82 protein-coding genes, 4 tRNA genes and 2 pseudogenes are annotated in these 87,226 nt (G+C 73.5%); 45 read left to right on the forward strand and 43 right to left on the reverse strand.

All coding sequences use genetic code 11. From position 1 onward, the window contains the following. Positions 1 to 249 precede the first annotated feature (249 nt). Positions 250 to 846 (reverse strand): hypothetical protein, encoded by a 597-nt coding sequence (locus tag ABD993_RS14850; protein ID WP_345417641.1) that lies wholly within the window; start codon positions 844 to 846, stop codon positions 250 to 252. A 182-nt stretch (positions 847 to 1,028) separates the two neighbouring features. On the opposite strand from ABD993_RS14850, the gene ABD993_RS14855 reads away from it, so the two are divergent. The 3 genes from ABD993_RS14855 (at position 1,029) to ABD993_RS14865 (ending at position 3,586) form a co-directional block, all read left to right on the forward strand. Beyond that, positions 1,029 to 1,358, forward strand: a complete 330-nt coding sequence (locus tag ABD993_RS14855; RefSeq protein WP_425569004.1) for an AMP-binding enzyme — start codon at positions 1,029 to 1,031, stop codon at positions 1,356 to 1,358. Positions 1,359 to 1,515: 157 nt separating this feature from the next. Continuing rightward, complete coding sequence (locus ABD993_RS14860) at positions 1,516 to 2,775, forward strand: MFS transporter (protein ID WP_345417644.1); 1,260 nt, start codon at positions 1,516 to 1,518, stop codon at positions 2,773 to 2,775. Between the two features lie 280 nt (positions 2,776 to 3,055). Continuing rightward, a complete protein-coding gene (locus ABD993_RS14865; RefSeq protein WP_345417647.1) occupies positions 3,056 to 3,586 on the forward strand; it encodes a DUF302 domain-containing protein in 531 nt (176 codons plus the stop codon). A 210-nt stretch (positions 3,587 to 3,796) separates the two neighbouring features. Here the strand turns inward: ABD993_RS14865 and ABD993_RS14870 are convergent. Further along, a pseudogene (locus tag ABD993_RS14870) lies at positions 3,797 to 4,054 on the reverse strand (transposase); the annotation flags it as partial. A gap of 289 nt (positions 4,055 to 4,343) precedes the next feature. Here ABD993_RS14870 and ABD993_RS14875 point away from each other — a divergent pair. From ABD993_RS14875 to ABD993_RS14885, 3 genes are read left to right on the forward strand one after another with little or no spacing between them, the layout of a single operon-like run. Continuing rightward, on the forward strand, positions 4,344 to 5,174 hold the full coding sequence (locus ABD993_RS14875) for an iron-sulfur protein (protein ID WP_345417650.1): 831 nt from the start codon (positions 4,344 to 4,346) through the stop codon (positions 5,172 to 5,174). Then, complete coding sequence (locus ABD993_RS14880; protein ID WP_345417653.1) at positions 5,174 to 6,820, forward strand: ABC transporter transmembrane domain-containing protein; 1,647 nt, start codon at positions 5,174 to 5,176, stop codon at positions 6,818 to 6,820. The genes ABD993_RS14875 and ABD993_RS14880 overlap by 1 nt, the downstream gene beginning before the upstream one ends. Then, positions 6,817 to 8,481 (forward strand): ABC transporter transmembrane domain-containing protein, encoded by a 1,665-nt coding sequence (locus ABD993_RS14885; RefSeq protein ID WP_345417656.1) that lies wholly within the window; start codon positions 6,817 to 6,819, stop codon positions 8,479 to 8,481. The genes ABD993_RS14880 and ABD993_RS14885 overlap by 4 nt, the downstream gene beginning before the upstream one ends. Here ABD993_RS14885 and ABD993_RS14890 read toward each other — a convergent pair. Continuing rightward, positions 8,467 to 9,537, reverse strand: coding sequence for an ABC transporter substrate-binding protein (locus ABD993_RS14890; RefSeq protein ID WP_345417659.1), 1,071 nt, complete (start codon positions 9,535 to 9,537; stop codon positions 8,467 to 8,469). The genes ABD993_RS14885 and ABD993_RS14890 overlap by 15 nt on opposite strands. An 89-nt stretch (positions 9,538 to 9,626) precedes the next feature. Here ABD993_RS14890 and ABD993_RS14895 point away from each other — a divergent pair, with 89 nt between their 5' ends. Continuing rightward, positions 9,627 to 9,836, forward strand: a complete 210-nt coding sequence (locus ABD993_RS14895; protein ID WP_345417662.1) for a hypothetical protein — start codon at positions 9,627 to 9,629, stop codon at positions 9,834 to 9,836. 387 nt (positions 9,837 to 10,223) lie between these two features. Here the strand turns inward: ABD993_RS14895 and ABD993_RS14900 are convergent, their stop codons facing one another. Next, positions 10,224 to 10,997 carry a hypothetical protein gene (locus ABD993_RS14900; protein WP_345417665.1) on the reverse strand — a complete coding sequence of 258 codons (774 nt, stop codon included), beginning with the start codon at positions 10,995 to 10,997 and terminating at the stop codon, positions 10,224 to 10,226. 61 nt (positions 10,998 to 11,058) lie between these two features. Then, positions 11,059 to 12,174 carry a DUF5685 family protein gene (locus ABD993_RS14905; RefSeq protein WP_345417870.1) on the reverse strand — a complete coding sequence of 372 codons (1,116 nt, stop codon included), beginning with the start codon at positions 12,172 to 12,174 and terminating at the stop codon, positions 11,059 to 11,061. Between the two features lie 86 nt (positions 12,175 to 12,260). Between ABD993_RS14905 and ABD993_RS14910 the strand changes: the two genes are divergently transcribed. The 8 genes from ABD993_RS14910 (at position 12,261) to ABD993_RS14945 (ending at position 21,800) form a co-directional block, all read left to right on the forward strand. Further along, positions 12,261 to 12,896, forward strand: a complete 636-nt coding sequence (locus ABD993_RS14910) for a LysE family translocator (protein ID WP_345417668.1) — start codon at positions 12,261 to 12,263, stop codon at positions 12,894 to 12,896. 77 nt (positions 12,897 to 12,973) lie between these two features. Next, entirely contained in the window at positions 12,974 to 13,993 is a 1,020-nt protein-coding gene (gnd, locus tag ABD993_RS14915) for a phosphogluconate dehydrogenase (NAD(+)-dependent, decarboxylating) (RefSeq protein WP_345417671.1), read from the forward strand. Next, on the forward strand, positions 13,990 to 15,366 hold the full coding sequence (gene zwf, locus ABD993_RS14920; protein WP_345417674.1) for a glucose-6-phosphate dehydrogenase: 1,377 nt from the start codon (positions 13,990 to 13,992) through the stop codon (positions 15,364 to 15,366). The genes gnd and zwf overlap by 4 nt, the downstream gene beginning before the upstream one ends. Positions 15,367 to 15,472: 106 nt before the next feature. Then, positions 15,473 to 16,165, forward strand: a complete 693-nt coding sequence (locus tag ABD993_RS14925) for a M50 family metallopeptidase (RefSeq protein WP_345417677.1) — start codon at positions 15,473 to 15,475, stop codon at positions 16,163 to 16,165. Positions 16,166 to 16,194: 29 nt separating this feature from the next. Next, positions 16,195 to 16,623 carry a nitroreductase/quinone reductase family protein gene (locus ABD993_RS14930; protein ID WP_345417680.1) on the forward strand — a complete coding sequence of 143 codons (429 nt, stop codon included), beginning with the start codon at positions 16,195 to 16,197 and terminating at the stop codon, positions 16,621 to 16,623. Positions 16,624 to 16,706: 83 nt separating this feature from the next. Next, positions 16,707 to 20,360, forward strand: coding sequence for an efflux RND transporter permease subunit (locus ABD993_RS14935; protein WP_345417683.1), 3,654 nt, complete (start codon positions 16,707 to 16,709; stop codon positions 20,358 to 20,360). A 59-nt stretch (positions 20,361 to 20,419) separates the two neighbouring features. Beyond that, positions 20,420 to 20,851 carry a GlcG/HbpS family heme-binding protein gene (locus ABD993_RS14940; RefSeq protein WP_345417686.1) on the forward strand — a complete coding sequence of 144 codons (432 nt, stop codon included), beginning with the start codon at positions 20,420 to 20,422 and terminating at the stop codon, positions 20,849 to 20,851. Then, positions 20,844 to 21,800, forward strand: coding sequence for an EamA family transporter (locus tag ABD993_RS14945; protein ID WP_345417689.1), 957 nt, complete (start codon positions 20,844 to 20,846; stop codon positions 21,798 to 21,800). Before ABD993_RS14940 ends, ABD993_RS14945 begins: the two co-directional genes overlap by 8 nt. Before the next feature lie 247 nt (positions 21,801 to 22,047). On the opposite strand, the gene glnA is transcribed toward ABD993_RS14945, so the two are convergent. Next, a complete protein-coding gene (glnA, locus tag ABD993_RS14950; protein ID WP_345417692.1) occupies positions 22,048 to 23,469 on the reverse strand; it encodes a type I glutamate--ammonia ligase in 1,422 nt (473 codons plus the stop codon). Positions 23,470 to 23,613: 144 nt separating this feature from the next. Here glnA and ABD993_RS14955 point away from each other — a divergent pair, with 144 nt between their 5' ends. Continuing rightward, the gene (locus ABD993_RS14955) at positions 23,614 to 24,072 is read left to right on the forward strand and encodes an RDD family protein (protein ID WP_345417695.1); all 459 of its coding nucleotides are present in this window, start codon (positions 23,614 to 23,616) and stop codon (positions 24,070 to 24,072) included. A 161-nt stretch (positions 24,073 to 24,233) separates the two neighbouring features. On the opposite strand, the gene ABD993_RS14960 is transcribed toward ABD993_RS14955, so the two are convergent. The 4 genes from ABD993_RS14960 to ABD993_RS14975 all read right to left on the reverse strand — a co-directional run bounded on the left by ABD993_RS14960 (position 24,234) and on the right by ABD993_RS14975 (position 28,115). Beyond that, on the reverse strand, positions 24,234 to 25,202 hold the full coding sequence (locus ABD993_RS14960) for a hypothetical protein (protein WP_345417698.1): 969 nt from the start codon (positions 25,200 to 25,202) through the stop codon (positions 24,234 to 24,236). Positions 25,203 to 25,462: 260 nt separating this feature from the next. Further along, positions 25,463 to 26,191, reverse strand: a complete 729-nt coding sequence (locus ABD993_RS14965) for a DUF4191 domain-containing protein (protein ID WP_345417701.1) — start codon at positions 26,189 to 26,191, stop codon at positions 25,463 to 25,465. 17 nt (positions 26,192 to 26,208) lie between these two features. Continuing rightward, positions 26,209 to 27,213 (reverse strand): lipoyl synthase, encoded by a 1,005-nt coding sequence (lipA, locus tag ABD993_RS14970; RefSeq protein ID WP_345417704.1) that lies wholly within the window; start codon positions 27,211 to 27,213, stop codon positions 26,209 to 26,211. Positions 27,214 to 27,266: 53 nt separating this feature from the next. Continuing rightward, positions 27,267 to 28,115 carry an SDR family NAD(P)-dependent oxidoreductase gene (locus ABD993_RS14975; RefSeq protein ID WP_345417707.1) on the reverse strand — a complete coding sequence of 283 codons (849 nt, stop codon included), beginning with the start codon at positions 28,113 to 28,115 and terminating at the stop codon, positions 27,267 to 27,269. A 14-nt stretch (positions 28,116 to 28,129) separates the two neighbouring features. Here ABD993_RS14975 and ABD993_RS14980 point away from each other — a divergent pair, with 14 nt between their 5' ends. After that, a complete protein-coding gene (locus tag ABD993_RS14980; RefSeq protein ID WP_345417710.1) occupies positions 28,130 to 29,053 on the forward strand; it encodes an LLM class F420-dependent oxidoreductase in 924 nt (307 codons plus the stop codon). 4 nt (positions 29,054 to 29,057) lie between these two features. Here ABD993_RS14980 and lipB read toward each other — a convergent pair whose 3' ends face one another. The 6 genes from lipB to lpdA form a co-directional block, all read right to left on the reverse strand. Continuing rightward, complete coding sequence (lipB, locus tag ABD993_RS14985) at positions 29,058 to 29,807, reverse strand: lipoyl(octanoyl) transferase LipB (protein WP_345417713.1); 750 nt, start codon at positions 29,805 to 29,807, stop codon at positions 29,058 to 29,060. A gap of 53 nt (positions 29,808 to 29,860) precedes the next feature. Continuing rightward, entirely contained in the window at positions 29,861 to 30,424 is a 564-nt protein-coding gene (locus tag ABD993_RS14990) for a hypothetical protein (RefSeq protein ID WP_345417716.1), read from the reverse strand. Beyond that, positions 30,421 to 31,323 carry a hypothetical protein gene (locus ABD993_RS14995; RefSeq protein ID WP_345417719.1) on the reverse strand — a complete coding sequence of 301 codons (903 nt, stop codon included), beginning with the start codon at positions 31,321 to 31,323 and terminating at the stop codon, positions 30,421 to 30,423. The genes ABD993_RS14990 and ABD993_RS14995 overlap by 4 nt, the downstream gene beginning before the upstream one ends. A gap of 155 nt (positions 31,324 to 31,478) precedes the next feature. Continuing rightward, positions 31,479 to 32,366: a TIGR01777 family oxidoreductase gene (locus tag ABD993_RS15000; RefSeq protein WP_345417722.1), complete on the reverse strand. Its 888-nt coding sequence runs from the start codon at positions 32,364 to 32,366 to the stop codon at positions 31,479 to 31,481. 229 nt (positions 32,367 to 32,595) lie between these two features. Continuing rightward, on the reverse strand, positions 32,596 to 34,362 hold the full coding sequence (gene sucB, locus ABD993_RS15005; RefSeq protein ID WP_345417725.1) for a 2-oxoglutarate dehydrogenase, E2 component, dihydrolipoamide succinyltransferase: 1,767 nt from the start codon (positions 34,360 to 34,362) through the stop codon (positions 32,596 to 32,598). A 45-nt stretch (positions 34,363 to 34,407) separates the two neighbouring features. Beyond that, positions 34,408 to 35,778 carry a dihydrolipoyl dehydrogenase gene (gene lpdA / locus ABD993_RS15010; RefSeq protein ID WP_345417728.1) on the reverse strand — a complete coding sequence of 457 codons (1,371 nt, stop codon included), beginning with the start codon at positions 35,776 to 35,778 and terminating at the stop codon, positions 34,408 to 34,410. Positions 35,779 to 35,919: 141 nt separating this feature from the next. Here lpdA and ABD993_RS15015 point away from each other — a divergent pair, with 141 nt between their 5' ends. Then, on the forward strand, positions 35,920 to 36,258 hold the full coding sequence (locus tag ABD993_RS15015; protein WP_345417731.1) for an oxidoreductase: 339 nt from the start codon (positions 35,920 to 35,922) through the stop codon (positions 36,256 to 36,258). 30 nt (positions 36,259 to 36,288) lie between these two features. Further along, positions 36,289 to 36,540, forward strand: a complete 252-nt coding sequence (locus ABD993_RS36740) for a hypothetical protein (RefSeq protein WP_425569006.1) — start codon at positions 36,289 to 36,291, stop codon at positions 36,538 to 36,540. On the opposite strand, the gene ABD993_RS15025 is transcribed toward ABD993_RS36740, so the two are convergent. Both ABD993_RS15025 and ABD993_RS15030 read right to left on the reverse strand, forming a co-directional pair. Beyond that, positions 36,507 to 37,346: an SDR family NAD(P)-dependent oxidoreductase gene (locus ABD993_RS15025; protein WP_345417734.1), complete on the reverse strand. Its 840-nt coding sequence runs from the start codon at positions 37,344 to 37,346 to the stop codon at positions 36,507 to 36,509. The genes ABD993_RS36740 and ABD993_RS15025 overlap by 34 nt on opposite strands. A 420-nt stretch (positions 37,347 to 37,766) precedes the next feature. Beyond that, entirely contained in the window at positions 37,767 to 39,263 is a 1,497-nt protein-coding gene (locus ABD993_RS15030) for a leucyl aminopeptidase (RefSeq protein ID WP_425569007.1), read from the reverse strand. A gap of 127 nt (positions 39,264 to 39,390) precedes the next feature. Here ABD993_RS15030 and ABD993_RS15035 point away from each other — a divergent pair, with 127 nt between their 5' ends. The 3 genes from ABD993_RS15035 to ABD993_RS15045 are packed head-to-tail and all read left to right on the forward strand — an operon-like array spanning position 39,391 to position 42,994. After that, positions 39,391 to 40,737 (forward strand): APC family permease, encoded by a 1,347-nt coding sequence (locus tag ABD993_RS15035; RefSeq protein WP_345417737.1) that lies wholly within the window; start codon positions 39,391 to 39,393, stop codon positions 40,735 to 40,737. Positions 40,738 to 40,746: 9 nt separating this feature from the next. Next, positions 40,747 to 41,841, forward strand: a complete 1,095-nt coding sequence (gene gcvT / locus ABD993_RS15040) for a glycine cleavage system aminomethyltransferase GcvT (RefSeq protein WP_345417740.1) — start codon at positions 40,747 to 40,749, stop codon at positions 41,839 to 41,841. A gap of 55 nt (positions 41,842 to 41,896) precedes the next feature. Then, complete coding sequence (locus ABD993_RS15045; RefSeq protein WP_345417743.1) at positions 41,897 to 42,994, forward strand: branched-chain amino acid aminotransferase; 1,098 nt, start codon at positions 41,897 to 41,899, stop codon at positions 42,992 to 42,994. 114 nt (positions 42,995 to 43,108) lie between these two features. On the opposite strand, the gene ABD993_RS15050 is transcribed toward ABD993_RS15045, so the two are convergent. The 4 genes from ABD993_RS15050 to ABD993_RS15065 form a co-directional block, all read right to left on the reverse strand. After that, positions 43,109 to 43,864 carry an adenosylcobinamide-GDP ribazoletransferase gene (locus tag ABD993_RS15050; RefSeq protein ID WP_345417746.1) on the reverse strand — a complete coding sequence of 252 codons (756 nt, stop codon included), beginning with the start codon at positions 43,862 to 43,864 and terminating at the stop codon, positions 43,109 to 43,111. 106 nt (positions 43,865 to 43,970) lie between these two features. Further along, the gene (locus ABD993_RS15055; RefSeq protein WP_345417749.1) at positions 43,971 to 45,071 is read right to left on the reverse strand and encodes a nicotinate-nucleotide--dimethylbenzimidazole phosphoribosyltransferase; all 1,101 of its coding nucleotides are present in this window, start codon (positions 45,069 to 45,071) and stop codon (positions 43,971 to 43,973) included. A 71-nt stretch (positions 45,072 to 45,142) separates the two neighbouring features. Continuing rightward, positions 45,143 to 45,652 (reverse strand): bifunctional adenosylcobinamide kinase/adenosylcobinamide-phosphate guanylyltransferase, encoded by a 510-nt coding sequence (locus ABD993_RS15060; protein ID WP_345417752.1) that lies wholly within the window; start codon positions 45,650 to 45,652, stop codon positions 45,143 to 45,145. Continuing rightward, positions 45,649 to 46,287, reverse strand: coding sequence for a DUF3043 domain-containing protein (locus ABD993_RS15065; RefSeq protein ID WP_345417755.1), 639 nt, complete (start codon positions 46,285 to 46,287; stop codon positions 45,649 to 45,651). The genes ABD993_RS15060 and ABD993_RS15065 overlap by 4 nt, the downstream gene beginning before the upstream one ends. Before the next feature lie 34 nt (positions 46,288 to 46,321). Here ABD993_RS15065 and ABD993_RS15070 point away from each other — a divergent pair, with 34 nt between their 5' ends. From ABD993_RS15070 to ABD993_RS15080, 3 genes are all read left to right on the forward strand, one after another. After that, the gene (locus ABD993_RS15070) at positions 46,322 to 47,503 is read left to right on the forward strand and encodes a glycerate kinase family protein (protein WP_345417758.1); all 1,182 of its coding nucleotides are present in this window, start codon (positions 46,322 to 46,324) and stop codon (positions 47,501 to 47,503) included. A 106-nt stretch (positions 47,504 to 47,609) separates the two neighbouring features. Beyond that, positions 47,610 to 47,984 (forward strand): HesB/IscA family protein, encoded by a 375-nt coding sequence (locus tag ABD993_RS15075; RefSeq protein ID WP_345417761.1) that lies wholly within the window; start codon positions 47,610 to 47,612, stop codon positions 47,982 to 47,984. A 110-nt stretch (positions 47,985 to 48,094) separates the two neighbouring features. Then, positions 48,095 to 49,027: a carbohydrate kinase family protein gene (locus ABD993_RS15080; RefSeq protein WP_345417876.1), complete on the forward strand. Its 933-nt coding sequence runs from the start codon at positions 48,095 to 48,097 to the stop codon at positions 49,025 to 49,027. Positions 49,028 to 49,070: 43 nt separating this feature from the next. Here ABD993_RS15080 and asnB read toward each other — a convergent pair whose 3' ends face one another. Continuing rightward, positions 49,071 to 51,041 carry an asparagine synthase (glutamine-hydrolyzing) gene (gene asnB / locus ABD993_RS15085; RefSeq protein ID WP_345417764.1) on the reverse strand — a complete coding sequence of 657 codons (1,971 nt, stop codon included), beginning with the start codon at positions 51,039 to 51,041 and terminating at the stop codon, positions 49,071 to 49,073. Between the two features lie 360 nt (positions 51,042 to 51,401). On the opposite strand from asnB, the gene ctaC reads away from it, so the two are divergent. Then, on the forward strand, positions 51,402 to 52,277 hold the full coding sequence (ctaC, locus tag ABD993_RS15090) for an aa3-type cytochrome oxidase subunit II (protein WP_345417768.1): 876 nt from the start codon (positions 51,402 to 51,404) through the stop codon (positions 52,275 to 52,277). Between the two features lie 11 nt (positions 52,278 to 52,288). Next, on the forward strand, positions 52,289 to 52,687 hold the full coding sequence (locus ABD993_RS15095; protein ID WP_345417770.1) for a cytochrome c oxidase subunit 4: 399 nt from the start codon (positions 52,289 to 52,291) through the stop codon (positions 52,685 to 52,687). 59 nt (positions 52,688 to 52,746) lie between these two features. Here ABD993_RS15095 and ABD993_RS15100 read toward each other — a convergent pair whose 3' ends face one another. Together ABD993_RS15100 and ABD993_RS15105 are read right to left on the reverse strand one after the other, a co-directional pair. Then, the gene (locus tag ABD993_RS15100; RefSeq protein WP_345417772.1) at positions 52,747 to 53,241 is read right to left on the reverse strand and encodes a GNAT family N-acetyltransferase; all 495 of its coding nucleotides are present in this window, start codon (positions 53,239 to 53,241) and stop codon (positions 52,747 to 52,749) included. Further along, entirely contained in the window at positions 53,234 to 53,932 is a 699-nt protein-coding gene (locus tag ABD993_RS15105; RefSeq protein WP_345417775.1) for an O-methyltransferase, read from the reverse strand. Before ABD993_RS15105 ends, ABD993_RS15100 begins: the two co-directional genes overlap by 8 nt. Before the next feature lie 73 nt (positions 53,933 to 54,005). Between ABD993_RS15105 and ABD993_RS15110 the strand changes: the two genes are divergently transcribed. Beyond that, positions 54,006 to 54,878: an alpha/beta fold hydrolase gene (locus ABD993_RS15110; protein ID WP_345417778.1), complete on the forward strand. Its 873-nt coding sequence runs from the start codon at positions 54,006 to 54,008 to the stop codon at positions 54,876 to 54,878. 17 nt (positions 54,879 to 54,895) lie between these two features. Here ABD993_RS15110 and ABD993_RS15115 read toward each other — a convergent pair whose 3' ends face one another. Both ABD993_RS15115 and ABD993_RS15120 read right to left on the reverse strand, forming a co-directional pair. Beyond that, entirely contained in the window at positions 54,896 to 55,486 is a 591-nt protein-coding gene (locus tag ABD993_RS15115) for a DUF3558 domain-containing protein (RefSeq protein ID WP_345417781.1), read from the reverse strand. 74 nt (positions 55,487 to 55,560) lie between these two features. Then, positions 55,561 to 56,562, reverse strand: a complete 1,002-nt coding sequence (locus tag ABD993_RS15120) for a DNA-3-methyladenine glycosylase family protein (protein WP_345417784.1) — start codon at positions 56,560 to 56,562, stop codon at positions 55,561 to 55,563. Positions 56,563 to 56,718: 156 nt separating this feature from the next. Here ABD993_RS15120 and ABD993_RS15125 point away from each other — a divergent pair, with 156 nt between their 5' ends. Further along, entirely contained in the window at positions 56,719 to 58,422 is a 1,704-nt protein-coding gene (locus ABD993_RS15125; protein WP_345417787.1) for an N-acyl-D-amino-acid deacylase family protein, read from the forward strand. Here the strand turns inward: ABD993_RS15125 and ABD993_RS15130 are convergent. Then, on the reverse strand, positions 58,419 to 58,979 hold the full coding sequence (locus tag ABD993_RS15130; protein WP_345417790.1) for a TetR/AcrR family transcriptional regulator: 561 nt from the start codon (positions 58,977 to 58,979) through the stop codon (positions 58,419 to 58,421). The genes ABD993_RS15125 and ABD993_RS15130 overlap by 4 nt on opposite strands. A gap of 122 nt (positions 58,980 to 59,101) precedes the next feature. On the opposite strand from ABD993_RS15130, the gene ABD993_RS15135 reads away from it, so the two are divergent. Together ABD993_RS15135 and ABD993_RS15140 are read left to right on the forward strand one after the other, a co-directional pair. Continuing rightward, on the forward strand, positions 59,102 to 60,676 hold the full coding sequence (locus tag ABD993_RS15135; protein ID WP_345417793.1) for an MDR family MFS transporter: 1,575 nt from the start codon (positions 59,102 to 59,104) through the stop codon (positions 60,674 to 60,676). A 167-nt stretch (positions 60,677 to 60,843) separates the two neighbouring features. Beyond that, positions 60,844 to 62,787: a C40 family peptidase gene (locus tag ABD993_RS15140; protein WP_345417796.1), complete on the forward strand. Its 1,944-nt coding sequence runs from the start codon at positions 60,844 to 60,846 to the stop codon at positions 62,785 to 62,787. Positions 62,788 to 62,909: 122 nt separating this feature from the next. Here the strand turns inward: ABD993_RS15140 and ABD993_RS15150 are convergent. Continuing rightward, positions 62,910 to 64,639: pseudogene (locus tag ABD993_RS15150) on the reverse strand (NHL domain-containing thioredoxin family protein). Between the two features lie 50 nt (positions 64,640 to 64,689). Here ABD993_RS15150 and ABD993_RS15155 point away from each other — a divergent pair. Beyond that, complete coding sequence (locus ABD993_RS15155; protein ID WP_345417805.1) at positions 64,690 to 65,481, forward strand: Fpg/Nei family DNA glycosylase; 792 nt, start codon at positions 64,690 to 64,692, stop codon at positions 65,479 to 65,481. Positions 65,482 to 65,560: 79 nt separating this feature from the next. On the opposite strand, the gene ABD993_RS15160 is transcribed toward ABD993_RS15155, so the two are convergent. Both ABD993_RS15160 and pgi read right to left on the reverse strand, forming a co-directional pair. Further along, positions 65,561 to 66,214 (reverse strand): phosphatase PAP2 family protein, encoded by a 654-nt coding sequence (locus tag ABD993_RS15160; RefSeq protein ID WP_345417808.1) that lies wholly within the window; start codon positions 66,212 to 66,214, stop codon positions 65,561 to 65,563. A gap of 104 nt (positions 66,215 to 66,318) precedes the next feature. Next, positions 66,319 to 67,968, reverse strand: a complete 1,650-nt coding sequence (gene pgi, locus ABD993_RS15165) for a glucose-6-phosphate isomerase (protein WP_345417809.1) — start codon at positions 67,966 to 67,968, stop codon at positions 66,319 to 66,321. 113 nt (positions 67,969 to 68,081) lie between these two features. Between pgi and ABD993_RS15170 the strand changes: the two genes are divergently transcribed. The 4 genes from ABD993_RS15170 (at position 68,082) to ABD993_RS15185 (ending at position 70,928) form a co-directional block, all read left to right on the forward strand. After that, positions 68,082 to 68,486: a hypothetical protein gene (locus ABD993_RS15170; protein WP_345417811.1), complete on the forward strand. Its 405-nt coding sequence runs from the start codon at positions 68,082 to 68,084 to the stop codon at positions 68,484 to 68,486. A gap of 240 nt (positions 68,487 to 68,726) precedes the next feature. Beyond that, positions 68,727 to 69,569: a DoxX family protein gene (locus ABD993_RS15175; RefSeq protein WP_345417814.1), complete on the forward strand. Its 843-nt coding sequence runs from the start codon at positions 68,727 to 68,729 to the stop codon at positions 69,567 to 69,569. A 118-nt stretch (positions 69,570 to 69,687) separates the two neighbouring features. Beyond that, a complete protein-coding gene (locus ABD993_RS15180; protein WP_345417817.1) occupies positions 69,688 to 70,518 on the forward strand; it encodes a HipA family kinase in 831 nt (276 codons plus the stop codon). Continuing rightward, positions 70,518 to 70,928, forward strand: a complete 411-nt coding sequence (locus tag ABD993_RS15185; RefSeq protein ID WP_345417879.1) for a DUF3037 domain-containing protein — start codon at positions 70,518 to 70,520, stop codon at positions 70,926 to 70,928. Before ABD993_RS15180 ends, ABD993_RS15185 begins: the two co-directional genes overlap by 1 nt. Positions 70,929 to 70,935: 7 nt before the next feature. Here ABD993_RS15185 and gad read toward each other — a convergent pair whose 3' ends face one another. The 4 genes from gad to ABD993_RS15205 all read right to left on the reverse strand — a co-directional run bounded on the left by gad (position 70,936) and on the right by ABD993_RS15205 (position 74,943). Further along, positions 70,936 to 72,306 carry a glutamate decarboxylase gene (gad, locus tag ABD993_RS15190; RefSeq protein ID WP_345417820.1) on the reverse strand — a complete coding sequence of 457 codons (1,371 nt, stop codon included), beginning with the start codon at positions 72,304 to 72,306 and terminating at the stop codon, positions 70,936 to 70,938. An 84-nt stretch (positions 72,307 to 72,390) separates the two neighbouring features. Then, positions 72,391 to 73,185, reverse strand: a complete 795-nt coding sequence (locus ABD993_RS15195) for a polysaccharide deacetylase family protein (protein ID WP_345417823.1) — start codon at positions 73,183 to 73,185, stop codon at positions 72,391 to 72,393. Positions 73,186 to 73,270: 85 nt separating this feature from the next. Next, on the reverse strand, positions 73,271 to 73,630 hold the full coding sequence (locus tag ABD993_RS15200; protein ID WP_345417826.1) for a PPOX class F420-dependent oxidoreductase: 360 nt from the start codon (positions 73,628 to 73,630) through the stop codon (positions 73,271 to 73,273). Beyond that, a complete protein-coding gene (locus ABD993_RS15205) occupies positions 73,627 to 74,943 on the reverse strand; it encodes a cytochrome P450 (protein ID WP_345417829.1) in 1,317 nt (438 codons plus the stop codon). The genes ABD993_RS15200 and ABD993_RS15205 overlap by 4 nt, the downstream gene beginning before the upstream one ends. Before the next feature lie 116 nt (positions 74,944 to 75,059). On the opposite strand from ABD993_RS15205, the gene ABD993_RS15210 reads away from it, so the two are divergent. Further along, complete coding sequence (locus ABD993_RS15210; RefSeq protein ID WP_345417832.1) at positions 75,060 to 75,887, forward strand: metallophosphoesterase family protein; 828 nt, start codon at positions 75,060 to 75,062, stop codon at positions 75,885 to 75,887. Between the two features lie 43 nt (positions 75,888 to 75,930). On the opposite strand, the gene ABD993_RS15215 is transcribed toward ABD993_RS15210, so the two are convergent. After that, positions 75,931 to 76,176 (reverse strand): type B 50S ribosomal protein L31, encoded by a 246-nt coding sequence (locus ABD993_RS15215; RefSeq protein WP_345417835.1) that lies wholly within the window; start codon positions 76,174 to 76,176, stop codon positions 75,931 to 75,933. A 285-nt stretch (positions 76,177 to 76,461) separates the two neighbouring features. On the opposite strand from ABD993_RS15215, the gene ABD993_RS15220 reads away from it, so the two are divergent. The 3 genes from ABD993_RS15220 (at position 76,462) to ABD993_RS15230 (ending at position 80,786) form a co-directional block, all read left to right on the forward strand. Further along, complete coding sequence (locus ABD993_RS15220; protein ID WP_345417838.1) at positions 76,462 to 77,967, forward strand: GDSL-type esterase/lipase family protein; 1,506 nt, start codon at positions 76,462 to 76,464, stop codon at positions 77,965 to 77,967. Positions 77,968 to 77,979: 12 nt separating this feature from the next. Beyond that, positions 77,980 to 79,119: a cysteine--tRNA ligase gene (locus tag ABD993_RS15225; RefSeq protein ID WP_345417841.1), complete on the forward strand. Its 1,140-nt coding sequence runs from the start codon at positions 77,980 to 77,982 to the stop codon at positions 79,117 to 79,119. A gap of 101 nt (positions 79,120 to 79,220) precedes the next feature. Next, positions 79,221 to 80,786 (forward strand): acyl--CoA ligase family protein, encoded by a 1,566-nt coding sequence (locus tag ABD993_RS15230; protein WP_345417844.1) that lies wholly within the window; start codon positions 79,221 to 79,223, stop codon positions 80,784 to 80,786. Here ABD993_RS15230 and ABD993_RS15235 read toward each other — a convergent pair. The 5 genes from ABD993_RS15235 to ABD993_RS15255 all read right to left on the reverse strand — a co-directional run bounded on the left by ABD993_RS15235 (position 80,783) and on the right by ABD993_RS15255 (position 82,137). After that, entirely contained in the window at positions 80,783 to 81,172 is a 390-nt protein-coding gene (locus ABD993_RS15235; RefSeq protein WP_345417847.1) for an OsmC family protein, read from the reverse strand. The two genes, ABD993_RS15230 and ABD993_RS15235, sit on opposite strands and share 4 nt — an antisense overlap. 58 nt (positions 81,173 to 81,230) lie before the next feature. Beyond that, positions 81,231 to 81,305 (reverse strand) — tRNA-Val (locus ABD993_RS15240). A gap of 1 nt (position 81,306) precedes the next feature. Beyond that, positions 81,307 to 81,378: transfer RNA gene (locus tag ABD993_RS15245), tRNA-Cys, on the reverse strand. A gap of 71 nt (positions 81,379 to 81,449) precedes the next feature. Further along, positions 81,450 to 81,522 (reverse strand) — tRNA-Gly (locus ABD993_RS15250). A gap of 165 nt (positions 81,523 to 81,687) precedes the next feature. Next, the gene (locus ABD993_RS15255; protein ID WP_345417850.1) at positions 81,688 to 82,137 is read right to left on the reverse strand and encodes an SsgA family sporulation/cell division regulator; all 450 of its coding nucleotides are present in this window, start codon (positions 82,135 to 82,137) and stop codon (positions 81,688 to 81,690) included. A gap of 260 nt (positions 82,138 to 82,397) precedes the next feature. On the opposite strand from ABD993_RS15255, the gene ABD993_RS15260 reads away from it, so the two are divergent. From ABD993_RS15260 to ABD993_RS15275, 4 genes are all read left to right on the forward strand, one after another. Continuing rightward, positions 82,398 to 83,012, forward strand: a complete 615-nt coding sequence (locus ABD993_RS15260) for an RNA polymerase sigma factor (protein ID WP_345417853.1) — start codon at positions 82,398 to 82,400, stop codon at positions 83,010 to 83,012. Further along, positions 83,009 to 84,004, forward strand: coding sequence for an anti-sigma factor domain-containing protein (locus ABD993_RS15265; protein WP_345417856.1), 996 nt, complete (start codon positions 83,009 to 83,011; stop codon positions 84,002 to 84,004). The genes ABD993_RS15260 and ABD993_RS15265 overlap by 4 nt, the downstream gene beginning before the upstream one ends. A gap of 65 nt (positions 84,005 to 84,069) precedes the next feature. Next, a complete protein-coding gene (locus tag ABD993_RS15270) occupies positions 84,070 to 84,459 on the forward strand; it encodes a TIGR02611 family protein (RefSeq protein ID WP_345417882.1) in 390 nt (129 codons plus the stop codon). A 22-nt stretch (positions 84,460 to 84,481) separates the two neighbouring features. Next, a tRNA-Val gene (locus tag ABD993_RS15275) sits at positions 84,482 to 84,553 on the forward strand. A 107-nt stretch (positions 84,554 to 84,660) separates the two neighbouring features. Here the strand turns inward: ABD993_RS15275 and ABD993_RS15280 are convergent. Further along, on the reverse strand, positions 84,661 to 86,052 hold the full coding sequence (locus ABD993_RS15280; protein WP_345417859.1) for a tyrosine-type recombinase/integrase: 1,392 nt from the start codon (positions 86,050 to 86,052) through the stop codon (positions 84,661 to 84,663). Continuing rightward, positions 86,049 to 86,228 (reverse strand): helix-turn-helix domain-containing protein, encoded by a 180-nt coding sequence (locus tag ABD993_RS15285; protein WP_345417862.1) that lies wholly within the window; start codon positions 86,226 to 86,228, stop codon positions 86,049 to 86,051. Before ABD993_RS15285 ends, ABD993_RS15280 begins: the two co-directional genes overlap by 4 nt. A gap of 405 nt (positions 86,229 to 86,633) precedes the next feature. Here ABD993_RS15285 and ABD993_RS15290 point away from each other — a divergent pair, with 405 nt between their 5' ends. Next, positions 86,634 to 87,080: an excalibur calcium-binding domain-containing protein gene (locus ABD993_RS15290; protein ID WP_345417865.1), complete on the forward strand. Its 447-nt coding sequence runs from the start codon at positions 86,634 to 86,636 to the stop codon at positions 87,078 to 87,080. The last annotated feature ends 146 nt before the right edge of the window (positions 87,081 to 87,226 follow it).

Below are 87,226 nucleotides of genomic sequence, written 5' to 3' on the forward strand. Positions count from 1 at the left end.
CGCGACACCACTCAAGCATCGCTCACGCACCTCCCGTCATTTGGGAGACACGCCCTAGTCGACTCGGCCGACCAGAGTGACGTCTTCGCAACGGATCCCCAGGCTGAGTTCCGAGCGGCGGGTGGAGGCCTTGCGCCGAGTCGGGATCCGCCGGGAGGAGTTGCACCGGCCTCCGGCAGCGTGAGACCGAAGGCGTCTGTCGGACGAGGCAAGGGGCGCAGCGGGGATGTCGGCAGTGGCGGCCCCGCGTCAGCCGACGGCGCGGTACTGGGTGGCGACTGCGCTGTGGACCTCGTTGCGGCGCAGCGTGTATGCGCTGAGGACCGAGTCCAGCTCGTCTCCACCCACGCCACCGTCGTGGCGGCTTGGGTCGTCGTGAGGTGGGCTGGTCAGCGCGGCGACGAGCGTGGCCCCGGCCTCGGCTTCGCGGCCGAGCTGATCGGCCAGCTCCACCGCGCCGTGTCGGCGGAGTCGGGCGTCGATGGCCGCCAGCTGCATTCGCGCGCGGCTCAGGTCGTGTTGGCGTTCGGCCGCGATGGCCGCGCGCTGGTCGACCTGGGTCTCGCGGTGCGCGCGGACCAGGGCGGCGATGAGCAGCGACTGCTGCTCACCTTCGGGCTGCGGGGGCCACATGGACATCACCGACCACCTCTCCTGATCCGGGTGATCCGCGTGCTTGGCGACGACGCCTTCGATACCCGCAGCCGGGTGCTCGGTCAGCCACGCCCGCGTGCTCTCCCGGTTCACCAGCGGCGTGACGGTCGTGGCGACGCACGACGGCGGCAAGCAGGTCGGGATCACCGCGACGTCGGCAGCCGCGTCGCGCAGTCCCTCGCCGACTCGCACACCGACCGCGTGTCCCGGACGTCCTCACACCGCGACACGACCGGGACGTGCGCTCTTGTTCACAGTTGCTCCACGCTACGCAGCATCGGCGCTGCCAGGCTCGCACCCATCGGTGGACTCTACGGGCGGTGCGCTCCCTCAGACGGCACCAACACTGGCGAGCTAGGAGGTGCGAGGTCCCTGTGTCATACGGGGTCGAGCATCCCGACGTCGTCGACGCCGCGGTGATCGGGGTGCCGGATGCGCGGTGGGACGAGTGCCCGTTGGCCGTCGTGGTACTGCGACCGGGCGCAGTACCAGTCCCGACGAGCTGCGCGACCTCCTTGCCGCGCGGGTCCCGCGCTGGTGGGCGCCAGAACCCTTCTCCGTCGTCACCGAGCTGCCGCGGACCAGCGTCGGGAAGCTCCACAAGTGTGGGCTGCGCGCCGGGTTCGGTGTCCTCGCCGTCGTCCAGGTGGGTCACGGCCGCGCCCCGTCCCCCGCCCTGTCCGGCCGGCCCGACCCACCCCTGACGCGTCGCCCGCCGGTTCGTGGCGGCGTCCACGGCCCGCGCCCACCAGCGTCCGCCCGCCTGGGCGACGCACGCCCACTGGAGGACCCATGTCCAGCACGTCAGCGCCCCCCGGACCGAGCCGGACCGAACTCGCGAGGGTGCGGTTCACGACCCTGATGGCTCAGTCGACCGAGTGGTTCGACTTCTTCCTCTACACGACCGCCGCCGCGATCGTGTTCCCGACCGTGTTCTTCTCGGCGGCGTTCAGCCCGCTGGCCGCCACCCTGTCGTCGTTCGCGACCGTGTCCGTCGGTTTCGTCGTGCGGCCGATAGGCGGCGCATTGTTCGGGCACTTCGGGGACAGCCGCGGGCGCAAGCCGGCGCTGGTCGTCGCGCTGCTGCTGATGGCCGCGAGCACGCTGCTCATCGCCGTGCTACCCGGGTTCGCCACTCTGGGCCTTGCGGCGCCGGTCCTGCTGACCCTGTTGCGCGTGCTGCAGGGCCTGGCGCTCGGCGGCCAGTGGGGCGGGGCGGTCCTGGTCGCCACCGAGTACGCGCCGCCCGGCAAGCGCGGCGCGTACAGCGCGTGGGCACAGGTGGGGCTCCCGATCGGGCTCGCGCTGTCCAGCGGGGCGTTCCTCGTCGTGGTGGGTCTGTTCGACCCGACCGCGTTCCTGGTCTGGGGCTGGCGCATCCCGTTCGTCATCGGCGGGCTGCTCGTGCTCGCCGCGCTGGCCATGCAGCTGCGCCTGCAGGAGACCCCGGCGTTCCGCAACCTGGCCGCGCAGGCGACGACCGTCCCGCGCTCGCCCGTCATCGAGGTCGTCCGCCGCTATCCCGGCCGGATCCTTGTCACGGTCGGGGTGTTCCTCGTCGTCGGCGGCTCGTTCTACGTCATCACCACGGGGACGCTCGCCTACGCCACCGGCACGCTCGGCATCGGGCGCCAGACGATGCTCCTCGCTATCATCGCGGGCGCGGCCCTGATGGCCGTGGTGATCTTCCCGGCCGCCTCGGCGAGCGACCGCTACGGCCGGCGCCGGGTGTTCGCCGTCGGCGTCCTCGTCTCGCTGGCATCGCTGGTGCCATTCGCCGCGCTGGTCGGCACCGGCGACCCGCTGCTGGCCGGGATAGGGGTCGCGATGGCGATGGGGCTCGGCGGCATCATGTACGGACCGACGGCGGTGATGTTCAGCGAGTCCTTCCCGGTGCGGCTGCGCTACAGCGGCGCCTCGTTGGGCTACCAGGTCTCCAACGTGGTCGGCGGTGGGATCGCCCCGCTCATCATGACCTCACTGCTCGCCGCCACCGGGTCGCTGCTGTCGGTGGTCCTGTACGTGGCGGTCATGGGCGTGATCACGCTGATCTCGCTGCGGCTGCTCGGCGCACCCGACGCAGAGCCCGACCCGGGCGGCACGCTGGCAGCGGCCACATGAACCCAGGTACTCGCACCTGTTCGCCCGCCTCGACCTCGGCTGCCTCACGCTGCCAACCGGGTGCTCATGGCGGTCGATGCACACCGGCATTGAGGACGACCCGGCCGACGCGCCGCGAAGTCGCCGACGGGCCCGACCCGTTGCTGGACAACCTCAGCCGGATCCCACTCGGCCAGCCCACGAATCCGTGGCCGCCCGCACCCCGACATGCTCGGCGGCCCGGGCGTTGGCTTCCGCCCCCATCGTTCCCGTCGTCTGAAAAGGAGAACGCCCGATGAATATGGCTCCGCTCGAAACCGTCACGGCAGTGGCGCATGAGGTCGTCAGGCTCTCGATCGACACGGGCGTGTCTTTTGACGACTTCCGCATCAGCTATGAGCGTGCCGTGCCGTCGTTCGATATCGATCGCTTCAGCAAGTTGGGGTCCGAACAGGTCAGTTGGGAAACCATTCTCGCCGCTACCGCCGAGAACGCACCGCACGGGTTCATCCGGTACTGGAGCTCCGACGTCGCAAGCCTGATGCGCCTGGCCGGAGACACCGGCTCTTGTACCACGTACCTTATGGGTAACCACACGATCGCCCAGCGCATGTACACTCACAACCCGGCCGTGATGCTCTACGCCCCACTGCGCACCGTCATTCACGAAGACGGACAGGGCATCTGCTGGTTCTCCATCGACCAGCCCAGTACCCGGTTCGCCAGCTTCGGCAACCCCAACATCACCATGGTAGGCCGGGAACTTGACGTCAAACTCGCGGACCTGCTGAGGTTCCTGGACATTCCAGTGCCACCCACACTGGCACCGTAATCCCGCAGACAGGCCCCTTGCAGCGGTGGCTTGGCCGGGGTGAGGGCCTGGTTGATGTGGAGCTGGGCGTGGCACGACTCGCACCGCTCCCATGTCAAGTCCCGGGCTTGATGGAGGCTCTGGGCTGTCCCGGATTCGGTGGAGTCTCGTGGCTGGAATCCAGGCCACGACGATCTTGCTCTGAGGCTCGAAGATCTCGTTCGCGCGCCGCAGCTCGGCATTCTCGGCGCGCAACCGCCGCAACTCGGCCGCCGCATCATCACCGTTCCCGACCGAGCCGGACCCGGAATCGGGCTCGCGCTCGGCGGCCTCGACCCAATTCCGGATCGTCGCCGGGTTGACGTCCAACAGCTCACCGACGTGTCGGCGCGCGGCCAGCTTCGACTCGCCGTGATCACGCAGACGGTCCTGGTAGAGGCGGACCGCGCGGGCACGGGTCTCCTCATCGAACTTCCGAGGTGCTCCCACAGCTCCAGTCTCCTTGCTAGATCAGGAGCCTCTCCACCGGCCAGGACGGTTCAACATGACAGGCAGCGATCAGCGGGCAGGCCTGGCTAGCAGCGCCGCTTACCGGGCGCGGGGCGGGCGCGAGGTGCTCGGGTGTGCGCCGGCGGGCCCGTCGCCGAGGGCAGGTCGTTCACTCCGCCGAGGTGCAGGAGATCTTCGACGCCGAGCTTGAGAGGCACGGTCTCCGGACGAGCAGGGCGTGATCGACTGAGGCTAGCCTTATCTCGCGGGCTCTGGAAATGTCTGGATCGTGGAGTATCCGCTGGACGTGTCGATGCGGCGCGTCGGTGAGCGCCCCGGTGCCGCGGGTGGTCTGTACGGCGCGCCGCCGTCGGATCCGGACCGCTGGATCCGGTGCGCGGAGGTCGACGCCGAGTGGTACCGCGGGTGGGAGGGTCGGATCGCCGCGTCGCTGCACGGTGAGTACGGGCGCACCGACGTCACGGCGGCGGCGGCGTTGGCGCTGATCTGGTACGCGGGGGTGCCTGGGCGCCTTGGCGGTGCGGCGTTCCGTGAGGCTCGGCGGGTCCCCCGGCTCGGGCGTGCCGAGGTAGCCTTCCGGCTCGGTCGGGACGAGCCGTTCATCGAGGGGTACGCGCTGTTGGACACGCGGTTCTGGTGTCTGCCGGACGACCCGGACGCCGCCCACCCGGCCGCCACCGTGGTGTCTGACGAGCGGGCGCTGGCGGCGCGGCTGCGCGCGGAGGTGGACGGGCACGCCGAAGGGTTCCTCCGCGATATCCGGCCGGGCGCCCGGCTTCCCCGCCGCGCCCTGCGGGGGGCGTTCTGCGACGGGATCGCCGTGGGGATCTGGGTCGCCGGGGACCAGAGCGCCGCGGCCGCCGAGGCGATCCTGCGCGACGCAGGGCTTCTGCTGTCCGGCGGGGTCGCCGAGCGTGGGACGACGTCGATGGACGTGGTGACCGACGTGCTCGGGCGGGACCACGTGTGCATGACCCGGGCGTGCTGCTGCTACCTGTTCCGGGTCGTCGACCATGGGCGCGCCTGTGCCACCTGCCCGCGGGTGCCTGCTCGCGAACGGCCACTCGTCCTCGCCCGCGACCACGAGCACGGTCACTGATGGCGGTGACGGTCGAGCACCGGCCCCGCTCGGGGTTCGGCGTGCTCGTCGACGCCTACCGGCTCCGCGGCCGGGCGGTGCTGGCGGGTTGGGTGTTCGGTGTGGGCTGGCAGGGCGTGCAGGTCCTGGCGCCGTTGGTCATCGCGGCGGCGGTGGACCACGGGATCCTCGGCCGGGACCCGTGGCGGCTGGGGCTGTGGTCCGCGGTCCTAGTGGGGTTGTGCGTGGTCGAGATGACGTTGACGGCGCTGCGGCACCGGTTCGCCATCATCCCCGCCGTCGAAGTCTCCCTGCGGCTGCGCGAGGACCTGCTGCGGCGGGTGCACCGCGCGGACCCGGGGACACGGCGGCGAGCGCCCGGCGATGTGGTCAGCCGAGCCACGTCGGACGTCGAGGCGGTCACCGGCCTGATCGACTTCACCCCGTCCACGGTGGCGTGCCTGACCTCAACTGCTGCGGTGACGGTCGCGCTGTCGGTGATCGACCCGCTCCTCGCCGCGGCGGTGCTGCTGCCGTTGCTGCCGGTCGGCGTCGTGTTCTGGTGGTGGAGCCGGCGGCTGGAGGCGGTGACCGAGACCCAGCAACGCTCGACCGCCGCCCTGGCCACGTCGGCCGAGGCCGAGCTGAGCCAGATCCGGGCGGTACACGGCCTCAACGCAGCGGGTCCCCTACACCTGCGGTGGGACGCGGTGGTGGAGACGGCGCGGCGGAACGGTCTGCGCGTGGGCAGGCTGCGTGCGCTGCTGCTGCCGGTCGTCGAGCTCCTGCGCGTGGCCGCGGTGGTCCTCGTGCTGCTGGTCGGGGCCGGGTTGCTCACCGCGGGCGCGCTCAGCGTCGGCGAGCTGCTCGCCGCGGTGACCTACGTGATCTACCTCGGTCCGCTGTTGTCACAGATCGGGGTGTTCCTCGCCCAGGCGCGGGGGACGCTCGCGTCGGCCGCGCGGCTCGCGTCGGCCGTCCCGCCCCCGAGACCGCGAACGGCGGCACCGTCGTTGCCGTCCGCCGGGCCCGCGGGCAGGCACCTGCGCGTGTCGGGGGTGACCGGCAATGGTCTTCGGCCGGTGGACCTCGACGTCCGCCCCGGCGAGGTGGTCGCCGCGCTCGGCGGGGTCGACGACGACCTCGCCGGGCTCGCTGAGATCCTCGCCGGGCGCCGCGTGCCGGTTGGTGGGCGGGTCCTGCTCGACGGGACGGACGTGACCGGGAAGCCGTCCGACGAGGTGGTGGTGGTCGAGCGCTCGTCGTTCCTGTTCTCGGGGACGGTCCGTGAGTCCGTGGTGTTCGCCCGCCCGGACGCCCCGGCCGGTGACCTGGCCGTCGCCCTGGCCCGCAGCGGTGCGGCGGAGGTCGTGGACTCGTTGGCCGACGGCCTCCAGACGGGCCTTCCCGCCGGGGCCACCAGCCTGTCCGGTGGCCAGCGCCAGCGACTCGCGCTGGCCAGGGCCCTGCTCGCCGATCCCACCGTGCTGATCTGTGTCGACGCGACCGCTGCCGTGGACCCCGCGACCGCCACGGCCGTGCTGGCCGGGCTGCGTGACCGTGGCCGGACGACCCTGGTGCTGACCACGGACCCGTCGACGGCTGAGCTCGCGGACCGCGCGGTCGACCTGCGTGCGATCGGCCGCGCCGAGGAGATGACCTGGTGAGCGTGGCGGTGGGCCCGCGGCGGTCGGTGTGCCGGTGGGCGAGGGGATCGGTGGTCCGCGCCGTGTTCCTCGCGGTGGTCGTCCTGGTGGGCGCTGCGGCCAGTGCGGCGACACCGCTGGTGATCGGTCGGGTGGTCGACCGGCTCGCCGCGGGCGAGCCCGTCATGGCCGTGGTGCCCCTGGTCGTGGTAGCCGGGGCGGCTGGTGCGGTCGCAGCGGTGCTGGTCGGTGTGCGGACCGTGGTGTCGCAGCGGATCGCCGAGGACGTTGTCGCCGCAGCCCGGCGCGACACCCATGTCGCGGTGATCGGGCAGAACCCCCTGCGGCTCGAGCGCGGGGCCCCGGGTGCGGCGCTCGCGGCGCTCACCGTCGACATCGAGGCCCTGCGCTCGGCGTTCCGCGAGGCGGTCCCGGAGGTCGTGGCGGCGGTCGCGCTGTTCGCCTGGGCGATGGTCGTCATGCTGTCCCTGTCGCCCCTGCTCACCGCCGTCGCCCTGCTGGGCGTGCCGTTCGTGGTGCTCGCCGGGATCCGGTTCCGGCGGGTCTCCCGGCCCGCCTACACCGACCAGCGCCGCGAGCTCGCGGCGACGGTCGGGCGGCTCGTCGAGGATCTGAACGGCGCGGACGCCGCCGTCGTCTTCGGCCGCGACGCGGACCGACGTGCCGCGCTCGCCGCGGGTCATCGGGCCTATCTCGACGCCGAGTACCGGGCGATGCGCGCCCGCAACCGCTTCTTCCCGCTGCTCGTCGGCGTCGAGGGCCTAGTCGTGGTCGCGGTGGTCTGCATCGGTGGGGCCATGGCGATGAACGGCGGGATCGGGCTCGGTGTCGTGGCGACCTTCGCCCTTGCGCTGGGGCAGGTGTTCGGCCCGCTGCGTCAGCTCTCGACCTGGGTGGACCTGCTCCAGGCGGCCTCGGTGGCACTGCGCCGCATCGCCGACGCGCACACCCCCGACGTGCCTTCGGCTGGGGCCTCCCGACCGCTGCCGGAGCGCGGGGACCTGGAGATGGACGGCGTCGGCTTCGGCTACTCGGCGGGCAGACCGGTCCTCGACGACGTGACGCTGCGGGTCCGCCCGGGAGAACGTGTCGCCCTGACCGGGCCCACCGGCGTCGGGAAGTCCACAGTGGCGCGCCTGCTGGTCCGCTGGATCGACCCCGACGTGGGCGCCGTCCGCTTCGGCGGCGTGGACCTGCGCGAGGCGGACCCCGCCGACCTGCGCAGGCGCGTGCTGTTCGTCCCGCAGGAAGGACTGCGCCTGCCCGGCACGGTGCGCGACGTCCTGGCGCTCATCGCCCCCGCGGCCACCGATGCTGCGATCGAGGCGGCGTTGACCGAGATCACCGGAGACCGCGTCCGGCCGGACGACGACACCGCTGCGCTCCCCGACGGGCACGCCCAGCTCGTCGTCCTGGCCGCGGTGCTGCTCGCCGACCCCGCGGCGGTGATCCTGGACGAGGCCACCTCCGCCCTCGACCCCGCGGTCGCCGCACACGTGGACGCGGCGCTGGACCGTGTGCGGGAGAGCCGTGCCGTGCTGGTGATCGCGCATCGGGCGGACACCGTCGCCCGGTGCGACCGCGAGCTGCGGCTCGACGGTGGTCGACTGCGACCGGGCGGCGACCGGGGCGAGGAGCGGATGACCTCAGCCGAGCAATGAGTACGCCTGGTCCCAGAGCCGGACGCACTCGTTCGCCGCGAGCACGGAGCCGCGGTTCGTACGGATGTCGGTGTGCACGACCCGACCCGCCCGCACGACGGGCAGCCGCGACCACAGCGGGCTGCTCTCCAGACCGGCACGCTGCTCCTCGGTGAAGGAGGCGACCAGGAGCACGTCGGCCTCGGTGAGCAGACCCAACTGCTCGCCACTGAACTCCGACATACCGCCGGGTGTGGAGGGGGCGACCTCCTCGATCGCGGGCACCGGCCTCCCGCCGAGGTCACGCAGGGTCCGGCCCTGCAGCAGGAATCCGTCGGACGGCGAGCTGTACCAGGCCCCGTCCGTCCCGGGCTGCAGCACCGCGACCGCGGCCTGCGCGAGTGCCGCGGCGTGCCGGTCGCGGAAGGCCCGGACGGACTCCTCGTAGCGTGCGATCGCGGCGGCGACCCGATCGCTGCGTCCGGTCCACCGCCCCGCGGCCTCCAGGTCCGGACGCCAGGTCGTCTCGTCGACCTCGACCGGCACCAGGGGCGCGAACCGGGCGAGCTCGGCGGCCACGGGCTCGATGTTGCTCGCCCGCCCGATGATCAGGTCGGGTCGCAGCGCCGCCACCATCTCGAGGTTCACCTGGCCGCCCGGCATCAGCTCGATGCCCTCGGCATCGAAGCCCACGAACGCCGCCGTGCGCCCCTGCGCGTCGACCGCGTTGTCGCCGAGCCCGACCGGGCGCGGCATGCCCAACACGACCGCCGTCTCCAGGTCCTGGCGGCCCTCCAGGACGATCACCCGCTGGGGAGCGAGCGGCACGTCGAACGTACCGAACGGGGTCTCCGCCCGGACGGTGTCGGAGCCGCCGCCTGCCGCCTCGGTCGAGTCGGGTCGGCCACAGCCCGCCGCGAGGACCGCCGCACCCGCGAGCCCGGCGAGGAACCCGCGACGTCCGAGCTCGTCCACCACCACCGCCGCCCAGCGTCGCTCGACCTCGTCCGACGACAGACCCGGCCTCAGATCCGGGCCCAGACGGTGGGCCTGCGGTACGGCGGTGGTGGCTGTCATCGACGGCTCCCGGGCTCTCGATCTCGACGGATAAGCACAGCCTAACCGAAGCTCCCGCCCGAGCCGGACATGATGATCGAGATCTCCCGGTGCCCGGTCAGACCGCGACAGCCGAGCGGGCTGGGCGTCGTGGCGGGCTCGCCGAAGGCGGCCCGCGCGCGGCCGGAGCGCAGCGGAGGGGGCTCGACCTGGGTCTCGCGGTGAGCGCGGACCAGGGCGGCGACGAGCAGCGGCCGCTGCTCACCTTCGGGCTGCGGGGCTGCACGGACATCACCGACCACCTCTCCCAGGTCCGATGACCGTGGCTAGTCGTTGTCCGAGGCGGTGTCACCGGCAGGCGGGGTCTCGGTGGATGCTGCGGTGCCAGCACCGCGGGTCGCGCGAGGTCGCCTCCCGCGCCTCGCCGGAGTGGGGGAGTCGGGTGCATCCACCCCAGCGGTGGCGGCGTCGAGCTGCTCGCGCAGTGCGGCGAGGTCGCGCTCGTGGCGGGTTTGGAGGTCCTCGGCCTGTGCGGCGGCGCGGGCGTTGGCGTCGTCGACGCGCTGCTGGGGCGTGGGCCCGGTCGGCGGCGAGCTGCTCGCGCAGCCCGTAGGTGGTGGCCTTCGCGGTGGCGACCTCTGCTCGCAGCTCCGAGGCGGTCTCGCGCTGACGGGCGGCGTCGTCCCGAGCGGAATCGAGCTGCGTCGTCAGGTCTGGTTCGCCCGGTCCATCCGATCGGCGCGCTGCTCGGCGACATCGGTGCGTCGGCTGAGCTCGGCGCGTTCCTGCTGCTCCTCGCCGAGGCGGCGCTCCAGGTGCTCGATCTCGGCCTTGGCCCCGGTCAGCTCCATCTGGAGCCGCTCACCCTCCCCGCGGGCGGCATAGAACTCCTGACGGGCCTGCTCCAGCTCCGTGTCTCGTTCGGCGAGCAGGGACTGGGTGTCCTCCAGCTCCTCGGTGACCCGGACGAGGTCCGCGCGGGACCGATCACGCTCGGCCTCGGTCTCCGCGACCGCGGTGCGCGCGGCGGTCACGGCACGGTCCCGCGCGGCCTCGGCCGCATCGACCTGGGCGCGAGCCTCGCGGTGTGCCGCGGTCACCTCCGCGTGCGCGGCGTCCGGGTCGGTCGCCGACGCCAGGGCATCCCCGAACCGGGCGAGCAGCCCGGACATGCGCTGCTCGTGGTCGCCGATGGTCGTGGCCACCTCGTCGCGCAGGGCCTCCATCGTCATCCGCGCCAACGACACCGGCCGGGTGTTCGCCGTCTCGCCGTCGGTTCCGCCCCGGGAACCGGGCGCGGGCAGCGTCAACTGACCGTTCGCCACCTTGTGGGCGGTGAGCCGAGTGTGCGGGACACCGTCGACGGTCTGCCCGCAGTACTTCGGCTTCCGCCCGACCCCGGAGTACTCCATGACGTTCGTGCAGCCGGGCAGCTCGCAGGTCAGCAGCTCCGCCGTGACGCCACCGGAGGACTCGCTCATGCGGAGGACCGGCGTGTCGGGAGTGGGGGACCCGCGTGTCGGGAGTGGGGGACTCGCGGGGTCAGCAGTTGCAGTCGCAGGAGCAGCAGTCGCAGTCCCCGCAGCAGTCGCAGCAGTCGCAGCTCATGTCCGTGCAGTCGCAGACGCCCTCGCAGGTCTCGTTGCGGCACCAGCCCTCGACCGGCTCGCCGGTCCAGGGGTGGGGGAAGGTGTCCGCGCAGCACATCCGGCAGGTGCAGAACAGGCCCACGGCGGCGGCGCAGCCGGGGACCAGACCGCGTTGCGGGCCGTGGCGGGGGGCCCTGCCCCGCTTCCTCCTCGTGCTGCCGTCCTCGTCCGGGTCGGCGGCGGCGTGGGCGAAGGCGTGGCCGATGGAGCGGTTGAGCTCGTGGACCAGCAGCCGGTGCGCGAGGCGCCGCCGCGACCAGCGCACCTCGTCGAGGGCGAGTCGGACCCCGAGGGCGGCGTCGTCCGCCAGGGCGCGGGCGGCGGTCAGGTCGGTTCCGGTGGCTGCGAGGGGGTTCCACGCGCCGGTGGCGGCGTCCGCGCGGAGGTCCTCGACGGCGTCCAGCAGGTGGGCCAGCCGACCGAACAGGCGGCCGACCTCGGCGAGGGGTGCGGCGTTGTCCGGCCACCCGGCCAGCACGGCGGTGTGCGCGAACGCGGCGGCCGTGGCGGTCTCGGTGGGCTCGGTGACGGTCAGCAGGGAGCTCCCGGAGCGCTCGAGCCCGGGTTGGCGGGCGACCGCGTCCAGCAGGACGGCCGAGCTCAGCTCCAGGTCCGCTGCGGTGCCCGCCGCGCGGCGCGACCAGCCGCCCGCCACCCGTCGGGCCGCCGCGGCGACCGAGCGGCGGGCGTACGGGCCGTCCCCGTCCGCGGCGTGGTCGGCCAGGGTGGCGGAGGCCAGGATCAGCGAGACGGTGGCCGCCAGGCGGGCGCCCTCACCCGTCGCGACGGACTGCCGCCGCATCCCGCGCAACGGGCACGGACCGGCGGTGCGCCGCCCGGCGGGGGCCTGCGCGTCCAGCAGGACGGAGATCAGCAGCCCGTCGTAGTTGGTGGCGAGCCGGGCGGCCTGGCCGTGGTCGTCCCGCAGGGCGTAGCAGAGGCCGCAGAGGTGGCCCATCCACTCGGTGCGCAGGGCGGGGGACAGGGTGTGCCGGCAGGGCCGGATCATGCCGAACACGCGCCGGAGGATAGCGATCACCGGGACACAGTGGAAATACCTGGTGGCGCCGGAGGATCCGGGGCTACCGTCCGCGGATGCCCTCCACCGGCGCGATCCTGGCGTTCCTCGCGGCGTCGCTGGTCCTCGTGCTCATCCCGGGACCGAGCGTGCTGTTCATCGTGGGGCGGGCGCTCGCGCACGGCAGGCGCGCGGCGCTGACCAGCGTCGCGGGCAACACCGCGGGCGTGGCGATCCTGGTGGTCCTGGTCGCGACGGGCCTCGGGGCGATCGCCGCCGCGTCCGCCACGGTCTTCACCGTGATCAAGTTCGCGGGTGCGGGCTACCTCGTCTGGCTGGGCGTGCAGACCTTCCGGCGCCGCGGCGACCTGGTGACCGCGCTCGGGGCCCCGGCGGTGCCCGCGGACCGGCGGGTGTTCCTGCAGGGGGTGGTCGTCGGACTGACCAACCCCAAGGCGCTGGTGTTCTTCGCCGCCGTCCTCCCGCAGTTCCTCGGCCCGCACGCCCCGCACCCCGCCGCCCAGCTGCTGGTCTTCGGGCTCCTCTTCTGCGCGACGGCGGCGGTGCTGGACTCGGCGTGGGGCCTCGCCGCGGGCGCGGCGCGGGACTGGTTCGCGACCAGCCCCGGGCGGCTGCGCGCGCTGGGCGGGACCGGCGGGCTCGTGCTGGTCGGGATGGGTGTGGGGCTCGCGCTGACCGGGCGTCGGGATTAACACCGGCCCCCGCACCACCGAGTGGCTCCAGTGGAAGCCGGCCCAGCCGTGCGGCCGGCGCGCGGAGGGGGCTGTCGATGCAGATCGCGATGATCGGGCTGGGCCGGATGGGGGCCAACATGGTCCGCAGGCTGCTGCGGGCCGGCCACGAGTGCCACGTGTACGACGTCTCGGCCGAGGCCGTCGCCGGACTGGTCGCCGAGGGCGCCCGCGGGGCCGGGTCCGTCGAGGAGCTGGTCGGGGGCCTGGAGGCGCCCCGCACGGTGTGGCTCATGCTGCCTGCCGCGATCACCGGGGACTCCGTCACCGGGCTGCTCGGGCTGCTCGACCCCGGGGACGCGATCGTCGACGGCGGCAACTCCTCCTACCGGGACGACATCGACCGCGCCGAGACCGCCGCCGCGCAGGGGATCGACTACGTCGACTGCGGCACCAGCGGCGGCGTCTGGGGCCTCGAGCGCGGCTACTGCCTGATGATCGGCGGGCCGGACCGCGCGGTGTCGCGGATCGAGCCGGTGTTCGCCGCGCTGGCCCCGGGCGTCGACGCGGCGCCGCGCACCCCCGGCGCGACGGGCGACCCGTCGCCCGCCGAACAGGGCTGGCTCCACTGTGGACCGTCCGGCGCCGGGCACTTCGTGAAGATGGTCCACAACGGCATCGAGTACGCGCTGATGGGCGCCTACGCCGAGGGTCTGAACATCATCAGGAACGCAGGCGTCGGCGTCCGCGCGGCCGAGGTCGACGCGGAGACCGCACCCCTGCGGGAGCCGCGGTACTACCCGTTCGACGGCATCGACCTCCCGGCCGTCGCGGAGGTGTGGCGGCGCGGCAGCGTCGTCGGGTCGTGGCTGTTGGACCTGACTGCGGAGGCGCTGCGGTCCGATCCGGGGCTGGAGCAGTTCGCCGGGCGGGTGTCGGACTCCGGCGAGGGCCGCTGGACCTCCATCGCCGCGATCGAGGAGGGCGTGTCCGCGCCGCTGCTCACCGCCGCGCTCTACAGCCGCTTCGCCTCGCGGGGCAGCGAGCTGTTCGCGGACAAGGTCGAGTCCGCCCAGCGGCTGGGCTTCGGCGGGCACCTCGAGAAGTCGGGCTCGTGAGCACCCCGGCGGACGTCCTGGTCCTGTTCGGTGTGACCGGGGACCTGGCCAGGAAGAAGATCCTGCCCGCGCTCTACCGGCTGACCGAGCGCGGCGAGCTGACGGTGCCGGTGGTCGGGGTCGCGCTCACCGACTGGGACGACGAGAAGCTGCGCGGGCACGTCGCCGACAGCGTCCACGCTGCGATCCCGGACGTCGACGCCGCGGTCCTGGGCAGGCTCCAGGCCGCGACGCACCTGGTCGCGGGGGACTACGCGGACCCCGGCACATTCGCCGCGCTGGCGAAGGCCGTGCCCGACGGGGCCTTCGCGGTGCACTACCTCGCCGTGCCCCCGTCCCTGTTCGGAACCGTGGCGGACGGGCTCGCCGCCGTCGGGCTGGCGGAGCGCGCGCGGCTGGTCGTCGAGAAGCCGTTCGGGCACGACCTGGCCTCGGCCGAGGCGCTCGACGCGCTGCTCGCCACGCACTACTCCGAGGACCAGCTGTTCCGGGTGGACCACTTCCTCGGCAAGGAGCCCGTCGAGGACCTGCTGGTCCTGCGGTTCGCGAACACGCTGCTGGAACCCCTGTGGAGCAGGCAGTGGATCGACCGCATCGAGATCACCATGGCCGAGGACTTCGACGTCGCCGACCGCGGCTCGTTCTACGACGCCGTCGGCACGGTGCGCGACGTCGTGCAGAACCACCTCCTGCAGGTCATGGCCTACCTGCTGATGGACGCCCCGCTGAGCGACGCCGCGGACGACCAGCGGGACGCCAAGCACGCCCTGTTGCGCGCGGTCCGCACGCTGGACCCCGCCGAGGTGGTGCGCGGCCGGTACGCGGGCTACCTCGACACCCTGGGCGTCGCCGCGGACTCGACGACGGAGACCTACGTGGCCGCCACGTTCCACGTCGACAACTGGCGGTGGTCGGGGGTGCCGGTGCACCTGCGCGCGGGCAAGGAGCTGCCGGTCACGGTGCTGGACGTCGTCGCGGTGCTGAAGCCGCCACCGCGCCCGCTGTTCGGGGTCGAGCGGCCGGACCGGATCCGGTTGCGCCTGCAGGCAGGCGCCGGGGTCACGTTCACCCTGCTGGCGAAGCGGCCCGGCGCGGGCGACGTCCCGGTGGAGATCCCCGTGGCCGCGGACTTCCGGCAGGTCCTGGGCGCGATGCACGAGCCCTACGAACGGATCTTCGCCGACGCGCTGGCAGGCGACCCCGCCCACTTCGCGCGGATGGACACGATCGAGGAGGCCTGGCGGATCGTCGGGCCGATCCTGGACGCCGCCGACGAGCCCCTCGAGTACGCGCGGGGGTCGTGGGGGCCTGCGCCCGCCGCGGCCGTGCCGGGCCCGCAGGGGTGGGTGGAGTTGCCCCCGCCCGGGGCCTGACGGGGTCGTCCGGCAGGCGCGCCCGCCGATGGTCCGGACCGTCACGGGAACCACCTCGGAGTCTCCGGTCGCCGGCGGGTCACGCCCTCCTGGGAGACTCCTCCGCGTGGTGCCATCGGAGATCCAGACCGTGCTCGACGGGTTCACCGCTCGTCCCGCCGAGCTGGCGGCGGCGGGCGCGGCGCTCCTCGTCGTGTTGTGGACGCTGAGCTGGCGGATGACCCGCACCGTCGTGACCATCGCCCACGAGGGCGGGCACGCGCTGGTCGCGGTGCTGGTCGGGCGCGGGCTGACCGGCATCCGGCTGCACGCGGACACCTCCGGCGTCACGCACTCGACGGGCGCGGGCCGCGGACCCGGCGTGGTGCTGATGTTCTTCGCCGGGTACGTCTTCCCGCCGCTGCTCGGGCTCGGCGGCGCCGCGCTCGTCGCCGCCGGACACTCGGACGTGCTGCTCTGGCTCGGGGTCGGGCTGCTGGTCGCGACGCTGATCCACATCCGGAACGCGTTCGGCGCGTTCGTCGTGCTCGTGACGGGCGCGGTCCTGGGCGCCGTGGCCTGGTGGGCGCCGCCGCAGTGGCAGGCCGGGTTCGCGGCGGCGCTGTGCTGGTTCCTGCTGTTCGGGGGCCTGCGGGCGGTGCGGGAGCTGCAGCGGTCGCGCCGCCGCAGGCGGACCACCACCTCCGACGCCGACCAGCTCGCGGCCATCACCCACCTACCGGGCGGAATGTGGACCGTCGTGTTCGGATTGACGGGACTGGCGGCTACCGGCGCCGCCGCCTGGATCGTGTTCGGCTAGCTCGTGATCGACCCGAGAGGACCGTGTCAGTGCCCGAGGACTTCAACGCCCGCGTCATCCGTGAGTTCCGCGAGAACGACGGCAAGGTCGGCCCGCCCTTCGAGGGCGCGCCGATGATCCTCATCCACCACAGGGGGGCGAAGTCCGGCGAGGTCCGGACCACCCCGCTCGTGTACTTCACGGACTCCGACGACGTCGTGATCGTCGCGTCCGCGGCGGGCGCGCCGTCGCACCCCGCCTGGTACCACAACCTCAAGGCCAACCCCCAGATCGCGGCGGACATCGCCACCGCGGACGGGGTCGACAGCGCGACCGTCGAGGCGTCGGAGATCACCGGCGACGCGCGGGACTCGCTGTGGGAGAAGATCGTCGAGACCAACCCCGGCTTCGGTGACTACGCCGAGAAGACCAAGGGCATCCGGACCATCCCGCTGTTCCGGCTGAGCCGAGCGGCCTGACCTCAGGTTTCCCTCAGGCTTCGGTTTCGCCCGACGGCGTGCGGCCGGGTCTACTCGTGACCTCCCGTCGGAAGGTGCTGTGAGTGACCCGGCTCGCCCGTCTCAGCCTGCGCAACAGGGCCCTCGTCGGCCTGGTCACCGTGCTGCTCGTCGCGTTCGGCGTGCTGAGCACGACGTCGTTGCGCCAGGAGCTGTTCCCGTCACTGGACGTGCCGGTCGCGACGGTGGTCACGCCGTACGCCGGGGCGTCGCCGGGGGTCGTCGAGGAGCAGGTGACCACTCCGGTCGAGCAGGCGCTCGGCGCGCTCACCGGGGTCACCGGCACCCGATCGACCAGCACCACCGGCTCCAGCGTGGTCACCCTGGAGCTGGAGTACGGCACCGACGTCGCCGACCTGACCTCCCGCGCCCAGCGGGCGCTCCAGGGCGTGACGCTGCCCGCGGACGTCACGCCGCAGGTGGTCACCGGGGGCATCGACTCGCTGCCGGTGCTGCAGCTCGCGGTGTCGTCGGACCTCGGGGCCGACCGCATCGCCGAGGTGCTGCGCACGGACGTCCAGCCGTTCCTGCAGGGCCTCGACGGGGTCTCCGGGGTCACCCTCTCCGGGCTCGCCACCGAACAGGTCGTGATCGACGTCGACCCGGCCGCCGCCGCGGCGCGGGGTGTCTCGGTCGCGTCGATCTCGTCCGTGCTGCAGGCCAACGGCGTGCGGGTGCCCGCGGGACAGCTGACGCCGGACACGGCGCCGCTGTCGGTCGAGGTGGGGTCGCCGATCACGTCGGTGGAGCAGGTCGCGGACCTGTACGTGAGCGGCGGTGCCGCGGGAGCGTCCACGGGGGGAGCCGGGGCCGCCTCGGGTGGGGCTGCGTCGGGTGGGGCCGCTACGGGTGGGGCCGCTACGGGTGGGGCTGCGTCGGGTGGGGCCGCCTCGGGTGGGGCGGCGGCCGGTGGCGCGGCCGGGGGGAGCACGACCGGGGTGGGCGCGGCGCCCGTGCGGCTGGGTGACATCGCGACCGTGAGCTCCCAGCCCACGCCCGCGACCGCCTACACCCGGACCAACGGTGCGCCCAGCATCGGGATCGGGGTCACCAGGACACCCGACGCGAACACCGTCGCGGTGTCCGACGAGGTGCGCGCGGCGCTGCCCCGCATCGTCGACTCCCTCGGCGGCGCGGCCCGGAACGCCCAGGTCACGGTGGTGTTCGACCAGGCGCCGTTCATCCAGCAGTCCGTGGACGACCTCACCACCGAGGGCCTGCTGGGTCTGCTCTTCGCGGTCCTGGTGATCCTGGTGTTCCTGCTGAACGTGCGGGCCACGCTGATCACCGCGATCTCCATCCCGCTGTCCGTACTGATCACCATGATCGTGCTGGACGTCGGCGGCTACACGCTCAACATCCTCACCCTCGGCGCGCTCACGGTGGCGATCGGGCGGGTGGTGGACGACTCCATCGTCGTCATCGAGAACATCACCCGACACGTCGGCGAGGGCAGGCCGAGCGCGGCGACGGTGGTCGACGCGGTGCGCGAGGTGGCGGGGGCGATCACCGCCTCGACGATCACCACGGTCGCCGTGTTCGCGCCGATCGGGCTGGTCGGCGGCCAGGTGGGGGAGCTGTTCCGGCCCTTCGCCGTGACGGTCACCGCGGCACTGCTGGCGTCGCTGCTCGTCTCGCTGACCGTGGTGCCGGTGCTGGCCGCGGCGGTGTTGCGGGGGCGGCGGCGGAAGGCCTCGGCTGCGGGCGGGGCGGTGCGCGGTCCGGGGGACCACGAGGAGCCGACCCGGATGCAGCGCGGGTACCTGCCCGTCCTGCGGGCGGCGATCCGGCGGCCCGTGGTCTCGCTGCTGATCGCGGTCCTGATCCTCGGCGGCACCCTCGCGCTGGTCCCGCAGCTGACCACCAACTTCCTCGGCGACGCGGGCGGCGACACGGTCTCGCTCAGCCAGGAGATGCCACCCGGCACCGGGCTCCCGCAGGCGGACGCCGCGGCGCGCCGGGTCGAGGACGTCGTCCGCGCGACGCCGGGCGTGCAGAGCTACCAGGTCACCGTCGGGTCGAGCGGGCGCACGTTCGGGCCGCCCGGGGGCTCCTCCGGGGTGAGCCCGACCCGCTTCTCGATCACCCTCGCCGACGGCGCCGACTCGACCGCCGTCCAGGAGGACCTGCGCACCCGCGTCGCCGGGCTCAGTGGGGTCGGCGAGCTGACCGTGGCCGCGGGCCAGGGCGGGCTCGGCGGCAGCGACCTGCAGGTCGCGGTGCGCGCAGAGGACCCGCAGGTGCTGGCCGCGGCCGCGCAGCAGGTGCAGCAGGCCGTCGCCGGGATCCCGGGGGTCGGGGACGTCCGCAACGACCTGGCCGCCGCCCAGCCGACCGTGGACGTCCGGGTGGACAGGCGGGCGGCGGCCGCCGCCGGGCTGACCGAGGCGCAGGTGGGTCAGACCGTGTCCGCCGCGCTGCGGGGCTCGACGATCGGCAGGTTGACGGTCGACGGGGTGGAGCAGGCCGTCGTCGTGCGGGCGGGGGAGCCGCCGACGGACGTGCCGTCGCTGCGGGCGCTGCCCGTCGGCCGGACGACCCTCGCCGAGATCGCCGAGGTCACGGAGACCTCCACTGCGCCCGTCGTGACCCACACCGACGGGACCCGCTCGGCCACCGTCACCGCCCGCCCCGCGAGCGACGACGTCGGTGCCGCCACCCGGTCCCTGCGCGAGACCGTCGACGGGCTGAGCCTGCCCGCGGGGGCGACCGCCGAGATCGGCGGCGTGTCGACCCAGCAGGACGACGCGTTCGCCCAGCTCGGCCTGGCCCTGCTCGCCGCGATCGCCGTGGTCTACCTGGTCATGGTCGCGACCTTCCGCAGCCTGGTGCAGCCGCTGATCCTGCTCGTGTCGGTGCCCTTCGCCGCGACGGGCGCGATCGGGCTGCTGCTGCTCACCGGGACCCCGCTCGGTGTGCCCGCGCTGATCGGGATGCTCATGCTCGTCGGCATCGTCGTGACGAACGCGATCGTGCTGATCGACCTGGTCAACCAGTACCGCAGGGCCGGGCGGGGGATCGAGGGCGCCGTGCTGGACGGCGCGGCGCAGCGGCTGCGGCCCATCGTCATGACCGCCGTGGCCACGATCATGGCGCTGCTGCCGATGTCGCTGGGACTCACGGGCGGCGGGGTGTTCATCTCGCAACCGCTCGCCATCGTGGTGATCGGCGGCCTGGTGAGCTCCACCCTGCTCACCCTCGTCCTCGTCCCGGTGCTCTACGTCCTGCTCGAGCGCCTCCGCACCCGCCTCCGCCGCACCCCCGACCCCACGACCCGCGAGTCCGACACCCAGGCTCGCGAGTCCGACAGCCAGGCTCCCGAGTCGGGCGCCCTGGCGCGCGAGCCCGGCAGCGGCACGCACCGGGCGCACGCCGCGCCTGCGGCGGAGCCGCACCGCGACACCCCGCCCGAGATCCCGCAGGGTCCCGGCGTGCACGGTGTCGTCGGGACGGGCGGGGAGCCGGTGGGCGGTGCGTCGGTCGTCGTGTTCGACCAGGCCGGGGACCAGCTCGGCGCGACCCGGGCCGACGGTCTCGGCCGCTACGCGGTCGGGCTCCCGCGCGGGGACGAGTACCTGGTCGTCGCGCACGCGCCGGGGCGGGAGCCTGCGGCCGCCTGGGTGTCGGGCGGGCCGACGTCGACCCGGCACGATCCGGCGATCGACGCGTCCGCGCCCGCGGACCAGGGCGTGACCTGACCTCAATCCCCGGCCAGGGAGCGGAGCGTCCCGGGGAAGCGGTCTGAGAGGGTGGCGGGGTGAGCATCTCGTTGGAGCAGGCCCGCACGATCGTCGACGCCGCCCTCGCGCACGGCACCGCGCAGGGCTTCAACCCGCTGACCGTCGCCGTCCTCGACCCGGGCGGCGCGGTCGTCGCCCTCGCCCGGCAGGACGGCTCCGGCTTCCTGCGTCCCGACCTGGCGACGGCCAAGGCGAGCGGGGTGCTGGCGCTGGGCATGACCAACCGCGCCATCGCCGCCCGGGCCGCGGACTCGCCGGAGTTCTTCACCTCGGTCGCGACCCTGGCCGGCGGCAAGATCCTCTCCGTGCCCGGCGGCGTGTTCGTCGAGGACGCCGAGGGCACCCTGCTCGGCGCGGTCGGGGTCACCGGAGACCTCTCGCTGAACGACGAGGCGGCCGCCGTCGCCGGGATCGAGGCCGCGGGGCTGGTCGCCGTCACCGGTGAGTGAGGCGGTCCCCGCCGCCGAGGATCCCGCGCTCCGTGCCGCGTCCGTCGGGCTCGGGTTCGCGGTCCTCTCGGCCGTCTCGTTCGGGCTGTCCGGCCCCTTCGCGAAGGCGCTGATCGACGCAGGCTGGTCGTCCGCGGGCACCGCACTCGTCCGGATCGGCGGGTCGGCGGTCGTGGTGTCGGTGCTGCTGGCGGTGCTGCGCCCCGGGGTGGTCGCGGCCGTCCGCCGGGACGCGCCCGCGCTCGTGCTCTACGGCGTCCTGGCGATGGCCGGGGTGCAGGTCGCGTTCTTCAACGCCGTCCGGTACATGCCGGTCAGCATCGCGCTGCTGCTCGAGTACCTCGGGCCGGTGCTGGTCATCGCGTGGGTGTGGGTGGTGCGGCGGCAGCCGCCGTCACGCCGGACGCTGGTGGGGGCGGGGACCGCGATCGTCGGGCTGCTGCTCGTCGTGCAGATCTGGTCGGGCACGGCGGTGGACCCGGTCGGGCTCGCGTGGGGGCTGCTCGCCTCGGTCTGCCAGGCGAGCTACTTCCTGCTCGCCGACCGGACGGGATCGGACACCCCGCCGTGGGTGCTGGCGGGTGTCGGGATGGCCGTCGGCACGGTGGTGGTGGCCGTGCTCGGCGCGGTCGGGGTGCTGCCGATCGTGCTGACCCGGCCGGACGAGGTGGTCCTCGCCGGGACCGACCTGGGCTGGGCCCTCACCGCGATCCTGCTCATCCTGGTCTCGACGGTCCTCGCCTACCTGACCGGAGTGCTCGCGATCCGTCGCATCGGCGCCGCGCGGGGCTCCCTCGTCGCGCTGCTGGAGGTCGTGGTGTCGGCGCTCGCGGGCTGGCTGTTGCTGGGCGAGGTCCCCGCGGCGATCCAGCTGGCCGGTGGGGCGCTGATCCTGCTGGGTGTGGCCCTGACCCGCCCGCGGCCGGAGATGTTGCCCGAGACGCTGTGAGGACACTCCGTGCCCACGCGGAGCGCCGCCCGAGCACGGTCGCCGACTCCGACGGGCGCAGGGGCGGGGCCGTGCTGGTCATGGTCGTGCTCATCCCGGTGCCGGCGGGCCCCATCGCCGCGGCGGTCCGGACGCGGCGACGGCCCGCCCTCCCCGCGGAAGGGGAGAGACGGGCCGTCGCCAGGTGCGTCGCCGTCACCACCGCGGACCGACCGCGTACCCGCAGGTCGGACCGCTCTGCTGTGGATCAGACGTCGTAGTACAGGGCGAACTCGTACGGGTGCGGGCGCAGCCGCAGCGGGTCGATCTCGTTCTCCCGCTTGTAGGAGATCCAGGTCTCGATCAGGTCCGAGGTGAACACGCCGCCCTCGAGGAGGTAGTCGTGGTCCTCCTCGAGCTTGTCGATGACCGCACCGAGCGAGGCCGGGACCTGCGCGATGTCCTTGAGCTCCTCCGGCGGGAGCTCGTAGAGGTCCTTGTCGACCGGGGCCGGCGGCTCGATCTTGTTCTTGATGCCGTCCAGGCCCGCCATGAGCTGCGCGGCGAAGGCCAGGTACGGGTTGCCCGACGAGTCGGGGCAGCGGAACTCGATGCGCTTGGCCTTGGGGCTGTCGCCGGACAGCGGGATCCGGATGCAGGCCGAGCGGTTGCGCGCCGAGTAGACCAGGTTGACCGGAGCCTCGAAGCCCGGGACCAGGCGGTGGTAGGAGTTCACCGTGGGGTTGGTGAACGCCAGCAGCGACGGCGCGTGGTGCAGCAGGCCGCCGATGTAGTAGCGCGCGGTGTCGGAGAGCCCGCCGTAGCCGGACTCGTCGTGGAAGAGCGGCTGCCCGTCCTTCCACAGCGACTGGTGCACGTGCATGCCCGAGCCGTTGTCGCCGAAGAGCGGCTTCGGCATGAACGTCGCGGTCTTGCCCTGCTGCCACGCCACGTTCTTGACGATGTACTTGAACAGCATCAGGTCGTCCGCCGCGTGCAGCAGCGTGTCGAACTTGTAGTTGATCTCGGCCTGACCGGCCGTGCCGACCTCGTGGTGCTCGCGCTCCACCTCGAAGCCCATGCCGATCATCGCGCTGACGATGTCCGCGCGCAGGTCGGCGTAGTGGTCCACCGGCGGGACGGGGAAGTAGCCGCCCTTGTAGTTGACCTTGTAGCCGAGGTTGCCGCCCTCCTCCTCACGACCCGTGTTCCACCAGCCCTCCGCGGAGTCGATGTGGTGGTAGGTCTCGTGGGGGTTCGAGCCGAAGCGGATCGAGTCGAAGACGTAGAACTCCGCCTCCGGCGCCATGAAGGCGGTGTCCGCGATCCCCGAGGCCGCGAGGAACTGCTCGGCCTTGCGGGCCACGTTCCGCGGGTCACGGGAGTACGGCTCGCCCGTGATCGGGTCGTGGACGAAGAAGTTGATGTTGAGCGTCTTGTGCTTCCGGAACGGGTCCAGACGGGCCGTGGTGGAGTCCGGCAGCAGGGCCATGTCCGACTCGTTGATCGCCTGGAAGCCGCGGACGGACGAACCGTCGAACGCGGCGCCGTTCTCCAGCAGGTCACCTGCGGTGGAGGCGGGGACGGTGAGGTGCTGCATCACGCCGGGCAGGTCGCAGAACCTGATGTCGACGTACTCGACCTTCTCGTCCGAGATGTACTTGAGTACCTCTTCGGAGTTGCTGAACACGCTCGCGTCGCTCCTTCTCTCGGCCTGTGGCAGTGGTCGCGACGCTATGGCCGCCGTGTTGCCCGTTCATCACTCGCAGGTTTCACAGGCGTTAACGGGACCGGATCGCGTCGTCGCTCACATGGGACGACTACCGTAGGCCTCATGGCCGGCTTCCTCGACTCGTGGACGACGGGTTCACCCTCCGGATCGGAGTCGTCCTACCCGGGTGAGCGGTTCGGAGTGCCGGAGTCGGGCGTGGGATCGGTCGCCGGGTTCGGCAGGCGGCTGGCGGGCGTGACCGTCGACTGGCTGCTCTCCTACGCCCTCACGCTGGCGATCCTCGGGATGGACGCGTTGGGCGGCACCACCATCGGGTGGTGGGTGTGGCTGGTGTGGTTCGTCGTCACCGTCGTGCCCACCGCGCTCTTCGGCATGACGCCGGGGATGGTCGCGCTGGGGATCCGGGTGGCGCGGGTGGACATGGCCCCGACCGTGGGGTTCCGCGCGGTCCTGCGGACGGTGTTGCTGGGTGTGGTGATCCCGGCCGTGATCCGGGACGCGGACGGTCGAGGCTGGCACGACCGCGCCACCCAGACGATCGTGATCCGCTCCCGCGCCTGAGCCCGCCGCTCGGTGGGTGATGCTCGGGGACCCCAAGCGCCAGGGAGTGATGCTCGGGGTCCCCGAACATCGGAACGCGCCGCACTCGGGGTCCCCAAGCGCCAGGGGCTGACGCTTGGGGACCCCAACCGGCAGCCGGCCGCGCGGAGCCCGGGGCCGACTCAGCCGGGGACGGGCGGGCGCCAGAGCGTGGCTCGAACCGCGGGGCGGGGATGACGCGACGCATTGCGGTAGGCGGCGGCGAGCTCGGCGACGACGGCGTTCGGCTCGCGCTGAAGCCGGTAGGGACGGGTGCGGACAACGGGGATGCCCGCCGCAGCGAGGGCGGACTGGCGTCGAGTGTCGCGATCGTGTTCCTCCGGGCGGAGGTGCCACGCACGGGAGTCGATCTCCCAGGCCAGACCGACGTCGTCCCACCAGGCATCGACGATCGCGAGACGGCGGCCGTCGCTGCCGTGCAACGCGACGTTCCATCGCGGAGCCGGGAGCCCGGCTCGGATCAGAGCTCGCCGCCCCCAAGCCTCGGCCGGGGAGCGGACGCCTTCCTCGACCTCGGCGACGACCTCACGCGGGACCGCGGTGTACGGCCGCTGGAGGGACGCCACCTCGGCCGACAACTCCTCGGGGGTGCACAACCGCTGCTGGACAGCCGCCGCGAAGACGGATCGGACAGCGTCGGACTCGGGATGCGGGAAGGTCGCGTCGACCACCGCCCGTGCGGGTGGGGCGAGCCTGAGGCCGTCCCGCATCACCGCTACCGGCATCCTCCTCGTCCGCACGACGTGGATGAACCCGCGCCCCGCGACGCGACGCTCGTGCGGAATGAGAACGGCGGTTCGGCCGTCCGCGAGCGGGTGGTGCAGGCCGTAGCAACGCAGCGCGGTGGCGCCGGTCAGCACGGACGGTTGCCCGACGTGCGCCAACGCGACGCGGGCGCGCTGACGCGGAGTGGGTTCGGCGTCGGCGAGGAGGACTACTCCACGAAGCGGTGCACGCCATGGTCCACCTGCGCGGCAGCTCCGAGTGATCGCCGACGCGGATATCCCGAGCGCGAGCAGCTCGGCGCGGGTGGCGACGGCGTCCGGGAAGAGGCCGCGGATTCGGTCGCGATCCGAGCTGGTCAGGTTCACGTGCCCATCGTGACGCGACGCGGCGACGACAAGGCCCGGTCGCGGTCGTGACCTGTGGACAACCGCCATGATTCGCACGCCTGTGGACAACCGGCCCCGGTGCACGCCGGGTCTGCTAGGCCCTGACGGCCGACGTGGACTCGGGGACCCCAAGCGGCGATCTCCGAATCCCGGGGTCCCCAAGCTCGACCAGCTCACGATGCTCGGGGACCCCCAGCACCACTCAGCGACGCTTGGGGACCCCGAGCGTCACCGAAGGGTCAGCGGCGGCGGACGGTGCGTTGGACGCTGCGCATCTTGGCGCCCGCGGGCATCGGGCCCTTGGGGAGGGCGGCGGCGCGGCTGCCCAGGGCGGCGAGGCGGGCGTCCAGCGAGTCCATCTCGTTCGTGCTGATGTTGCGCGGCAGCTTCGTCAGGTGGCGCTGCAGGCCCTTGAGCGGAACCTGGCCCTCCTCGTTGCCCACGATCACGTTGTAGATCGGGGTCTGGCCGACCACCCGCGCCGTGCGCTTCTTCTCCTGCGCGAGCAGCGCCTTGACCCGGTGCGGGGCGCCCTCGGCCACGAAGATCACGCCGGGCCTGCCGATGACCCGGTGCACCGCGTCCAGGTGGGTGTTGCCCGCCACGCCCTGCGTGACGCGCCACTGCCCCTTCATCTGGTCCAGCGCCCAGCCCGCGGCACCCGGCTGTCCGTCCGCCTGGGCGTACACGCTGCGCTGCACGCGGCGGCCGAAGATCGACACGGCGATCAGCGCACCGATCACGATGCCGAACGGGAGGAAGATCCACTCCATCCCGAAGATCAGCCCGATGAGGAACGCCACGACGGCGGCACCCACGACGGACCCGATCATCAGCGGCAGCAGGAGCTTGTCCTGCTTGCGCTGCATCTGGAACGCCTGCCAGATCTGCGAACGGCGCTGCTTGCTCTCCGCTCGCTTCTCCGCCTTGAGGCGCTTCTGGGTCTCCTTGTCGGGCTTGCCGGCCATGTCCAGAAGGATACGGCCTAACCGCGCGCGAGGAGCGACCGCGCCTCCTGCGCGGCGGGCGCCTCGGCGGCGAGGTGGGCGAGACCGGGGGAGAGCTCCTCGCCGCGGTGCGCGACGGTCTGCGCGTACAGCCGCCCGGCGCGGTACGACGAGCGCACCAACGGTCCGGCCATGACGCCGGCGAAGCCGATCTCCTCGGCGGTCTCGGAGTGGCGCACGAACTCCTCGGGCCGGACCCACCGCTCGACGGGGTGGTGGCGCTTCGACGGCCGCAGGTACTGGGTGATGGTGATGATCTCGCAGCCGGCGTCGTGCAGGTCCGACAGTGCCTCGGTGACCTCGTCCGGCGTCTCACCCATGCCCAGGATCAGGTTCGACTTGGTGACCAGCCCGGCAGCGCGGGCCTTGGTGATCACCTCGAGCGACCGCTCGTAGCGGAACGCCGGGCGGATCCGCTTGAAGATCCGCGGCACCGTCTCCAGGTTGTGCGCCAGCACCTCCGGGCGGGCGGCGAACACCTCGTCCAGCTGGGCGTCGATCGAGTTGAAGTCCGGGATCAGCAGCTCGACGCCGGTCCCCGGGTTCATCTCGTGGATCAGCCGGACGGTCTCCGCATAGAGCCACGCCCCGCCGTCCGGCAGGTCGTCTCGCGCCACGCCGGTGACGGTCGAGTACCGCAGCCCCATCTGCTGCACGGACTCGGCGACCCGCCGCGGCTCGTCCCGGTCCAGGTCCGCGGGCTTGCCGGTGTCGATCTGGCAGAAGTCACAGCGCCGGGTGCACTGCTCGCCGCCGATGAGGAAGGTGGCCTCGCGGTCCTCCCAGCACTCGTAGATGTTGGGGCAGCCGGCCTCCTCGCACACCGTGTGCAGGCCACCGGACCGCACGAGGCCCTTGAGCTCGGTGTACTGCGGGCCGGTCCGCGCCTTCGTCCGGATCCACTCCGGCTTCCGCTCGATGGGGGTCTCCGCGTTGCGGACCTCCAGGCGGAGCAGCTTGCGGCCGTCGGGAGCGATCGTCACGGCGACCAGCCTACGCCCCGGAATCGGTGCCGATGGTCGACTCCGCAGGCCGGCTACGTCTCCGGCGTGATCCCCGTCTCCGCCTCGGTCACGTCCCACAGTCGGGCGGCCAGGGAGGCGTCCCGCGCCGCGGCCGAACGACGGGACGGGGCGGGGTACCCGCGGACCTCGAGACGCGGCCCGACGTAGTCCCCGGACCGCGCGGGTCCGACGGCGGCGAACAGCTGGGGGAGCACCCCCACCTCCACCCGCTGGCAGACGACCCGGTTGACCGGCCCGGCCGGCCACCCCATCCCGCGGGTGCGCAACGAGGCGCCGAGCAGGTCGGTGTCGGTCATGCCGGGGTGCGCGGCGACCGCGAACACGCCGCGGCGGTGCAGCTCGGCCGTGAACAGCAGGTTCGCCAGCTTCGACTGCGAGTACGCCGTCCCCGGCCGGTACGGGCGGCGGCGGAAGTGCAGGTCGTCGACGTCCAGCCCGCCGCCGAGGTGGGCCAGGCTGGACACGGTCACGACCCGCCCCTCCCGCAGCAGCGGCAACAGCAGCCAGGTCAGCGCCGCGGGCCCGAGGTGGTTCGTGGCGATCTGCAGCTCGAAACCGTCGACGGTCACGGTCGGCGGCGTGCCCATCACCCCGGCGTTGTTCAGCAGCACGTCGAGCCGGTCGGTGCGCTCGCGCACCGTCTTCGCCGCCGCGTGGACCGAGGCCTGGTCGGCGAGGTCCAGCTCCACCGGCTCGACGCCCGCGGGCACCCGCGACGGGTCCCGCCCGGTCCCGAGCACCCGGGCGCCCCCGGCGACCAGGATCTCGGCGGAGGCGCGGCCGAGGCCGGAGGTGGCGCCGGTGACCAGCACCGTCCGCCCGTCGAGTGGCCCGATGTCGGCGGCGGTCCAGCGGGGCATGGGAACCTACGCTAGTGGAACTCCGGATCTTCACCGAACCGCAGCAGGGCGCGGACTACACCGACCTGCTCCGCGTCGCCCAGACGACCGAGGCGGCGGGCTTCGACGCCTTCTTCCGTTCCGACCACTACCTGTCGATGGGGCCGGTGGACGGGCTGCCCGGCCCGACCGACGCCTGGCTGACCCTCGCCGGGCTGGCCCGCGAGACCTCCCGCATCCGCCTCGGCACGCTCGTGACCTCGGCGACCTTCCGCTACCCCGGCCCGCTCGCGGTGTCCGTGGCGCAGGTGGACCGGATGTCCGGCGGGCGCGTCGAGCTGGGGCTCGGCGCGGGCTGGTACGAGGCCGAGCACGCCGCCTACGCCGTGCCGTTCCCGCCGCTGCGGGAGCGCTTCGACCGGCTCGAGGAGCAGCTGGAGATCATCACCGGGTTGTGGGCCACACCGGAGGGGGAGCGCTACGAGTTCTCCGGCGACCACTACACGGTCACCGACTCACCCGCCCTGCCCACGCCCGTCCAGCGGCCGGGTCCGCCCGTGATCGTCGGCGGGCACGGTCCGAAGCGCACCCCCGAGTTGGCCGCCCGGTTCGCGAACGAGTTCAACGTGGCCTTCTCCGCGCCGGACGCGGTGGCGGCCCAGTTCGAGCGCGTCGACGCCGCCTGCGCCGCGATCGGCCGGGACCCGAAGGAGATCGTGCGGTCCGTCGCCCAGGTCGTCTGCCTCGGGGCGGACGACGCTGCTGTCGCGCGCCGTGCCGCGGCGATCGGCCGGGACGCGACCGAGCTGCGGAACAACGGCCTCGCCGGGACCCCTGAGCAGGTGCGGGACCGGCTCGGTGACTGGGTGGCGGAGACCGGCGCGACGCGGGTCTACCTCCAGGTCCTCGACCTCGCCGACCTGGACCACGTGGAGGAGATCGCCGCCGCGCTGCTGTGAACGGTCAGTGCAGCGAGGGGTGGAGCTGCAGGTCCAGGCCCGGTGCGGTGACCTCGCGGCGCTCGACCGGGTGCTCCGTGACCGGCAGGGTGCCCTCCAGGGCGCGCAGGACGGCGTCCGTGGTGGCGGCCAGGACGTCGTCCGTGCCGACGGCCCGGCCGAGCTCGGCGGACAGCGACGTGACGCCGGCGTCCGCGATGCCGCAGGGCACGATCCGACCGAACTCCTCGAGGTCCGGGTCGCAGTTGAGCGAGAACCCGTGCAGGGTCACCCCGCCCTGCACCCGGACGCCGATCGCGCCGATCTTGCGCTCCTGACGGGTGTCGTCCGCGGGCAGCCACACGCCCGACCGGCCGTCGATGCGGCCCGCGGCGGTGAGGCCGAGACCGTGGCAGACCGCGATCAGGGCCTCCTCGAGCCGCCGGACGTACGCCACGACGTCGATCGGGTCCGCGAGCTGGACGATCGGGTAGCCCACGAGCTGGCCGGGCCCGTGCCAGGTGATCCGGCCGCCGCGGTCCACGTCGATCACGGGGGAGCCGTCCGTCGGCCGGTCCTCGGGGCGGGTGCGCTTGCCCGCGGTGTAGACCGACGGGTGCTCCAGCAGCATGAGCACGTCCGGCCCGGTGCCCGCGCGGCGCGCCTCGGCGGCGGCCCGCTGGGTCTCCCAGGCGGCGAGATAGTCGACCGTGCCGAGCAGGTCCACCCGGACCGGGTTGAGCGAGCGGCGGCAGGAGGTTCCCCGACTTGGCATCCGGTCAGCCTACGCCGCGGCCGCGCCCGGACGGCACGGCCGCGGCGCAGGTCTCAGCCGATCCGGACGGCGGCCGTGGCGGTGTTGTCCGCGGGCGTCGCGTCGGGGCCCGCCGAGCCGGTCGTGGCGCGCACCGCGGCCGCCCCGACCTCGGCTCCGACCACGGTGACCCGGTGGGTCACCGACGCCCCGACCGCGAGCGGGCCGTCGACGAAGGCGACCGACCTGCCCGCCGCGGGCCCGGCGCTGCCCGGCGCGGCCACCACGAGGAGCCCCCCGTCGAGCGTGACGGCGGTCGAGGCCTTCGCGACCGCGGCCGTCCCCTTGTTGGTCACGGTCACCGTGGCCACGAAGGACGCTCCCGGTCGGGCGGTGGGCGGCGCGGACACGGTCGCCGTCAGGTCGGTCGTCGGGGCCTGCGGGGCAGCGGTGACGGTCGCGGTGAACGTCGTGCCGACCAGCGCCTCGGTGGACGCCCCCGATGCGCTCGTGGCGGTGATGGTCACCGGGCCCGGGGTGGTGCCCGCGGTGAGCGCGGGCGCGGTCGCGACGCCGTCGGCGCCGGTCTGCACGGTGGCCGTCGGGGACCCGGCGAACGAGGCGCTGCCCGAGGTCACCGAGAACACCACGGGGTGTTCGGGACCGGTCGGGTCCTCGTGATGCCACCGGTGACGGTCGCGGCGAGGCGAGTGGGGAACGCCGCGCCCGCGGCCGCGGACTGCGCGTTCCCGGCGGTCGCGGTGATCGCCTTCGCGGTGACGGGGTTCTCGAAGTCGTAGGTCCGGCCCCCGAAGGTGAGGAGGTCGACACCGGCGACGAGGCCTGCGGGGCCGCGTCCCTGGTTGACGCCGATGTTGGTCACGACCGCGTCCGCGCCGACACCGGCGACGACGTCCTGGAGCGACGCCGTGTAGGTCGCGAAGCCGAACCTGTTGACGGTGCCGGTGCTGGTGACGTCCCGCGTCGCCCACCAGCCCGAGGCCGCGCCGGACGGCGACCAGGACTGCCAGGTCCGGGGGGTGATCGTGGCTCCCGTGTAGACCGGTTCCCAGACCAGCCCGGTGAACTGCGGCGTCCCGTCCGGGTACGGGACCTTCCTGCTGAGGATCCCGATGGTGAACGAGGGCACGGCGGTGGTCGGGCTCGATGCCGGCGTCTCGACGAAGGTCCTGTACGCCAACGGGTCCGCGGCCAGCTCGCCGAGTGTGAGCTTCCCATCCCCCAGCATGGCCACGGCGGCCCGGTCGGCCGCGGTGGGTGTGCTGAGCCGCAGGTAGCCGTCACCCGACTGCGCGCCCGGGGTGTCGACGACCTCGACTCCGGGGGCGCCGGCGGGATCGAAGCGGCAGAACGTCAGCGGGGCGCAGGGCGCTCCGATGTCGCCGTTGCTCACCGAGACCGCGCCCGGTGCGGCGACGGCGGGGCCTGCGGCCAGGGCCAGGCTCGACCCGGACACGGTGGCGACGAGCAGGGCGAGCCCCGTCCGGCGCAGCAGAGGGATGGTGCGGGCGCACATGGGCACTCCACGTGAGACGAGGACCGCGGTCCACGAAGGGGACGCGGGACCGGCACCTCGGGGGCGTCGGGTCCGTTCCCGTCGCACAGCGTGCTCCATCCGGCACGTACCACCACTCGGCGTATCCGCTCGATCGGGTGATGCCGAGGTGGCGGTCAGTGCACGGCGGCGGAGAGGGCGTCCGCGAGGGTGCGGTGGCGGAAGGTGAAGCCCGCGTCGAGCAGCGTGCGGGGCACGGCGTTCTGCCCGAACAGCAGCATCTCCTTGCCCATGTCGCCCGCGAGGGTCGACACCACGGGCCCCGGGATCACCAGGGGCGCGGGCCTGCCGACGGCCTGGGCCAGCGTCTGGGTGAAGACCGCGTTGGTCACGGGGCTGGGGCCCGTCATGTTGATCGGACCGCGGAGCTCGGCGTTCTCGACGGCAAAACGGATGCCCGCGATCTCGTCGTCCAGCGAGACCCAGGGCATGTACTGCTCGCCGCTGCCGACCCGTGCCCCGAGGAACGCCTTCCACACGGGCCGCATGATCGCCAGCAGGCCCCCGGAGGGGGAGAGGACCAGACCGGTCCGGACCGTGACGACCCGGGCGCCGGCCTCGGCGGCGGGCGCGGTGGCCGCCTCCCAGTCCCGGCACGTCGCCGCGAGGAAGCCGCCGCCCGAGGGCGCGGACTCGTCGATCTCGACGGGCCCCGCGTCGCCGTAGTAGCCGACCGCCGAACCGCTGACCAGCGCGGGCACGCCGGCTTGGGCGACGGCGGTCGCGAGCACCTCGGTCGGCACGATCCGGCTGTCCCGGATGGCCTGCCTGCGCGCCCCGCTCCAGGGTCGGTCCGCGATGCCGACCCCGCCGAGGTTGACGACGACATCCGCACCCTCGAGCGCCCCCGGGTCGATCCGACCCGACGGTGGGTCCCAGGCCCGCTCGTCCGGGCCGGAGGGGGTGCGGCGGACGAGCCGCAGCACCTCGTGGCCCGCCCCCCGCAGACCTGCGACGAGAGCGGTTCCGATCAAGCCGGACGACCCGGCGACGACGACGCGCACGCCGCTGATCCTCCCGCCCCGCCCGAGGCCCCGCGACCCGGGGCCCCGGAACCGCCGCCGATCAGGCGGCCCGCACGCCGAGGCCCGATGGCACTCGGGGACCCCGAGCGCCATCCAGTGACGCTCGGGGTCCCCGAGTTCGGGGGTTCGCTGGTACTCGGGGACCCCGAGCACCGCGCGGTGGCGCTTGGGGACCCCAAGCGCCACCCGGCCGCACGTCGGGGTGCTGTCAGAGGCCGAGCTCGGCCTCGAACGCGCCCTCCTCGAGACGGGCCTTGATCGCGGAGACGAAGCGCCCCGCGTCCGCGCCGTCCACGATCCGGTGGTCGTAGGTCATCGGGAGGTAGCAGACCGACCGGACGGCGATGACGTCGTCTCCCTCCGGCCCGGCGACGACCTTCGGCTCCTTGACGATCGCCCCGGTGCCCAGGATCGCGACCTGCGGCTGGTTGATGATCGGGGTGTCGAACAGCGCGCCCGCGGACCCGATGTTCGTGATCGTGAAGGTACCGCCGGACAGCTCGTCGGGGCCGATCTTGTTGGCCCGGGTGCGGGCCGCGACGTCCGCGATCTTGCGGGCCAGCCCGGCCAGCGACAGGTCCTCCGCATTCTTGATCACCGGGACGAGCAGGCCGCGGGGGGTGTCCACGGCGATCGCCAGGTGCACGCTGCCGTGGTACTCGACCTGCTTGCCGTCCTCGGAGATCGAGGAGTTGACGGCCGGGAACGCCTTGAGCGCCTCGACCGTGGCCTTCGCGAAGAAGGGCAGGTAGGTGAGTTTGACGCCCTCGCGGGCCAGGAACTCGTCCTTCGCCCTCGCCCGCAGCTTGGCGATCCGGGTGACGTCGACCTCCTGCACGGTGGTCAGCTGCGCCGAGACCCGCAGGGACTCCGTCATGCGCTGGGCGATGACCTGGCGCAGCCGCGGCATCTTGACCGTGGTGCCCGGCTGGGGGCCGTCCGCGGCGGGCACGGGGACCTTCGTGGGCTCCTTCGGCGCGCCGCTCGCGGCGGCGGGCGCCGCGGCGGGCTTCTCGGCGGCGGGGGCCGGCGCCTTGGCGGCCTCGGCGGCGGCCAGGACGTCCTGCTTGCGGATGCGGCCGCCGACGCCGGAACCCTCGAGCGAGTCCAGGTCGACGCCGTGCTCGGCGGCCAGCTTGCGCACCAGCGGGGTCACGTACGGCGGGGTGGACCCGCCGCTCTCGGTCTGCTTCTCCTCACGGGAGGCGTCGACCGGGGCCTCGGAGGTCGCGGCCTTCGCGGTCTCGGGCTGCGGCTCCGGCTCGGGCTTGGGCTCGGCCTTCGGGGCCTCCTGTTTCGGGGCCTCCGTCGCAGGCTCGGGCTCCGGCTCGGCCTCGGCGGGCGCCGCGTCCGCGTCCCCGATGACGGCGAGCTGCCCGCCGACCTCGACGGTGTCGTCCTCGCCGACGCTCAGCTCCAGCACGGTGCCCGCGACGGGGGAGGGGATCTCGGTGTCCACCTTGTCCGTGGAGACCTCGAGCAGCGGCTCGTCGACCTCGACGGTGTCCCCGACGGCCTTGAGCCACCGGGTCACGACGCCCTCGGTCACCGACTCGCCGAGCTCCGGCATGGTGACCGGGGTACCGCCGCCGGAGGACTTCTTCGCCTCCGCCCTGGGCTTCTCGGCGGGCTCCGGCGCCTTCTCCTCGGCCTGCGCGGGCTCCGGCTCCGGCTCGGGCTCCGAGGCGGTCTCCGCCTCGGCCTCGGGCTCCGGGGTGGCGGAGCCCTCGTCGGCGCCGCCGTCGCCGATCACGGCGAGCTCGCCGCCGACCTCGACGGTCTCGTCCTCGCCCGCGACGATCTTCTGCAGGGTGCCTGCGACCGGGGACGGGATCTCGGTGTCGACCTTGTCGGTCGAGACCTCGAGCAGCGGCTCGTCGACCTCGACGGTGTCACCCTCGGCCTTGAGCCAGCGGGTGACGGTGCCTTCGGTGACGCTCTCACCGAGGGCGGGCATCTGGACGGAGAAGGCCATGTCTGCTCGGATCCTCTTTCGACGTGCGGTTCGCCCGCGGAGTTCTCAGCCGTGGGTGTGCAGGGGTTTGCCCGCCAGGGCGAGGTGCGCTTCACCGAGCGCCTCGTTCTGGGTGGGGTGGGCGTGGACGAGCGGGGCGACGTCGCCGGGCTCGGCTTCCCAGTTGTAGACGAGCTGGGCCTCGCCGATCAGTTCGCCGACGCGCGCGCCGACCATGTGGATCCCGACGACCGGGCCGTCCTTGGCGCGGATCAGCCTGATCGCGCCCGCGGTCTGCAGGATCTGGGACTTGCCGTTGCCGCCGAGATCGTAGGTCAGGGCCTCGATCTCGCCGTGCCGCTCGCGGGCCTGGGCCTCGGTCAGCCCGACGGAGGCGACCTCGGGCTCGCAGTAGGTGACCCGCGGGATCCCGGCCTCGTCGATCACCCGCGGCTCGAGCCCGGCGATGTCCTCGGCCACGAAGATGCCCTGGGCGAAGCCGCGGTGCGCGAGCTGCAGCCCGGCGACGATGTCGCCGACGGCGTAGACCCCGTCGAGGTTGGTGCGCAGCCGCTCGTCGGTGGTGACGAACCCGCGGTCCATCTCGACGCCTGCGGCCTCGTAGCCGTGGCCGGTGGTGTTCGGGCCGCGGCCGACCGCGACGAGCAGCAGGTCGGCCTCGAGCTCCTCACCGGACTCCAGGGACACGGTGACGCGGTCGTCGTGGGCCTTCGCGCCGGTGAACCCGACCCCGGTCTTGGCGGTGATCTTCCGGCGGCGGAACGCGCGCTCCAGCAGCTTCGAGGCGAACTCGTCCTCGTTGGGCACCAACCGGGGCAGGGCCTCGACGACGGTGACCTCGGCCCCGAAGGACCGGTACACCGACGCGAACTCCACACCGATCACCCCGCCACCGAGGATCACGACGTGCTGCGGCACGGTCTCCCAGGTCAGCGCCTGGTCCGAGGTGACGATCCGGCCGCCGATCTCCAGACCGGGCAGGGTCTTGGCGTACGAGCCGGTGGCCAGCACGACGTTGCGTCCGGTGTAGACGGTGCCGTCCACCTCGACGCTCTTCGGGCCGACGAAGGTGCCGGTGCCCTGGACGAGGTCGATCCCGCGGGAGCGCACCAGCCCCTGCAGTCCCTTGTAGAGGCGGGAGACGACACCGTCCTTGTAGGCGTGCACGCCGGGCATGTCGATGCCGATGAGCTGCGAGAGCACGCCGACCGCGGCGCCGTCGCGGGCGGTGTCGGCGACCTCGGCGGCGTGCAGCAGGGCCTTGGTCGGGATGCAGCCGCGGTGCAGGCAGGTGCCACCGAGCTTGTCCTTCTCGACCAGGACCACCGACATCCCGAGCTCCGCGGCGCGCAGGGCGCACGCGTAGCCACCGGACCCACCGCCCAGGATCACCAGATCGGCAGCTTGCTCCGGCACGGCCCGGTCCTCCCTCTCACCCGCTCGTCGTAGGTCGGGCCCATCTTGTCACCCGGGCCGGGGCCGTGCCGGTGGAGGTCGGGAGAAATTCGGACACCTCGCACGTTGGAGGCTGCGAGACCAGCGGAAGCGGAGGGCGTCATGGGTCTGTTCGGCCGGAAGCGGTCCGGTGTGCGACGGGGTTCGTACTCCGCGGACGTCGAGCACCTGCGGTCGTGGGCGTCGGTTCGGGAGGGCGTCGAGGGGTTCGTCGAGCCGCAGACCACGGTGACCGAGACCACCATGCTGCTGGTCGCGAAGGACGGCGAGTGGACCCGGCGCCGGATCGCCGGTCCGGACGCGGCGAAGAAGCTCGCGCGGTCGATGAGGATGCCGGTCTACGACGTCCAGCTCGTCGGCTACCCGCAGCGGATGCGGGACCACGACGCTCGGCAGAAGGTGCTCCGCCGCCGCGAGGAGCTGCGCAGGCTCGCCGACTGAGGCCCAGCCCGCGGCGACGTCGGCGTAGCGGTGGACGTCGCCGGGGCCGGCGTCCTGGGCGATCAGCAGCGTGGCGCCGACCTGCCAGAACGTGACGGGATCGAGGCCGGTCGACCAGCGGCCGACGGGATCGTCGGGGTTGCGCAGCTCGTGGCAGCCGTGCTGGCCGAGCAGACGGTGAAGAGCCACGTCAGCCGCACGTTCACCGAGCTCGGCCTGCGCGACCGGGCCCAGGCGAGGGTGCCGGCCTACGAGCCCGGCCCGGTGCGGCCCGGGTCGTGAGCGAGGTTGCGTGCCCCGAGCCGCTGCAGCACGGGGGTGGCGCGCAGCAGTGTGCTCGGCGCGAGGGTGGAGGTCCGCATCATGACCCCGCGCCAGGTGGGCACGGTCCGCACCACCCGCGAGGTCCCGAACATCCCGACGAGCTCGGTCGCGACCTGCTCCGGGGTCAGCAGCACACCGGAGCGGACCAGCTCCCGGGCGCGCGGCTCCATCTCGGAGAGCAGGGCGGTCGCGACGCCGTCGGGGTTGATCGCGTGCACGCGGATGCGGTCGGCGCGCAGCTCGTCGGACAGGGACTGGGCCAGTGAGAGCACCGCCGCCTTCGTCGCGGCGTAGAGCGAGAGGCCGGGGACCGGGCCGAGCCCGGACAGCGAGGCGGTGATGGCGAGCTCGCCGCCACCACCCTGAGCGCGGAAGGCGTCGATCGCCGCGCGGGCGCTCCAGACGACCCCGAGCACGTTGACCTCGACCAACGTCCGCGCCTGGGCGTCCGACAGGTCGGCGAGCGGGCCGCCGGTGCCGAGCCCGGCGTTGGCGACCCACGCACCCAGCGGGGCGAGCCTCCGCGCCCGGTCGGCGGTCGCCCGGGCGGCCTCGGGATCGGTGACGTCCTGGACCAGGCTCTCCCCGCCCACCTCGGCGGCGACCTTCGCGGCGGTGTCGCCGTCCACGTCGGTGACCAGCACGCGGTACCCGCGCCCGGCCAGCTCGCGCGCGACCGCGGCGCCGATCCCGCCACCCCCACCGGTGACGACGGCCGAGCGGGAGCCCTGCGGGACGGAGTGCGCGACACGACGACGGATCACGCCCGCCACCCTACCGGTCGGTAACCCACAGGGGCAGCCCCGAGCACGGACCGGGGACCAGCCCGAATGTGTCGGCGGGGGCGGTCACCGCCGCGCACCACGTCGACACCCGACTGCTCACCGCGCCGGCCAACGCGTCGGCGGCGACCGGGATCGTGCTCGCCCTCGCGACGCCGTGAGAGTTGACCCCGCACCGCTGGGTGCTGGTCGAGTTCGAGATCACCGTGGTGCAGCTGGTCGCCGGGGTCGTGCTGCTCAGCGCTGCCCTGAACACGGCGGCGGAGACCCTCGAGGTGTCGTTCCCGCTGGTCGCGGGCACGGCGGTGAGGGCGGCGGCCTCGGCCTGGTCCGGGCTTCCCGAGCCCGCTGTGCGTGCTCCCGGCGGTCGCGCTCGCCGCGACCGCCGGGGTGCAGGCGGACTCAGCCGTTCGCCGCGATGTCCTCCAGTAGCGCGAGCAGGGTGCGGACCGGGGTGCCGGTGCCGCCCTTGGGGGTGTAGCCCCACGGCCCGCCGGTGTTGAAGGACGGCCCCGCGATGTCGATGTGCGCCCACGGCACCCCGTCCGCGACGAACTCGCGGAGGAACAGGCCCGCGGCGAGCATCCCGCCGAACCGGTTGCCGGTGACGTTGGCGAGGTCGGCGATGCGCGAGTCGAGCTCGCCGCGCAGGTGCTCGGGCAGCGGCATGGCCCAGGCGTCCTCGCCGACGGACCGGCCGAGCGCGGCGACCCGGTCGCGGAGGTCCTCGGTGCCCATGACGCCCGCGGTGCGAGTGCCCAGCGCGACCATCTGCGCACCGGTCAGGGTCGAGGTCTCGACGAGGTAGTCGGGGGAGTCCTCGGCGGCGCGGACCATGGCGTCGGCCAGGATCAGCCTGCCCTCGGCGTCGGTGTTGAGCACTTCGACGGTCTTGCCGCCGTACATCGTCAGCACGTCCCCGGGCCGGTACGCGGTGTCCGAGGGCATGTTCTCGGCCATCGGCACCGTCGCCGTCACGGCGACCGGGAGGTTCAGCTTCGCGGCGAGCACGGTCGTCGCGATCACGGCGGCGGCGCCGGACATGTCCGACGTCATGTGGTCCATCCCCGCCGCGGGCTTGATCGAGATGCCGCCGGTGTCGAACGTGATGCCCTTGCCCACGAGCGCGACCTTCCTGGCCGGGGCCTCCCCACCGGCCCAGGTGACCCGGACCAGTCGGGGCTTGCGCGAGGAGCCCTGGCCCACGCCGAGGATCCCGCCGTACCCGCCCTCGGCGAGCGCGGCGTCGTCGAGCACCTCGACCTCGAGCCCGGCCGCCTCGGCCAGCGCGGCGGCGCGGGCGGCGAAGGTCTCCGGGTACAGCGCGTTCGGCGGGGTGTTGATCAGATCGCGGGTCGTGGTCACGGCCTCCGCGACGGCGGCGGCGTGCGCCAGCTCGTCGGCGTCCGCACCCGCGACGAGGACCTCGGCGACCGGCGCCTTGCCGTGGTCGCCCTTGAACGCGGTGAACCGGTAGGCCCCGAGCAGCACGCCCTCGGCGAACGCCGCGGGGATGACGCCCTTCGCCACGACGATCCGGTTGATGCCCGTCAGGACCCGGCCCAGGGTGCCGGCGGCGCGGCGGACGGTGTCCGCGGCGACCTCGCCGTCCTCGCCGGGCTTGCCCAGTCCCAGCCCGATCACCAGCGGCGCCGCGACCGCCCCGCGCGCGGGCAGCTTGACGACCTCCTCCGCCTTGCCGGTGGCCCCGGCCAGCGCCAGCAGTGCGGCGAGCTCGCCGGAGAAGGCCGCGTCGATCTCCTCGGCGCCGGGGGCGAGGACCGGGTCCCCGTCACCGGCCAGCAGCCCGACGACGACGGCGTCCGCCTCGGCGGCGGCGGGCGACCCCTCGAGGACGCCGATGCGGGTTCCGGACTGGGGCTCGGCGGTCGTGGTCACCGGGGGATGCTCCTTGCAGACGAGGATGGGATCCAGGTCACACCGGGACGCGGCGAGACCTCTTCGAAATGCTAATGACACCGTCGCGGGGCCGATTCGCCGCGGGTCGGATGCGATGGTGGTGGACGTGGCAACGACCCTGGGCCGTCGGCTCGGCATCGCCGACGTGGTGGTGCTGGGGCTCGTCGCCATGCTCGGGTCCGGCGTCTTCGTCGTCTTCGCCCCCGCGGGCGCGGCGGCGGGGCCGTGGCTGCCGCTGTCGGTCCTGCTGGCGGCGGTGGTCGCCGCGATCTGCGTGCTGTCCACCGCCGAGCTGGTGCTCGCCCGCCGCGACCCGGACGAGCGCTTCACCGCGGGGTACACCGCGGGCTACCTCGGCGCGCGGGAGCGGGTGCACCCCGCCGTCGGACGGCTCGCGGGGATCGCGCTGCTGTTCGGCGGCATCGGTTCCGCGGCGGCCGCGGCGGGGGTGTTCGGGGCGTACGTCCTGGGCACCGGGCGGCTGGTCACCGGGATCGTGGTGATCGTGATCGCGGCGGCGGTCAACATCGTCGGCGTCCGGACGACCGCGCGGGCCTGCTGGCTGCTCGCGGGCGGGACGCTCGCGGTGCTGGTCGTGGTGGTGGTCGTCGGGTTGTTGGGGCCGGGGGCGGGGGAGACGGCGTCGGCGTCGGCCACGGCGGGGGAGGCCGCGCGCGGGGTGGCGGTGCCCTCGGTGGCGACGTCGCAGGGCGTGCTCGGCGTGCTGGCCGCAGCGGGGCTGGTGTTCTTCGCCTTCGTCGGGTTCGCGAACGTGACGACCCACCGCGAGGAGGTCCGCACGCCCTCGCGCACGCTGCGCCGCGCCATCCCGATCGCGCTCGGGATCTGCACGCTGATCTACCTCGCCGTCGCGGGCGCCCTGCTGGTCGGTCTGGGCCCGGACCGGCTGGGCACCGAGCACGCGCCGCTGGTCGCGCTCGTCGACACCGGGCAGGCGCCCGCGCTGGGGGTGCTGGTCCGGATCGGGGCGGCCGTCGCCGCCGGGTCCACGCTGCTCGCGGTGCTGATCGGGATCAGCAGCACGGCCTCGGCCATGGCGGAGCGGGACGACCTGCCCCGCTCCTTCGCCAAGGTCTGCGGGACCGGCGCACCCTGGCGGTCGGACGTCCTCGGTGCCGCCCTGGCGATCGTCGTCGCCGTGCTCGCGGGGCCGGTCGCGTCGATCGCGCTGTCCGCCTGCGCGATGCTGATCCACTACGCCCTGGTGCACGTGGCGGTCCTGCGGCTGCCGTCCCGGCGGGTGCCGGCGTGGCTGCCCGCGATCGGGCTGGTGCTGTGCCTCGGCCTGGCCGCGCTGCTGCCGCTGACGTCCGTGCTGATCACGGTCGGGGTGCTGGTCGTCGGGTGGGGGCTGAGCGGGATCGCGGCTCTGCGCGCGCGGCGGCGGCCCGTCGTGGAGTCCGAGGAGCCCCCGGACGAGCAGGCGGCCTAGGCTTCGGGGGTGGACCTGATCTCCGGCCCCCTGCACGACCGGCACGTCGCCCTCGGCGCCACGCTCGGCCCCTTCGGCGGGTGGTCGATGCCGATCGCCTACCCGGCGGGCACCGTCGCCGAGCACACGGCCGTGCGTGGGTCCGTCGGCGTGTTCGACGTCAGCCACCTCGGGAAGCTGCAGGTCAGCGGCCCCGGTGCCGCGGCGTTCGTGAACTCCTGCCTCACCGCGGACCTGGACCGGATCGGGCCGGGGCAGGCGCAGTACACGCTGTGCTGCACCGCGTCGGGCGGCGTGGTGGACGACCTGATCGCCTACCTGGACGGGCCGGACTCGGTCCTGCTCGTGCCCAACGCCGCCAACTCCGCGGCCGTCGCCTCCTTGTTGCGGGAGGCCGCGCCCGACGGGATCACGATCACGGACCGGCACCGCGACCTCGCGGTGATCGCCGTGCAGGGTCCCCGGTCGGCCGAGCTGTTCGCCACGATGTTCGCCGGGTTCGGCGGGATCGCCGACCTGGACTACATGGCGTTCACCGACGCAGGGGCGGTCCGTGTGTGCCGCACCGGCTACACCGGCGAGCACGGCTACGAGCTGCTGGTCCCCGCCGCCCAGGCCCCGGCGGTCTGGGACGGGCTGCTGGCGGGCGCCGCGTCCGTCGGGGGGCTGCCGTGCGGGCTGGGGGCGCGGGACACGCTGCGTACCGAGATGGGCTACCCGCTGCACGGCCAGGACCTCTCGCGCGAGATCTCGCCGGTGCAGGCGGGCAGCTCGTGGGCGGTCGGCTGGACCAAGCCGCAGTTCTGGGGGCGTGAGGCGCTGGTCGCGGAGAAGGAGTCGGGCCCGGTGCGCAGGCTGCGGGGGCTGCGGGCGACCGGCCGCGGGGTCCCGCGTGCGGGGATGGCCGTGCTGCGCGACGGCGTCCGGGTCGGCGTGACCACGTCGGGCACCTTCTCGCCGTCGCTCAAGACCGGCATCGCGCTGGCGCTGATCGACACCGCGGCCCGGGTCCGCAACGACGACGTGCTGGCGGTCGACGTGCGCGGACGCGGGTTGGAGGTCACCGTCGTGAAGCCGCCGTTCGTGCCGTCGCACGTCCGATGATCGGACGTGCGACCGGCTGACGCCGTCGCTTGCCGCGGGGGTTACCGTTTGTTCCATGAGCGTGCAGTTCACCCGCGTTGCGAACCCGTCCCCGGCCACCGCGGAGCGGCGCGCCGAGATCCTCGCCGCCCCCGGCTTCGGGCGGTACTTCACCGACCACATGGTCACCATCCGGTGGACCCGCGGGCAGGGCTGGCACGACGCCAAGGTCGAGCCGTACGGCCCGATCGCGCTGGACCCGGCCACCATGGTCCTGCACTACGGCCAGGAGATCTTCGAGGGGCTCAAGGCCTACACGCAGCCGGACGGCAGCGTCGCCTCCTTCCGCCCGGAGGCCAACGCGGCCCGCTTCCGCCAGTCCGCCGTCCGCCTCGGCATGCCCGAGCTGCCGGACGAGGTGTTCCTGGCGTCGATCCACGAGCTGGTCGCCGTCGACGCCGCGTGGGTGCCCCCGGCCGGCGGTGAGGAGTCGCTCTACCTGCGGCCGTTCATGCTGGCCACCGAGGTGGGGCTGGGCGTCAAGCCTGCGGACGAGTACCTCTACCTCCTGATCGCCTCCCCGGCGGGTCCGTACTTCCCGGGCGGGGTCAAGTCGGTGGACGTCTGGCTGTGTACGGACTTCACCCGCGCGGCCGTCGGTGGCACCGGCACCGCGAAGTGCGGCGGGAACTACGCCGCGTCGCTGCTCCCGCAGGCCCAGGCGGCCCAGCACGGCTGCGCACAGGTCGCGTACGTCGACGCCGCGGAGAAGAAGTGGATCGAGGAGATGGGGGGCATGAACATGTTCTTCGTCTTCGCGAGCGGCGAGCTGGTCACCCCCGAGCTCTCCGGCTCGATCCTGGAGGGCGTCACCCGGCACTCGCTGCTGGTGCTGGGCAAGGAGATCGGCTGCGAGGTCGTCGAGCGCCGGATCTCGGCGGACGAATGGATCTCCGGCTGCGCGGACGGCACGATCGCCGAGGTCTTCGCCTGCGGCACCGCCGCGGTCATCACCCCGATCGGTAACGTGAAGTACCAGGCGGGGGACGAGGTGAAGACGGTCCAGGTCGCGGACGGCGAGCCGGGTGCGGTCACCACGCGCCTGCGCGCCCTGCTGACCGACATCCAGCGCGGCACCAGCACCGACAGCCACGGCTGGATGCACAAGCTCTGACCCGCGACCCGGACCTCAGAAGGTCCGCGAGTCCCCCGTTTCCGCAGGCTGAGCCGGACATCGGGAACTCCGCGAGTCCCCCGGGTCCGACACGCGAGAGCATCGGCCTTCGAGTCAGGCGGTCGCGGCGGCCAGGACCAGCAGCGTCGTCGCGGTCCCCAGCTCGGCCGCCGCCCCCAGGACGTCGCCCGACATCCCGCCGAACCGGCGCGCGGTGTGGGCGCTCAGCCCGAACGTGAGCAGGCCGGTGAGCACGACCGCGACCGGTCCCGGCCACCCGGCGAGCACGAACCCGGCTCCGGCCAGCAGGACCCACCACACGACCGCGACCCACGCGGGTTGAGACTGCGCCACCAACGCCCCCAGTCCACCCGGTCGCGCCGCGGGCACACCCCGTCGCGCCACCAGGGAGAACCCGGTTCGCCCCACGGCGCAGGCGAGCGCCCCCGCCGCCACGATCCACCAGCCGGGCACCCCGGACGCCCCGATCCCGGCCAGCGACGCGGCCTGCACACCCAGCACCACCAGCAGGGTGACGACGGCGAAGGGCCCCGCGCCGCCGTCCTTCATCACGGCCAGCGCTCGCTCGGGCGGGCCGTAGCAGCCGAGCCCATCGGCAGTGTCGGCCAGCCCGTCGACGTGCATACCGCGAGTGGCGAGGGCCAGGAACCCGACGGCGAGCAGGCCCGCCACGAGCGCGGGCACTCCGAGCGCGGTCGCGCTCCAGACCAGCACGCCGGCCACCGCGCCCAGCCCGGCCCCGACCACCGGCGCCCACCTCAGCGCCCCACCGGCGACCTCGCGTGAGGGCGCTCCCGTCCGCACCGGGAGCACGGTCAGCCAGCTCACCGCGAGCGCCAACGACCTCACAGCGCCGCCCCGCGTCGGCCGACGACGCCCGGATGTCCGACTGGGGCGTCGAAACCGGGGGACTCGCGTGTCGGGGGTGGGGGACTCGCGGGGAGGGGTGGTGCGGTCATCCGGTGACGGCGCGGACCGGGGTGATGCCGCTCGACTCGGCCGCGGCCGTCTCGCCGAGGAGCTTGGCGGCCGCCTGGACCAGCGGGAGGACCGCCACCGCGCCCGTGCCGTCGCCGAGCCGGACCTGCAGGTCCAGCACGGGCACCAGCTGCAGGTGTTGCAGGATCAGGGCCATCGCGGGCTCGGGGGACTGCTGGGCGGCGAGCCACCACTGGTGCGCGCCGGGGGCGAGGTCGTCGGCGAGCAGGGCAGCGGCGCCGACCACCAGGCCGTCGAGCAGGACGGGGGTGCGGCGCAGCGACGCCTGGACGAGGAAGCCGGTCAGCACGGCGAGATCGGCGCCGCCGATCGTCCGCAGCAGTGCGCGCGGATCGCGCAGGTGCGGCTTGCCGCGGCGCAATGCGTCCCGGATCGCCGCGGCCTTGCGCATCCAGGCGTCGTCCCCGATCCCGGACCCGCGCCCGACGACGGCGACCGGCTCCGCGCCCGTCACCGCCGCGACCAGCGTGGACGCCGCCGTCGTCGCGCCGACGCCGAGGGACGCGGGCACCAGCAGGTCGGCGCCGGAGTCGACCTCCTCGTCCGCCAGCGCGCGGCCGATCCGGATCGCGGTCTCCACCTCGGCCGCGGTCAGCGCGTCCTCGCGGTCGATCCGCCCGCTGCCGCGCCGCACGCGGTAGCGCTCCTGACCGGGGAGGACGGCGTCCCGGTCCAGGCCGGCGTCGATCACCCGGACCGAGGCGCCCGCCACTGTCGCGGTGACGGCGACCGGCGCAGCCTGCTCGAGGGTCGCCGCAACCTGCAGGGCCGTGACCTCGGAGGAGTACGCCGAGACGCCGGCCGCGGCGATCCCGTGGTCGGCCGCGACGACGACCACCCGGGCCCGCGCGGGCGGCCGCGGCGGGCAGACACCCTGCAGGGAGGTCAGCCAGAGTCCGAGGTCGGCCAGCACCCCGAGGCTGCCCGCGGGCACGGCCAGGGCGTCCAGCCGCTCGACGGCCTTCGCGCGTGCCGCGAGATCGGGCGCGGCCACCGCGGGGAGGTCCGGTGGGGCGGCGGGGCTCGGCTGCTCGGCGATGTCGCTGGTCTCGCTCACGCGCCCTTCCTACCCTCCGCCCCGCGGGCCGGGCGCGGCGGCCCTGTGCGGGCACACCCGTCGGCGCCCGGTCACTTCAGCCGCAGCGGCAGTCCCGCGACCAGCAGCACGACCTCGTCGCAGACCGCCGCGAGGGCCGCGTTCAGCGCACCCAGCTCGTCGCGGAAGCGCCTGCCCGCGCGGGTCTCCGGAATCACGCCCAGACCCACCTCGGCGGACACCAGCACGCAGGCCTCCGCCCGCGACACCGCCGCCACCAGCTCCGCGACCGGCGCCTCGACCGAGGCCGCGGGGTCGTCCCAGGCGTCGGCGTCGTCCAACACCCCGGTCAGCCAGGTCGCCATGTCGTCGACGAGCAGCGGTCCGGGCCGGGCGAGCTCCGCGACGAGGTCGGGGGCCTCGATCGTGGTCCAGGTCGGCGGTCTGCGGGCCACGTGCCGGGCGATGCGGGCCTCCCACTCCGCGTCGTCCGGGTACCGACGGGCGGTGGCCGCGTACCGGACGGGCGCGTCCGCGGGGAGCAGGGCCTCGGCGTACCCGGACTTGCCGGAGCGGGTCCCGCCGAGGACCAGCCGCCTCACGAGACCTGCGTGCCCCGCTCCACCCGGGGCTTCGGCACCCGCAGCCTGCGGATCTGCGAGGCCCGGGTGAACGCGTACCAGCCGGTGCCGAGACCGCTGATCCGCTCCTCCGGGAACTTCGCCCGCGCCTGCTTGGTGATCCGGAGCCCGAGCGTGACGCCCTCGGCCACCATGATCGCCAGCGCCACCAGCGAGAACAGGCTCAGGTACTGCTGCACCGACGGGATCGGGAGCAGCACCGAGATCAGCACGATCACGGCGAGCGGCATGAACAGGCCCATGATGTGCGGCCGCGAGTCCACGACGTCCCTGACGTACGCCTTCACCGGCCCGCGGTCACGCGGGAGCAGCACCCGCTCGTCGCCGGCGTCCATCCGCCTGCGCCGCTCGGCGGCCTGCTCGCGCCGGGCCTCCTTGGTGGGGCGGTTCTCCCGGGCCCGCTTCGACGCCTCGCGCTGGGTGCGGGGCGGCGGCGGCGCGGGGCCCCGGCGCACCCCCTGGGCCTCCCGCCGCTTGGGGGTCGGCCGTCCCTTGCCCTCGGTCCACCGGGGATCCTTGGGCTTCTGCGCGACGGCGGTCTCGGCCGTCTCGGTCTCGGACGGTGTCTTCTCGTCGCCACGGCGCAGGAACCTCACGAGTACACAGGGTACGGGCGATAGCGTGCGCGGTGTGCGTGTGGTCGTCGCTCCGGACTCCTTCGGCGGAACCCTCAGTGCCACGGCCGCGGCCGAGGCGATCGCGGAGGGCTGGCGTCGTGCCGTCCCCGCGGCGGAGGTGAGCCTGCTCCCGCTGGCGGACGGCGGCACCGGGTTCGTCGACGTCCTCCACGCCGGGTTGGGTGGCACCCTGCACGAACCGCAGGTCACGGGGCCCTTCGGGGAGCCCGTGACGGCGCCGTGGCTGCAGGTGGGGGAGACCGCCTACATCGAGTCGGCGGCGGCGTGCGGGCTGCACCACGTACCCCGGGCACAGCGCACGCCGGAGACGGCGGGCTCGGTCACGACGCACGGCGTCGGCGAACTGCTGCGGCTCGCCCGGGAGGCGGGCTGCACGGAGGCCGTGGTCGGGCTCGGGGGCTCCGCGACCACGGACGGGGGCGCGGGGATGCTCGCCGCGCTCGGAATGGGTCCGGTCGACGCCGAGGGCAGGCCGCTCGCGCCGGGAGGTCTGGCACTGGCGAGGGCGGCCCGGCTCGACGACGAGTCCGCATCGCGGGCCGTGGGGTCGGACTCGCGGGCCGGGGTGGCTCGCTCGGGGGGTCGGGTGGGGTTGCGGTTGGTGGCGGCGTCGGACGTCGACAACCCGCTGCTCGGGCCGCACGGGGCCGCGGCGGTGTTCGGGCCGCAGAAGGGGGCGGACCCGCAGACCGTCGCCGCGTTGGACGCCGCGCTGTCGCACTGGGCGGACGTGCTGGCCGTCGCGACCGGCCGGGACGTCCGCGACGAACCCGCCGCCGGCGCCGCGGGCGGGCTCGGCGGCGCCCTGGTGGCGCTGGGTGCCCGGCTCGAGTCCGGTGCGGGCCTGGTCCGCAGCCTGCTCGGGTTGGACGCCGCGCTCGACGCCGCGGCGGCCGAGGGCGGCGTCGCGGTCACCGGCGAGGGCAGCTTCGACTGGCAGTCGCTGCGCGGGAAGCTGATCACCGCGGTGGCGTCGGCGGCGGCCGAGCGCGGGGTGCCGTGCGTCGTCCTGGCCGGTCAGGTGGCCGTCGGGCGGCGCGAGGCGGCCGCGGCGGGGGTCGACGCCGCGTACTCGGTGTCCGAGCACGCCGGGGGCGTCGAGGCGTCGATGGCCGATCCGGCCGGGACCCTCGCGGCGCTCGCCGAACACGTCGCCCGCAGGTGGGGCGGGTGACTCGGCTCACGAGGCGGAGCCCCCGTCGAGAGGGCCTACACTGGTCTCGGGCACGATTTCCGGACGTCCGGGAACAGTTCCGCCACGTGCGCTGTTGGAGGAGTTCATGACCGTCGAGAACACCGTCGAGGCCGGCCCTGCGACGACCGAGGAGACCCACGGCGTCGAGCTGACCGACACCGCCGCGCTCAAGGCCCGCTCCCTGCTGGAGCAGGAGGGCCGCGACGACATGCACCTGCGCATCGCCGTGCAGCCCGGTGGGTGCGCGGGGCTGCGCTACCAGCTCTTCTTCGACGACCGTTCGCTCGACGGAGACCTGTTCCGCGAGTACAACGGCCTCAAGGTGGGCGTCGACCGGATGAGCGCGCCGTACCTGCAGGGTGCGGTGATCGACTTCGTCGACACCATCGAGAAGCAGGGTTTCACGATCGACAACCCCAATGCGGGCGGCTCCTGCGCCTGCGGCGACTCGTTCAACTGAGTCCTCCACGAAAGCCCCCGTTCAGCTGAACGGGGGCTTTCGTGCTGTCTGACGTAAGGTGACCCGACGTGCGTATCGCCGTCACCGGATCCATCGCGACCGACCACCTCATGCACTTCCCGGGGAGGTTCGCCGACCAGCTCGTGGCGGACCAGCTCGACCGGATCTCGCTCTCGTTCCTGGTCGACGAGCTGACCATCAAGCGCGGGGGAGTGGCGGGCAACATCGCCTACGCCCTCGGTGTGCTGGGGCAGGCCCCGGTCCTGGTCGGGGCGGTGGGCGCGGACTTCGCCGACTACCGCTCCTGGCTGGAGCGCCACGGCGTCGACACCTCGGGCGTGCACGTCTTCGACGACGTCCACACCGCGCGGTTCGTCTGCACGACGGACGACGACATGCGCCAGATCGCCTCGTTCTACGCAGGCGCCATGTCCCGGGCCCGGCTGATCGAGCTGCAGCCCGTGGCCGACCGCACCGGCGGCCTGGACCTCGTGCTCATCGGCGCCAACGACCCGGAGGGGATGCTGCGCCACACCGACGAGTGCCGCCAGCGCGGCATCCCGTTCGCGGCGGACCCGTCGCAGCAGCTGGCCCGGATGGACGGCCCCGAGATCAAGCGGCTCGTCTCCGGCGCGAAGTACCTGCTCACGAACGACTACGAGTGGGAGCTGCTGCTCCAGAAGACCGGCTGGACCGCCGACGACGTGGCCGCCGAGGTCGAGATCCGGATCACCACGCTCGGCGAGAAGGGCGTGCAGATCGTCGGGCGGGACGGGGTCGCGCTGGAGGTCGGGGTGGTGCCGGAGACCGCCAAGGTGGACCCGACGGGCGTCGGGGACGCGTTCCGGGCCGGGTTCCTGGCAGGCACGGCGCAGGGGCTGTCGCTGGAGCGCGCGGCCCAGCTCGGCTCGCTCGTCGCGGTGTACGTCCTGGAGACCGACGGGCCGCAGGAGTGGCGCTGGGACCGCGCCGCCGCGCTGCTGCGCCTGGAGGGCGCGTACGGCCCCGAGGCCGCGCGGGAGATCGCCGCCGCGCTCGGTTAGACGGGTGCCGAGCGGGCGGCTCGCGAGCCGCCCGCCCAGGACGTCAGATCTGGACGGGATAGGTCGGCTCGGGGACGTCCACCCGGATCCGGCGCTCGACGAACACGCCGTACCAGATCAGGAAGACCAGCAGCGTCCAGATGCGGCGGCTGTGGTCGACGGGGCCCTCGCGGTGGGCGTCCAGCATCGCCTGGACGGCGGGCAGGTCCACGAGGTGGCCCGCGCCGGAGTCCCGGATGATGTCCCGCGCCCAGGAGTACATCTCGTCCCGCAGCCAGTGCCGGATCGGTACCGGGAAGCCCAGCTTGCGCCGGTTGAGCACGTGCGCCGGGACGATCGAGGCGAGCGCGCCGCGCAGGGCGTACTTGGTGGTCCCGTTGGACCCACCGGTGATCTTCTGCGACAGCGGCAGCGCCGAGGCGACCCGGAACACCTCCGGGTCCAGGAACGGCACCCGCAGCTCCAGCGAGTTCGCCATGGTCATCTTGTCGGCCTTGACCAGGATGTCCCCGCGCAGCCAGGTGAACAGGTCGACGTGCTGCATCCGCGCGACCGGGTCCCACTTCTCCGACTCGGCGTAGTGGGCGGCCGTGACGTCGGTGTGCGAGACCCGCGGGTCGTACTGGCGCAGGATCGAGTGCAGCTGGTCGTCCCGGAAGATCCGCGCGTTGCCGTAGTAGCGCTCCTCGAGGTCCAACGAGCCGCGGCGCAGCAGGTCCTTGCCGCGCATGCCCTCCGGCAGCCGCCGCGACGCCCGGCCCAGCAGCGGCCGCAGCGCGCCCGGCACCTTCTCGAACGGCGCCAGCGACAGCGGCTCGCGGTAGATCGTGTAGCCGCCGAACAGCTCGTCCGCGCCCTCGCCGGACAGCACGACCTTGACGTGCTGGCGGGCCTCGCGGGCGATGAACCACAGCGGCACCAGCGCGGGGTCGGCCACCGGGTCGTCCAGGTACCAGGTGATGAGCGGCAGGGCCTCCATCATCTCGTCCGGCTTGACCGTGCGGACGACGTGCTTGACGCCGATCGCCGCGGCGGACTCGGCCGCCACGTCCACCTCGGAGTAGCCCTCGCGCTCGAACCCGGTGGTGAAGGTGATCAGGTCCGGGTTGTGCTCCTTGGCCAGCGCCGCGATCGCCGTGGAGTCGATGCCGCCGGAGAGGAACGCGCCGACGGTGACGTCCGCGCGCATGTGCTTGGCCACCGAGTCCCGGATCACCTCGGTGATCTCGGCGTGGACGATCGCCTCGGCCTGCGGGCTCGCCGGGGCGTGGCTGGGCAGGGAGATGAACTGCGGGTGGAAGTACCGGGTGGCGACCGGCGTCTCGCCCGGACGCACCGTGACGTACGTCCCGGACTCGACGCGACCGATCGCGCGGTGCAGCGTCTCCGGCTCGGGGACGTACTGCAGGATCAGGTAGTGCTGCAGGGCGGCGGGGTCCAGCTCGTCCGAGCTGTCGATGCCCAGCTGCGGGGCCAGCTCCAGCAGGCTCTTCTTCTCGCTGGCGAACGCGACGCCGGTCGGCCCGGTGGACAGGAACAGCGGCTTGATGCCGAACGGGTCCCGCGCGACGAACAGCGTCCGCTGCTCGCTGTCCCAGATCGCGAAGGCGAACATCCCGCGCAGTCGCGACACGGCCTCGGGGCCCCAGTGGTGGTAGGCCGCGACGACGGCCTCGGTGTCGCCCTCGGTCGCGAACTCCGCGCCCAGCTCGGCGAGCTCCGCCCGCAGCTCGAGGTAGTTGTAGACCTCCCCGTTGAACGCGATGGTGTACCGCCACTCACGGGGGTCTCCGCCCCCCGTGTGCCCCCCGGACGGATCCCAGTGCAGAGGTTGGTGGGAACCCGCCACGTCGATGATCGACAGGCGGTTGAAGCCGAGCACGACGTCGTCGTCGTGCCAGGTTCCGCTCTCGTCCGGCCCTCGATGGCGTTGGCACCGCAGGGCAGCGGCAATCGCCTCGGTCCGAGCGGGAGCATCGGCCCCGGAGGTCAGCAGTCCCAGCAGTCCGCACACAGCGAGCCAGTATGCCGAGCCCGAACCGGCGACCCCCGGACGGGTCACGGTCGGATCACGCGCACCCCGGGGGCGCGACCGGGCGTTCTCCTCGGCTAGGCTCTACGCGTGGTCGAAGGTCCGCGTCGTCCCGACGGTGCGGGTGATCGGCCCGGAGCTGTGTTCGCGCAGCTCAGGAACGTGTTTCAGCGGCGTGGTGACACCACCACGCGGACGAGGGGAAGGCGGCGGGCAGTGGGCCGATCGGAGCGCACCGGAGGCGGAGCTCGCGTAGCCGACCTTGCGCACGGCGTACGGGGACGTTCCCGCCGCACCGGGTGGGTCCGGGCGGCGAAGCTCGCCGTACTCGGAGTCCTGGCCATGCCGCTCCTGGCAGGCTGCTCAGTCGAGGAGGCCATCCGCTTCGGATGGCCGGTGGGCATCACGCCCGAGGCCACCCAGATGCGCCACCTGTGGACCTGGGCGGCGATCGCCGCGCTGGTCGTGGGTGTGATCACCTGGGGCGCGATGTTCTGGGCGGTGATCTTCCACCGCAAGAGGAGGGGCGACGACGAGTCGGTCCCGCGGCAGACCCAGTACAACCTGCCCGTCGAGATCGTCTTCACCGTGATCCCCACGGTCATCGTGGCCGTGCTCTTCGGGTTCACCGTGGCCGTGCAGCAGTACGTCGACAAGGACGTGCCCGCGGACATGAGGGTGAACGTCACCGGGTTCCAGTGGAACTGGGCGTTCAGCTACCCGGACGAGAAGACGCCGGACGGCAAGGCGGTCGAGACCATCGGCACCGCGCAGACCATCCCGCTGCTCGTGCTCCCCACGAACACGTCGATCGAGTTCACCATCGCGTCGAACGACGTGATCCACTCCTTCTACGTGCCGGAGTTCCTCTTCAAGCGGGACGTGTTCCCGATGCCGGAGAAGAACGACACGGACAACGTCTTCGTGATCGACCGCATCGAGCAGGAGGGCGCCTTCGTCGGGCGCTGCGCCGAGCTCTGCGGCACCTATCACGCGTCGATGAACTTCGAGGTCAGAGCGCTGAACCCGCAGCTCTACGCGCGGTACATGGACCTCCGCACGCAGAACAACCCGCAGACGGGCGTCCCCTACAGCGCGCAGGAGGCCCTGGCCTCGCTGAACTGCGGCCAGTGGTGTGCCCCGAACGCGATCACGACCTCGCCGTTCACCGGCCGCGGCCAGCAGTACGCGCCGCTGCCGCAGGCCTCCGGGAACTGAGGGAGTAACCGATGAAGGTCGAGTCCCGTCTCTTCGAGCTGCTCACGGCGTTCTTCTTCGTCGCCGGGATCGTCTACACGATCCTCACCCACGAGGCCGTCGGCATCGCCGCGCTGTTCCTCACCGGCGGCCTGGCGCTGATCATCGGCACCTACTTCCGGTTCGTCTCGCGGCGGCTGGAGGAGCGTCCCGAGGACAACCCGGACGCCGAGGTGTCCGACGGCGCGGGCGAGGTCGGCTTCTTCTCGCCCGGGTCGTACTGGCCCATCGCGGTGGCCGGGTCCGCCGCGCTGCTGGCGATCGGCCTGGCGTTCTTCTTCGTCTGGTTGATGATCATCGCCGGGGTGCTGCTGCTGGTCGCGATCGGCGGCCTGGTGTTCGAGTACCACATCCGCCCCGCCACGCACTGACGTCGTCCACGTGGGCGTTCCCGACCTCGGGGGCGCCCACGTGGCGTGTCAGGGGGCGCTCAGAGGGTGCGGTGCATGACGTGCAGCGCGACCTCGCCCTCGGTGGGGTGGCGGAAGGCCCCGGGCACCGTGCCCACGATCGCGAAGCCCAGGGAGCGCCAGAGGGCGATCGCCCGGGTGTTGGCGGCCACGACGGCGTTGAACTGCATGGCCCGGTAGCCGCGGCGGCGTCCCTCGGCCAGCGTGGCCTCGGCGAGGCCGCGGCCGATCCCGCCCCTCGCACGGTCGGGATCGACCATGAACCCGGCGTTCGCCACGTGGTCCCCGAGGCCGGGCTGCGCCGGCTTCAGCAGCGCTGTGCCGACGATCACGCCGTCCACCTGCGCGACCAGGGTCACCGCGGGCGCGGGCGGCATCCACAGACCGCGCGCGGTCTCCTCCGGGGTGGCAGGGTCCCAGACGTAGGTCTCCCCGGCGGTGACGATCCGGTGCCAGATCGGCCAGATCGCGGGCCAGTCCTGCGCGGTGGCCGGGCGGACGTGCAGCTCAGCCACGGCCCTGCTCCCCGCGGACGACGGCGAGCACGACACCGTCGTACCCCTTCGCCCCGACGGTCTGCAGTGCCGTCGCGTCCAGCCGCACGTCCCCGCGCAGGGCGGCGAACATCCGCCGGGAGCCCTCGACCCGGTCGTCCCCGCCGGTGTCGGCGTTCGGTTCCGCAGGCTCCACCTCGGGGGCGACCCGCCCACCCCGGACCACGTTGTCGACGCCGATCACCGTGCCCGGCCGACCCAGCCGGATCGCGTGCTCGACGTAGGCGGCGTTGTTCTGCTTGTCCGCGTCGATCAACACGAGGTCGAAGGGGCCGTCGAGGGTCGGCAGCGTCTCCAGGGCCGGCCCGACCCGGATGTCGACGCGCTCGCCGACGCCCGCCGCGTCCAGGTTCGCCCGGGCGACCTCGGCGTGCCGCGGGTCGTACTCGCAGGTCACGAGGGTGCCGTCGACGGGAAGGGCACGCGCCGGCTCGATGGTCGAGTAGCCGCCCAGGGTGCCGAGCTCCAGGATGCGGCGGGCCCCGGCGATCCGGGCCGGCAGGTGCAGGAAGCGGCCCTGCGTGGGGGAGACGTCGATCGCGGGCAGCCCCGCCTCGTGGTTGCGGTCCAGTGCTGCGGCCAGCGCCGGGTCCGCCGGCAGCAGCGACTCCTGCAGGTACTCGTCCACGCGGGTCCACGTGCGCTCGCTCATGGCTCCACACTGGCCCCGCGCCGGGCCGATCTCCAGTGGGTTGCGCGCTCGCGGCCGGCCTACGCTGCGAAACATGTCCGACGCGAACGATTCCGTGGCCACCGCCGAGCACATCGTCCTCGACGGGACGGCGGGGAAGCTCGCGGGCGACCGCTGGCCCGCGCAGGGCGAGCGCCGGGGCGCCGCGCTGCTGCTGCACGGCGGCGGCCAGACCCGGCACTCCTGGTTCCGTACCGCCCAGGCGCTCGCGGCGGCGGGCTGGGAGGCGACCGCGCTCGACGCCCGCGGCCACGGCGACAGCGAGTGGGCACCGGACGGTGACTACGGCACGGACGCCCTGAACGCCGACCTGGTCGCCGTGGTCGACCAGCTCGGCGAGCCCGCGCTGCTGGTCGGCGCGTCCATGGGCGGGATGACCGCGCTGGTGTCGCAGGGCGAGCACGGCGGTCTCGCCCGCGCGCTGGTGCTGGTCGACATCGTGCCCAAGGTGGAGCCCGCCGGGGTGCAGCGGATCCTGGACTTCATGGGGGCGAACCCGGACGGCTTCGCGTCCCTGGACGAGGTCGCCGCCGCGGTGCACGCCTACAACCCGCACCGCAAGCGCCCGCCGAACCCGGAGGGGCTGCGCAAGAACGTGCGGCTGCGCGAGAACGGCCGCTGGTACTGGCACTGGGACCCCGCCTTCCTCCGGATCACCGACGAGCCCCGCCGCTCCAGCAACCACGAACGCGCCGCGGCCGCGGCCCGTCGGATCACCGTCCCCACGCTGCTCGTGCGCGGCGCGCAGTCGGACATCGTGAGCGAGGACGGGGTGCGCGAGCTGCTGGAGCTCATTCCGGGCTCGAAGCACGTCGACGTGTCCGCGACCGGCCACATGGTGGCGGGGGACGACAACGACGTCTTCACCCGCACCGTCCTGGACTTCCTCGCCGAGCGCGAGGTCTGACCCCCCGCGCGCTCGGCTCAGAGGCCGGTCAGGGCCAGCCGGGCGATGGCGAGCGCCAGCTCGCGGGTGCGCGCCTCGTCCCCGGAGCCCTGCAGGCTGATGTCGACCGTGGCCCCGCCCGCCTGCAGCAACACCCCGCCGAGACCCTGGGGGAAGTCGGCGTCGCTGTAGAAGAACAGGGCCCGCTCGCCCAGGTCCGGCACCTCGACCCCCGGCACACCGACCGAGCTGCGCGAGGCCGCCGCCTTCGCCTCGAACCGGGCGGCGGGTTCGACCCCGACCGTGAGCCCCGGCGCGGCCCCCGTGGCCGAGAACGCGCACACACTCCGGGTGGCGCCGTCGGTGGCCGCGGGCTCGCCGAACACGAGGCCCGTGACCCGGTCCAGCTCCGACTTCGACACCAGCGCACAGGCCTGCGGCAGCGCCGCGGTGCCCGGCTGCGGGCCTGCGGTCCCCGCCGCGGAGGTCGGTGCTCCCGCCGCCGACGACGGAGCGTCACCCCGCCCCGCGGACTCCGCCCCCGCGCACGCCGCGAGCCCTGCGACCATCCCCACCAGCAGGAGCACGTGCAGGGCGCGAGCGGACAACCGGTCGGAACGGACACGCATGCGCTCAGCCTAGTGGCGGGCTGTGACGCTTCGACCACCGCCCGTCACCGACACCGGGACCGCACCGGGAGCGCTCAGCTGATCAGGGCCAGGGGTTCGGGACGCGGCCGGACCGGGGTGCGGGGGCGGGCGACCCGGGGTGCGGGATCGGGTGCCGCCGCGAGCTCCGGGAGCCGCCGACCCGCGGCCCGGACCAGCACGGCGCTCCAGGTGCGGAAGGGCCGCCACGCCTCGGCGATCCGCGCGAGCTCGGCCGCGTCCGCCGGGCGGCCCAGGCCGTAGCCCGCTCCGACCAGCGCGGCCAGCCGGGGTTCGCCGTCGACCAGCGCGTCCTGCACGCCGGAGGCCCGCAGGTGGATCAGCGACGCCGCGAACTCGCCGAGGCCGCTCACCGTGCGCAGCCGCGCCCGCACCTCGGCCGGATCACCCTCGTGGATCGCGGTCGCGTCCAACAGGCCCCCCTGCGCCGCCCGGGCCACCGCCCGCAACCGCTCCTGCTTGAGCTCCGGCATGCCCGGGATCCGCTCCGCGGCCAGCAGCTGAGCCGGGGTGGGGAGCGCCGGAACCTCGACACCCGCCACCTCGAGCACCCGGCCGAGCTCCCGGGACACCCGCTCGCGGGCACGGAGGGCCTGGCCGCGGCCCCACCGCTGGGTGATCACGCTCCACGCGGCCGCCTCGTACGGCGAGGCGAACAGCACCGGCCGCAGCCCGGGAGCGGCCGCCTGGATCCGGCCGATCAGCGGATCGCGCTCGCCCACCTCGAGGAACGCCGCCCCGTCTCCGTCCAGCGAGAGGATGCGGGCCACCTGCGCACGCACCGGATCGACGGGATCACCCGGATCCAGCCCGCTGACGGTGCCGTGCACGCCCCCCTCGTCCGCGCGGAGCGCGACGCCGACCTGCCCGCCCAGGTCGTCCCGGCAGAAGGCGAGCCGCAGGGTTCCGTCCGCGGGATCGAGGGTGCCGCCACCGGGCCAGTCCCCGGCAGGCTCGGCGGCGCGGCCGAACGCACCCGCCTCCAGCAGGGAGAACGGGCCGAGCGGGCGGAGGGTGAAAGTCTGTTCCGTGGTCATGCGGACACCATGCCGCCCACCCCCGACAGTTCCGAGCGCCGCGGCGCGGTCGTCCACAGCCCGTTGCTCCGGTCGGTGCTGAGGCAGCTGCATGCCTTCCGCCGGGCGGGCGCGTCGACTGGAGAGGGAGGGACCGACCGCGACGGAGGGGTGGGCATGGCCGAGTACGACCTGGTGGTCCGAGCCGGCTCCGTGGTGGACGGGAACGGCGGTCCACCGCGCACCGCGGATGTCGCCGTGAACGGGGACCGGATCGTCGAGGTCGGCCGGGTCGCCGGGACCGGGCGGCGGGAGATCGCCGCCGACGGCGCCGTCGTCGCCCCCGGGTTCGTGGACATCCACACCCACTACGACGGGCAGGCGACCTGGGAGTCCCGCCTGCAGCCGTCGTCCTGGCACGGGGTCACCACGGTGGTCGCGGGCAACTGCGGGGTCGGGTTCGCCCCCGCCCGCCCCGAGCACCGGGACCGGCTGATCGACCTGATGGAGGGCGTCGAGGACATCCCCGGCATCGCCCTGCACGAGGGCCTGCCCTGGACCTGGCTGGGCTTCCCGGAGTACCTGGACGTGCTGGAGTCCCGGCACTACGACGTCGACCTCGCCGTCCCGGTCCCGCACGCCGCGCTGCGCGTGCACGCCATGGGGGAGCGGGCCGCCGCGCACGAGGAGGCCACGCCCGCCGAGGTCGCGCTGATGGCCACGCTCGCCGCCGAGGCGGTACGGGCGGGCGCACTGGGCTTCTCGACCTCGCGGACGCTGAACCACAAGAGCATCGACGGCGAGCTCATCCCGTCCTACGGCCTCGGTGCCGCCGAGCTCGTCGCCATCGGCCGCGCGGTGGGGGAGACCGGCACGGGGGTGCTGCAGCTGGTCAGCGACTTCCCGGACCCGGAGCGGGAGTTCGCGCTGGTCCGCGAGCTGGCGCAGGCCGCGGGGCGGCCGTTGTCGTTCTCGCTCACGCAGTTCCCGCTCGATCCCGAGCGCCACCGGACCCTGCTGCGGCTGCTCGACCGGGCCGTCGCGGACGGGCTGGAGATCCGCGCCCAGGTCGCCGCCCGGCCCGTCGGGCTCATCCTGGGCCTGGAGAACACGCTCAACCCGTTCATGACCAACCCCGTCTGGCCGCGGCTCGCCGACCTGACCCCGCCCGAGCAGGCCGCGCGCATGCGGGAGCCGGGCATGCGGGCGGAGATCCTCGAGGCGCAGACCCGGGAGAAGGACCGGAGCAGGCTGGGCGGCAACCTGATCCACAAGTTCGACCTGATGTACGAGCTGGAGGACCCGCCGAACTACGAGCCGCCGGTCTCGACGAGCATCGCCGGGCGGGCGGCCGCGCGGGGCCGCGATCCCGTCGAGCTCGCCTACGACATCGTGGCGGGCGGCGGGATGCTCTACGTCGTCAGCGCCAACTACCTCGATGGGAACCTCGACGCGGTGCGTGAGATGCTCGTGCACCCGAACACCGTTCCCGGGCTGTCCGACGGCGGTGCGCACGTGGGCACGATCTGCGACGGCAGCTTCCCCACCACCCTGCTCGCGCACTGGGTCCGGGACCGGGACGGCGAGCGGATCCCGCTGGAGTACATCGTCCGGCAGCAGGCGCGCGACACCGCCCGCGCCGTGGGACTCACCGACCGCGGGGTGCTGGAGCCCGGCCTGCGGGCGGACCTCACCGTGATCGACATGGCGGCGCTGCGCCTGCGTCGCCCGGAGATGCGGGCGGACCTGCCCGCCGGGAGACGGCGGCTGCTGCAGCGGGCCGACGGGTACGTGCACACCGTCGTCGCAGGTCAGGAGACCTATCGCGACGGCGTCGAGACCGACGCGCTGCCCGGTCGCCTGCTGCGCGGAGCGCGTTAGCGCACCAGGTCCTGGGCGATCGTGAGCGCCGCCGCGGCGCGCTCGGCCGCCGAACCGTCGATCCCCTCGGTGTGGAAGGCGCCGAGGTGGATCGCGATCAGTGACAGCCGCAGCCGCAGGTGGTCCTCGGCGGAGGCGGACTCCGGGGTGAGCGCCCGCGCGACGGCGGCGAAGCGCTTCTTCATGTCCGCGCCCACGGCGAGGTCCTTGAACGACGCCTGGCTCTCCTGGACGAACCGGATCAGCTGCCCGGCGGACTCGCCGGTGAACAGCTCCTGGTAGCGCCGCAGCGCCTCGATGCGGGTCGTGGAACCGGGAGGCTGGGTGCCCACCCACTCGACGATGGCGTCGATACCGGCCCCGACCTCGTCGAACAGGCTGGAGAGGATCTCCTCCTTGGTCTTGTAGTGGTAGTAGACCGCCGCCTTGGTGATCCCGAGCCGCTCCGCGATCTCGCGCAGGGACGTCTTGTCGTACCCCTGCTCCGCGAACAGCGCGAGCGCGACCTCCCGGATCTGGGAGCGCGTGTCCGTTCGCCGTTCGTCCGCCACCGTCACGATCGACAGCCTCTCATGGTGAGCCATCTTACTTGCCGACCGGCTAGCGCTGCGTGCTAGCCTGTCGGCAAGTAACTTACCAGCCGCCCGGCTAGTGCGGGGCAGAACGAAGGACGGGTCACATGACCGAGGTGGTGGCGGGACGGCACCGCAAGCCGGAGCCGACCTACGAGACCCCGCGCACCCCGCGCGAGATCTACACGGTGATGAGCGGGCTGATGATCGCCATGCTGCTCGCGATGCTGGACAACATGATCGTCGGTACCGCCATGCCGACGATCGTCGGCGAGCTGGGCGGGCTGGCGCACCTGTCCTGGGTGGTCACGGCGTATGCGCTCGCGACCGCCGTCGCGACGCCGATCTGGGCGAAGCTCGGCGACCTGTGGGGCCGCAAGGGCGTGTTCATGGCCTCGATCGTGCTGTTCCTGATCGGCTCCGCGACCTCCGGCCTCGCGCAGAACATGGGCGAGCTGATCGGCTTCCGCGCGCTGCAGGGCATCGGCGCGGGCGGCCTGATGGTCGGTGCGATGGCGATCATCGGTGACCTCGTCCCGCCGCGGGACCGGGGCCGCTACCAGGGGCTGATGGCCGCCGTCATGCCGATCGCGTTCGTCGGAGGGCCGCTGCTCGGCGGGTTCCTGACCGACAACTTCAGCTGGCGCTGGGCCTTCTACATCAACATCCCGCTCGGGATCCTGGCGCTGGTCGTCATCTGGTTCACCATGAAGCTCCCGGTGCGGCGCCGCGAGGCGCGGATCGACTGGCGCGGCGCGGGCCTGCTGGCCGTCGCCATCTCCTCGCTGACCCTGCTGACCAGCTGGGGCGGCACCGAGTACCCGTGGGGCTCGTGGCAGATCGTGGCGCTGGGCGTGCTCGCGGTCGTGGCGACGCTCGTCTTCGTCCGGGCCGAGCGCCGAGTGGACGAGCCGATCCTCCCGCTGGGGTTGTTCCGCTCGCGCAACTTCACCGCGGCCGTCGTGCTCACCTTCCTCACCGGCTTCGCGATGTTCGGCGCGGTGACCTTCCTGCCGCAGTACCAGCAGATCGTGCAGGGCGCGTCGGCCACGGACTCCGGGCTGCTGCTCCTGCCGCTGATGGCGGGCATGCTGGTCACGTCGCTGCTCGGCGGCCAGATCGTCACCCGGACCGGGCACTACCGGACGCTGCTGATCGTCGGGTCGTTCGCGATGGCGGGCGGGCTGTTCCTGCTCTCCACCATGGGTCTGGCGACCACCCAGCTGACCAGCTCGCTGTTCATGATCGTGCTCGGCGTCGGGATGGGCTTCCTGATGCAGACCACGATGCTGGTGGTGCAGAACTCGGTCGGCATGCGGGACATGGGCGCGGCCAGCGGCGCGGCGACCCTGTTCCGGACGATCGGCGGCTCGCTGGGTGTGTCGCTGCTCGGCACCCTGTACGCCACGCACCTGCAGTCCTCGCTGACCGACCAGCTCGGTGCGGCCGCGGGCGCGCAGGTCTCGGGTGGTCAGCTCACCCCGGCGATGCTCGCCCAGCTGCCCGACGGCATCCGATCGGCCTTCCGGGCCGCCGTGACCGACGGCGTGCAGAGCGCCTTCTTCTGGGCGGCCGCGGTCGCGGTGGCGGCGGTCGTCGCGGCCTTCGTGATCCGGCAGGTGGCGCTGCGCAGCGCGGCCGACGCGGCGCGCGAGGTCGCTCCGGAGCCCGTCGCCGTCTGAGTCCCTCCCGACCCGGCCCGCACACCTTCCGGGGTGTGCGGGCCGGTCGCGTTCACCCGGTCGTGCGGTCCGGCGCGGATGGTGCCCGTCTGTGTGATGACGACTGCGAGGCGTGTCCGTCAGGCTCTGCGCAGTGGAGTCGGTACGACCGGTCGGGGGAATGTTCGATGGCGCTGCGTGAGCAGTCGAGGTCACGCTCCGTCAAGGGGCGGCACCGGGCGGCGGGACCCGCCGCGCCGGTGGAGCTCCCGGAGCAGCGGACGTCCCACCGCTGGACGAGCGCGGAGTCCGAGGAGTGGGCGGCCCGACGGGCGCGCTGGGCCACGTGGGTCCCCGCGCCCCGGCGGGGTGGCCGGGAGGCCTCGGCTCCGGCGGTCCCGTGGCCGGTGGAGGTCCCGGCGCCGCGGCGGGCGGCCGAGGGCACCGGGCGGGCCCCCGCCGACGACCACCGGTCCGGCGCCCCCCTCGCCGGGGTCGTGCCCGCCGGACGTCCGGCGGGCGGCATGCGTGCCGAGGCGGCTCGGCGGGCCGCCGCCGGGCTCGCCGGTGCCCGCCTGGCCACCGCCGCCCTCGGGCGGGCGACGGGGGAGCGGCACGAACCGGGCGTCGAGGAGGCGCCCGCCGATCCCTGGGGTCGGCGGCCGCTGCCGGTGCGGTACCGGCCGCTGCCGCGGCGTCGTCGGATGACGTGGGTCTGGGTCCTGGTGGCTGCGCTGCTGGTCGCGGCCGTGGGGGCGGTGCCGTCGGCGTTGCGCGATCCCGCGATCCGCACGACCGCCACCGAGGACATCGGCGGCGCCGGAGGCGCAGGGCCCGTCGCGCCCGCCCCGGCGGAGTTCACCGACCAGCTGCCGGACGGCCGCGCCCAGGTGGCGATCGACGCCGCGCTCTCCCAGGTCGGCGTGCCCTACCAGTGGGGCGGCGACGGCCCGGGCGCGGGTGACCAGGGCTTCGACTGCTCCGGTCTGACGGTCTTCGCCTACTCGGCGGCGGGCATCGGCCTGCCGCGGACCGCGCACACCCAGTTCGTCGCCGGGCCGCACGTGCCCGCCGAGGCCGCACTGCAGCCCGGTGACCTGGTCTTCTACGGCACGACCTCCGCGGTGCACCACGTCGGGATCTACCTCGGCGACGGGCGCATGGTGAACGCGCCGACCTACGACCAGCCCGTGCAGGTGTCGTACTACCGCTGGCGCGGCGACGACTACCTGGGCGCCACCCGCCCCGCCGCGACGGGAGAGCGCCGGACCGGGATGTTGGAGGTCCTACCCGAACCGCACCCCTCGACGGTCTGGCCGCGAACCTTCGACGCGCCCCGCGCCCCGGCGCCCGAGGGCCGGATCGCGCCGAGCCCCGACCTGCCCCCGGAGGAAGTCACGGCCGCGGCGGCGCTGGCGGCACTCCCGACCGTTCCGGACCCCGGCGCCCAGGCTCCGAGGCCGGGGTGGCGTCCGACGGCCTGGGTGCTGCCTGCGGGGGAGCACCAGGCCGCCGACGCCGCCACGGCTGCGGGGGTCGCGAGCCCGGTGGGTGTCGTTCCCGCGGATCCGGTCGCGGGGACGGCGGTCCCGGCCGGCGAGAGCCCGGCCGCCACCGTGCCTGCGGGCGCAGACCCGGCGGGCGTGACGCCGGCGCGGACCACTCCGGCGGGAACGGCCGTCGCGGACCCGGCGCCCGCCGAGCGGATCCTCGGGGACGTGCCCGCGGCCGGTACGTCCGCGGCGCCCGGGGACCTGTCCACGGCCGCTACGACGCCTGCTCCGACCGACGAGCTGGTCGGCACCCTGCTCCTGCCCACCGGCCCCGTGCCCGTCCACGCCGCCCGCCTCGACGCCGACGGTGTCCCCGTGCCACCGGCCCCCGGCACCGCAGCCCTGCTCGACGAGGGCGGGGCCCAGCTCCTGCTCCTCCCCGCGGCCGACGCGCTCCCGGTCGGCGAAGGCATCACGCTCACGGTCGACGGCGACGACCCGCGGGAGCGCACCGTCGTCGAGGCGCAGAGCCTGACCGCGGCGGAGCTCGCCGAGCACGTCCGCACCCTGCCGGAGGGGGAGCAGCAGCTCGCCGCGCCCGCCCCGGACGGCACCTGGACCGTCGCCGAGCTCGAGTGAGTCGCACATGATCGCGGGTGAGGTGCGCTCAGCGCAGCGGCGACAGCGCCTGCCGCACGCAGCTCGCGATCATGCCACGCTGACAGCACGAAACGTGCGGTCTCGAGGGCGTCCGGCCGACCTCAGACCGCGCGCAGGTCCAGGACCAGCTCCGCGGGGCCCTCGCCGACCTCCACCGGCACACCCCAGTCCTGCTGGTACCGATGGCAGGCCGCGAAGACCGCGTCGCCGAGGTCGCAGGCCGCCGCGGCGACGCTCACCGACAGCACCCCCGACCCCGGGGCCAGCTCCAGCTCTCGCTCCAGGCCCGCCGCCGTCCCCGCCCCACCGACCAGCAACGACGGCGGCGACGCGGCCACGGTCAGCACCGTCGGGTCGCCGAAGCGGGTGTCGAGGTGCTGGCCGGTCGGCGGGGTGAAGTCGATCCGCAGCGTGACCCGCGGGCCCAGCGGTGTGGTCGGGCGGCGGACGGTGTGCGCCCCGCGTCCACCCGGGCGCCCGTCGGGATCGGCAGGCGCACCAGCCGGTGCGCGGCGGACTCGACCACCACGAGCGTGTCCCCGTCCACGAGCACGTCGCTCGGCTCCGCGAGCCCCTCCGCCAGCGTGGTCACCTGACCTGCGGCGATCCGCCGGATCGCGCCGTTGTAGGTGTCCGCCACCGCGACCGAGCCGTCCGGGAGCACCCCCACCCCGAGCGGGTGTTGGAGCAGGGCCGAGTCGGCGGGCCCGTCCCGGAAGCCGAAGTCGAACAGCCCCAGCCCCACCGCCGTCGACACCTGCGGGACCGCGGTGAGCGACACCGCCCGCACCGCCGAGGTCTCGGCGTCCGCGACCCACATCGTGTCCCCGTCCACCGCCAACCCCGACGGCTGGGCGAAGAACGCGTCCGTCACCGGCCCGTCCCGCAGCCCCTCGTTCGTCGTCCCGGCCAGCACCGTGGCCTCGCCGGAGTCGAGGTCCACCGTCCACAACTGGTGCACCCCGGCCATCGCGACGACCAGCCGACCCTCCCACCACGCCACGTCCCACGGTGTCGACAGCTCCACCGCCGACCCGCCGACGGGGACCCGCTCGCGCAGGGGCTCGCCGGTCCCGGCGATCGTCGTGATGGTCCCGTCGGAGAGCCGCAGACCCCGCAGGGCGTGGTTGACCGAGTCCGCGACGACGACGTCATACGGCTGGCCGGGCACCGCCGCGAGACCCTGGGGCTCGTCGAAGGACTCGGCGTCGAACCCGCGCCGACCGCTGCCGTACCGCCGGACCTCGCCGAGCGCGGAGTCCAGCAGCACGACCTGGTGGTGCGCGGTGTCGGACACCAGGAACCCGTCGTCGACCGCGATCACCTTCCCCGGGAACCGCAACGTCGTCTCCGGCGACGGCGGCGCGACGTACGGCGAGTCCCCCCGCCGCAGTCCGCCGTCGAACGTCTCGACCAGCCCCCGGATCAGCACCGCCAGCCCGTGCGCGTGGCCTTCGCCCGCCATCTGCGCGACGACGTACCCCTCGGGATCGATCACCGCGAGCGTGGGCCAGGCGCGGGCCGCGAAGGCGTCCCACATGGCGAGGTCCGGGTCGTCGAGGACGGGATGGTGCACCCCGTACCGCTCGACGGCCGCCTCCACCGCGGCCGGGTCACCCTCGTGCGCGAACTTCGGCGAGTGCACCCCGACGACGACCAGGACGTCCGCGAACTCCGCCTCCAGGGGACGCAGCTCGTCCAGCACGTGCAGGCAGTTGACGCAGCAGAACGTCCAGAAGTCCAACAGGACGATCTTGCCGCGGAGGTCCGGCGGCTCCCCGCCGGTGTTGAGCCAACGACGTCCGCGCAGCTCAGGTGCCCGTACCCGCATCACGCCCGGATCAACGCGCGCGACCGGCGCCACTGTTCCAGACTGGGCGGGTGCCCGAGCTGCCCGAGGTCGAGATGGCCCGCAAGGTCCTGGTGGAGGCCCTCGACCGCGAGATCAGGGCCGTGGACGACAACGACCACTGGGTCTGCCGCCCCCACCCGCCCGGTGAGATCGCGCAGGCCCTCGTCGGGGGGAAGCTGACCGCCGCGCACCGCCGCGGCAAGACGATGTGGTGCGAGACCGACACCGGTCACACGCTCGGCGTCCACCTCGGCATGGGCGGCCGGGTGGTCGTCACGAACGAGGAGGGCGAGCGGGTCGGCGGCGGCCCGGAGCGGCCGGACCGGCAGCCCCGCAAACCCGAGTGGAACCGCTTCACCGTGGTCTTCGCCGACGGCGGCGAGTTCCGCCTGTTCGACAAGCGCAGGCTCGGCCGGATCCGTCTCGACCCGAGCCTCGACGGCCTCGGCCCGGACGCCGAGCACCTCTCACCCGCCGACTTCCGCACCCGGATCGCGCGGAGCCGCTCCGCGGTGAAGGCGCGGCTGCTGGACCAGTCGGTGCTCGCAGGCGTCGGCAACCTCCTGGCGGACGAGACCCTCTGGCGCGCCAAGATCAACCCGGCTGCGCCCGCCGACGAGCTCGAGCGCAAGGACCTGGACCGGCTCCACCGCAACCTCGAGAAGGCGCTGAAGTCCGCGATCGCCCACGGCGGCATGCACACCGGCGAGGTCATCGAGCACCGCCACCCCGACGGACACTGCCCCCGCTGCGGCGCCGAGATGCGCCACGGCACGGTCGGCGGCCGCAGCACCTGGTGGTGCAGCAGGGAGCAGGCCTGACCCCACCCCCGGCAGGGCATGATCCACGATCGCGGACCGGACCGGTCGCAGAACGACCGCTCGCCTCCCCGGCGGTGGATCAGGACGGCGTGGACTGGAGGGCCTGCGTCCGGGACCGCCACCACAGCAGCGCTCCGGTGCACACCGCGAGCCAGGCGAAGCCGGTGGCCCAGCCCGCGAGGACGTCCGAGAACCAGTGGACACCCAGATAGATGCGGGTGGCGCCGATACCGGTGATCCACAACAGGGCGGCGGTCGGGACGAGCACCCGCCACACCCCGTGCAGGTGCGGCCAGGCCAGCACCACCAGCGCCCCGACGACGACGGCGGACATCGTCGCGTGTCCGCTCGGCAGCGACTCGTTCCCCACCTGGACCAACCGCACCGACTCGGGCGGGCGCGGCCGGTCGAGGGTGCGTTTGACCAGGGTGAACACCGCGCTGGCGGTGGCCGCGGTGAGGACCAGCCACACGGCGTCCGACCGGTACCCGCGGACCCACAGCACCACCCCGACCACCCCGGCGAGCACGGCCATCGCGGCCGTGCTGCCGATGGTCGTGAGCACCACGGCCGCGGACGTGAGGGCGGGGGTGCGGTCGTCGACCGCGGTGAGCAGGGCCGCGGAGTCGGAGTCCGCCGGGCCGACGCCGGAGAACGCCGCCCAGATCAGGCCCGCCGCCGTCGCCAGGAGCACGACCGCGAGGCCGCAGGTCAGGAGGAGAGCGCGCCGCACCCCTCCAGCCTGCCCGAAGCCCGCCGGACCCGCCCCTCGAACTGCACGAACGGCACTCTTGTGCGGACCTACCGCACAAGAGTGCCGTTCGTGCGGCGGGTGGGTCAGCGGCCGCGCAGGGCCCGGTAGCGCTCGATCAGCGCGGCCGTCGACTGGTCCAGTGCGGACAGGTCGGGGGAGGGCTCGTAGAGCGCGGGCGCGAACTGCTTGGCCATCACCTTGCCCAGCTCGACTCCCCACTGGTCGAAGCTGTCGATGCCCCAGATCGTGCCCTCCACGAACGTCTGGTGTTCATAGAACGCGATGAGCTGGCCCAGCACCGACGGCGTGAGCTTCGCGGCGAGGATGGTCGAGGTGGGGCGGTTGCCGGGCATGACCTTGTGCGGCACCACGTCCGCGGACGTCCCCTCCGCGGCGATCTCCTCGGCGGTCTTGCCGAAGGCCAGCGCGGCGGTCTGCGCGAACAGGTTGGACATGAACAGGTCGTGCATGTCCGCCCCGCCCTCGCCGGGCAGCTCGTGGTTCGGCACCGCGAACCCGATGAAGTCCGCGGGCACGAGCCGGGTGCCCTGGTGCAGCAGCTGGTAGAAGGCGTGCTGGCCGTTCGTGCCGGGCTCGCCCCAGAAGATCTCCCCGGTCACGGTCGTGACGGGGCTGCCGTCGCCGCGGACGGACTTGCCGTTGGACTCCATGGTCAGCTGCTGGAGGTACGCGGGCAGCCGGTGCAGGTACTGGGAGTAGGGCAGCACCGCGTGGGTCTCGACGCCGAAGAAGTTCGAGTACCAGACGTTGAGCAGCCCGGAGATCACCGGCAGGTTCTCGGCGAGGGGCGCGGTGCGGAAGTGCTCGTCGATCGCGTGCATGCCGGCGAGGAACTCGCCGAAGCCCTCCTTGCCGATCGCGACCATGAGCGAGAGCCCGATCGCGGAGTCGACGGAGTACCGCCCGCCCACCCAGTCCCAGAAGCCGAACATGGTGGCCGAGTCGATGCCGAACTCGGAGACCTTCTCCGCGTTCGTCGACACCGCGACGAAATGCTTGGCGACGGCCTTCTCATCACCGAGCCCGTCCACCAGCCAGGTCCGGGCGTTGCGCGCGTTGGTGAGCGTCTCCAGCGTGGTGAAGGTCTTGGAGGAGACGATGAACAACGTGGTGGCCGGGTCGAGGTCGCGGACGGTCTCGGCGAGGTCCGTGGGGTCGATGTTGGACACGAACCGGCACTCGACGGCCCGCTCCGAGTAGTCCTTGAGCGCCTCGTAGGCCATGACCGGGCCCAGGTCGGACCCGCCGATCCCGATGTTGACGACGGTGCGGATCCGCTCGCCCGTCGCGCCCGTCCACTCACCCGAGCGGACCTTGTCGGTGAACTCGCCCATGCTCGCGAGCACGGCGTGGACGTCCGCGACGACGTCCTGGCCGTCGACCGTCAGGGAGGCGTCCAGCGGCAGCCGCAGCGCGGTGTGCAGGACGGCGCGGTCCTCGGAGGTGTTGATGTGCTCGCCGGAGAACATCGCGGTGATGCGCTCCGGCAGTCCCGCGGCCTCGGCCAGCGCGACGAGCAGCGGCAGGGTCTCGGCGGTGATCCGGTGCTTGGAGTAGTCGAGGACCAGGTCCGCACCCTCCGCCGTCATCGCCGCGGCGCGTCCGGGGTCCGCGTCGAACAGGGCGCGCAGGTGCTGCTCGCCGACGGCGGCGTGGTGCTCGGTGAGGGCGGTCCACTCGGGGGTCGCGGTGATGTCCCGGCTATTGGTCACCGCGGCATTGTGCCGCAGGTGTGGCTACCACGAGTCGGGGAAGGGGTGGCGGTGTGGTGTCGCGCGGGCCGCGGCTCCGGTGTGCTGGGACCCACCCACCAGAAGGAGTCGCCATGACCACCACCGCCCCCGTCCTCGCCAGCCCCGCGTGGCTCATCGGCGGGATGAACAACCGCCCCGGCTACCTCGTCACCGCCGAGAACCGGATCGCGTTCACCGACGGCGACACCACCCACTTCGCCGCCCCGCTCAGCGAGGTCACCGACGTGTCGTACCCCTGGTACTGGTTCGGCGGCGGGTTCAAGGCCCGGATCGGGGGAAAGCTGTTCAAGGTCACCTTCGTCAAGCCGAACGGCATGCCCAGCCCGAACCCCGGCATGCTCGAGACCGGGCTCGCGGTGCTTGGCGTCGCGGCGGCGTTCGAGGGGATCTCGCACGTCGGGGACCTCGCGGGCCTCGCCTGGATCGCGCCCGGCCGGGCGGCCACGAAGCAGTGGCGGGAGATCCTGCCCTCCTGACCCGTCGCCTGGTCGGGTGGCCCTCCTGAGCCGACCAGCGGGAAGTCGGATGAGACGAACGGTGCGTAACCAGGCCCCCCGGGTTTCGTTACACAGATGAGTGGTTCGGACGTGCTGTTCATCGCGTGCGGACGACGGACCACCGCATCAACCGCTGTTCGGTCTAGCACCGGCCGCAGTCCGGTCTAGCGTCGTCACTCATCGCGGTTTGCCGACGACCCGTAGTCAGGAGAGATCGACATGTTCCACCGTTCGCTCCCCGAACCCGCGCGCGACGTCCTGGTCCTGGCGGCCCGCCTCACGGTCGCGGTCGTGATGCTGGCCCACGTCTGGGACACCTTCGGCGTCAAAGGGTTCACCACCACGTCCGGCCAGTTCGAGAACTTCGGGATCCCGTTGGCGATCGCGGCCACGGCGTTCACGCTCGTCGTCGAACTGATCGGGTCCATCCTGCTGGCGGTGGGCCTGTTCGTGCCCTACGCCTCGGGCCTGATGACCTTCGTCATGCTGGGAGCTGTGGTCTTCGTGCACGCGCCGCACGGCGTGTTCGTGAAGAACAACGGCTGGGAGCTCGTCGGGTTGATCGCGGCGGTCTGCGTCGCGATCGCGGCGAACGGGGCGGGCCGGATCAGCCTCGACCACCTCATCTTCGACCGGCGTAGGGCGCCCGCCGCGCCCGCGCCGGTGGACGTCAGCTCGGACCCGGCCGGCGTGCCGATCGCCCCGGCGCCGGTGGCCTACCGCCCGGCGGCCCCTGCGCAGTCCCCTCGCTGGGACGCCCCGGCGCAGCCGCGCTGGAACACCGAGCCCGCCTGGGAGGACCGCCCCGCTCCGGCCCCGCGCTGGGCGCAGGAGCAGGCCCCGGTCTCCCTCTGGGACGACGCCCCCGCCCCCGAGCAGGCCCCCGTCCGCGTGCCGAGCGCGTACGCGAACGCGTCCAGCCGGGCGTCGCACGAGGAGCAGGCTCCGGTGTGGACCGAGCCGGCCCCGCGGCCGGAGGCGGAGGCGCCGCAGCCGAGCTACGCCGACCACCACACCGACACCCAGGCGATCACCGCGGTGGGGCGCGCCGACACCCGCTGAGCCACCTCACGGCGGCCCCGTTCCCGCCGCCCGCGACCGCGGCGGGGAGGGGGCGGTCGTCGTGGGCGCGGGGCGACCCGGTCGGCGCACGGGGGAGCCGGGCCGGGATCATGGCCCGGTGCTCCGACACGTGACGGCGACCCGGTACGTCACCCCGCTGCGTGAGGGCGGATCGCTGCCGGGCCTGATGGAGGCGGACGACCTCGGCACCTACGTCGTGAAGTTCCACGGCGCCGGGCAGGGGCGGAAGGTGCTGGTCGCCGAGGTCGTGGTCGGTGAGCTCGCCCGCGCGCTCGGCTTCGCGGTGCCCGAGCTGGTGACCGTCGACGTGGATCCCGATCTCGGGCTCGCGGAACCGGACCGCGAGGTCCAGGACCTGCTGCGCCGCTCGCCGGGGCTCAACCTCGGCGTCGACTTCCTGCCCGGCGCGCTGGACTTCGATCCACTGGCCGTGGACCCGGGACCGGAGCTCGCGGGCCGGGTGCTGTGGCTGGACGCGCTGGTCGGCAACGTCGACCGGTCATGGCGCAACGCGAACATGCTGCTCTGGCACCGCACGCCCTACCTCATCGACCACGGCGCCACGCTGACCTTCCACCACGCCTGGAGCTCCGCCGACGCCTGGGCGCGCCGCCCGTTCGACGCCGCCGACCACGTCCTGCTCGGCTCGCACCCCGATCTCGACGCCGCCGACGCCGCCCTGGCCCCGCTGGTCACCGCGGAGACGGTGGGAGCGGCCGCCGCGGCGGTCCCGGACGAGTGGCTCGACGGGGACCCGGACGAGACCCGCGGCCGCTACACGACCACGCTCACCGCCCGCGTCGCCGCCCGCGAGGCCTGGCTGCCCGGGGTGCGGGAGGCCGTCGCGGCGGGCCGTCCGCGGCCGATCACCCGCGAGGGCCGGGCGCCGGACTGGCTCGCCGCCCGCCTGCCGAAGGGCGGGCCGTGATGCTCTACGAGTACGCGCTGCTCCAGGTCGTCCCGCGGGTCGAGCGCGGGGAGACCATGAACGCCGGGGTGCTGGTCTACTGCCGGGCCGCGGACTTCCTCGGCGGCCGGGTGCACCTCGACCGCGCCCGGCTCGCCGCGCTGGACCCGCACGCGGACGCGGACGCGATCGCCGACCTGCTGGACACCCTGGTCGCGGTCTGCGCGGTCCCGGAGACCGCGCGGGCGGACCGGCGCACCGAGGGCGCCCTGGCCGCGAGCGGGCCGGGGGCGGGGGAGGACCTGGGCCGCCGCTTCCGCAGACTGACGGCTCCGAAGAGCACCGTCGTGCGCCCCGGTCCGGTCCACACCGGACTGACCGCCGACCCGGCAGGCGAGCCCGACCGGCTGCTGGAGAGACTGGTCCGCTGATCCGGCGTCAGGTGTGGGAGAACCCCGCCGCCTCCTTCCCGCGCTGCGGGCCGGACTGGTGGCGGAGGCGCTCGACCGCGCGGGTCAGCTCGTCCATGAGCAGGCCTGCGAGGTCGTGGCTGAACCCGTTGCGCACCACGATCCGCAGTGCGGAGATGTCCTCGCGGTCCTTCGGGAAGGTGTAGGCGGGTACCAGCCAGCCCGCCTCGCGCAGGGCGGCCGAGACGTCGAACGCGGAGAACGGCTCGCCGTCCTTCACCACGAACGCGAACACCGGCAGCTCGGAGCCGTCGGTCAGCAGGTCGAACGCGCCCGTCGCGGCGATCTTCGCCGACAACGCCGTGGCCACCTCGCGGCAGGTGAGCTGCACGCGTCGGAAGCCCCCGTGGCCGAGCCGGAGGAACTGGTAGTACTGCGCGATGACCTGCCCGCCGGGGCGGGAGAAGTTCAGCGCGAAGGTCGGCATGTCCCCGCCGAGGTAGTTCACCCGGAAGACCAGGTCCTCCGGCAGCGCCGCGGCGTCTCGCCACAGCGCCCACCCGACACCCGGGTAGACGAGCCCGAACTTGTGCCCGGACGTGTTGATCGACGCCACTCGCGGCAACCGGAAGTCCCACTCCAGGTCCGGGTCGCAGAACGGGGCGATCATCGCGCCCGACGCGCCGTCGACGTGGACCGGGATGTCGAGGCCCTGCTCCGCCTGGAGGGCGTCCAGGGCCGCGCAGATCTCCGCGATCGGCTCGTAGCTGCCGTCGAACGTGGACCCCAGCACGGCGACGACGCCGATGGTGTTCTCGTCGCACAGCGCGGCGGCCTCGGCGGCACCCAGGTGCAGGCGGTCCCCGGACATCGGGACCAGCCGCGGCTCGACGTCCCAGTAGTTCGCGAACTTGTCCCAGCAGATCTGGACGTTGACGCCCATCACGATGTTGGGCTTGTCGGTGGGCTTGCCCTCGGCGCGGCGGCGGTGCTGCCAGCGCCGCTTGAGCGCGAGCCCGCCGAGCATGCAGGCCTCCGACGAGCCGGTCGTCGAGCAGCCGATCGGCTCGACGGCGTGCCAGAGGTCCGCGAGCATCCGCACGCACCGCTGCTCCAGCTCGGCGGTCCGCGGGTACTCGTCCTTGTCGATCATGTTCTTGTCCAGCGACTCGGCCATCAGCCGCTGCACGTGGTCCTCGCCCCAGGTGGTGACGAAGGTGGCCAGGTTGAGCCGGGCGTTGCCGTCGAGCATCAGCTCGTCGTGCACGATCTGGTAGGCGACCCCGGGATCCAGCCCCGCCGCGGACAGCTCGTTGCGCGGGACGGTGATGGGCTCCTCGCCGAAGACGGGATTGGCGAAGACGGGCTCGTCCGATCCGGACCGCTCTGGCAGAGGCATGGGAGCGAGCGTGGCAGCGCGTGCCCGCGGCGTCCAGGGACCTCCACCCGTCTCGGGCCGCCCGAGTGTCACGGCGCCGGCGGGTCAGGGGGCCGCGGTCGTGTAGCCCTGCTCCGCCAGCCAGGGCAGCAGCGTCCGCAGTGCCTCGACGGTCTGGGAGCGCGTGCCCCCGCCGTCGTGCAGCAGGACGATGGCGCCCGGGTGGATCTGCTTCTGCACCTCCGCCACGATCGCCGCAGGACCGGGCCTCTTCCAGTCGCGCGGGTCCACGGCCCACCCGAGCGGCTGCATGCCGTGGGCCACGGAGGCCTGCAGGATCGACGGCTGCCAGTTCCCGCCGGGCGCGCGGAACGTCTGCACCGCCACCCCGGGGACCCGGTCCGCGACGTCCGCGACCTCGGCCGCGATCGTCTGGGGGTCCTTGTCCGCCAGCTGCTCGTCGTGGGTGCGGGAGTGGGCGCAGATCGTCATGCCCGCGTTCACCACGCGGGCGACGACCGCCGGGTGCTGCTCCATCCGGGTCCCGACCATGCAGAAGGTCGCCGTGGCGCCGTGCGCGATCAGCAGGTCGAGGATCTGCGGGGTCCAGGTGGGGTCGGGTCCGTCGTCGAAGGTCAGCACGATCCGGCGGTCCGCCGGGCCGGCGAGCGGGAGGTCGCTGAGCACCACCGGCGTCACGACGCGGGCGGGCGCGGGCGCCGCGACCGGCGGTGGCGGCGGGTCGGGCTCGGCCGCCCGCGTCCCCAGCGGGGCGATCAACCCGAGCGCCAACGCGGCGAGCAGCGCGGGCACGCGGTCCGCGGCGGCGCCGCGGAACAGCCCCTCCCGGGTCCGCGGGTCCGGGTGGGCCGGGCGACTCAACAGTCCGGTGCGCCTCACAAGACCCTCCCGCCCCGGTGATGGACGGGAGGAGTGTGACCCGAGTGGGGGACTCAAGTCCGCCGACACGCCGGACGACCTGCGACTATCCGATCGCCACCGCGAGCCCGACCGACCCCTTGTCGCCGCGGAACAGCCTGCTGGACCCGACGAGCAGCCGACCGAGCACGCCGTACTTGCGCGCGACGGCCCGCCGCACGGCACGGGTGCCCTCGGCGTCGAGGATCTCGGCGGTGCCCGGCACGGCCGGGCCGAGCGGGGCGCCGCGGCGGTCGCACTCGGCGACCTCGACGGCGCCGGAGCGGCGGATCCGCTTCACCTTGCCCGACTTCGTGACGGTCCAGACGCCGATCCGGCCGTCCGCGGTCGGGGCGCACCAGACGGGCGTCGGCACGGCGGTGCCGTCCCGGCGGAAGGTGGTGAGCAGCAGGAACTCCGGGTTCACGCGGGAACACTCGCACGGTCCAGGCGGACCGGCAGGCTCGCGTACCCGCGCAGCAGCTTCGTGCGCCGCCGCACCGGGGTCCCGGCCGAGCGCATCCCGGGGAACCGCTCGACCAGCGCCCGCAACGCGACCTCGCCCTCCATCCGGGCCAGCGCCGCGCCGATGCAGAAGTGGATGCCCTGGGAGAACGCCAGGTGCTTGTGCGCGTCCGCCCTCGTGACGTCGAAGCGCTGCGGGTCGGCGAACACCGCGGGGTCCCGGTTCGCGCCCGCCAGGTGCGTGAGGATGAACGACCCGCGCTTGACGGGGATCCCGGCGAGCTCGGTGTCGGAGTACGCCACCCGCCCGGTCCGCTGCACCGGCGACTCGAACCGCAGCATCTCGTCGATCGCCGTGCCCCAGTGCTTCGGCTCGGCGCGCAGCAGCTCCGCCTGCTCGGGGTGCGCCAGCAGCAGCGCCGCGCCGTTCGAGATCAGGTTGACCGTGGTCTCGAACCCCGCGGCCAGCAGCAGCATCGCGATCGACGACAGCTCGTCCGTGCTGAGGCTGCCCTCGTCGTGGGCGGCGACCAGCGACGACAGGATGTCCTCGCTCGGGGCGCGCCGGACCCGCTCGAAGTGGTCGAGCATCCAGGTGTGCAGCGCGTCGATGTCCCGCTCGGAGCGGCGGAAGTCCCGGTAGGAGAGCCCGGCGTCCAGCGACAGCGCGCCGCCCTCGCCCCACTCCAGGAACTGGTCCCGCATGTCCAGCGGGGCCCCGAGCATCTCCGCGATCACCGTGGCGGGCAGCAGGGCGGCGAAGTCCGCGGCCACGTCGGCCCGCTCCGACCGCGCCATCTTCTCGAGCAGCTCGTCCGCGATCCCCTCGGTGCGGCTGCGCAGGGCGGCCACGTTCTTCGCGGAGAAGGCCCTGGTCACGAGCTTGCGGTACCGGGTGTGGTCGGGCGGGTCGCTGGCCAGCATGGACGGCGGCTGAGCGGGCCCGAGCGCCCAGTCCCCGCCGAACCGGACCGCCGCCCGCGCGACGCCGGGCATGTTCTCGGGCATCCGCTGCCCGACGCCGAAGTCCGGGCTGCGCAGCATGGCCGTGGACAGCTCGTGGTCCACCGTGGCGAGCACGAGCCCCGTGTCGACGAGCCTGCCGCGCTCGCGCAGCTGCTCGTAGAACGGGTACGGATCGGCGATCACGGTCGGGTCGACGAGCAGCCGTCCGCCCAGCTCGCCCCGCTTCGCCTGGCGCGCCACCATCCGGCGCATCAGGCCGTGCCGCAGTCCCCAGCGGACCATCCGGCGCGCGCCCCTCGATCCCGGCATGGCAGACCTCCTCGCGTGGACCCTCAACTTACCGTCGGTAACCCGGCGACGGCCACCACTCGCCTGAGGATTCTCAGCCGGTGTGGTAGATCGTGGAGGTGCCTCGTCTCCTCGCTGTGAGCGACCTCCATGTGCGATATCCGGAGAACCGGGAGGTCGCGGCGGGGCTCGCGGGGGATCCGGGGGACTGGCTGATCGTCGCCGGGGACGTCGCCGAGCGGGTGGAGGACGTGGTCGCCGTCCTCGCCGACCTGGCGGCCCGGTTCGCCCGGGTGATCTGGGTCCCGGGCAACCACGAGCTGTGGACACGCACGAAGGACCCCGTCGACCTGCGCGGCGCGCACCGGTATGCGCACCTGGTCCAGCGGTGCCGGGAGCTGGGCGTGGTCACCCCGGAGGACGAGTTCCCCGTCTTCGAGGGCAGGACGATCGTCCCGCTGTTCCTGCTCTACGACTACTCGTTCCTGCCCGCGGGCACGTCCACCTCGGCGGAGGGCCTGGCGGCGGCCTACAAGGCGGGCGTGGTCTGCACGGACGAGCACCTGCTGTACCCGGACCCGTACGCGAGCCGCGAGGAGTGGTCGGCCGCCCGGATCGCCTACTCCCGCGCCCGGTTGGACGCCGTCGAGGGCCCCACCGTCCTGGTCAACCACTGGCCCCTGACCCGGCTGCCCACCGACGTGCTGCGCCATCCCGAGTTCGTCCTCTGGTGCGGGACGACGGCCAGCGCGGACTGGCACGTCACCTACCGCGCCGAGGCGGTCGTCTACGGCCACCTGCACATCCCGCGGGTGACCTACGAGGACGGCGTGCGGTTCGTCGAGGCCTCGCTCGGCTACCCACGCGAGTGGAAGCCGCGCCAGGACCGGTTCGGGGTCCCGGCCGAGGTGCTGCCGCGCGTGGTCCTGCCGGTCCCCGCGGACGACTTCGGGATCCGCCCCTGAGGCGGACGAAGGCCCCCTCGCCGTGGCGAGGGGGCCCGGTCGGTCAGCGGGTGCCGTAGCGGCGGCGGAACTTCTCCACCTGTCCCGCGGAGTCGAGCACCCGCGCCGCACCCGTCCAGAAGGGGTGCGAGTACGAGCTCATGTCCACCCGCAGCAGCGGGTAGGTGTTCCCGTCCGACCACTCGATGGTCTCCCGCGAGGTCGCGGTGGAGCGGGTGAGGAACGCGTCGCCGGTCGACCGGTCCTGGTAGACGACCGGCCCGTAGGCGGGGTGGATGTCCTGTCGCATGGTGACTCCTTCGCTTCTGGAGATGATAACGGTTCCCGATAGCGTGGCATTCCCGCACAGGCGACGCACCACCGACGGACGGGGTGGCGACCCCGACGGCACCGCTGCCGACGGAGGGCACCACGAGCAGCCGGACCGCCGCCGCCGGCCGGGACGGGCGTCAAGAGGCCGAGTGGGTGCGTCTTCCCACCGCACATCCCCTGTTCGCAGTATGTCCTCGCCCCGGGCGAGCACCGATCATCTTGATCGGTACACCGAACCGGTACGGCGAGGAGAGCGGTGTCGATGGTGGTCACGACCGAGCGCGGCCGCCCGCGCTCCACCGACCGCGGGCTTCGGCCCCTCGGCCGGGAGCTCCGCGCCTGGCCCACGATCCTCATGGTCCTGTTGGTGCTCACCGTCGGCATCCCGCTCACGATCACCTTGACCCCGGCCCAGGACCTGCGCATCCTCGGCCAGCACATCGCCGTCGGCGCCCGCACCCCGGACCTGTCGCTGGAGGGCCCCGCCGGGCTGGTCCAGATCGGCAACACCCAGCTGGACATCCCGTCCGTGCAGGTCTGGGGTCCGCTGCGGCCGCAGCTGTGGCTCGGCCCCGTCCAGCGCAACGACGACGCCGCCAAGGTCTTCGACCCGGACGCCTCCGCCCAGGCCACGGCCCAGGCCGTCGAGCAGCTGCGGACCGGGTTCGTGAACTGGTACCTGCTCGCGGTGGTCGGCGTGGTCGGCACCGCGCTCGCGATCGCCGCGCTGGTCGGCTGCGCCCGGATGCTCGGCATCCTGCGCCGTTCCCGCAGCAGCGACGTCACGGTCGCGGACGTCTGGCACCGATGTTCCGGCACGCTCGGCCGGATGGCGCTGGTCGCCGTCACGGTCTCGCTGGTCGCCTGGGGCGCCTTCGGCGCGCTGGCCTGGTCGGGCACCATGCGCGGCCTCGCCGACGTCCGCTCCCTGTCGGACCTGGTCGGCGCCTCGCGGATCACCCCGGCCCCGGTCGGCCCGGTGGTCACCGGCTTCTCCGGCGCGGTGATCGGGGACTCGCGGGCGGCCCGCGTCGGCGGGCCGCCGGTCGCGGACCCCGAGGGGGACGACGTCGCCTGCGAGCGGTCCGCGGACTCCCTCGCCGCCGAGCTGGACACCATGGTCCCGGGCGCGGTCCGCAACCTGGCCTGCCCCAGCGCCACGGTCGCGCAGGGTCTGCGCGGCCCGCAGCAGCGCGGCGACGTCGCCGTCCCGCCGCAGGTCGCGCTGCTCAAGCAGATGCCGGACCTGGAGTTCGTGGTCGTGGCGATCGGGCCCAACGACGTCGGCTGGTCGGACCTGATCAAGTACTGCTACGGCGTCGAGACCTGCGACGACAACCTCACCCGCGGCGAGTTCGACTACCGGATGGCGGAGTTCGACCGGGAGTACGCGGCGCTCCTGCAGGACCTCGCCGAGCTGCCCAGCACCCCGCAGGTCGTCGTCATGGCCTCCTACGGCGCCTTCCCGGCGGACACCGACCCGGCCTGCGCGGACGCCCGCGGCCCGGCCTACGCCGTCGGCCTCACCCAGGACAAGATCGACCTGCTGACGGACCGCAACGACCAGCTCAACGCGGTGCTGCGGGCCGGGGCCGAGAAGTACGGGTACACCGTCGCCGAGCCTGCGCTGCGGCCGCTGTGCAGCACGGGCGCGGACGGGATGGACCCCGACCTGCAGGGTCTCGCCGACCGCTTCGCCTTCCACCCGACGGCGATCGGCTCGCTGCGGCTCGCCGCCTCCGTGGCCCGGCTGGTCGGGACCGGATGACAGACTGGCGCCATGGCCACGCCCCTCGACCTGTCCCCGGAGAACCGACCCGGCGCGGTCACCGACCCCCGTGAGGTGCTGCGGCTCGGGGGCGCGCCGCTGCCGCTGACCGTCCCCGCGCGGATGTACGTCTGCGGGATCACCCCGTACGACGTCACGCACCTCGGCCACGCCGCCACCTTCGTGTGGGCGGACACCGTGGCCCGGGTGGTCCGGATGACCGGGGTGGACACCGTCGTCACCCGCAACGTGACGGATGTCGACGACGTCCTGACCCGGATCGCCGCCGAGCGCGGCCGGGCGTTCGACGAGTTCGGGCTGACCCAGGAGTACTACGTCGACCGGGACATGGCGGCGCTGCACGTGCGCCCGCCGACCCACACCCCGCACGCCCGCCACCACGTCGGGCACGTGGTGCGGCTGGCGATCGCGCTGCTCGCGGCCGACGCCGCCTACGAGCGCGAGGGCTTCGTGTACTTCCGCGGGGCCTCGCTGGCCCGAGACGGCGGCCTCGAGCTCCTGGCCGAGCAGGGCGACGACCCCACCGACCCGCTGCGGGACGACCCCTACGACGTCCCGGTCTGGCGCCCGTCCGGCGAGGGTGACCCGGCGTGGCCGAGCCCCTGGGGCCCGGGGCGTCCGGGCTGGCACGCCGAGTGCGCGGCGATGGCGCTCGCGACCCTCGGCGGGGTCGTGGACGTGCTGGCGGGCGGCGCGGACCTCGCCTTCCCGCACCACGCCTACCAGGCCGCGATGGCCTCCGCGGCCACCGGGGCCGCGCCCTTCGCGCGCCGCGAGCTGCGCGCGGGCACCGTCGGGGTGGCCGGGGAGAAGATGGCGAAGTCGACCGGCAACCTCGTGCTGGTCGGGGACCTGCTGCGGTCGGCGCCCGGCCCCGCCGTCCGGCTGATGCTGCTGGACCGCCCCTGGGCGCAGCCGTGGGAGTACCGGCCGGAGGCGCTGGACGACGCCGCCACCCTGCTCGAGCGGCTCTACGTGGCGGCGGCCCGGCGCGGCGAGCGCCCCGCCGCCGTCGCCGAGGTCCGGGCGGCGCTGTTGGCGGACCTGGACGTGCCGCGGGCGCTGCGCGTGGCCGTGGACGAGGGCGGGGAGGCCGCCCGCCAGGTCCTGCGCACCCTCGCGCTGCAGTAACCCGTCGGCAGCGGCGGTCGAGGGGCCTGCCGTGGCACGAACGGCGGAATGGTGCGAACGTCGACCTGTCTTCCTGGAGGACCCCTGTGACCCCCGAGCCCGTGCACACCGCAACCGACACGCTGTCGTTCGAGCCGCTCACCCCGGTCTCCTACCTCGACCGCGCCGCCGCCGCCCACGGCGAGCGCACCGCCGTGATCGACGGCGAGCTGCGCTTCACCTACACCGAGCTGCACGACCGCAGCCGACGGCTGGCGGGCGGCCTCGCCCCGCTGGCCCACGGCCGTCCGGTCGCGGTGCTGGCCCCCAACACCCACGTGCTCCTCGAGGCGAACTTCGGCGTGCCGTGGGCGGGCGTGCCGCTGGTCGCGGTCAACACCCGGCTGTCGGCGGCCGAGGTCGCGTACATCCTCGAGCACTCCGAGGCGTCGGTGCTGGTCCACGACCCGGTCTTCGACGACCTCGTCGCGGACGTGCTCGGCCGCCTCACCGCGCCGCCGACGACGATCCGCGCGGGGGAGGAGTACGAGCGGCTGCTCGCCGGGGCCGAGCCACTGGCGATCACCCCCACGGACGAGCGCTCGCTGCTGTCGATCAACTACACGTCCGGGACGACGGGCAGGCCCAAGGGGGTCATGTACCACCACCGCGGCGCCTACCTGCAGGCGTTGGCGATGGTCGGGCACACCGGGCTGTCGCCCAGCGCGGTGCACCTGTGGACGCTGCCGATGTTCCACTGCAACGGCTGGTGCTTCCCGTGGGCGGTCACGGCGGCGGGCGCCACCCACGTCTGCCTGCCGAAGGTGGACCCGGCGGAGGTCTGGCGGCTGATCCGGGACGAGCGCGTCACGCACCTGGAGGGCGCCCCGACGGTGCTGTCCATGCTGGCCCACTCCCCGGACGCCGTCCCGCTGGACCGCACGGTGCACGTCGCGACCGGGGGAGCGCCGCCGTCCCCGGCGATCCTGCGCCGGATGGGCGAGCTCGGGTTCGACGTCACCCACCTCTACGGGCTGACCGAGACCTTCGGCCCGGCGATGATCTGCGACTGGCGCCCCGAGTGGCGGGACCTCGACGAGCGGGCGCAGGCCCGGCTCAAGGCGCGGCAGGGCGTCGGGAACATGATCGCGTGCACCGCGCGCGTGGTCGACGACGGTGGCGCGGACGTGCCCGCGGACGGCGAGAGCGTCGGCGAGATCGCGCTCCGCGGCAACAACGTGATGCTCGGCTACCTCAAGGACCCCGAGGCGACCCGGGCCGCGGCGCCGGACGGCTGGTTCCGCACCGGCGACCTCGGCGTCCGCCATCCGGACGGGTACGTGGAGCTGCGGGACCGCAGCAAGGACGTGATCGTCTCCGGCGGGGAGAACATCGCCTCGGTCGAGGTGGAGCAGGCGATCGCCGAGCACCCGTCCGTGCTGGAGGTCGCCGTCATCGCCGTGCCGGACGAGAAGTGGGGCGAGGTCCCCGCCGCCTACATCACCCTGCACGAGGGCGCGAGCGTGACGGAGGAGGAGATCGTCGACTTCGTACGCGAGCGGATCGCCCGGTTCAAGGTGCCCCGCCGGATCATGTTCGGCGAGCTGCCCAAGACCTCGACCGGCAAGATCCAGAAGTTCGTGCTGCGCGACGAGGCGTGGGCGGGTGCGGGGCGGCGCATCTCCTAGGGTGCGGCGCTCTCCCGGGTGACGGGCGCCCCCGCCCGCAGCGCGCGCGGGATCTCGGCGACCTCGTCCACCCGGGCGAGCAGCCGCGCCCGGTCGGCCTCCGACGCGGCCGTGTCCAGCTCGACGCGGTAGGCGATCCCGGTGGAGGACCACGACTCGTCGAACCCGCCCTCGGCGGTGACCCGCACGCCGTCCAGGACGACGCCGAGGGGTTCGGCCTCGCGGTACAGGTCGTTGAGCACGCAGCCCGCGGTCGCGAGGTGCAGCAGGTGCGCCCCGGTGAACTCCGCCCGGACCCGCACCCCTTCGGACGTCCAGCGGTGGGGGAGGTCGACGCCGTCGGCCGCTCGCAGCGTGCCCGCACCCACCTCGACGAGGAAGCTCATCGGGGCATCATGCCCCGGAAACGCCGAAGGCCCCCTGGAACCAGGGGGCCTTCTCGGGTGGTGGGCGATACTGGGATTGAACCAGTGACCTCTTCCGTGTCAAGGAAGCGCTCTCCCACTGAGCTAATCGCCCGAGGCGGAGGCGGGAATCGAACCCGCGTACAGGGCTTTGCAGGCCCTTGCCTAAACCACTCGGCCACTCCGCCCGATGATCCCGGGATGGTGTCACGGGGATCGGAACCTGGAGGCCCAGGCAGTGAATACGAGGTTTCCTCCGAGCGGACGACGGGATTCGAACCCGCGACCCTCACCTTGGCAAGGTGATGCGCTACCAGCTGCGCTACGTCCGCATGCTCCCGGTCTCCCGGGGCTTGTCGGTGTTGCTCGCTCCGACATGAAGAACATTAGCGTAGGCCCCCCGGGGCCTCCAAACCGGCCCCCCGTTCTCCGGGTGGCGGGCCCGGGACCTGCACGAACGGGCCGGAGGGAGCGCTCCGGCCCGCGGGTGCGGGTCGTCAGTCTCGGGCGCCGTCGCTCGTGTTCGGGGCGAGCAGCTGGTCCAGCGCGGCGTCGAAGTCGAGCCAGGAGTACTCGCTCGTGGCGGGGACGAGCTCGAAGGTGCGGTCGAGGAACTCGGCCAGCGGGCGCGCGGCGGTGGTGAACACCGCGTGTCCGGAGGGGGAGGCGAGTTCGACCTCGACGCGCTCGGACTCGGGGTGTCCGCCGAGCAGCGGCTTGACCCGGACGTCCCCGGTGCCCGAGGGGGCGAGGAGGCCGTCGGCGAGGAGGTCGCGAGCGAAGACCCAGTCCACCGGACTGCCCTGGCCGGTCCGGAACGACGCCTGCACCGCGTAGGGGTCCCGGCTGGAGTACGACAGCTCGACCCGCACCGGAACCGGCGGGGAATCGGGCGTGACGAGCTCGAACAGGGCCCCTTCACGAATGATCATGGGCTGGTCGCGCATCCTTGCTCCTCTTTCTGGCGCCGCGTGGTCCGTCGTGCGGAAAAACGAGCGTGTCGCCAAGATGTGACGGGTCGGGGGACGTTCTCCCCTCGACGGTTTCGTGGCGTTAGCCCGGTCGGGTGGACGGCGGCCCCCTCTCGGGTGTCTCCCACCTGCAAGGACGGGTGATCGCCCGGTTGGTTGTGATCCAGCTATCAAGCAACGGATTCGGTGAACCGCTCGTTGGTCCAGTCCGAACCACGGACGTGAGGGAAGTACTGGTGGCGGATGTCGCCGATGAGGCCGACTCCCGGGCGACCGCCCGCGCGGTGGACGCCGGGCTCGCCGCGCGCGTCCGCGCCGGCGACCAGCGGGCACTCGGCGAGCTGTACGACCGCCACGGGCGCGCGGCCTGGTCGCTCGCCCGGCGGATCTGTGTGGACGCGCAGCTGGCCGAGGACGTGGTCCAGGAGGCGTTCCTGAACTTCTGGCGGGACCCCGCCCGGTACGACGCGGAGCGGGGGTCGTTCGCCACCTGGCTGCTGACCGTCGTCCACCACCGGGCGGTCGACACGGTCCGGCGGGAGAGCGCCATCCGCCGTCGGACGGTCTCGGCGGACGCCGGGGACGACCTCGCCCTGCCGCCCGGCCCGGGCGCCGACCAGCAGGCGCTGGGCGCGGTCGTCGCGGGCCAGGTCCGGCGGGCCCTGGGCGGGCTGCCCGCCGAGCAGCGCCAGGCCCTGGCCCTGGCCTACTTCGGCGGCTACACCCAGCGCGAGGTCGCCGCGCTCACCGGGGTCCCGTTGGGCACCGTCAAGTCACGGATGTTCACGGGGTTGGCCCGGTTGCGTTCGGTGTTGGGCCCGGTCACGGGCCTCGGGGAGGCGGCACTGTGAGCACCCGGGAGACCTGTCCCCGCACCGAGCACGCGGTGGCGTGGGCGCTGCACGTGCTGGAGCCCGCCGAGGCGGACGAGATGTCCGCGCACCTGGCGGGCTGCGCGGAGTGTCGTGTCACGGTCGCGGAAACCGAGGAGACCCTCGCCGCGCTCGGGGGTGGCCTCGCCCCCGAGGAGCCGCCCGCGGGGCTGCGGAACCGGATCCTGGACGTCGCGGCGGAGACGCCGCAGGAGACGCCGCAGGAGACACCGCCCGAGTCGGCCTGGTCGCCGCTCTCCGCGCCGAAAACCGACGGGTCCGCCACCGAGCCGTGGGGCGACGTCGCACCGGGGACCGGCACGCGGTCGCCCCGGCCGGACTCACGGGGGCCGGGCTCGCGGTCGCTCGGGGCGGGCTCCTCGGCGGCCGGGTCGGCGCCGCGGGCCGGGGGGACCTCGGGCCCCGCGCGCGGCGGCCGCAGCGGCCCCGGCAGGGGACGACACGGCCGTCCGGCACCGGGGATCCGCGGCCGGGTGATCGCCGTCGCGACGGCGGCGCTGGTCGCCCTGGGCGCGATCGCGGGCCTGGGCGTCTACAGCGCCCAGCTGAAGTCGGAGCGGGACGCCGAGGCGGCCCGCGCCCAGAGCCTCGTCGCGATGGTCCAGCAGATGGCCACCCCCGGGACCGCACACGCCTTCCTGTCCCCGGCCGGGGGAGGGCCCGCCGTCGCCGCGGTGGTCGCCACCCCGACGGGGCGGCAGGCGGTGCTGCCCGTGGGGCTGCCCGCGAACCCCGGCGACCACGTGTACGTCCTCTGGGGCCTGCCCGGGTCGGGTGCGCCCGCCCCGCTGGGCACGTTCGACGTTCGCGACGACGCGCTGGACGTGCAGTCGGTAGGGTCGGCCCCGGACGGGACCGCGTTCGCTCAGTTCGCCATCTCGATCGAGCCCGGTCGGGCCGCACCGGCCTCGCCGTCCGACGTGGTGGCGAGTGGGCGGGCGGAACTCTGAGCAGCAACGACCTGGAACGACGAGACGCCGGGCCCCGCCGCGGGCTGCGCGGGCTCAAGGACCGGATCACGGAGTTCCGCGATCGCATCGAGGAGCGGCCCACCGCCCGTCGGACCTGGCGGATCGCCGTCGGGGTGCTCGGGACCCTCGTACTGGTGGGCGGGCTCGTCGCGATCCCGTACCCCGGCCCGGGCTGGGCCATCGTCTTCGTCGGCCTGGCCATCCTCGCCTCGGAGTTCGACTGGGCCAAGCGGGTCCTGCACTTCGCCAAGGGCAAGTACGACGCCTGGACGGACTGGCTGGGCCGCCAGAACCTCGTCGTGAAGCTGCTCGTCCTCGCCGCGACAGGCCTGATCGTGCTCGCCACGCTGTGGCTGCTGAACGCCTTGTGGCTGGTCGCGGGGTGGGTCGGGTTGCAGGAGTGGACCTGGGTGCAGAGCCCGATCTTCCGGTGATGTAGGGTTCTCACACGGCAGCGGGCGATTAGCTCAGGGGGAGAGCGCTTCGTTCACACCGAAGAGGTCACTGGTTCGATCCCAGTATCGCCCACGCAGCCGAAGGGCCCCTGACCAGCAGGTTCAGGGGCCCTTCGTGATGTCTGAGGTGGAGAGCCGCGTCCAGGGACGGCCGTCTGTAAACCAAACGGTAAACACGGCTCACCCGGTGGCGTCCTGGTCCTCGTCGAGTCCCGGTGGCCGCACCTCCTCGGTGGGGAGGAAGAGGTTGCTGATGGTGATCGCAGCGGCCTGGTCGAGCTCGGGGATGTCCGCGGTGTACGTCTCGAGCGTGAAGGCCACCGTGGCGTGCCCGAGCCGTGTGCTGACGATCTTCGGATTGACCCCGGCGCGGAGCGCCATGGTCGCGTAGGTGTGCCGGACGTCGTGCAGGCGGATCGGAGGTAGCCCGGCCTCCCGGGAGATCCGTTGGAACCGCTCGGTGATCGTGTCCGGGTAGAGAGGGCTTCCGTCGGGCCAGCAGAACAGCAGATCCTCGTCGGTGTACGACGTTCCGAACGCCGTCCGTTCCTCGTCCTGCTCCTGCAGATGGCGACGGAGGGCGGCGACGGTCGTCGGGTCGAGCCCGAGGAGGCGCCGGCTGCGGTGCGACTTGCCGTCTGAGCGCTGAGCCTTCCCGGCCGCGATCACACGGGTGCTGATCACCGTGAGCGTCTCCGCGGCGGGGTCGAATGCCGATCGGAGGGCGCCGACGGCTTCCGAGCGCCGCATCCCGGTGGTCGCGAACAACAACCACATCGCCGAGAAGCGATCCGTTCGTGCCGCCGCCAAGAAGCGGCCGAGCTCAGCCGGTGTCCAGGTGCTGTGGCGCGAGCTCTTCACGCGTGGGGGCTTCACCCGCGCGGCGGGGTTCGAGGACAGCAGACGGTGCTCGACGGCGTCACCGAGTGCATGGCGGAGCATGACGTGAACGGCGACCACTGTGCGCGCCGCGAGACCCGGGGCTGTCGGTGTGGGCGTCCGCCCCTCGCGGTACCTCCGCACCGCAATGCTTGCCGCGGAGTAGGAGACGCCGACTGTGCGTGCGATGTCGGCGGGCCTGGCTTGTTCGCCGCGGTCTCTGTGTTGCTTCCAGACCTCGTACATCGCCGAGTTCGTGTCCGGCTTCCGCCTCCCGGATGTGAGAAGGAGGCGGTAGAGCGCTGACACCGTCGCCGGCTCGACCTCCTGAATCCTGCGAGAGCCGATGTGGGGGATGACGTAGGACCTGGCGTAGACGGTGTAGTTGGCGAGCGTTGTCGGCTTGACCGTCATTGCAACCGTCGCGAGCCACTCCTCGAGGAACTCCGCGACCGTTCGAGCGGATGAGGAGACGAAGGTGTCGGCGCGCAGCTGGGCGTTGGCCTCCGCAAGGGCGTCCCAGGCATCGGTCTCGGAGGCGAAGCCGGACTTCGCTCGCTGCCGTCGCTTTCCACTGAGGGGATCGGGCGCGATCTGAAGCATGAAGGCCCACTTGTTGCCTCGCTTGTAGACCGTCCCCTGCAGGCCCCGGCGAGCGCTCGTCTTGGCTCCGCGCGGCAGCTTGCTGGTCACGCTGTCTCGACCAGCTCTCGGAGGCGGTCGCGGGGGATGTAGATCCGTCCACCGAGACGCTTCGACGGGAGCACGCCGCTCTCGACATAGCGGTATGCCGCGGCGCGGCTGATGCCGAGGATGCGTGCGGCGGCGGAGACGGTGAGCAGGATGGGGAGATCGTCGAAGTCGGACACGGTTCGGGCCTCCAGGTGCGGCGGGACTTGGGTGATCCCAGGAGGCTCGCGTCTTACTGCGCTGTCTTCGTGACCGGTCGTGAACGGGGCCGGCTGAGTGGTGCCGAGCGAGCGGGGTCGGGAGCGGAAGGTCAGCGAGCCTGGCGTCATGCGTGGAGATTGCTGCCGAGCGGATCGCATTGCCACCGACGACGCGCGCTCTGTGGACAGGTGGGGCCTGTGCCGGGGGCCTGTGGACAGAACCCGACCGAGCTGCAACAGAACGTAACGGCGACAGCGCGCTCCGCGAACAGTCCTGCAGCTCCCCGGCTCCCTGTTCAGCCTGCTCGAAAGGCCCACCGTCGTGCTCGCGCCTTACTTCCTCGTGTTTCCCTCCGCCCAGGCCTCGTTCGCGGTCGTTCGGTGATGGCGGCCAAGAAGGGAAACCCGGTGGCCGGATGCGGCTGCCTCGTCCTCCTCGTCCTTCTGCTCGGCGGGCTGATTCGATCATGCAGCGGTGGGGACGATGCTGACGAGCCGACCGCGACCCAGTCTTTGCTGAGCCCGGCCTCTACGGCTGTCGCTCCCACTCCCGCCCCGGTGACGCCCACGGCCCGCGCGCCAACGACGACCACGCGCGCGACGAGCCCGGCCACCACCACACGGCCCGCAGGAACACCGAAACCGCAGCCCGACCCGGAACCGAACCGCAACAGCCAGCGGAACGAGGAACCGGCTACACCGGCCGAGGTCTACTACAAGAACTGCGACGCTGTACGTGCCGCGGGAGCCGCGCCGATCCGCCGCGGCGATCCGGGCTACCGGAAGGGCCTAGATAGCGACGGGGACGGCGAAGGATGCGGTGGCGACTGACCTTCACAGTGGCGCCGAAGGCTCGCCGCAGCGGCTCGATGCGGACCTGCCACGTTGACAGGTCGGCCACGCCCAACCCCCGGTGTTCGTAAGCAACACCACCTCGGTTCCGACGAGGTCGTTCTGTGTCCTCCGCCGCTGGACCT

Origin of the sequence: Pseudonocardia xishanensis, assembly GCF_039541715.1 — a bacterium.
GTDB lineage: Bacteria > Actinomycetota > Actinomycetes > Mycobacteriales > Pseudonocardiaceae > Pseudonocardia > Pseudonocardia xishanensis.

Coding starts and splice junctions, on each gene's coding strand:
- ABD993_RS14860 (WP_345417644.1), top strand. CDS start 1,516: ATGGCTCAGTCGACCGAGTGGTTCGACTTCTTCCTCTACACGACCGCC.
- ABD993_RS14865 (WP_345417647.1), top strand. CDS start 3,056: ATGGCTCCGCTCGAAACCGTCACGGCAGTGGCGCATGAGGTCGTCAGG.
- ABD993_RS14880 (WP_345417653.1), top strand. CDS start 5,174: ATGGCGGTGACGGTCGAGCACCGGCCCCGCTCGGGGTTCGGCGTGCTC.
- ABD993_RS14890 (WP_345417659.1), bottom strand. CDS start 9,537: ATGACAGCCACCACCGCCGTACCGCAGGCCCACCGTCTGGGCCCGGAT.
- ABD993_RS14900 (WP_345417665.1), bottom strand. CDS start 10,997: ATGAGCGAGTCCTCCGGTGGCGTCACGGCGGAGCTGCTGACCTGCGAG.
- ABD993_RS14905 (WP_345417870.1), bottom strand. CDS start 12,174: ATGATCCGGCCCTGCCGGCACACCCTGTCCCCCGCCCTGCGCACCGAG.
- ABD993_RS14910 (WP_345417668.1), top strand. CDS start 12,261: ATGCCCTCCACCGGCGCGATCCTGGCGTTCCTCGCGGCGTCGCTGGTC.
- gnd (WP_345417671.1), top strand. CDS start 12,974: ATGCAGATCGCGATGATCGGGCTGGGCCGGATGGGGGCCAACATGGTC.
- ABD993_RS14955 (WP_345417695.1), top strand. CDS start 23,614: ATGGCCGGCTTCCTCGACTCGTGGACGACGGGTTCACCCTCCGGATCG.
- ABD993_RS14965 (WP_345417701.1), bottom strand. CDS start 26,191: ATGGCCGGCAAGCCCGACAAGGAGACCCAGAAGCGCCTCAAGGCGGAG.
- ABD993_RS14975 (WP_345417707.1), bottom strand. CDS start 28,115: ATGCCCCGCTGGACCGCCGCCGACATCGGGCCACTCGACGGGCGGACG.
- lipB (WP_345417713.1), bottom strand. CDS start 29,807: ATGCCAAGTCGGGGAACCTCCTGCCGCCGCTCGCTCAACCCGGTCCGG.
- ABD993_RS14995 (WP_345417719.1), bottom strand. CDS start 31,323: ATGTGCGCCCGCACCATCCCTCTGCTGCGCCGGACGGGGCTCGCCCTG.
- sucB (WP_345417725.1), bottom strand. CDS start 34,362: ATGGCCTTCTCCGTCCAGATGCCCGCCCTCGGTGAGAGCGTCACCGAA.
- ABD993_RS15015 (WP_345417731.1), top strand. CDS start 35,920: ATGGGTCTGTTCGGCCGGAAGCGGTCCGGTGTGCGACGGGGTTCGTAC.
- ABD993_RS15045 (WP_345417743.1), top strand. CDS start 41,897: ATGAGCGTGCAGTTCACCCGCGTTGCGAACCCGTCCCCGGCCACCGCG.
- ABD993_RS15075 (WP_345417761.1), top strand. CDS start 47,610: ATGACCGTCGAGAACACCGTCGAGGCCGGCCCTGCGACGACCGAGGAG.
- ABD993_RS15080 (WP_345417876.1), top strand. CDS start 48,095: ATGCACTTCCCGGGGAGGTTCGCCGACCAGCTCGTGGCGGACCAGCTC.
- ctaC (WP_345417768.1), top strand. CDS start 51,402: ATGCCGCTCCTGGCAGGCTGCTCAGTCGAGGAGGCCATCCGCTTCGGA.
- ABD993_RS15095 (WP_345417770.1), top strand. CDS start 52,289: ATGAAGGTCGAGTCCCGTCTCTTCGAGCTGCTCACGGCGTTCTTCTTC.
- ABD993_RS15105 (WP_345417775.1), bottom strand. CDS start 53,932: ATGAGCGAGCGCACGTGGACCCGCGTGGACGAGTACCTGCAGGAGTCG.
- ABD993_RS15110 (WP_345417778.1), top strand. CDS start 54,006: ATGTCCGACGCGAACGATTCCGTGGCCACCGCCGAGCACATCGTCCTC.
- ABD993_RS15115 (WP_345417781.1), bottom strand. CDS start 55,486: ATGCGTGTCCGTTCCGACCGGTTGTCCGCTCGCGCCCTGCACGTGCTC.
- ABD993_RS15120 (WP_345417784.1), bottom strand. CDS start 56,562: ATGACCACGGAACAGACTTTCACCCTCCGCCCGCTCGGCCCGTTCTCC.
- ABD993_RS15125 (WP_345417787.1), top strand. CDS start 56,719: ATGGCCGAGTACGACCTGGTGGTCCGAGCCGGCTCCGTGGTGGACGGG.
- ABD993_RS15135 (WP_345417793.1), top strand. CDS start 59,102: ATGACCGAGGTGGTGGCGGGACGGCACCGCAAGCCGGAGCCGACCTAC.
- ABD993_RS15140 (WP_345417796.1), top strand. CDS start 60,844: ATGGCGCTGCGTGAGCAGTCGAGGTCACGCTCCGTCAAGGGGCGGCAC.
- ABD993_RS15170 (WP_345417811.1), top strand. CDS start 68,082: ATGACCACCACCGCCCCCGTCCTCGCCAGCCCCGCGTGGCTCATCGGC.
- ABD993_RS15175 (WP_345417814.1), top strand. CDS start 68,727: ATGTTCCACCGTTCGCTCCCCGAACCCGCGCGCGACGTCCTGGTCCTG.
- ABD993_RS15185 (WP_345417879.1), top strand. CDS start 70,518: ATGCTCTACGAGTACGCGCTGCTCCAGGTCGTCCCGCGGGTCGAGCGC.
- gad (WP_345417820.1), bottom strand. CDS start 72,306: ATGCCTCTGCCAGAGCGGTCCGGATCGGACGAGCCCGTCTTCGCCAAT.
- ABD993_RS15205 (WP_345417829.1), bottom strand. CDS start 74,943: ATGCCGGGATCGAGGGGCGCGCGCCGGATGGTCCGCTGGGGACTGCGG.
- ABD993_RS15215 (WP_345417835.1), bottom strand. CDS start 76,176: ATGCGACAGGACATCCACCCCGCCTACGGGCCGGTCGTCTACCAGGAC.
- ABD993_RS15220 (WP_345417838.1), top strand. CDS start 76,462: ATGGTGGTCACGACCGAGCGCGGCCGCCCGCGCTCCACCGACCGCGGG.
- ABD993_RS15225 (WP_345417841.1), top strand. CDS start 77,980: ATGGCCACGCCCCTCGACCTGTCCCCGGAGAACCGACCCGGCGCGGTC.
- ABD993_RS15235 (WP_345417847.1), bottom strand. CDS start 81,172: ATGAGCTTCCTCGTCGAGGTGGGTGCGGGCACGCTGCGAGCGGCCGAC.
- ABD993_RS15255 (WP_345417850.1), bottom strand. CDS start 82,137: ATGCGCGACCAGCCCATGATCATTCGTGAAGGGGCCCTGTTCGAGCTC.
- ABD993_RS15290 (WP_345417865.1), top strand. CDS start 86,634: ATGGCGGCCAAGAAGGGAAACCCGGTGGCCGGATGCGGCTGCCTCGTC.